This is a genomic window from Prauserella aidingensis, assembly GCF_024171865.1.
Lineage (GTDB): Bacteria > Actinomycetota > Actinomycetes > Mycobacteriales > Pseudonocardiaceae > Prauserella > Prauserella aidingensis.
In genome coordinates, this window is the sequence record NZ_JAMTCN010000001.1 from 230,499 (window position 1) to 344,229 (window position 113,731).

Sequence of the window (113,731 nt, forward strand, 5' to 3'; positions counted from 1 at the left end):
CTGGAGCGGGCGAACCCTGCCTTGGTCGACGGTGCCGTGGGAGGCGGGAGCGCGGCGATGCATCAGCAGCTGGTGTTCCGGCCCGTGCCGGGTCTCGGCCGGGCGGACACCCCGGTGGATCGGCTGTTCCTGGCGGGGGCGTCGGCGCATCCCGGCGGAGCCGTGCACGGTGGCCCGGGGGCCAACGCGGCGCGGGCGGCGCTGGCGCGCGCCGGTGTGGGCGGGGGTGTCTACGCCGCCGCGGTCGGCGGGCTGCACCGGCTGGTGTACTCCTGAGACGTCATCCGGGCACCGCGTCACCCGGGGCGGGGCAGCGGCGCAGGGCCTCACTTACTCGGGCAGGTCACGGATCGTCTCGTCGGCGACCGTGCGCACGGCGTGACGGATGCCGTGGGCGGCGGCGCGGCGCTGCCGCTGCGCCCCTGACCCGTCGGTGACCACGTGCCGGGCCAGTGAGTCGGCGAGGTCGGCGTCGCCGGAACGCTCCAGCGCGGGACGTACGTGGTCGAGCAGCTCGTCGACGAGCTCGACGGCGGGGCGCGCCCGTCCCGTCCACGGGTCGACGCCGCGCCCGCCGAGGCCGTACCGGGCCGCCGACCACACGGCCGCGGGAAGCAGGTCGTCGAGCGGGTCGCCGGGCGCCGTGCCCGCATCCGTGGACCCGACGAGGGCCGTGTCGACGAGGGCTCGGCACAGCAGGGCCTGCAGCAGCGCCTCGTCGGGGGTGGTCGCGGTGTCGGCCACGCGGATCTCGACGGTCGGCAGCACGGGGGAGGGGCGGGCGAGCCAGAACGTCGTGTACTGGGCTCCCAGCGCCCCCGCCGTGACGAGCCGGTCGACGAGGGCGTCGTGCTCGGCGACATCGTCGAAGCGGGGCGGGATGCCTGCGGTGGGGAACCGGGAGTGCTGGATCGTCCGCCAGCTGGCGTAGCCGGTGTCGTGCCCGCGCTCGTACGGCGAGTTGGCCGACAACGCCAGCAGTGTCGGCAGCCACGCGCGCAGGCCGTTCACGGCGACGACCGCGGCCTCGCGATCGGGCACACCGACGTGGACGTGACATCCGCAGCCCTCGTAGTCGCCGATCAGACCGCGGTAGAGGCCGTCGAGCTCGGTGTACTGCGGGTCGCCGCCGAGCGGGACGGCCGGGCTCGGGACCGCAGGCGTGCCCGAGGCGACGAGGGCGAGACCTTCGGCCCGCGCCGCCTCGGCGAGCCCGCGTCTGCCGGTGATCAGTTGCCGGTGCAGTGCGGTGGCCGTGGTGCAGACCCCGGTCGCCGCCTCCACCTGACTGGCCCGGAGCTCGCCGTGCCAGGCCGGGTCGCGGACCTCGTCGTCGGTCAGCCCGGGGCCGCCGAGATCGGTCGGCGACTCCGGAAGGCGCGCGAGGACGTCGTCGGCAGCGGGAACGGTCTGCCAGGTCTCGGGGTCGGCGAGCAGGAACTCCTCTTCGACCCCGACGGTGCGTGGGGCGGACACTCGGTGGGGCCCTTCTCCGATCAGCGCCCGGTGAACCGGGCAGGGCGGCGCTCGACGAAACTCTGCAGGCCTTCGGCGGCGTCCTCACTGGCGAGGATGTCCGGCAGTAGTTCGCGCAGGTGGTCGGCGGCGGCGCGTTCGTTCTCGAGTCGTTGCGCGACGCGGGCGTTGGCCAACGTGCCCTGCACCCCCAGCGGCGCCTGTTCACCGATGAGGCGCGCGATCTCCGTGGCCCGTTCCAGCTGGGCACCGGGCGCGACGACCTCCTGGAGGAGGCCGATCCGGTGGGCCTCCTCGGCGCCGAACTCCTCGCCGGTGAGCAGGAACCGCATCGCGTTGCCCCAGCCGAGCTGGGTGGTCGCGCGTACCGTCGCGCCGCCGAACGGGATGATACCCCGGCCGATCTCCAGCTGCCGGAAGCGCACGTCGTCGGCGCCGACGACGATGTCGCAGGCGAGGGCCAGCTCGATCGACAAGGTGAACGAGATGCCCTGGACGGCCAGGACGACCGGCTTGGGGACGGGCGGCTTCCACAGGGCGAAGGGGTCGTAGGACCCGCCGCCGGACAACGCCTCCGGTCCTTCGTCCTGTACCGCCGGCCAGACGTCGGCGAGGTCGAGTCCGGCGCTGAAGTGGTCCCCGTGGCCGTACAGGACCCCGACGCGCGCCTCGGGGTCCTCGGCGAGCCGGTCGTAGGCGAGGCCGACCTCCTCGATGGTGCGGCGGTCCCACGCGTTGCGCTTTTCGGGACGGTTCACGCCGATGAGCAGTACGTGGCCGTCGCGGTCGACGGTGACGCGGGGAGACATGGAAGTGCTGGTCCTCCTCGACTCGGGGAAGGCGCTCGGGAACCTCGGGAACACGGCGCTCGGTGATCACCGGGCAGCGTGCCACACCCCTGTTGAGTGTATAACAACCTATACAGCGAGGCGTTTGGCATCGATCATCGGTCCCTCACCTCACCAATGCCGCCGCCCGAAAAAGCTCAGGACACGACGGGGTTCTCCGAGTTCGCGGTGTCGTCGACGTACTCGACGACACCCGCCTCGTGCAGCATCTCGAGGATCCGATCGGCGGCGGTCTCCGGAGAGCCCTCGGTGGTGTCGATCCGAAGGTCGGGCGTCTCGGGGTCCTCGTAGACGTCGTCGACGCCGGTCAAGCCCTTGACCTCACCCGCGGCCGCGCGCGCGTACAGCCCCTTCGGGTCCCGGCGGGCGCACTCCTGCAGCGGGGTGCTCACGTAGACCTCGAAGAACGCCGAACCGCGCTCCGCGTGGTGCGCACGCACGGCAGCCCGCGTCTCGGAGTACGGGGCGATGACCGGCACGAGGGTCAGCACGCGGTGGCGCGTCAGCAGCTCGGCGATGAATCCGACACGCTGGCCCTGCTTGTCCCGGTCCTCGCGGCTGAAGCCGAGGTCGCTCGAGATCGTGCGGCGGATCTCGTCGCCGTCGAGCACCTCCACCTCCGCGCCGGTGCTTTCGCCCGCGACGAGCGTGGCGACGGCGCCGGCCACCGTCGACTTGCCCGCACCGGACAACCCGGTCAACCAGACGGTCGCGCCGCGGGTGAGGCGAAGGGACCGGTCCGCAGTCATAAAAAGCTCCTCCAGGAAACCGTTACCGACCTGTGGCGTGCACGAGACAACATCATCCGTGCGGAAAGAAAACTCGCCGTGAAGGCCACAGCAAACCATCCGATGTGAGCGAGTACGCTCCCGGGGCCATGACCCCCGCAACACAGCGTGTGTACCTGCACATCGGGCTACCCAAGACAGGAACGACATCGCTGCAGGAACTGCTGTGGCACAACCAGGACGCCCTCACCTCAGCCGGCGTGTCGTTCCCCGGGTACGACCTCGGCGCGCATCATCGGGCCGTCGCCGACGTGCACCCCGGTCGTTACGGCGGCTGGAAGGAGAAGCGCACGCCCGGATCGTGGAACTGGCTGGTGGAGCAGGCCAGGGCGTTCGACGGTGCGACGCTGATCTCCTCGGAGCTGCTGGCGCCCGCGAGTCCTGAGGAGGCCGAACAGGTCGTCTCCTCGCTGTCGTTCGCCGAGGTGCACATCGTGTGCACGGTGCGCGACCTGGCACGGCAGATCCCGTCGGTGTGGCAGGAGAACGTGAAGACCCGGCAGAGCACGTCCTACCCCGACCTGCTCGCCTCGCTGCGCAGCGGCGAGCTCGACGACACCGCGAGGTTGTTCTGGGACTACCAGGACCTGCCGCGGGTGCTCGAGACGTGGAGCGCCGGGGTCCCCGCCGACCGCGTGCACGTGGTGACGGTGCCGCCCCGTGGTGGCAGGCCCGACGTGCTGTGGGAGCGGTTCGCCGGGCTGCTCGGACTGGACCCTGCGGCCTACGAGACGGACATTCCGCACTACGGTAACTTCTCCCTCGGCTACCCGGAGACGGAGTTCCTCCGCCGGATCAACGCGTCGCTTCCGGACCGCTTCCCGTGGCTCCAGTACGCCCGCAGGGTCAAGGACGACTTCGCCGCACACACCCTCAGCGGGCGCAGCGGCCGCGGCAGCATCCCGCTGCCGAAGCAGGACCAGGACTGGGTGCGGGAAACCGCGGAGCGCTACATCGAGCAGGTCCGTGAGGCCGGGTACCACGTCGTCGGTGACCTGGAGGACCTGCGGCCCGCCGCACCCCGCGGTGACGAGCCCGCCACCGCCGACGACCTGACGCCCGGCGAGGCGGAGATCGGCGAGATCGCGATGGAGTCGGTCACGGATCTGCTCCGTCACCCGGCCGGGTCGCGTCGCATGATGAAGCGCAAGCCGCCGCAGCAGGCCAAGGCGCTGCGGCTGCGGCAGTTCGTGATGCGGATGTCGGATCAGTATCCCCAGGTCATGGCGGCCCGCCGGGCGTACTGGCGTGCGCGCGCCAAGCTCGGGCGCTGACCTGGGTGCGACACCCCGACACCCCGACGGCCCGCGGCGGGTGCCGGTGGGCGGGATGGAGTACGCGATGAGCCGAGTGGAACTCACCGGGGCCGACGGCCGGTGGACCCTCACCCTGACCGACCCCGACCGGCGCAACTGTCTCGACGACGTGACGTGCCGCGAACTCGGCGAGGCGATCGACACGGTCGCGGCCGCCGAGGACGTGCGCACGCTCGTCGTGGTGGGACAGGGGAAGGCCTTCTGCGCGGGTGCGGATCTGCCCGCGCTGTTCGGGGACGCCTCGGAACGGGCGGTCGGCGAGCTGCGCAGGCATCTGCACTCGGTGTACGACAGTTTCCTGCGGCTGCGGCGGTTGGAGATCCCGACGGTCGCGGCCGTGCAGGGCGCCGCCGTGGGCGCCGGTCTGAACCTCGCCATGGCGTGCGACATCCGCATCGCCGGGCCGCACGCGTCGTTCGCTGCGACGTTCTCGCGGATCGGGCTCCACCCGGGCGGCGGGTGCACGTGGTTCCTCGTCGACGCGCTCGGGCCGCAACGGGCGATGGCGCTGTTGCTGGACGGCGGATCGTTGGACGGCCGCGCGGCCGTCGAGCAGGGTCTGGCGTTGGAGCTGGCCGAGGAGCCGCTCGGCAGGGCCCACGAACTGGCGGACCGGTGGGCCGGGCACGATCCGGCGTTGACGCGGGACATCAAGACGGCGGTCGGTATCGCCGCGAGCGGCGACTTCGACGCCACGCTCGAGTTCGAGGCGTGGGCCCAGGCCTCCAGTGCGACGGGGCCGAAGATCCGCGAGGTCGTGGAGCGGTTCCGGAAGTGACGCGCCGGCGTCAGGCCACGACGCCCTGCGTGGCCAGCAGGTCCCGGGTGCGGCGGCGACGGCGCAGCCACACCTTGCGGGTGCCGTCGGAGTAGAGCCGCACGTTGGACAGTTCCCAGCCGGTGAACTCGGCCTGGATGGCCAGCTGCACGGATGCGGTCACGCGGGAGACACCGGGCGGGAGCTGGACCCGCTGGTACTCCCAATCGTCGTCGACCACCGCTTCCGCACTCGTCATGGCGTGATCACCTGGATACCTTCCTCGGCTGCCGAACCGATGACGACCTGCGACGTCTGCTCATCGACGGTAACGGAATCGGGCTGGCGAACGGTGGGTAGCCGGAACTTTTCCTCCGGTTGTCCGCCGCGTACGTCGTAGCCGACGACCTCGTTGCGTTCGGTGAGCGTGACCCACGCGACGTGGCGTTTCGCGTCGTAGGCGACGCCGTAGGCCCCGCCGGGCACGGGCTGTCGCTGGCGCAGCAGCAGGGGGTCGGTGTCGAAGGCGAGCAGGGCGCCGTTGCGGGCGTCGGTGACGAGTACGCGGCCGTACTCGTCGGTCGTGGCGTCGGCTGCGCCCTGGCCCGCGCGCAGCCCCTCGCCGATCGTGTGGTCGGCGAGGTCCAGCGAGAACACGGCGGTGCGGAGCTGGTCGAGCACGACCGCGCCGCCGCCTGCGACGAGGACGTCGTCGGCGCTGTAGAGGTCGTCGCGAACGGTGCGGACGGGGGAGTCGTCGGCGTCGAGGACCTGGACGGCCTTGGCGTCGCGGAGCGCGACGAGGGTGCGGTCGCCGTCGGCGGCCACGCCGGTGGGAACGCCGTCGACCTCGACGACCTCGGCCGTGCCGGTGGCGACGTCGATCCGGGCGAAGGCCTTCGCGTCCGGCATGGTGGCCACGATCGTGCCGTCGACGGTGCGCAGGCTGCCGGCTTCGCCCGGCAACCGCACCGTGCGTGGTGCGGCTCCGGGATCGTCGAGGTCGTGGAGGTGCACGGCGTCCTCGCCCGCGAGCGCGGCCGCGAGCGTGCCGTCCGTGGCGGCCAGGTCGGTGACGTCGCCGCCTGCGGGGACGACCCGGCCTGCCGGGTCCTCGGTCGTCGCGGGTGACGGTGCGGCGCTCGCCCGTTCGGGATTCTCGACGACCTGGAGTTGGTCGCCGCCTGCGCCCGTGTCGGAACATCCGGTCAGCACCAGTGCGGACGTGATCGCGAGGGCGGCCAGACTGCGGGTCCGTACCGGTCCGCGGCGCCGGGACGTGCGGGATGACGACGAGCGGGATGACGACGTGCGGAGTGCGGACGGCGCGGTCACGGGGAGTCCTCGTTGCGGTCGGTGGAGTCGGCCGTTCGTGTCGGAGCGGTGCCGCCGTCGGGTTTGCTGACGTCGTCGAGGGCGCCGCGGATGGCGTCCGGCAGGGTCAGTTCCTCGGCGGCGAGTGAGCCGGCGAGCTGGGTGGCGTCGCGGGCTCCGACGACGGGGGCGACGACGCCCGGCCGGTCGCGGACCCAGGCCAGGGCGACGGCCAGGGGCGAGGTGCCGAGTCCCTCGGCCGCCGTGGCGACGGCCTCGACGATGCGGCTCGCCCGGTCGGTGCGGTGGTGGTCGACGTAGCCGCCGTAGGCCGGGTCGGCGCCGCGGGAGTCGGCGGGGGTGCCCGAGCGGTACTTGCCCGTCAGCACGCCGCGTCCGAGGGGTGCCCACGGCAGCAGGCCGATATCGTGATGGCCCGCCGCGGGCACGATCTCCCGTTCCGGGGTGCGTTCGAGCAGCGAGTACTCGCTCTGGGTGGAGACGATCCGGGTGGTGCGCATGCCGCACGCCGCGGTGGCCAGTTGCCATCCGGCGTAGTTGGAGACGCCGACGTAGCGGACCTTGCCGCTGGTGACGGCGTGGTCGAGCGCGGAGAGGGTCTCCTCGATCGGCACGGCCGGGTCCCAGGCGTGCACCTGCCACAGGTCGATGTGGTCGACGCCGAGGCGCCGCAGCGAGCCGTCGAGCGCGGCCAGCAGCGACCCGCGGGACGCGCCACCGCCGAAGGGGCCGGCCTCGCGGCGGGCCGCGGCCTTCGTGGCGAGCACGATGTCTTCCCGGGGGACGAGGTCGGCCAGCAGGGAGCCGAGGATCCGTTCGCTCTCGCCGTCACCGTAGACGTCGGCCGTGTCGACGAGCGTGCCTCCCGCGTCGACGAAGGCCACGAGCTGGTTGGCGGCTTCTTCGGTGTCGGTGCCGGTGCCCCATGACAACGTGCCGAGGCCCATGCGGGACACCTGCGCGCCCGAAGCGCCGAGCGGGCGACATTCCATGACTGCCCAGCGTAGTCATCACCCGTCCGGGAGATTGACCAAGGCACCATCGGCGGCATGTCCCGCCACCGATAGTGTCGCTGCCCGTGCGACTGGGATTGAATCTCGGCTACTGGGGCGCCGGGAACGACGCGAGCAACTTGACCTTGGCCAAACATGCCGACGAGCTCGGCTTCTCCGTCGTGTGGGCGGCGGAGGCGTACGGCTCGGATGCGCCGACGGTGCTGTCGTGGATCGCCGCGCAGACGTCGAACATCGACGTCGGGAGTGCGGTGCTGCAGATCCCCGCGCGGACGCCGGCCACGACGGCGATGACGGCGGCGACGCTCGACTCGCTGTCGGGCGGCCGGTTCCGCCTGGGACTCGGGGTATCCGGCCCGCAGGTGTCGGAGGGCTGGCACGGTGTCCGGTTCACGTCGCCGCTGGGCCGCACGCGCGAGTACATGGACATCGTGCGGGCTGCGCTGCGCCGCGAGAAGGTCTCGTACGAGGGTGAGCACTTCCGGCTTCCGCTGCCGGACGGTCCCGGCAAGGCGCTGCGGCTGACCGTGCACCCGGTGCGTGAGCACATCCCGATGTACCTCGCCGCGATCGGCCCGAAGAACGTCGAGCTGACCGGTGAGCTCGCCGACGGCTGGCTCCCGGTGTTCTTCTCGCCCGAACACGCGGGCGACCAGCTGGCGCAGTTGCGCACCGGTGCGGAGAAGTCGGGTCGAGACCTGTCGTCGTTCGACATCGCGCCGACCGTGCCGCTCGTGCCGGGTGACGACTGGCGGGAGTGCGCCGACTCGGTGCGGGCGTACGCGGCGCTGTACCTCGGCGGCATGGGCAGCAAGGACAAGAACTTCTACAACCGGCTCGCGGTGCGGATGGGCTTCGAGGCCGAGGCCGCCGAGGTGCAGGAGAAGTTCCTCGCGAAGGATCACGCGGGGGCGATGGCCGCGGTGCCTGCTGAGTTCCTCGACGCGACGTCGCTGCTGGGGCCGAAGGAGCGGATCGCCGAGCGGCTGGCGGCGTTCGCGGAGGCCGGTGCGACGACGGTGAGCCTGTCGCCGTTCGTGGCGCCCGAGCAGGGCTTCGACGCACTGCGCACGGCCGTCGACGCGCTCGAGTTGGCGGGGGTGGCCGGCTGATGGGGTGGTTCGAGGCTCTCGTCCTGGGCATCGTCCAGGGGTTGACGGAGTTCCTGCCGATCTCGTCGAGCGCGCACCTGCGCGTGACGGCGGCGTTCGCGGGCTGGGGCGACCCGGGTGCGGCGTTCACCGCGGTCACACAGATCGGCACCGAACTGGCGGTCCTGCTGTTCTTCGGGAAGAAGATCATCAGCATTCTGAAGAACTGGTTCTTCTCGATCTACCGGCCCGAGTACCGGCGTGACCCGGACGCCCGCATGGGCTGGCTGATCATCGTCGGGTCGATCCCGATCGGTGTGCTGGGATTGCTGTTCCAGGAACAGATCGAGCACGTGTTCCGTGACCTGCGGCTCATCGCCACGACGCTGATCGTGTTCGGCATCTTCCTGCTGCTGGCCGACCGGATGGGCAGGCAGGACCGCGATCTGGACCAGCTGACCGTCAAGCACGGTCTGACGTACGGGTTCTTCCAGGCGCTCGCGCTGGTGCCCGGCGTGTCGCGGTCGGGCGGCACGATCACCGGTGGCCGCCTGATGGGCTACAGCCGGTCGGCGGCCGCGGAGTACTCGTTCCTGCTCGCGGTGCCCGCGGTGCTGGCGTCCGGTTTCTACAAGCTCGCCGACATCGGTGACGGCGAGGGACCGGCGTGGGGTCCGACGATCCTGGCGACGGTCGTGGCGTTCGCCGTCGGTTACGCGGTCGTCGCGTGGCTGATGTCGTACATCAAGCGGCACTCGTTCCTGCCGTTCGTGATCTACCGGGTGGCGCTGGGCCTGCTGCTGTACGTGCTGGTGTTCACCGGTGTCCTCGACCCGAACGCCGGACCGGTGGAGAGCTGATCGACACGCGGGTGTCGGCGTAGGGTGACGGGCGTGGGAACCGTCATTCTGCTGCGGCACGGCCGGTCGACGGCGAACGGCTCGGGTGTGCTCGCCGGACGTATGCCGAAGGTCGGCCTGGACGACACTGGGCGCGGGCAGGCGCAACGGTTGGTGGATCGCCTCGCCGACGTGCCGTTGGCCGCGCTCGTGTCGTCGCCGCTGCTGCGGTGCAAGCAGACGCTCGAGCCGCTCGCCAAGGCGCGCGGGCTCACGCGGGTGACCGAGTCACGGTTATCCGAAGTGGACTACGGCGACTGGACCGGCCGGGAGCTGAAGACCCTCGCGAAGGAGCCGCTGTGGCGGGTCGTGCAGGCGCATCCGTCGGCTGCGGTGTTCCCCGGTGGGGAGGGACTCGCGGGGGTGCAGGCGCGGGCGGTTGCGGCCGTGCGGGAGCACGACGCGCGGCTCACCGCCGAACACGGTGAGCACGTCGTGTGGGCGCTGTGCAGCCACGGCGACGTGATCAAGGCGATCCTCGCCGACGCGCTCGGCCAGCATCTCGACGGTTTCCAGCGCATCGTCGTCGACCCGGGTTCGCTGTCGGTCGTGCGCTACAGCGAGACGCGGCCGTTCGTGCTGCGCATCAACGACAACGCGGGGGACCTGTCCGGAGTCGTGCCCCCGAAACCCGCCAAGCGTGGCCGCAGGCGCCGGAAGGGCGCCGACTCCTCCGACGCCGTTCCCGGTGGGACCACTGGACGAAAGGACAACGCGTGACCGACAACCCGCTGCTGGCGCCGAGCGACCTGCCGTACGGGCTGCCGCTGTTCGACCGCATCTCCGACGAGCATTTCCTGCCCGCCTTCGAGACGGCGCTGGCCGAGCACCGGGCGGAGATCGCGGCGATCGTGGACGATCCGGAACCGCCGTCGTTCGAGAACACGATCGTCGCGCTCGAGTGTTCGGGGCAGCTGCTGCACCGGGTGTCGCAGATACTGTTCAACCTGACCGCTGCGGATGCCAACGACGCGCGCCGGGCGGTGCAGACCGAGATCGCTCCGCGGCTGGCGGCGCACTCGGACGCGGTCCATCTCGACGCGGCGCTGTTCGCCCGTGTCGACGCGGTGCACGCCCGGCGGGACGAGCTCGACCTCACGCCCGAACAGGACTGGCTGCTGCACCGCACCCACGTCGCATTCACCCGTGCCGGCGCGGGCCTGCCCGAGGACAAGCAGGCCCGGCTGCGGGAACTCAACGAGGAGCTGTCCCGGCTCGAGACCCGGTTCCAGGACAACCTCCTCGCCGACACCAACGAGCTGGCCGTGCTGGTGTCCACACGCGACGAGCTGGCGGGGCTGTCCGACGACGCGGTCACCGCGGCCGCCGAAGCGGCCACCGCGCGCGGCGAGGACGGCAAGTACCTGCTCACGCTCGGGCTGCCGTCCGCCCAGCCGGTGCTGGCGTCGTTGGAGAACCGCGACCTGCGCAAGCGCGTGTTCACCGCGTCGGTCTCGCGCGGGGGACGGGGTAACGAACACGACAACAAGGAGATCCTGGCCACGATCGCCCGGTTGCGGGCCGAACGTGCCGCGGTGCTCGGGTACCCGAATCACGCCGCGTACGCCATCGAGGACCAGACCGCCGGGTCGGCCGAGGCCGCGGTGTCCATGCTGGAACGGTTGGCGCCCGCCGCCGTCGCCAACGCGAACGCCGAGGCCGCCGAACTGCAGGAGGACCTGGCCGCCGACGGCGTCGAGGGCGAGCTGCAGCCGTGGGACTGGGCCTACTACGCCGAGCGGGTCCGCAAGCGCAGGTTCGACATCGACGACGCCGCGTTGCGGCCCTACTTCGAGCTGGAGCGGGTGCTCGTCGACGGCGTGTTCCATGCGGCGGGCAAGCTGTACGGGCTCACGTTCGCCGAACGGTCGGACCTGGCCGGCTACCACCCCGATGTGCGGGTGTGGGAGGTGTTCGACGCCGACGGCGGCCCGCTCGGGCTGTACCTGGGTGACTTCTTCACACGCGACGCCAAGCGGGGCGGGGCGTGGATGAACAACCTCGTCGAGCAGTCGCGCCTGCTGGGGCAGCGTCCGGTGGTGGTGAACAACCTGAACATCACCAAGCCCGCCGACGGCGAGCCCGCGCTGCTCACCTACGACGAGGTGACCACGCTGTTCCACGAGTTCGGGCACGCCCTGCACGGGTTGGTGTCCGATGTGGAGTACCAGTCGCTGGAGGGCACGAACGTGCCGCGCGACTTCGTCGAGTTCCCGTCGCAGGTCAACGAGATGTGGGCGCTGTGGCCGGAGGTGCTCGCCAACTACGCGCGGCACCATCGCACCGGCGAGCCGTTGCCGCAGGAGACGGCGGCGAAGCTGGAGGAGGCGAGCCGCTACGGCGAGGGTTTCCGCACCACGGAGTATCTCGCGGCGTCGTTGCTGGACCTCGCGTGGCACACCATCGGGCCGGACGCCGAGGTGGACGACGTCGACCGGTTCGAGGCCGAGGCGCTGCAGAAGGCCGGTGTCGCGCTCGCGACGGTCCCGCCGCGGTACCGCAGCACCTACTTCGCGCACGTGTTCAGCAATGCCTACGCGGCCGGGTACTACTCGTACATCTGGTCCGAGGTCCTGGACGCCGAGTCGGTGGAGTGGTTCCGGGAGAACGGAGGACTGGCGCGGGAGAACGGCGACCGCTTCCGTGCGGAGCTGCTCGCCAAGGGCGGCAGCGTGGACGTGATGGAGGCGTTCCGCGCCTTCCGCGGCCGTGACCCGCAGCTGCAGCCGTTGCTCGAACGCCGCGGGCTCACCGCTGCGTGACGAGCCGTCGACCGGCCCGGACACGGCGGGTGTCCGGGCCGGTGCCGCGGCTGCGGTCCGGCCTCACTTGGTCCAGACGACCGGGTTGTCCTCGTAGTCGGGGGCGTCGGTGAAGTGGGCTTCCGTCACGTCGCCGCGGGCCGAACCCTCGATGGTGCAGCTCTCGTACGAGGCACCCTGCTCGTTGAACTCCGACGGCGCGGACTCGCTCTCGCACTGGTCCACACCGCCGATCACGGTGAGCATGGCTCCGGTCGAGTCGCCGCCCGCGAGCCGGCCGTCGAGGTCGACCCTCGAGTACTTCAGGTCGTCGCCGCCGACGTTCTCGACCGTGAAGCTGATGTAGTGGGGCGTGATGCGTGAGTCGACCGACGATCCGTCGCTCTTCTTCGGCAGGTCGGAGGCCGAGCCCTTCTCGATACCGGTCACCGTGATGGCGATGGTGCCCTTCGTGTCGTCGGTGTACTCGAACGGCACGACGGCACGCTCGCCGACTTTCAGCTCCGTGCCGGGGGCGGTGACGTCGTCGTCGATCGGCAGGGCGCTCACGTCGCCACCGTCGCCACCGTCGTCGTCCGGTGCTTCCGACGATTCGGCGGGCGCTGCGCTGCTCGTCGCCGTGGAGTCCTGCTCCTGCGGCTCGGCGGCGCCCTCTTCCTCGCCGCCGCAGGCCGACAGGGCCAGGCCGATGGTCGCGACAACTGCCGCCGATGCGGCGATACGTCCGTTGCGCACGGTTACCTCACTCTGCGTCGTCAGTGCTGCCGCCATGGCAGCGTCTGAAGAAACGACGCATCCGGCATGTCCGGCGTTCCCGGCACACCGAAACGTGACCGCGCGCACGTTGCGTGATCACCGCGGTGTGTCGGACCGCGTGAGCGAGTCGCGGTGTCCCGTGCCGGCGAGGCAGCGGGCCCCGACCACGACGCGGGTACCGACCACGACGAGGGGCCGCCGGAACCCGTCGCGTCGACGGTTCCGACGGCCCCTCGGCTGCGGGAAACGGCCTCAGATCAGGCCGAGCTGCTTGACCGTGTCGCGCTCCTCGGTGAGCTCCTGGACCGAGGCGTCGATCTTGCCGCGGGAGAACTCGTCGATCTCCAGGCCCTGGACGATCTCGTACTTGCCGTTCTTCGTGGTGACCGGGAACGACGAGATGATGCCCTCCGGCACGCCGTAGGAGCCGTCGGACGGGATGCCCATCGAGACCCAGTCGCCCTCGGCGGTGCCGTTGACCCAGTCGTAGACGTGGTCGATGGCGGCGTTGGCCGCCGACGCCGCGGAGGAGGCGCCGCGCGCCTCGATGATCTCCGCGCCGCGCTTGGCCACGCGCGGGATGAACTCGTCCTCGAGCCACTTCTGGTCGCCCACGGCCTCGGCGGCGTTCTTGCCGCCGACCTCGGCGTGGAAGATGTCCGGGTACTGCGTGGCCGAGTGGTTGCCCCAGATCGTCAGCTTCTTGATGTCGGCGACGCCCACGCCGAGCTTCGCGGCCAGCTGCGCCGCGGCACGGTTGTGGTCGAGCCGCGTCATCGCGGTGAACCGCTCCTTCGGCACGTCCGGAGCGTGCGCCTGGGCGATCAGCGCGTTGGTGTTGGCCGGGTTGCCCACCACGAGGACCTTCACGTCGTCGGCCGCGCCTGCGTTGATGGCCTCACCCTGCGGCTTGAAGATGCCGCCGTTGGCCTCGAGCAGATCACCGCGCTCCATGCCCTTGGTGCGGGGACGGGCACCGACGAGCAGGCCGACGTTCACGCCGTCGAAGGCCTTCTTCGCGTCGTCGAAGATGTCGATGCCGGACAGCAGCGGGAACGCGCAGTCCTCGAGTTCCAGCGCGGTGCCCTCGGCCGCCTTCACCGCCTGCGGAATCTCCAGCAGCCGCAGCTTGACCGGCGTGTCCTGGCCGAGGAGCTGACCGGACGCGATGCGGAAGAGCAGCGCGTAACCGATCTGGCCGGCCGCGCCGGTGACGGTGACGTTGACAGGGGCCTGGGTCATAACGTTCTCCTGCTGATGGGTTCATTCAGTGCTTGTACTCGGGATGCTATCCGCCGGTTTCGGCTCTCGGTGGGTGCGTCGCCTCACCTGTACCGATTGAGCCGGGCCCGGGTGTGACGCCGAACGCTTTGCCGAGTGCGCCGGCGGCCTCGTCGAGTTTCGCGAAGCTCGCGAGCAGGACCCGCGTCGCCGGTTCGTCGTCCGGCCGGACCCCGTCGTCGCCGGGTGGTGGTACGACGTGGCCCGCCGAGCCGGGGGAGCGGACCGCGGTGAGCAACGTGTCGATGTTGCCGATGAGCCTCGTCGTGACGGCGTCCAGCCTGCCGTCCAGCGCGAGCAGTCCCGGCCGGGCGCGGGCGGCGATGTGTCGTGCCCGGAACGCGACGGCGTCGAGGGTGTCCACGACGTACCAGCCGTAGTCGCGGCGCGCCGCACGCAGGCTGATCGGGTGCGTGAGCGGTTCCACGACGCTGCGAACCTGTTCGACGTCGCGGTCGAGCGTGCGCGAGAGCTCGATAACGTTCACGTTGTCCACACCGGCCAGCAGGTCGCGGGTCCGGGCCACGTACTCCCGCAGGTCCTCCAGCGCGGTACCGACGTCGTCGAGCATGACGGCCCTGGTCCGGACCGGCAGGATCACCACCGCCGCCAGCACACCGGCGGCCGCGCCGACGGCCGTCTCCGCGAGTCGGACGCCGAGCACCTCGATGCTGAACGTCCCGAGCAGGCTGTAGAGCAGGCCGAGCATGGTCGTGATGAAGAACGTCATCGCGATCTGCGAGGCCCTGGCGAAGAACACCATGCCGAACACGCACAGGAGGATCAGCGCGATCGTCGCGGGCACGTTCTCGGCCACGACGAGGGCGCACAGCGCACCGGCGAAGATGCCGACGACCGTGCCGACGACGCGGCGGGCGCTCTTGACCAGCGTCGCGCCCGCGCTCGACGCGCCGAGGAAGACGACGAACACGGTCAGCACCGCCCAGTACCACCGCTGGTGCGACACCAGGTCGCCACCGACGACGGCCAGGCCGCCGCCGAGTACCGCCTGGATCGCGCTGCGAGTGCGGTTGTCGTAGGCCAGCACCGGCGTGCGTTCGGACTCCTCGTCCTCCGGCGGTTCCGGCTCGGCCGAGAAGTCGCGCTCGGCGATGCGCTGGGCGTTCAGGTCGGCGAGCGCGAGTTCGGCGATGGCGCGGCGCACGTCGTCGCCCGGTTCGGCACGGTCGCCGAGCCTGCTGCCGCTGACGAGCAGCTCGCTGAACTCGGCGGTGTCGCTGATGACCGGGAGTTCACGCGGATCACGTTCGATGAGGGAGCGGAACCGGTGCAGCCGCGCGACCAGGTCGTCACGGACCGGCTCGTCGAGCTGGTCCGCGCACGCCCTGCGGGTGGTCATCGCGAGCCACTGCGCCGCCAGCTCGACCTCGAGCGCCCGCCGCCGCAGCAACGCGGCTGCCTGCGGATCGTCGAAAACGTCGCCGATGGTGTCCTCGATCAGCAGGACGGCCTCGTGCAGCCGGTCACCCGCGCGGCGGAGCTGTTTGTCGGTGCGCTGCGTGCCGCCCGCGGCGAGGTGGTTCGCGGCGGCCGACACGCTGGCGCTCAACCGGGTGCGGAACGACCGGCGCACGGCCAGCAGCTCGCGGCCTGCCCTGCGCGGCAGCAGCACGAACCGCACGATGGCGTTCGCTCCCAGTCCGACGGCGAGCGCCACCAGCAACATCGGCACCTGCTCGACGCGGGTCTGCAGGAACATCGCGAAGAAGAACAGGAAGAACGGTGCCGACCCGAGCGCGATACCGCGGGGGCCGAACCGCTGTGCGTAGACCGCGACGAAGATCAGGAGCACGAAGACGACACCGTCGAGCGGCGGCACGGCCTGCCCGAGGCTCGCGGACGTCACCGCGAGCGAACCGACGACGAACACGAGTCCGAGGGACACCGCCTGCCCGGCGGGCTCGGGATCGCTGATCGTGAACGCGGCCATCAGTGCGCCGACCGCACCGATGAGCACGACGGGCAACGGCGGTCCGAGCACGGCGAGGACGGACACCGCGATGCCGATGCCGAGCACCGCCGACAGTGCGCGGCGGCTCCGGCTCCACCCGGGGTCCGAGGCGCGGAGCCGATCGACGGCGGTTTCCAGGGCACGGCCGATCATCGGTGCGACCCCGAGCGTTCGGATCCCGCGGCGGGTCGTCCGCCTCCCCGGCGCGCGTCGCTGCGTCGCGTCCGGCGGGAACGGGTGTGGGCCACGTCCCCCACCGTAGTCCGCGGGTCGATCACCGCCCGGGGACGCCGCCATGGCCCCGGGCGAACGTCCCCTGATGGAGTACGCCGCCGAGTCGCGGGAACGTCGGGCGAGCCTTACCGTCAGGCATGGTGAGCAGCTACTACGGATCCGACGGGTACGAGTCCCACGGCGGGTACGGCGACCACCGCCACGCCGCGTCGGCGAGACCGCACGTGAACGCCGGCACGCTGTGGGCGGGCGGCGCGGCGACCGCGCTCGTCGCCGCGCTGGTCGGAGTGGTCGCGACCCTGGTCGTCACGGGCGTCTTCGACATTCCCGTGATCGCCCCGGCGAACGCCGAGGGGGCGGTCGACTACATCGGAGCGGTGTGGCTGGCGGGATTCGGTGTCGTCGGCTCGGTGCTGGCGACCGCGCTGGCCCACCTGCTGTTGCTGGTCGCGCCGCGGCCGATGGCGTTCCTCGGCTGGATCGTCGGCCTGGTGACGGTCGTGTTCGCCGTGTGGCCGTTCACGATCGCCGTGGAGATCGAGGTGCAGGTCGCCAGTGCGCTGGTGTACGTCGTGATGGGCATCGCCATCGGTTCGCTCGTCACCGGCATGGCGACCAAAGCCCTCGACGACTGACGCCCGCCCCGAGAGACCGGAACCGGTCCCCGGGAGCGGGCGTCGCAAGTGGGCGTCGACTCCGGCAGGCGTGTGGCCCGACCCCCGGAGTGGCTCGGCGGCCCGTCAGCCGTACGTGCCCTGCACCGCGCTGTCGGCGATCGAGGTGACGACCTTGAACGCCTTCATCGCCTCGGTCATCGTCGCCGCCTCGAACGCGACCCGCCGCAGCCCGGTCTCCGCCACGGTCGGCACGACCGCGGCGGCCTGCGCGAGGTGGCCGGCGTCGAACTCGATCTCGATCCGGTGCGCGCCGACGGCCGGGGCGCCGCTGCCCGCGCGGCCCATCGATCGTTCGGCGGCGTCGGCGATCCTCGCGGCGGTGACCGACGGCGGATCGCACACCGCCGCGTACCGGCTGACGCATTCCTTGACCACGACGTGCTCGGCGTCGGGGGCGTACTCGGCCGCGTCGGCGCACGCCCGGTCGTCGCCGGTGACGACCAGGACCGGCACGCCGTACTCGGCCGCCAGCGTGGCGTTGAGTCTGCCCTCGCTCGCGGGTGCGTCGTCGAGCCACACGCCCGTGATGTGTGCGGGCAGGTACGTGTGCGACAGCACGCCCTCGCACCCGGAGCCCGCGTGGTAACCGAGCAGCACCGCTCCGTCCACTCCGGAGTCGATTCCCTCCATCATGGACAGCGGCTTGTGCCTGCCGGTCAACAGCCGCGCGCGGGTGTCGAGGTCTTCCAGCAGGAGGTTGCGCTGGGACAGGTGCGCCTCGTTGACGAGGACGCCCGCGGCCGCGCCTGAGCACAGCCCGGCGACGGCCGCGTTCACATCACCGGTGAAGAGCCTGCGGAACCGCTGCCACTGTTCGGTTCCGGGTACGACGTCGTCGGTCCAGGTGACGCCGGTGACGCCTTCCATGTCGGCGGAGATCAGGATTCTCGGCCCCGAGTCGGGGCGGCCGGCTTCGCTGTCGGGCGCAGGCTGTGTCATGGGCCCAGGCTACGACGACGAGACGTGCGAAAGGATCATGCCGCCGACGGTGTCGGATTCGACCGGATTCGTCGTACGATGGGATATGGCCGCGGGTGCGCTGGTGCACGCCGCGATCTTCGTGGTGCCGACGATCGCGGTTCTGCTCATCGTGCTGACACCGGGTGTCGCACGCCGCGTCGTACACCGCGCCGCACTGCGCCGTCGGGCGGCCGGAGGGCCCGTGCCGCGCCACCGCGCCGTCGAAGTGGTGGCCGCCGAGCTGCGCCGCGCGCACCGCACCCTGGAGAACCTGCCCGGTGACGCGTCCGGGTTCCACCGGGACGAAGCCTGCGCCCGCTACGACGCCTTGCTGATCGAGGCCTGCACGATCGCGGACATTCCGTGCGACCGTCTCCACGATGCGGCCGGGCTCGATCGCGACATCGCCCGCCTCGAACTGGAGGACGCGCTGATCCGGCGCGGTCTCGCGCCGCACTAGGCGCTCGGCGCCCTTGCTACGGCGCCGCACCCTTCCACAGTTCCGCGTCGCCGTCCTGCCACCCCGTCCGACCTCCCGATCGGCACGGCGGGCGTTCCTACTTCCGTCTGTTTTCGGTGGGCAACCCGTGTGGAAATCGTTGACAGCACGTTCGCGGGGGTGGTTACTTTTTCCGCTTCGGGTCATCTGCTCACTCGAGAACATCCCCGACGCCGACCCCCAGAACGCCAGCCCCAGGACATCCAGCCCCGAGACATCCAGCCCCGACCGGACCGGGCCCCACGACATCGAGGTGCAACCGTGCGAATCGTTCGACCCCGGCGCGGCAGAGCCGTACTCGCCGCTCTCCTGACGCCGCTACTGGTCGCGGGGCCGTTGGCGCCCACGGCCGCCGCGCAGGAGTCCGACGACGGCGACAGCTCTGTGCTGCGCGTCGCGCTGGTACAGGAGATCGACCACCTCAATCCGTTCACCGCGAGCTTCTCCTCCAGCGCGATGATCGGCCGGATGACGTGGGAGTTCATGACTCCGCCTTCGGCCGACGACGCCACGCCGACGGAGGGCGTGGCGTCCGAGTGGGAGTCGTCCGAGGACGGCCTGACGTGGACCTACACGATCAACCCCGACGTGACGTGGTCGGACGGTGAGGACGTCACCTCGGAGGACGTGAAGTTCACGTTCGAGAAGATCATGAACGATCCGGTCGCCGCGGAGGCCAACGGCAGCTATGTCGAGAACTTCGAGAAGGTCACCGCGCCCGACGAGGACACCGTCAAGGTCCGGACCTCCGAACCGCAGGCCAGCATGACGGCCCTCGACATCCCGATCGTTCCCGAGCACATCTGGTCCGACGTCGAGGACTTCTCCGACCCGAAGACCGACACGCTCGACTACGTCGGCGTGGGCAGCGGGCCGTTCGTCATCACCGACCACCAGCCGAACCGGTTCGTCAAGCTCGAGGCGAACGAACACTTCTGGCGCGGCGACGTCGCGGTCGACGAACTCCAGTTCATCCGGTTCGAGAACGCCGACGCCGCCGTCTCGGCACTCCAGAGCGGAGAGGTCGACTTCGTCAACCGGCTCACGCCCGCACAGTTCGAGACGCTGAAGGGCTCCGACGGCATCACCACGAACTCCGCCAACGGACGCCGGTTCAGCGAACTGATGATCAACCCCGGCGCGAAAACCCAGGACGGCAAGCGCATCGGCAACGGTCATCCGGCGTTGCGCGACGAGCAGGTCCGCCGCGCCATCGCCTACGCCATCGACCCCAAGACGCTCGTCGACCGCGTGCTCGGCGGGTACGGACAGCTTCCGGGTGGTCTCGTCCCGCCCATCTACGACACGTTCCACTACGAGCCGTCCGAAGAGGACAAGTACACCCACGACCCCGCCCGCGCGAACCGGCTGCTCGACGAGGCGGGGTACGAGAAGGGGCCGGACGGCGTCCGCCGCGACGAGAACGGCGACCCGCTCGAACTGCGGCTGACCGGCCGGTCGAGCGAGGACTTCGACGTCCGCGCCGCCGACTTCGTCGCAGGCTGGCTCGGCGACGTCGGCATCCGCGTGACGAAGAACCTGGCCTCCGACAACCAGGTGGACGAGCAGACCACCGCGGCGAACTACGACCTGGCGCTGTCGGGCTGGGGGACGAACCCCGACCCGGACTACATCCTCGCCAAGCAGACGTGCGACGCCCTGCCCACCTCCGAGGGCAACAGCACCAGCAGCGCGTTCTTCTGCGACCCGGCCTACGACAAGCTGTACCGGCAGCAGCTCGCCGAGATGGACACCGACGAGCGGGCGAAACTCGTCAAGCAGGCGCAGGAGCTGTACTACAGGGCCGCGCCCAGTGTGGTCATCGGCTACGAGCAGGCGCTCGAGGCCTACCGCTCGGACCGATGGGACGGCTTCCCCCGCCAGCCGAAGGGGGAGGGCGTCATCATGGAGCAGACCGGCTACTGGGGCTTCGCCGGCGCCGAACCGGTCGAGGGCGGCGCGGGTGGCGGCATGCCGACCGGCGCGTGGGTGGCCATCGGCGCCGTCGCACTGATCGTCGTCGCAGGTGGCGGCACGATGCTGGCGCGCCGCAAGGGTTCTGCGGAAGACCGGGAGTAGGTAGCGCCCGGTGACCACCAGCCCGACCGAGCAGCACGCCACCGACCCCGACGAGCGGCGCGACGGCACCTCCGCGACACGGTACGTCGCGGGCAAGGTCGGTGGCGCGCTGGTCAGCCTCGTGTTCGTCGTGGCGCTGGGGTTCTTCCTGTTCCGGATGATCCCCGGCGATCCGCTCGTCACGATGACGCGGGAGCGCCCGACCGACCCCGAACAGCTCGCCCACCTGCGGGAGCGGCTGGGCCTGGACCGGCCCGTCTGGCAGCAGTTCCTCGACTACGTGGCCGGCCTGCTGCAGGGCGACTTCGGCACGTCCTACATGTACCGGCGCCCGGTGGGCGACATGATCGCCGAACGGGTCTGGCCCACGGTGCTGCTGGTCGGCACCGCGACGGTGCTGGCCGTGCTGCTGGGGCTGTGGCTCGGAGTGCGCGCGGCCTGGCGCCGCGGCGGAACGTTCGACCGCACCCAGACCGGCATCGCGCTCGCGTTGTGGTCGATGCCCCAGTTCTGGTTGGGTCTGCTGTTGCTCATCGCCACGCAGGGAGTGTTCCCCAGCCGGGGCATGACCTCGGTCGACCCGCCGGACGGCTTCGCGGCGCAGGCGCTCGACGTGGCGTGGCATCTGACGCTGCCGTGCCTGACCTTGCTGCTGGTGATCTACGCCCAGTACATGCTGGTCATGCGATCGTCCCTGCTCGAGGAGATGGGCGCGGACTACCTGCGGACGGCCCGCGCCAAGGGACTGCGGGACGACCTCGTGCGCAGGCGGCACGCCGTGCCCAACGCGCTGCTGCCGACGATGACGCTGATCTTCCTGCAGTTCGGCATGGTCGTGTCCGGCACGGTGACCGTCGAGGCGGTGTTCTCGTGGCCGGGCCTCGGCCTGCTCACCTACGAGTCGCTGCGCGGGCCCGACCTGCCCGTGCTGCAAGGAGTGTTCGTGATCCTGGCCGGTTCGGTGATCGTGATGAACCTGCTCGCCGATCTGCTGTACCGCGTCGTCGACCCACGGGTGCGTGCCTCGTGAGCGCGCCGGTATGGCAGCGCAGACGCGCGGCCGCGGTCGACGTGTGGCGGCAGTTCCGCGCCAACCGCGGCGCGCTGTTCGGGACGGCGTTCATCGCGCTGCTCGTGCTGTTCTCGCTGCTCGCTCCGCTGCTGATCGACCAGCGCGGCCTCGAGGTCGTCACCGCCACGGGCGGGTCGCTCGAACCGCCGAGCGGCGAGTACTGGCTGGGCACCGACGAGTCCGGCCGCTCGGTGATGCTCCTGACGCTCTGGGGCGCGCGGGTGTCTCTGCTGGTCGGGTTCGCCGCGACCCTGCTGTCGGTGGTCGTGGGCACGCTCGTCGGCGTGGTCTCGGCCCACTTCGGCGGGTGGATCTCGGCGGTACTGATGCGCATCACCGACTTCTTCCTGGTGCTGCCCGCGCTGGTGCTGGCGGCGGTCCTGATGGCCGTGCTGCCCACGTCGATGTGGACGGTGATCATGGCCATCGGCGTCACGTCGTGGCCGACCACCGCCAGGCTCGTGCGCGCGCAGACGTTGTCGGTCGAGAGCAGGCCGTACATCGAACGGTCGAAGGCTCTCGGCGGTGGACACGCGCACGTCATCGGCAAACACGTGCTGCCGTCGGTGCTGCCGCTGGTGTTCGCGAACACCACGCTCGTCGTCGGTGGTTCGATCATCGCCGAGTCGACCCTGGCGTTCCTCGGCATGTCCGGACCCGAGATCTCGTGGGGTTCGATGCTGGACCGCGCGAACCAGTCGGGCGCGGTGACCGCGGGCGCCTGGTGGTACCTGCTGCCGCCCGGTATCGCGATCGTCCTCGTCGTGCTGTCGTTCACGCTCGTCGGGCGCGGCCTGGAGACCGTGCTGAACCCGCGCCTGAAGGGGGAACGGTGACACCGCTACTCGAACTGCAGGACCTCGGTGTCACCTACCGGACCGCCGACGGCGACCTCGAGGCGGTGCGCGGCGTCGACCTGACCCTTCAACCGGGCGAGACGCTCGGTGTCGCGGGCGAATCCGGTTCCGGCAAGTCCACCGTCGCGGCGAGCGTCCTGCGACTGTTGCCGAAGTCGGCGACGGTCACCGGCACCGTGCTGCTCGACGGCCAGGACGTCGGGGCGATGCGCTGGGGCACGCTCCGCGCCGCGCGCTGGTCCGAGGCGTCGGTCGTGTTCCAGGGCGCGATGCACGCCCTCAACCCGGTGCGGCGCGTCGGGAAGCAGATCGCCGAACCGATCCGGCTGCACACCGACGCCGGCGAATCCGAGATCGACGCCCGGGTCCGCGAACTGCTCGGGCAGGTCGACCTGCCCGCGGCGAAGGCACGCGCCTACCCGCACGAGCTGTCCGGCGGGCAGAAGCAGCGGGTCATGATCGCCATGGCGCTGGCCTGCGACCCGCGGCTGGTCATTGCCGACGAGCCGACCACCGCTCTGGACGTCATCGTGCAGGCCCAGGTGCTCGACCTGCTGGGCACGCTCGTCGAGCAGCGGGGCATCGGCCTGGTGTTCATCACCCACGACCTGTCGGTGCTCGCCTCCACCTGCAGCCGCATCGCGGTGATGTACCAGGGGCGGATCGTCGAGAGCGGCGACGCGAAGGAGGTCATCACCGCGCCCCGGCACGAACACACCGCGGCGCTGGCCGCCGCCTTCCCCGAGGTCGGAGACCCGGGGTCGCGGTACGCACCGGCCACGGCCGAACCACTGCCGGAGGAAGGGGAGAGGGATCCGCAGCAACCCGTCCTGCTGTCGGCGCGTGACCTGCGGGTGCACTTCCGTGACCGCACCGGAGCCACCGTCGCGGCGGTGAACGGGGTCGACCTCGACGTGCGGCGCGACGAGATCGTCGCGCTCGTCGGCCAGTCCGGCTCGGGCAAGACCACCCTCGCCCGGACCCTGCTGGGACTGCAGCGGCCGACGTCGGGCGCCGTGTACTACGACGGCGGACCGGTCCCGGTGTCCACCTCCGGCCTACGGGACTACCGGCGGCGTGTCCAGCTCGTGCTGCAGGACCCGAGCAGCGCCCTCAACCCGCGGCACACGGTGTACGAATCGGTGGCGGAAGGGCCCCGCATCCACCGGCTCGGCGGCGACGAGCGCGACCGCGTCGTACGCGCGCTCGAGGCTGCCGAACTCCGACCCGCCGAGCAGTACCTGACACGGTTGCCGCACGAACTCTCCGGCGGCCAACGTCAGCGTGTCGTCATCGCGGGCGCACTGGCGCTCGACCCGAACGTGTTGGTGGCCGACGAGCCGGTCGCATCGCTGGACGCCTCGGTACGCGGCGAGATCCTCGGCCTGCTGCTGCGGCTGCGCAGACAGCTCGGCCTCGCCGGGCTGGTGATCACCCACGACCTCGGCCTCGCGTGGAACGTCGCCGACCGGGTGGCCGTGATGTACCGCGGTGAACTCGTCGAGGTCGGGGCGGTGGAGCAGGTGCTGCTCGAACCGCGGCACGACTACACCGGAGCCCTGCTCGCGGCGCTGCCGTCGGCAGGCCGGGACGACGCCCGGCACGAGTGCTGAGCAGGTTCGCGGACCCGCACGAGCTAAATCCGCCGATACGCCTAGTGACTCCGGATACGTCGGGTGATATCAGGGCGGCCGACGGTGGTGTGTAACCTCAAAACCCAGTATGGCGACCACCACAGACCCCGTGCCCGGCGCCGGAACCCGGACCGGTCAGGGCCTCGCGGACACGTTCATCCCGGCCGACGCGGAGCGCGGCACGGGAAGGTTCCCGCTGCGCACCACGCTGATGGGCGTGGTCGGCAGCGTGCTCGTGCTCATCGCGTCGTTCGGTGCGGCCGGGGTGCTCGTGCACGATCCGGTGCTCAGCCAGGGGCCGCTGTCGTGGATCCGGTACGGGCACGGCAAGGTCCTCATGACCGGGCTGCTGTACGCCGGGTTCGGCCTCGTGGTGTGGGCCTGGGTCCGCCTCGGCCGATACGTGCTCGCAGGCCTGATCGGTGCGCGCCCGGTCGTGATCGCCGCTCTGTCCTGGATGGCGCCGCTGCTCGTCGCGCCACCGCTGTTCACGCGGGACGTCTACTCGTACCTCGGGCAGGGCGCACAGCTGCTGCACGGGCTCGACCCGTACGCCTACGGCCCCGCCGCGCTCGACACGCTGCCCACGGTCGTCGAGAACGTGCACCCGCTGTGGCAGACGACGCCCGCCCCGTACGGCCCGCTGTTCCTGTGGATCTCGCAGCACATCGTCGGGGCCACCGGCGAGAACATGATCGCCGGCGTGATCGCCACGCGGCTGGTCCTGTTGGTGGGCCTGGCGGCGGTGCTGTGGGCGCTGCCGAAGCTGGTCCGCAGGCTCGGCGGCAATCTCGCCGTGACGATGTGGCTCGCCGTCGCCAGCCCGATGATGGTCATCCACCTCGTCGGCGGCCCGCACAACGACCTGCTGATGCTCGGCTTCCTCGCCGTCGGTGTGCTGCTGGCGTTGGAACGGAAGCACGCACTCGCCATCGGGCTGGTCACGGTCGGCATGCTGATCAAGCCGACGGCCGCGATCGCACTGCCGTTCCTGGTGTGGATCTGGGCGAACCACCTGCCCCGCGAGCACAGCCTGTTCCGCCGCTTCGTCACCGCCGTCACGCCCTCGCTGGGCATCTTCGGCGCGGTGTTCGTCGCCGGGACCTGGGCATCTCTCGGCTCGTTCAACCTCGGCTGGTTCGCGGGGTTGTCCGCGCCGCAGATCATCGTCAACTGGCTCAACTTCCCGAGCGGTGTCGGCGAAGCGGTGCACACCCTCGTCAAGACGATCGTCGACGTGCCGCCCGGCCCGTTCATCGACGTCGCGCGCGGCCTCGGCTGGCTGGCCCTCGCCGCCATCGCGGTGCGGCAGTGGTGGCTCGCCCGGAACGGCGACGCCAACACGACGGTCTTCCGGATGGGCGTCGCGCTGCTGACGGTGGCGATCTTCGCGCCGCCGACGCTGCCCTGGTACCTCACCTGGGGTTTCCTCGTCCTGGCGCTGTTCCGGTGGAAGCGCACCCACCTGGCCGCCGTCGTCGGGATCAGCGTCTTCCTGGTGCTCGTCTACTACCCGACGGGCGAGCAGAGCCTGTACCACTGGTGGTTCGTCGTCGGTGTCGTCGCGGCGAGCCTGTACGCCGCCGCGTCGCTGCTCAAGCCCGACCCGCTCGGGCTGGTGGCCGCCTGGCGGCGACGCGACGTGCGCAACCCCGAACTGCCGCTCAGCTCGCCGACCAGCCGCTCCACCCGCTGACGGCGATCATCACGACCGGTCCGCGCGGCGGCATCTCCTCGTACTGCGGGTAGCGCGCCGTGAGCGCGCGAATCGCAGGCATCCGGTCGGTCCCGTCATCGTGCACGGTGGCCGTGCCGTCGGCGCGCGCCCACCACAGTCTGCGCCAGTCGTCCTCGTAGTGGTCGACCAGCAGCGACACCCGCGGGTTGGCCGCGATGTTGCGCAGCCGCCGCAGGTTCGAGGTCGACTTGGGCTTGTCGTCGATCGCGAACACCACCGTGTCGCCCTCCACTGCGAACGTCACCGGCACGAGGTGAGGCACGCCGTCGGCGTCGGCCGTGGCGAGCGTCGCCACCCGTGCGTCTGCGAACCGGGAACGGGCTTCGGCAGGGTCGAGCTTCATACCCCGAGCGTAGGGCGACGCGGCTCAGGGATTGATCACGAGGCGGGCGGAGTCGGCGTCCAGCCTCGCCTGCGCCCCGAGCGGAAGGGTCAGGGCGCCCGTGTGGTGGCCGAACCCCAGCTCCCACACCATCGGCACGTCGAGCGGACCGAGACGTTCCATCAGGAGTGCCTCGAGCTCTGCCTGATCGCCGCAGTCGCTCCACGAGCCGAGAGCGATGCCCGCGACGTCGTCGAACCAGCCGGACCGCACCAACTGCGTCAACATCCGGTCGATCCGGTAGAGATCCTCGCCGACGTCCTCGAGCAGGGCGACCGCACCGGCGGCGTGCTGCTGTTCCGGGGTGCCCGCACTCGCGGCCAGCAGGCTGAGGTTGCCGCCCACCGTGCGGCCGGTGGCCGTGCCGCCGACCAGCGTGCGCGCGGCGGGCCCGCGGATCGTGCGCGTGGCGTCCGGGTGGAACAGCGCCTCCCGCAGGCTCTCGGCCGCGACGGCGTCGAAGTGGGTCGAGGCCGGCATCGTGGCGAACACCGTCGGGGCGCCCAGGCGACGGGCGAGTGCGGCGTGCAGGGCCGTGATGTCGCTCGACCCGGCGAACGGCTTCGGCCCCGCGGCCCGGACGGCGTCCCAGTCCACCAGGTCGATCATGCGCTGGGCGCCGTAGCCGCCGCGCGCCGCCACGACCGCGGCGATGTCCTCCCTCGTCCACGCACGGGTGAAGTCGGCCGCACGCTGCTCGTCGGTCCCGGCCAGGTACGGATACCGCGGATGCCGGGCGCGGACACTGTCGAACACCTCGACCCGCAGTCCCCACGCGGTGAGCGCGCCGACCGCCTGGTCCACCAGGTCACCCGAGACGGGGCCGGACGGGGCCACCAGCGCCACGGCGTCGCCCGGCCGCACGGCCCGCGGGCTCACCGGCGCAGCTCCAGCGCGGGCACGCCCGGCGTGTCGAAGCCGAACACCTGCCCGTAGAAGGCCAGTTCCGCCTCGAGCGCGGCGACGATCGTCGCGGCCTTGCGGAAGCCGTGCTGCTCGCCCTCGAACGGCAGGTAGGCGTGCGGGATGCCGCTGCCCTCCAGCGCCTCGGCGAACCGTTCGGCCTGGTCGGGCGGGCAGATCTCGTCGTCGAGGCCCTGCAGCAGCAACACCGGACCGGTGAGGCCGTCGAGGTTGTGCATGGGGGAGCGTGCCCGGAACCGTTCGGCCGTCTCCGGCAGCGGCCCCACGAGCCCATAGACGTACTGCGACTCGAAGTCGTGCACCTCGCCGCCGTCGCCCGTCCACTGCGCCAGGTCGAGGATCGGGAACTTGATCGTCGCGGCTCGGAAGGTGTCGGTCGAGGTCATCGCCGCCGCGGCCGTGAAGCCGCCCGCGCTGCCGCCCCGGATCGCGATCCGCTCGGGGTCGGCCGTGCCCTCCTCGGCGAGGATGCGGGCCACCGCGGCGCAGTCGTCGACGTCGACCACGCCCCAGTGCTCACGCAGCCGTTCCCGGTACGCGCGGCCGTAGCCCACGGACCCGCCGTAGTCGACGGCCACGACGCCGATGCCCCGGCTGGTGAAGTAGGCGAAGTCCAGGTCCAGCGTCGCGTGGTTACGGCCGGTGGGGCCGCCGTGGGCGTGCACCAGGTACGGCGGTCGCTCGTCGTCCGGGCCGACGTGGTCCGGGTGCTGCGGCGGGTAGACGTAGGCGGGCACCTCCTGGCCGTCGGCGGTGCGGAACGTGCGCTCCTGCGGCACCGACAGGTACTCGGCGGGAGGGAGGTCGGGTTGCGGGGTGAGAGGGGTGACCGCCCCGTCGCCGGATCGGACGCGGACGACCGCGTTCTCCGTGCGGGGTCCCGCCGCGATGCCCACGACGTCGTCGCCGTCGACGGCGAGCGTCGGCGACCAGGCCGTCAGCTCCGCGGCGAGCGGCGTCAGCGTGCCCGCCTCGGCGTCGAGGACGGCCAGCCTGCCCGCGGCCAACACCGCATACCGCCCACCGCCGAGCGGCGCCAGCCACCGGGCACCGGTCTTCCACGCGGGCCCGCCCAGTTCCGCCTCGACCGAGGCGAGGGGAGTCGTGCCCGCATCGCCTGCCTCGAGCGGCAACCGGTGCACGTTCCACCATCCCGACGGGTCCGCCAGCCCCAGCAGGCTCCCGTCGGTGTCCCAGGCGAGCTGGCACACCGACACCCCACCGCCGCCCGCCACGACGCGGGGTGGTCCCAGCACGCCGTCGGCGTCGACGTCGGCCACGCACACGGCCGTCTCGTCCCACGGCATCGACGGGTGGTCCCAGCCCAGCCACGCGGCGTGGGCACCGTCCGGCGAGAGGTGCGGGCCGGTGAGGAAGTGGTGGGTGGCGGCCAGGGACCGCACCTCGCCGCCGGGGTCCACGGCGACCAGGTCACGCGCGATGTCGGTGCGGCGGGGACCGGTGACGGTCTCGCGTACCGCCCACACGGCGCCGCCGGGTCCGGGGCGCAGATCCCCGTACCGGACGCCGTGGGGCACGGTGGGCTCCGGGGCCAGGGGCCGCACCGAGCCGGGGGCGCCGTCCGCACCGCCCGACAACCGCAGGGCGTGGATCCGCTGGTCGTCCCAGTGGGTGAACACGAGTGTGCCGTCGACGACCGTCCACGGCCGTCCGCCGTACTCGTGGAGCCGGTTCCGGACGTTCCACGGCGACGGCAGCACGTCCTCGACGCGACCGTCCCCGGCGGCCCGCACGAGAGCGACCCGCCCGCCTTCGGCGGGTCGCGCCTCGGCCCACCACACGCCGGGCGCGTGCTCGTCGTGGACCACGTCCAGCCACTGCGGGGTCACACCCGCCGCGGCGACATCGGACGCGGAGATCGGGGAGGGCCAGGTACCGAACGGAGCGATCGCAGGCATGCGCGCCACCTTAGGGCAGCACGCGGCGCCGGTGGAGTGAAGATCATGCGACGAGTCGCACCCGGACGCGACCCCACACGGAAGTTGGCTTAGGGTCGGAGGTGCCATGGCTCGTGTCATCCACGTCTTCCGCCAGCCCGACCGGTTCGTCGCGGGAACCGTCGGGGAACCCGGCGATCGCACCTTCTACCTGCAGGCCGCCGAGGACACGCGCACCATCAGCGTGACCATCGAGAAGCAGCAGGTGTCCGTGCTCGCCGAACGTCTGAGCTCGCTGCTCGAGGAGATCGCCAGCAGATTCGACGCCGAGGTGCCCGACGAGGCCCCGGACGAGCTGGTCGACAACGAGCCGCTGAGCGTGCCCGTCGAGGAGGAGTTCCGCGTCGGCACCATGGGCCTGGGCTGGGACGCCGAGAGCCAGGCCGTGGTCGTCGAGCTGCTCGCCGTGACCGAGGGCGAGGTGGACGAGACCGTCGTCCTCGACGACACCGAGGAAGGGCCCGACGCCGTGCGGGTGTTCCTGACCCCGCCCGCCGCCCGGGCCTTCGCCGCCCGCGCCGACCGCGTCGTCAGCGCGGGACGCAAACCGTGTCCGCTGTGCGGTGAGCCGCTCGACCCCGAAGGCCACATCTGCCCCCGGCAGAACGGCTACCGGCGCGACTCGGAACTCACCGACGAGAGCTGAGCCGCGGTGGCAGAGGCGCACAGCGAGCCCGGCAGGTCCGTCGATCCGGCGGACCCGGCCGTCGCCGAGCTGATCACCCGCGGCCGGCTCGACGTCCAGGGTCGGGTCGTCGACGCGTCCAACCTGACGCTGTTCGGCACCGTGGAGCTCGACGGGACCTCCGCCGACGTCGTGTACAAGCCCGTGACCGGCGAGCGGCCGCTCTGGGACTTCCCCGACGGCACGTTGGCAGGCCGCGAGGTCGCCACCGCGCTGATCGCCGAGGCGGCCGAGATCGGCAGGGTCCCGCCGACCGTGCTGCGCGACGGGCCGTTCGGCGACGGCATGGTGCAGCTCTGGATCGACGTGACCGAACGCGAACTGGTCGACGTCGTCGCACCCGAGGAGCTGCCCGAGAACTGGCGTGTCGTCCTGCGTGCCGAGGACCAGGAGGGACAGCCGCTCGTGGTCGCGCACGCCGACGACGAGGAGCTGCGGGAACTGGCGATCCTCGACGTCGTCGTCAACAACACCGACCGCAAGGGCGGGCACATCCTGCCGGGACCCGGCGACCGGAGCTACGGCATCGACCACGGCATCTGCCTGCACGCCGACCCGAAACTGCGCACGGTGCTGTGGGGCTGGGCGGGCGAACCGCTGGGCGACGACGTGCTCGACAAGCTGCGCAAACTCCGCTGGGCACTGGACCGCGAACTCGGCGCCACGCTGTCGCAGCACCTGACGCGCGACGAGGTCGCCGCGCTGGCCGTGCGGGTCGACAGGCTGGTCGCGGCCGGTACCTTCCCGGTGCCCAACGGCGAGTGGCGCGCGATTCCCTGGCCGCTGTTCTGACACCGGCCACTGCTGCGCAGACCTCCTCATCCGCCGGGAGACCGCGCCCTCCGCGTGCGACGGCGGACGTCGGCGGGGCCGGTCGTGTCCGATGGCACCCCGTGTCGTGCGATGCGGGGCGTGGCGCTCCCCGCATCACCGGCCCGGGGCCGCTAGGTTTCCGCTTCGTGCGTTCCCATTCCTACGGCGACATCGTGTCCGGCGCCCGCAAGCGCAAGATTCCCGAAGTGCCCGCCGAACCGGGACTGGTCGTGGAAGACCCGGTCAGCGGATTCTGCGGTGCACTCGTCCGGCTCGAACACGGCAACGCGGTCCTCGAGGACCGCAACGGCAAGCACCGGGTGTTCCCGCTGGGCCCGGCGGCGTTCCTGCTCGAGGGCAAGCCCGTGACGCTCGTGCCCGCACGCGCGCCGCAGCCCGCCACGCCGCAGCCCGCGCAGTCGGCGTCCGGGTCGGTGCACGTCGACGGGCTGCGTGCCCGCGTGGCGCGGGACTCGCGCATCTGGGTCGAAGGCAAGCACGACGCCGAGCTCGTCGAACGCATCTGGGGCCACGACCTGCGCGTCGAAGGGGTGGTCGTCGAACCGCTCGACGGCGTCGACGTGCTCTCCGACGCGATCGCCGAGTTCGGCACCGGCCCGGGACGGAGGCTCGGTGTGCTCGTCGACCACCTGGTTCCCGGCAGCAAGGAGTCGCGGATCGTCGAGGGCATCACCGACCCGAACGTGATGATCACGGGCCATCCGTACGTCGACATCTGGGAGGCCGTGAAACCCGACGTGCTCGGGATCGACGCGTGGCCGCGGATCCCGAAGGGCGTCGAGTGGAAACGCGGCGTCTGCGACGCGCTCGGTTGGGGCGAGACCTACGAGGGCTGGCAGCGGGTGCTCGCCGCGGTCGGCAGCTTCCGCGACGTCGAAACGCCCCTCATCGGCGCGGTCGAACGGCTCATCGACTTCGTCACCGAGCCCGTCGACTGACGCGGAGCGGGGCGGGCACACGACACCGGAACGCGCCTCGGTGGGCCGAACGGGTGAGGTGGGTGGCCGCCGGCGAACCCGAGTGAGGTCACACCTCGGTCACGTACTGTGATCCGGTTCATCTCGCCGAGACGGATCTGGGAGCATGTGCGCATGACAGCGGCACTCATCTGGCTCATCATCGGGATCGGCCTGATCGTGGCCGAAGTGCTGTCGGGCGATTTCGTGCTGCTGATGCTCGGCACCGGAGCGCTCGCCGCGGCCGGTGCCGAAGCGATCACCGGCAACATCTACATCGACGTGGCGGTGTTCGCGATCGTCTCGACCGGCATGCTGGGCCTCGTCCGGCCCGCCCTGAAACGCCGTTTCCTGGCCGGTCCCGGCATCAAGACCAACGCCGAAGCGCTGGTGGGAAGTCAGGCCGTCGCGATGTCCGACGTGGACTCGCACGGCGGTCAGGTGAAGCTGGCAGGGGAACCCTGGTCCGCGCGCACCCTGACCGAGGGCGACGTGATCGAGGCCGGAACGCACGTGACCGTCGTCGAGATCCAAGGGGCGACCGCCGTCGTGTCCGCCGCGATCTGACAGCGGCCGCGAACCGGCACCGGTGATCACCCCGGACCGGCCGTCGAGGGAACCGTCGCCGTCCTTCCGCGGTCCACACCACGGGCGGCATCCGCGAAATCCACAGAGGATCGAACAAGCCCTGACCGGGAGTCCACGCGAGAACACGGGGCCGCGCACGGCCCGGTCGCACAGTGAAGGGGAGAGAACCAGGTGGAGACAACAGGACTGATTGTTGTCGCCGTCATCGCGCTACTCGTGATCGTCGTGGTCGCGAAGGCGCTGATGGTGGTGCCGCAGTCGCAATCGGCCGTGATCGAGCGGCTCGGACGGTTCCGGATGGTGGCCGGTCCCGGCCTGAACTTCCTCGTGCCGTTCCTGGACAAGGTGCGCGCGAAGGTCGACCTGCGGGAACAGGTCGTCTCGTTCCCGCCGCAGCCGGTGATCACGCAGGACAACCTGACGGTGTCGATCGACACGGTCGTGTACTTCCAGGTCACCGACTCCCGCGCCGCGGTGTACGAGATCTCCAACTACATCGTCGGTGTCGAGCAGCTGACCACGACGACGCTGCGCAACCTCGTCGGCGGCATGAGCCTCGAGGACGCGCTGACCTCGCGTGACCAGATCAACCAGCAGCTGCGCGGCGTCCTCGACGAGGCGACCGGACGCTGGGGCATCCGCGTCGCGCGGGTCGAGCTGAAGGCCATCGACCCGCCGCCGTCGATTCAGGACTCGATGGAGAAGCAGATGCGCGCCGACCGCGAGAAGCGCGCCATGGTGCTGACCGCCGAGGGTGAACGCGAATCGGCCATCAAGACGGCCGAGGGCCAGAAGCAGAGCCAGATCCTCGCCGCCGAGGGTTCCAAGCAGGCCTCGATCCTGTCCGCGGAGGCCGAGCGGCAGTCGCGGATCCTGCGGGCCCAGGGTGAACGTGCCGCCCGGTACCTGCAGGCACAGGGCCAGGCCAAGGCCATCGAGAAGGTCTTCGCGGCCATCAAGGCCGGTAAGCCGACCCCGGAGGTGCTGGCGTACCAGTACCTGCAGACGCTGCCGCAGATGGCGCAGGGCGACGCGAACAAGGTCTGGATGATTCCGAGCGAGTACGGCCAGGCCCTCGAAGGGTTCGCCCGCAAACTCGGCGCTCCCGGCGAGGACGGCGTGTTCCGGTACGAGCCTCCCAAGGATGACGACACGGAGATGCCGCCGCTGGAGGACGAGGAGGTCGCGTCCTGGTTCGACACCAAGTCGGACCCGAGCGTGGCCGAAGCCGTGCGGGAGGCCGAGAAGGTCGCGCGCCAGGAGGTCGGCCCGCTGCACGGCACGCCGCAGACACCGACGCCGCCGCCCGCGGCGCTGCAGGCACTCGGCGGCGGTGCTCCGTCGCCGGCACAGCCGGAGGCCTCGCCGGAGGAGGACAAGGACGAAGCGCCGGAACTTCCTCCGGTGCCGCCCGCGCAGCCGACATCTCCGCCGGCACCGCCGCAGCAGCAGGCTCCGCAGCAGCAGCCGCCCGCGGGGCCGTACGGCGGTAACCAGGGGCAGCAGCCCCCGCAGGGCGGTCCGACCCCGCCGCCGCAGCCGCCGCAGGGCGGGCAGTACCCGCCGCAGCAGGGTCCGCCGTTCGGCGGACCGCCGCCGCGTCAGCAGTAGGCACAGGCGAGACACGACGAAGGCCGGTTTCCACGTCACCCGTGGGAACCGGCCTTCGTCGCGTTCCGGACCCGCGACGGCCCCGGTCGCGGATACGCGTCAGCGGGGCAGGAGCGGTCCTCCCTGCCAGGTTCCGTGTTCCGACAGCGGCCGGAAGCGCATGAACGTGGATTCGTGGTGGAAATCCCTGCGATGCTGCTCGGCCATCGCCACCGAGTGCGCCCGTCCCTCGGGCACGTCGCTGCGACCGTGCACCATGTCGGTCATCTCGCGGACGCTCCGCCACACGGAGAACGTGGCGAACGTCCGTGGTGGACGGATCGCGGCCGTCGCGAAGGTCGCGCCCGGATGACCCGCGACGAGACGCTCCACGCTCTTTCCCCACCGCAGGAACCGGGGCAGTTCGGGAAGGCTGAGTCGCGCGACTGTCACGGCGACGACCGGTTCGTCGGATTCGGCCGTGCCCGCACGTGGCGGCAGGTCGGGCAACGCCGCGATCTGCCCGTAGCGCCGCAGGAACCGCAGCCGCACGTGCCAACCAGCGGCGAGGCGCCGCCCCAGCCGGTCGTGGCTGAGGAAGCGGTCCAGCGCGGCCTCGCCCTCCCATTCCGCGAACATCGCGATCCTGCCGAGCTGCAGGCGCTCGGGCGAGACGGTGGGTGCACCCAGCCGTATCATCGCCAGGCACTCCGCGTGCCGCAGACCGGGCGTGGTGCGGCCGGACGGTGCCCGGACGAGGCGGCGGGCGGTCGAGGTCGGAGCGAGCTCGGCCAGATGGAAGGTGTGGACCGGACCACCGGCCTGCTCACCGGGTCGCATCATCCAGCGAGCCTACGGTCGGCGCCGGGCCATGCGGTAGTGCAGGGCGAGCACGGGGATCCGCCACAGGTGCAGGGCGTGGTCGGTGCGCAGTACACCTTCGTCGTCGACGAACACCTCGAACCGTTCGTGGAGGGGAATCCGGCGGACCCAGGCGCGTACCTCGTCGTCGGCACGGACGACGAGGTACGCGCCGTCGTCACCGAACCCGCCGAGGGGCGAGACGAGCCGCAGGCCGCCCGTGGTGGAGGCGGCCGGCCGGAGCAGCACCGTCAGACTGCCGTTGGGCAACGGGAACACGACGCGAACACGGGGCTGGTCGCTGCCGGGCAGCGTGACCGTGCCGTACCAGCCGCTGAAGACGGCCTCACCGGTTGCACGCAGCTCGCGCAGCCACGCCGCGCCGTGGCGCTCGCCCGCCGGGCTGTCGACCACCAGCACGCGGCTGTCCACCCCACGGGAGGTGTCCAGGCCGCGCAGGGGCAGGCTCAGCTGGCGCAGTCTTCGGCTGAACAGGGTCGAGAGCGCCCATCCGAACGGCCAGGCCCACGCGGTCCACTGCGACCACAGTTCCAGCCGCCACGCGGCGGTGTGTGCGTAGAAGTCGTCGATGCGGGGATCCACCGCGGCGGGGTCGAATCGGTCGCCCGCGAGTGTCTGCAGCGACGGCAGCAGCCCGTTGTCCGGGGTTTCCGTGACGACGGCGCCGCGGCGCGGGCCTCCCGGTGGATCCACGCAGGCCCGAGGACGTCCGGTTCGTGCCACGGGCCGTCCAGCCAGGGATGCTGTCGCAGGTCCACGAGCCTGCCGGTCCGGCGGACCCAGAACTGCGTGGCGCGGTCGAGCACCCATCCGCCCCGCCGCGGCCGCGGCGGGGCGGATGGGTGCTCGACCGCACGCTCCGGCTTCCGTCACCGGCCGGGGTGGGCGTCTCCGCGTTCCCGTTCGGTCCGGTCACCGGCGCACCCGATACCGCAGGTGCAGCACTCGGTCACCCCGAACCACGGCGTCGAGATCCTCCAGCAGGTGCTGGGTGTCGACCGATCCGAAGTAGCGTTTACCGGAGCCGAGCACGACGGGGGCGACGTCCATGCGCACCTCGTCGACCAGGCCCGCCGCGAACACCTGGCCGCCGACGTCGCCGGCGGCGACGGCCACCGTGCGGTCTCCCGCGAGTTCCTGCGCCGTGGCCATGGCCGCCTCGATGCCGTCGACGAAGTGGAACGGCGCTTCGGCGTCCCAACCCTCGGGGGCCTGCCGGTGCGTCACGATGACCGCGTGGTCGACGCCGCCCGGGGGTGTCGCGCCCCACCCGCCGGTCATGTCGAAGACGTGGCGGCCGAAGACCGACGCCCCGATCTCGTCCCAGAACGGCCGGATGTAGTCGTGCGACGTCCGCGACACCGTCAACGCGCCGCTCTCGTCCAACGGGACGTCGCCGTTGACATACCAGTCGAACAGCGGTCCGGGCCGGTCGTGGGCGTCCGCGACGAAGCCGTCGACCGACACCACGTTGTACATGACCACCTTGCCCACGGGGCTCTCCTTTCCTCCGTCTCGCCGATGTCCCCGAGGCTAGGGGTGGCGTGCGGTGCCGTTCTTGTAAGAATTCAATCGGCGGGCAGCGGCCAGCCGTCCAGCGCGTGGCCGGGGTGTTCGCGCTGGAACCGCCGCCGGGCCTCGACGTAGCGGGTCGGCGTGAGCCCGGTGAACGCGCGGAACTCGTGGCCGAAGTGGGCCTGGTCGAAGTAGCCCGCATCGGCGGCGACGGCGCCCCAGTCGACCGGTTCGGCCGGGTCGATCGGGAACACGCCGGAGAAGAAACGGACGGTGCGGGCCAGCCGTTTCGGCGTGAGGCCGACGAGCGCCTTGAACCGCTGTGCCAGCTGAGTGCTGCTGACGCCGGCCGCCGCCGTCAGGTCACCGATCGCCACCGCACCGCCGGTTGCCGCGACGACGTTGCTCGTGTGGCGGACCAGTCCAGGCCTGCGGTCTCGCACAGCCGCCGCATCAGCTCCTCCTCAAGGAGCGTGAGCATCTCGTGCGGCCCGGGCGCCGTGGCCAGCCGCTCCCGCAGCTCGGTAGTGGCGGCCCGGCCCCACACCTGTTCCACCGTGACCGGCCGGTCCCGCAGCTCGGCCGCGGGCAACGGCAGGAAGGGTGCAGGCCCCCACGGCTTGAAGTGCACGCCGACGGTCCGCGTCCGGAGTGGGTAGCCGAACTCCCACGCGCGGGTGGGCACGGTGACCACGCAGCCGTCGACGTACTCGGCCGCCGAGATGTCGGTGCCGGCGCGGATGCGCAGGTCGTCCCCGAGGTTGAGGACGAGCAGAGCCGACGGACTCGGCGGCAGCATCAGCCGGGCGTACGGCGGCGTGCCCGCCAGGTAGTAGAGGTCGTCGATCAGCCCGTCCAGCGGTGGTCGCGGCACCCGGGACACGTACTCCACCCCGACAGCATCGCCGACCGCCGCCGCGACGGTCCACCCGAGCGACCGCCGGCAGCGGACCGGTCACGAGCCGACCGGCGGGGCCCGTGATGCGCTACGGTCGGTTGCGATGAGTGAGCAGCCGGTTCCCCTCCCGCGGCCTGCGTGTGCCGGGACGGAGCCGTGGGTCGGGACGGAGCCGTGGCCCGGGGCGTCCGACCCGGCCGCGCTGCTGTCGGGAATCGCGGACTGGCTCACCGGGTACGGCAACGTGCAGACCCGCCGGACCTACGCCGAGGGACTCGGACTGCCCGTCACGAGCGACGACGTCGAGGAATGGGTTCGGACCATCACCGCGTCCGCGGCATCACCCGCGTCCACACCGGACGGCGGGGAGCCGCAAGCCGCATTCGCGGGAAGCGGCGGGGCGCCCGGCGCGGACTGGCGTGAGGCGGTCGCGGCCTACGCGGCGGCCCTGCAGCTGAAGCCACCGGCCGCCGACGGCGCGGCGCGGCGTCCGCCACCGGCGCCGCGTGGCCGGCTGCGGACGGTCCACTGGTTCCGCTGGTGCGCCGCGCGCGGACTCGACCCGCTGCGCGCCACCAGCCGCGACGTGAAGGCCTGGCTCGAGGCCGTGGCAGGCGCGGGTGCCGCACCGTCCACACGCGATCGTCTCCTCGCGACCGTCAAGACGCTGTACGCCTACCTGGCCGAGGAGGGCCTGGTCACGGGGAATCCGGCGGCGCTGAGCAGACGCCGACTCGGCCTGACGACGGCGACGACCAGCACGTCGGCCACGGTCACGCTGACCGGACGGCAGGTGCGGGCGCTGCATACCGCGGCCGCGGCGCCGCGCAGGGGAGCGGGTCCGGTGGACACCGCCCGCGCGGCCGCGGTCGTCGCGTTGTTCACCCTCGGCCTGCGGGTGAGCGAACTGTGCGGGCTCGACGAGTCCGACCTCCACGTCACGCGGGGACGGCGGGCCCTGCGGGTGCACGGCAAGGGCGGCAAGACGCGCATCGTGTACCTGAGCGAGCCCGCCGAGGCCGCGCTGACCGAGTACCGCCTCCGCGTCCGGGAGGCCGCCGCCTCCAAGGACAGGGCTTCGACAGGGAAGACGGTGCAGCGAGAGCGCACCGCCCCCACCGGGGAGCGGCCGCTTCTTCGTACCCGCACGGGGAGGCGTTTCCAGCGGCAGGCGATCTGGCAGTTGTTGCGCCGGGTCGCCGCATCGGCCGGTCCGGAACTCGCCGAGGTGGCGGAGGCGATGCATCCGCACGCGCTGCGGCACTTCTACGTCACCACCGCCGTCGAGGCGGGCGCGGACCTCGCCCACGTGCAGGGCGACGTCGGACACAGCAGCATCGACACCACCCGCAAGGTCTACGACCACGCCGCGCCGGACCCCGAGCGCAGCGCCGTCGACCTCGTCGCGGGCACCTGGTTCACCGGCGACGACGGGTCCGAGTAGGCCCTGTACTCCTGAAACTGTCCTGAGCCGCACAGCAGCGGGAAAGCGATGGCCATCGGGTCTGGATGGAGTTCTGTTCTCGTCCCGGGGATCGTCACGGAGTTCCGGTACATCCACGAACTGCAGCCCGCCAGGGATCTCGCACCGCGCGGCCGAGTTCCTCCCGGCGTGCTGGGCGAGGTGCTTGGGCTCGCCGCGATGCCGGAACCGAATCCGGTACTTATGTGTGGCCCGATCGTCGGTCGAGCGCGGTGCCGACGTCGGGACAGCTCCCGCGGACGGTGTCGAGAAAGGCGCCCAGCACTGGGGAGCGGTTCCGATCGACGAAGGACAGGACGAGGTCGGGCAGCGCCGTGCGTGGGGTCACTTCGCAGAACCGGACCCCCGGGCGCGGGGCCGACAGCATGCGGGAGGGCCCGAGGCCCACACCGACCTGGCAAGCGGCCAGGCCGATGATCGTGTGCACGTCCCTGGCAACGGTCGCACCGTCCAGCGCGACTGCGTCCTCGCCCAGTAGCGTACGCAGCCCGGTGGCGATCGCGGGCTCGTCCTCCTCGGCGGCCACGATCAGCGGCTGTCGCCGTAGCTGGTCCACGCTCACGGACGCCTGGCCGGCGTACGGGTGCGCGCTGCCGACGACGGCGGTCAGATGGGCGTGTCCGATCGGGACGGACACCAGATGTTCGACCCCGACGCCCCGTGGTGGTCCGAGCGTGACGGCCACGTCCAGCTCTCCGGCGACGAGGGCCGCAGTGCTGCGACCGGATGCCATCTCGTGCAGCTCCAGCCGTACGTCGGGCCGCTCGCTGCCGAACCGGCCCAGGACGTCCGGCAGCGGCTCGAGCAGTGCCGAGGCGATGAACCCCAGGCGCAGTCGACCCGTCTCGCCGCGCGCCGCCCGGTCAGCGTCGACAACGGCGGCCGCCATGTCCTCCAGTGCCTGCCGCGCTCGGACGAGGAACGCCTCACCTGCGCCGGTCGGGAGTACGCCCTGGCGCGCGCGGTCGAACAGCCGGACCCCGACTTCGCGCTCCAGGTCGGCGATTTGTTTGGACAACGGGGGTTGTGCAATGCCCAGCGCACGGGCCGCCCGACCGAAGTGTCCGTGCTCGGCGAGGGCGAGCGCATACCGGAGATGCCGCGCTTCCATGATCATCCCGTCCATATACTGGAAGTATCACCAACCAGACTTCCATATCTTTCCCTTGATGGGTGCTGTGGTCACCGACTGGGATGGGAGTCATGACGCCATCCCCGAACTCCACGTGCACCGATCTGAACAGCACCGTCTTCGTTCTCGTGCACGGCGCCTGGCACGCCTCGTGGCACTGGGCGGCAACGCAGCGGGTACTCGCCGGTCTGGGTGCCGCGAGCGTGGCCGTTGACCTGCCCGGGCACGGCTTCGACGCTGCCTTGCCCAGCGGGTACCTGCTGGGCGATCGACCCGGTCTGCTGACCGAGAGGTCGCCGCTCGCCGACGTGACGATGGACGACTGTGCCGATGCCGTTCTGGACACGCTGCGCAAGGTCCGCCGCTACCGCCGTGTTGTGCTCGTCGCTCACAGCGCGGGCGGCGGTCCCGCGTCGCTGGCCGCGGAACGCGCGTCCGAGTTGGTCGACCGCATCATCTACGTCTCCGCGTTCGTCCCCGCAGGCCGCCCCCGGTTCTTCGACTACCTCGGCGCCCCCGAGAGCGCCACCACACGGGGGCAGGAACTCAACCTCGGTGACCCCGAGGCGCTGGGCGCCGTACGGATCGACCCGCTCTCACCGGACCCCTCCTACGTCGAGGAGCTGCGGCAGACCCATTACCACGACACACCCGCCGACCGTTTCGACCGCTGGCGCTCCGCGCTGATCCCCGACCTGCCGCTGGCCATCCCGGCGACCCCGATCACACTGACCGCGGCGCGGTGGGGCCGTATCCCGCGTACCTTCCTGCGCTGCGAGGAAGACCGGGCGCAACCGACGGCAGCCCAGGACCTGATGATCGCGGAGGCCGACCGGGACATGCCGGACGAGCCGTTCACCGTCCGCACCCTGCCGGGCAGCCACAGCCCGTTCGCCGCCCGGCCGCGGGAACTCGCCGAGGCCCTGGTCCGATGAACGACCGGCGATTCCTGTTGCCGGTGGTGCTGAGTACGACTTTCGTGCAGCTGCTCAACGTCACGATCGCGCAGGTCGCAGCTCCGGCCATTCGGTCCGGTCTGGACACGGGGCCCGGTGCGGTGCAGCTCGTGCTGGTCGGCTACACCCTGACATACGCGTGTGTACTCGTCACCGCCGCACGGCTGGGCGACAGATACGGTTACCGGCGCCTGTTCGTACTGGGCACAGCGGTGTTCATGGTCGGCTCGATGGCTTCCGCCGCCGCGCCCGGCGCCGGATGGCTGATCGCGGCCCGACTGGTTCAGGGCGCGGGCAGTGGCCTGGTCGCCCCGCAGGTCCTCTCGCTCATCCACACCGGCGTTTCCCCGGAACGTCGGCCACGAGCCCTCGCCCTGTACGGCGCCACTATGGGCGTGGCCTCGCTGGCCGGTCCGCTCGTCGGTGGGCTGCTCATCGGCGCCGACCTCTTCGGTCTCGGCTGGCGCGCGGTCTTCCTGGTCACGCTGCCGGTAACGTTCGTGTCGCTGACAGGGGCCAGGCTGCTGCCTCACACGCCCGGTACGGACGAGCAGCGCGTGGACTGGGTCGGGGCGACGCTGGCCACCACCGGCTTCGGTGCGCTGATTCTGCCGTGTGCGCTGGGCCGGGAGGCAGGCTGGCCCTGGTGGACGTGGGCATCCTTCGCCGTGGCCGCGGCGGCACTCAGCTGCTTCGCCCGCACTCTCCGGAATCGGCAGAACTCCCTGATTCACCCGTCGGTTCTGCGGGACGGGACCGCTCGGCGGGGCGTGCTGCTGGTGTTCGTCTTCAACGCCGGGGTGCCGTCGTTCACGTATCTGCTGTTCCTGCACCTGCAGTCCGCCCTCGGATATTCGGCGCTGTCCGCCGCGCTGGTGTCGGCACCGTTCGCCGCCGCGGCCATCCCGGGCAGCCGCGCAGCCCCGTCCTTCTCCCGTCGCCTGGGTTCGACGGCGTTGACGGTCGCAGCACTGGTTCTGACGGGTATGGCACTGGTGCTCGCGCTGCTCATCGACACCGAGGCCGGACGCGTGGTGGCCCTGCCGGTGCTGGCGGCCGGTGGTGCGGCGTTCGGCCTGTTCACAGCCTCGGTGTTCACGCTGGTGCTGGCGAGTGTGCGGTCCTCCGCGGCGAGTTCGGTGTCCGGGCTGTTGCCCACGGCTCAGCAGCTCGGCGGCACGATCGGGGTGACGGCGGCCGGGATGGCCTATTTCGCGCCGTCCGACGGTGCCGGCGCTGCGTTCGGCCACGCCATGTCCTACGAGGCCGCGATCTTCCTGATCACGGCCTCGCTCGCCCTCCGACTGCGACGGACCGATTCCGGGCCGGATCAGTCCGGGACCGGACCACGTAGGCGCGGATCGAAGTCAGCCCACAGGTCGTCCTCGGGATTGCGCCACCGGTTGCCGCCCACCACGTAGAGCTCGACTGCACAGTCGCTCGAACAATGTCGGTTCATGCCCGAACCACTCTCACTCGCCGTGCGGCGAGACTCGATCGGAAAGGTCACTGCCCGAACGGGCGCCGGGCACACCCGGTCACGGAACTGGTCGCGCGAATGTGCTGGCCCAGCCACCCGGCACGGACGCTGCCCACCATCCGGCTGCGCGCGCGAGCGAGGGCGGAACGTTCAGTGTCGCCCGGTTCTTCCCCAACCCCCAGGGTCAGGAACCGTCTGCGTCCGATGATCCGGCCTCCGGTGCTCCTTCACGGGCGAGGAGTTCCCGCAGCACGTGCTCCCGCAAGGTAACCGGGTCGTCGGTGTGTTCGAGCACCGTCGCGTGCACCCGATGGAGCACGGTGTCCACGGCGGAGCATCGTTCGTCGGCGTCGGCCGCGCGGGCGCGTAGGCGTTCCGCGTCGGCGCGGACCTCGGCCAGTTCGGCGCGCACGCCGTCGATGTCCTGTTCGGCCCGCCGCTGTTCGGCGGTGACCTCGTCGAGCCGGCGGGCGAGTTCCTGCTCCCGCCGCGACGCCTCGGCCTGCGCCTCGCGGGCGTCGTCGAGCTGAGTGGTCGCCGCCGTCAGCCTTTCGGTGAGGCTCTGTTCCAGGTCACGGCTGCGGGTGCGGTGTTCCTCGAGCGCGGCCTGCGCGGTGTCGCGCTCGCCGGTGCGCTGTGCCAACTGCCCGCGCAGCTGGTCGAGGCGTTCGGTGAGTTCGTCGACCCGAGCCCGGGTCACCTTGTTCTGGTCCTCGGCGGTGCGTGCCCGCTCGGCTGTCGCCTCCGCCGTGGCCTCGGCGCGCGCCTGCGCGAGCGCGGCCGCCTCGGCGGCGGAGGTGGCCTGCTGCGCGGTGTCCTGCGCCTCGTCGGCGTCCGCTCGTGCCCGATCGGCCTCGGCGATCGCCTCGTCCCGGAGCCGCTGCGCCTCGGCGGCGCGTTCCTCGGCTTCGGCCTGCGCTTGCCGGGCCTGTTCGGCGGCCGCGTCGGCCTCGTCGGCCCGGGTGGCCGCGGCGGTCAGCTCCTCCTGCATGCGTGCCGTGACGTCTTCGAGCGCGCTGCCGAGCGTCTGCAGCGGTTCGAGGGCCTGCCGGGAAGCCTCGGCGAACGTGTCGGTCGCGTCGCGTAGTGCCGTCGGGGGATCGGTGTCACCGAGCGCGGTGCGGAGCGCGTGTTCTGCGGCCGCCAGTTGCTTGCACGTCTTGTTGTCGGGCCATCGGCGATCGGGGCAGAACTCGTAGGGCCGTCCGCCACGGGGACCCGGCGGCGGTAGCGGCTGCCTGCAATGCCGGAAGCCGCATCGGGCCGCCTGCGGGTCCGTCACGTGCACCGTCACACTCTCCGCGCTCATGCGCCCATCCTAGTAGTGGATTATAGATCCTGTAACTTGGGTTATGGATACGAAAACTACAACATCGGACAGCTACGGAAGATATATTTTGTAGCTGAGTGATCTGACAGTCCGCGACCGCTCGGTCACGGGCCTGCGCGGGTGGTGATGAGCCGCATCAACGCCCCACGGGAGCGATGTGGCCGCGCTACCAGTGGGGCGCGGCCACAGGCACGGAAGCGCGACGCCGGCAGCGCGGCCGTACCGGGGTTCGCTGACGCCGTGCGGTACGGAGCGCAGGGGCCGAGTCCTACGGCCGGCTGCCGGAGATGCGAGCCCGAGTCGAGTTGGAGCGGTCCTTCGGCCTCGACATCGACGTCCTGATCACGCCATCGCCAACGGAGTGTCCGACTGCGGTGGCGGGCGCGTGGTGATGGCGAACGCGGCGCGGGGGCGATGCGCCGCCGGGAGTGCGCTGACACCGGCCGCTTGCAACATGCCGTGCAGGTGGGGTGCCGCGTTGACGATGTGGAAGGCGATGTGCCGGTGGGCCGCGTAGGTGTGTGCGGCGCTCAGGAGATCAAGCCCGGCGGCGTCGATGGTCGTGGTCCGGGCAAGGTCCACCAGGGTTTCGGGTGGTCCCGTCAGCACATGCGGCCAGAGTCGCTCGGCCAGCAGGGCGACGTTCGCATCGGCGAGGTCGCTCTCCACCGCGAAGACGGCGGACACGGTCGTGGTCAGGTTGTCGTCGGCCCGCACGGGGCCTCCAATGCATGTCGAAGGATCCCGCGGCCTCGGCGCAACTCGGGGGTTGCCGCTGCGGGCCTGCGGGAAGAAGGAGGGCTCCGGGAGCCGCCGCGCGGGAAACGCGTTCGGCTCGACCGGGAAACAGGAACTGGGAATTGCGGCAGGCTATGGCCGGCCGTCTCGCGGGTGCGCGCCCGGTGGTGGGCAGCGTCGTCGCGGCGACGGGCATGCTGCTGGACTCGATCGGCTCGTGGACCGGTTCGGCTCCGCTCGCCTCACCGGCACGGCGTGGTGGCGGACGCGGGAACTGCTCCGGATGACACCGCCGTACCCGGCCCGCACGCGGGGTGCGGGCCGGGAGGAACTCAGCGGAGTCTCAGGCCGCGCGCACGACGTCGGCCTGCGGGCCCTTGGGGCCCTGGCTGACGTCGTAGGTGACCTTCTGGTTCTCCTCGAGGGTCCGGAAACCGGACGCGTCGATGGCCGAGTAGTGCACGAACACGTCCGGGCCGCCCTCGTCCGGGGCGATGAAGCCGAAGCCCTTTTCCGAGTTGAACCACTTCACGGTTCCGTTGATCATGACTGTCTCCTTCGGGAGCTGAGGTATGACGGGCAACCACACCGCGTGGAGGCCCGGGCCGGCGATCTCAGACGGCGGCTTACTCCAGCTACAACCAAAGAAAGAAGCTCGCCCGCATCAACATCCTGCGAGCATGCACAAAACACGAACCCAGAAAACTACGACCACTGACCACACTACACGCTTCGCACGTCGCCTGCACCCGGAGTGCACCGGCGAACGCGCAAGGCGGACGCCGTCGCACTCGAACCCCTCCGGCGCTCGCGCCGCGCGGCGGATCAGTCGCGCGCGAACGTGTCGGTGGCCGCCAGCAGGACGTCGAGCGTGCCCGGTTCGTCGAAGGCGTGGCCTGCGTCGGGCACGACGGTCAGTTCCGAGTCGGGCCAGGCCCGGTGCAGGTCCCACGCGCTGACGGGCGGAGTGACCACGTCGTAGCGGCCCTGCGCGATGACACCGGGAATGCCGGTCAGGCGGTGGACCTCGCGCAGCAACTGCCCGTCCTCGACGAAGCAGCCGTTGCGGAAGTAGTGCACCTCGATCCGCGCGAGCGCGGCGGCGTGCTCGGGATCGGTGAAGCCGGCGATGAACTCGCTGTTCGGTCGCAGGTAGGCCGTGTCCGCCTCCCACTGTGCCCAGGCGACGGCGGCCGCGCTTCGGACCGACTCGTCCGGATCGGACAACAGCCGGTGGTAGGCCTCGATCGGGTCGTCACGTTCGTCGTGGGGGACGGGTTCCAGGAGCTTCTCGAACCGGTCGGGGAACAGGAACGCGGAGCCGCCGCGGAAGTTCCAGTCGAGTTCCTTGCGGCGCGCCGTGAACACGCCGCGCAACACCAGTTCGGTGACGCGGTCGGGGTGCGTTTCCGCGTATGCCAGCGCCAGTGTGCTGCCCCACGAACCGCCGAACACCTGCCATCGATCGATGCCGAGGTGATTACGCAGTCGTTCCATGTCGTCGACGAGGTGCCAGGTCGTGTTGGCGGTCAGGTCGGCGTCGATCCGCCCGGCGTTGGGCGTGCTGCGGCCGGCACCGCGTTGGTCGAACAGCACGACCCGGTAGCGCTCCGGGTCGAACAGGCGTCGATGACCGGGCCTGCACCCCGATCCGGGGCCGCCGTGGAGGAACACGACGGGCTTGCCCACGGGGTTGCCGCATTCCTCCCAGTAGAGCTCGTGCCCTCCACCGACGGGCAGCATTCCCGTGGTGTGCGGCTCGATCTGCGGATACAACTCGCGCATCACATCTCCAGACGGGGTGGCAAGGGCATCGAAGCGGGCGCTCGACACTCGAAGAATCACGGGAGCATCGCCCGCATCCGACACCACCGGCGGACCTGCGATCAAGAGCCAGGGAGCACGATCCACTTCGCGACCCGGCCGCGGGCAGGTTGTCCACCACACGGGAACTCCCGACGTTCTGGTCAACCTGGGTTGACCAGAACGATGTGGTCAACGTAGGTTGACTCCATGGATGAGGCATTGACCGCGCTTGTCGCCGACGCCGACGACCCTGATCCGTTGACCGCACTGCGAGCTGCGGCCGAGCTCCGTCGCGAGCTCGACCGGAGGGAAGCGGTGGCTGTGCGGCGAGCCCGTGTCCAGGGCGCGCTCTGGACGGATATCGCCGGTGCTCTCGGGGTGTCCAAACAGGCCGTCCACAAGAAGTACGGCGGCAATCGGCTACTGCCCGGGAACCGCTGACCTCACCACACCCGTGCGGAGAAGGGAACTCGTTGCTATGCACAGCGCAAATGCTCCTCAACTCGGGGACACTCCCCGGCTGATCGAGGTCGACGGACGGATGCTGTGCACCCAGATCCGCGGTCGGGGTCCCACCGTCGTGTTGGACGGCGGTGGCACTGGTCAAGGTGTCGGTGGCGGCTGGGGCAGGGAATTCGAAGACGGGTTGGCCAGCATGGCCACGGTCGTGACATACGACCGGAGCGGCGTGGGCCACTCTGACGGCTGCCAGGCACGCACGATCGCTCAGATGGCCGACGACCTGCACGAACTCGTCCACGCGACCGGGGTCGTACTGCCGGCGGTGTTCGTCGGCTGGTCCTACGGCGGACTAGTGACGGCGATGCACGCCCTTCGGCATCCCGGCGACGTGGCCGGTCTGGTGTTCGTCGACCCCACTCCGGCCGCACCCGTACCGATGCCGGCCGCACTCCGACTACCGCTGCAGTTCCTCGGCGTGACGCAACTTCGGGCCATGGCGTCCGCCTCGGCGGCAGGTTTGTTCGGCACCGCCTTCGGACAACGACTGATCCACCGCAGCGTCACCAGAACGTCCGGCACGGAGCCGAGTCGGGAGATGCTGGAGCTCGCCACGAGCTTCTACACCACACCGCGTGCGATCAGAGAGCTCTCCCGGATGTTGGCCCGCATGGACACGCACCTGCGCGAAGTGCACCAGGCCATGACAGCACGCGGCGCCTGTTTCCCGGACGTACCCACCACGGTGCTCGCCGCCGCGATACGGCCGGAGCGCATACCGGCGAAGCATCGCCGGCACCTCGACGCCGACCATCGGCAGCTGGCCGAGCTCGCCCCCAACGGCCGGGTCGTCCTCGCTGAGGACGCCACCCATCAGCTACCTCTCGAACAGCCACAACTCGTCCTGCAGCACATTGCGGAAACCATCGCAAGCCCGGAGCACGAATAGGCACGAACCCGGGGAGTACCTACGCACGGGTCCCGCTGCGACAGCGTCGAGACCCACCGGTGGACCGGACCTCAGCGGGGTGTGACCGGCTCCGGGGTCGGCCGTTTCGGGGTGACGCCGTCGCCGGAGGACGTGCCGGTCAGTCGCCGGTGGATCCAGGGCACGACGTGGGTGCGCACCCACCGGAGGTTCTCGTTGCGCCGCCGGGCCGGGGTGTCGGCAGGGGCGGGCGGCAGGTCGGCGGGCCGCAGCGTGTGGCGTGCGCCGAGGGTGTCGAGCACGGCGGTGGCGACCGTCCGGTGCCCGTCGGGACCGAGGTGGATGCGGTCGTCGGACCACATGCGACGGTCCCGCAGCGCGCGCATCGCCCACATGTCCACGACGTGCGCGCCGTGGTGTGCCGCGATGAGCCGGACGTGCTCGTTGTAGACCGCGGTGCGGCCCCGCATCTTCCGGAACACGGGATCGGCCACCCCGTCGACGCCGGTGAACAGCACGATCGTCGCACCGGTGGCGGCGAGTTTGCCGATCGCCTCGTCGTAGGCCTCGGCCAGGCCGTCGATGTCGGGCCGGGGCCGCATCAGGTCGTTACCGCCCGCGTAGAGCGTCACCAGGTCCGGGTGCAGCGCCAGTGCGGGCTCGAGCTGTTCGGCGACGACCTGGTGAAGCAACCGGCCGCGCACCGCGAGGTTGGCGTAACCGAGGGACGGGTTCGCCGCGGCGAGTGACTCGGCGACGAGATCGGCCCACCCGCGGACGCCGTTCGGGTAGTCGGGGTCGTCGTCACCGACCCCTTCGGTGAACGAATCTCCCAGTGCGACGAACCGCTCGAACATGCCCCCGACTCTAGCCAGCGGGTACCTGTGACCGGGCACGCACCGGCCGACAGCCGCCTACCGGCGCAGGTTCCCGGCGCCCGGATGTGACCGTACCGTCCGTATCGGCGTCGAGGTCGCAGGCCTCGGCCGCCACAGCCGGCCGTCGCCCGCGGCGACGTCGACGCCGCCACAACCGAACAGCGAGCACGAACAGCGACACAACCGACGGTCACCTGGTGGCCGAGCAGGAAACCTGGGGGGTTTTCGTCATGATGAGGAAACGAGTGAAACTCGGCGTCGTGGCGCTGAGCGCGGTCTTCGGAGCGACGCTCGCTCCGGCGGCCGCGGCGGCACCGGCCACGGCGCAGGTGGATCCGCGGATCACGATCGGTACGCACAACACGCTCCGCGGCGCCGCCGACTACAACAACTTCGCCGGCATCATCGGCTGGCAGGAGGTCAAGGGCCAACGGTCCAAGGACAAGCTGCGGCGTCAGCTGCCCGACAACTACCGGCATTACTTCGCCACGGGCCCGAACTCGGCCGGTTCGCACCAGGTGCCCATCTCGTGGCGCAACCACCGATTCGAGAAGCTGGCCTCGGGCTACCAGCGGACCCACCCGGGCGAAGCCAACGTCACGCCCGCACGCTTCGTGACGTGGGTGAAGCTGAAGCTGCGTGGTACGAACAAGAAGGTCATCGTGGTGAACACGCACCTCATCTCCGGCGCGTGGTCGAAGCATCCGGAGCGGCGGGAGCGGTGGTACACGCACATGCGCAAGCTGCGCAGCAAGGTCCGGACGCTGCACGCCAACCACCCGAACGCACGACTGTTCGTGGTCGGCGACTTCAACCGCCGAAAGGCGCTGCCGATGCCCTCGCCGCTGAAGTACACGCCGATCAAGGGCGTGCGGGGCGTGCGGCTCGACCACATGTACGCGCCGACGAACGTGCAGCACTCCCTGGCGCTGCAGCGTCCGAAGTGGGGTTCGGACCACCACGCCTACAAGATGCGGGTCCGGCTGTAATCACGAACGAAGACCGGTGTCGGCACCGATGACGGGCGCCGGGCTCGCACGCGAGCCCGGCGCCGTTTCGTCCGTGGCCGTTTCGTCCGTGGTCGTTTCGTGCGTGGCCGTGGTGTCACCGCCGCAGCCGCATCAGTGGGGCGGCGGCGTCAGTGGGGCAGCAGTTCGAAGTCCTCGAAGTCGAAGCCGGGGGAGACGATGCACGACACGAGCGCCTCCGTGTCGCCTGCGGGCCTGGCGGTCTGCCACACACCCGCGGGCACGAGCACTTGCAGGTGCTGGCCGTCCTCGACCGCGGGCCCGAGCGTGTAGGTCTGCGGTGCGGTGTCGGGCTCGTCGCCGGAGCCGCCGAGTTGCAGGGTCAACGGGCCGCCGCGGTGCCAGAGCCACAGCTCGTCGCTGCGGACACGGTGCCACGCCGACTCCTCACCTGGAGCGAGCAGGTAGTGGATGCCGGTCGCGGCGGAGCGGTCGCCGGGATAGCCGTCCGGCCTGAACGTGTGGCCGGCGACCCAGGTCTGCCGGTACCAGCCGCCTTCGGGATGTGGTTCGAGGTCGAGGGCCGCGGCGAGCGGCGGTCGTTGCGGGGTCGACATGGCCGCGGAGTGTAGTCCGCACACACATCGGGGCGGGACGGCCGCGACAGCCGTCCCGCCCCGATCACCCCCGACGATCCCCGCCTCGGGCGTCAGCCCTGCGGGGTGTCCGAGTCCTCGGCGACGCCGTCACCGCGGACCACGGCGCGCCGCGGCCCGGAGTCGCCCGGTGCGGGCGCCGGGCCGCCGCTTGCGGTGGAGTAGCCGAGCTCGAAGTCCTGCCTGCCCTCCTCGACGCCCACCTGGACCGTCGCCGTGGCGGGCCCGTAGCCGCTGGCGATGACCGTGTAGTGGCCGTGTTCGACGTCGTCGAACCGGTAGGTGCCGTCCGAGGCGGTCATGGTCACCCCGGCGACCTCGCCGACCTCGTCGAGCAGCACCACGCGGGCCTCGGCGACGGCGGCGCCGCTGAGTTCCGAGCGCACGGTGCCTTCCAGGTGGCCTGCCGCGCTGAGCTCGACGTCCTGCGTGACGCGTTCGCCGGTGGCCAGGCGGACGGGTGTGGCCTGCGGCCGGTAGCCCTGTGCCGTGACGGCCAGGGTGTAGGTGCCGCCCGCCACGTCGGGGAACCGGTACCAGCCGTCACCGCCGGTCATGCTCGCGTCGAGCACGTCGCCGCCGGTGTCGGTGAGCACGACGGTCGCCCCGCCCACGGGCCGTGCCTGCGGCGTCCGGACGCGCCCGCTGATCTGCCCGGAGCCGGTCAGCGCGATGTCGCGGTGCAGCGGGCTCGTCCCCAGCTCGACCGACTGTGCCGAGGGCTGCAGGTGTTCGGCGGCGGCGATGAGGATGTACCGGCCCGGTTCGCGCGCGCCGACGCGGAACGTGCCGTCCTCGGCGCTGCGCGTCAGATCGGCCTGTGCGCCCGACGCGTCGGTCAGGGTGAGCGTGACGCCGGGTGTCGGTTCACCCGCGGCCGTGACGACGCCGTGCACGGTGGCCGGCCGGTCGGCGGTGGAACCGTTGCGTGCGGCGAACGCGGCGGCCGCGAGCCGGGAGGCGGGCACCTCCGACGCCGGCCGCGCGGCGGGGACCCGTGCCGTGTCCGCATCGGTCGCGGGCACCGTGGCGGCGGGCACGTCGTCGCCTGCGGGGGTCGCCGCCTCACCGGCTCCCGCGGTGTCCTCGGTCCCCTTGTCCGCCAGGTCGAGCGTGCTGCGCAGCGGCGTCTCCTTGATGAACACCACCGCGAGGAACGTGACCACGGCGACGGCGGCGCCGATGAGGAACACGTCGCCGATGGCGTCACCGTAGGCGGAGCGCACGATCGCCTGCACCGGTGCGGGCATCGCCTCGACGTCGAGGGTGGTCCCGCCGGATCCACCGGTGGCGCCACCGCTCATGGGCAGGCCGCGCGCGGCGGCCGCTTCGGCGATGTAGTCGGAGACGTTGTGCGCGAGCACCGCACCCAGCGCGGACACGCCCGCGGAGCCGCCGAGCGTGCGGAAGAACGTGACGACGGCGGTGCTGGACCCGACGTCCCGCATGCCGACCGTGTTCTGCGCGACCAGCACGAGGTTCTGCATGAGGCAGCCGGTGCCGATGCCCATCAGCGCCAGGTAGACGCCCATCTGGGCCAGGTTGATCTCGCTGTCGATCGTGCCGAGCAGGCTCAGTGCGACGACGAGGATCAGCGCGCCGCCCACCAGGAACGGCTTCGTCCTGCCGATACGGGACACGACCTGGCCCGAGATCGTCGTCGACAGGAACATGCCGAGCACCATCGGCATCGTCATCAGGCCGGCTTCGGTGGGCGAGTAGCCGCGCGCGATCTGGTAGTACTGCGCCAGGAAGACCGCGCCGCCGAACATGGCCGTGCCGACGGCGAGCGTGCCGATCACCGTGAGCGTGAAGGAGCGGTTGCGGAACAGCTTCAGCGGCACGACCGGTTCGGAGACCTTCGACTCGACGAACACGGCCAGTGCCAGTGCGACGGCGGCGCCGCCGAGGAATGCGGCGGTCGTGGGCGACCACCAGTCGAACTCCTTGCCCGCGAGGGACACCCAGATCAGCACCAGGGCCACGCCGCCGACGATGAGTGTCGCGCCCAACCAGTCGATCTTCACGTCCCGCTTGATCACGGGCAGCTTGAGCGTCTTGCCGAGCACGATCAGCGCAAGCACCGCGACGGGCACGGTGACCCAGAAGCACCAGCGCCAGCCGAGCGGGGAGTCGACGATGATGCCGCCGAGCAACGGGCCGGACACCGTGGCGACGGCGAACGTCGCACCGATGTAGCCGGAGTAGCGGCCGCGGTCACGCGGCGAGATCATCGCGGCGATGACCGCTTGCACGAGGGCCTGCAGACCGCCCATGCCGATGCCCTGGACGGCGCGGTAGGTGATCAGTTCCGGCATCGACTCGGCGAAACCGCCGAGGACCGAGCCGACGGTGAAGATCACGATGGCGAGCTGGTACAGCAGCTTCTTACTGAACAGGTCGGCCAGCTTCCCCCAGATCGGCGTGGTGGCCGTCGAGGTGAGCAGCATCGCGGTGATCACCCAGGTGTACTGGCTCTGGGTGCCGTCGAGGTCGGCGATGATGCGGGGCAGAGCGTTGGAAACGATCGTCGACGAGAGGATCGCGACGAGCAGCGCGAGCAGCAGGCCGATGAAGGCCTGCATGATCTCGCGCTTGGACATCGTGGCGTCGGGATCCTCGACGGTCTGAGCGTGCGCGGACGTGGTGAACCCCCTGAGTAAGGACAGAGTCGTGACGACGACAGTCGTAAGCCGGTTGACTCAACATAACAAATAACTTGATTGCTGCAACTATATATTCCGGCCGAAGGCGTCGACTGGCCCCATCGGGCGACACGGTTTGGGTGGTTCGTACGGGATTCCCCGGCGTTCCGTGGGACAACTCACCTCCGCGCCCGGCCGCGGCACCACCGGCGACGGACGCATTGACCTCCACCGCGGTCGAAGTGTGAGGCTGAACTCCATGACAGCGCAGCCCACGTCCACCGCGAGCACATCCAGCTCGTCCCCGTCGACCGAGGCCGCAACCGCGGCGGCTGACGCAGGCGACTGGGGAATCGGCGCCCTCGACCTGGACGCCTACCTCGCGCGCCTCGGCCGCCCCGCGGAACCGCCGTCGCCCGCCGCGCTCACCGCGCTGCACGAGGCACACGTGCGGACCATCCCGTTCGAGAACGTCGACCCGTTCTCCGGTCGGCCGCCGTCACTCGACCTCACCGACATCCAGGCCAAACTCGTCGACCGCCGCCGCGGCGGCTACTGCTACGAACACGGCCTGCTGTTCGCCGCCGCGCTGGAACGTCTCGGCTACGACGTCACCCGCCTCACCGCCCGCGTGCAACCGCACCGCAACGGCCCCAAGTCCCACATGAACCTCGTCGTCACCCTCGACGGCGCCCGGTATCTCGCCGACGTCGGTTTCGGAGCGAGCGTGCTGCGTCCCATGCCCCTCGAGGACGGTGTCGTCGTGGACCAGGCGGGCTGGCCGAGCCGGCTCGTGCGCGGCGACGACCGGTGGACGCTCGAGAAGCAGACTGCCGGCGAGTGGGAACCGCAGTACGCCTTCGACGAACGGCCTCAGCGGCCGGTCGACTACGAGGTCTTCAATCACTACGTCGCCACGCACCCGAAGTCGCCGTTCACGCAGGGCCTGATCGCGATGCGCCTCGAGCCCGGAGTGATCACCGAGATCCTCGGCGGCACATTGGTCCTCGAACGGCCCGACGGCACCAAGGACGTGACGGAGCTGCGCTACGACGACGTGCCGGCCCGGCTGCGCGACCTCGGCATCGTGCTCACCGACGGCGAGGCGGCCACCCTGCTGGAGACGATGAAGGCGGCAGGCTGACCGGCAGCGCCGGGGTCAGTCGGGCAGCAACCGCGTCACGAGCCGGGACAGCTGCCGGATCGTGCGGCATTCGAACATCGGCACCTCCCGGGCGTACCGGTGCGCCTCCGAGTCCCCGGTGCCCCACGACGACTCGCGTTCCGGGTTGAGCCAGTGGACGTGCCGGGCGCGCCCTGCGAGCTCGCGCAGCGCGGCGAGGTTCGGGGGAGCGCCGTTGGTGCGGCCGTCACCGAGGATCAGCACGCTGGTGCGGGGGCCGAGCACATCGCCCCACCCGTCGGCGAAGGTCTGCAGCGCTCCGTCGTAGTCGCTGCTCATCCCGATCGTCGTCAGGTTCGCCTCGGTGACGATGCGCTCGGCCAGGTTCTCCGGCTCGTCCCGGCCCGCCCGCACCAGGTCGGTGATCTCGTCGGTCCGCGAGACGAACGCGAAGCTGCGGACCTTCGAGAACTGATCACTCAGCGCCTGCGTCAGCAGCAGGGTGAACTGGGCGAACCCGGCGACCGAGCCGGACATGTCGCACAGCAGCACCAGCTCGGGCCTGCCGGGACGCCTGCGCCGCATGACCGGCCGCATCGGCACGCCGCCGGTCGCCAGAGACCGCCGCACGGTACGGCGCAGATCGATCCGGCCGCGCGTGGCGCGCCTGCGCCGGGCCGCCAGCCGCGTGGCCAGTGTGCGTGACAGCGGCTGCACCGCGCGGCGCATCTCGGCGAACTGCTCGGCGCTCGCGTTCGTGAACGCCACGAGGTCGGTCTGCGGAGCGACGGCGTGCCGTGCGATGCGGTCGCGCCCGCGGAGCTCGGCGGTGCGCCTGCGTGCCTCGGCCCGCACGTGCTCGGTGAACGACGCGATCCCCGCGGCGGCTTCCCTGTCCGCGAGCGCATCCGCGGCATCGCCGTCGAGCCCGTCGGCTCGGGCCTCGCGAATGGCGGTCCGCAACCGCGCCCGCAACGCCTGGGGCCGCACCTCCGACAACGCCTGATACGCCGACCAGCCGCTCAGCCGCGCCGCCGGACTCCCGTTCCCACCGGCCTGTCCCGCGCCGCCGGGCGCACCCTCGCCGCCGTGTCCGTTCCCTTGGCCTTGTCCTTGGCCGCCGCCCGCGGCGGCGCCGTAACCGCCGAACAGGTCGATCCCCGTGGCGGCCAGCGCACGCACGCGGGCGTCGTCGCCCGCCACGAGCGCGTCGAGGAGCCGGTCGCGCAGCTGCGCGGGCGTCTCCGGCTCGTCGGCCGCGGTCTCCGAGGTGCCGTGCGCGGCCGGGAAGTAGAGGTCGAACACGCCGTCGAACACCGGTCGCTGCGCCGCACCCCGCAGCACGCTCGCGGCGAGGGCTTCGCGGAGCCGCTCCCGGTCGGCGAACCCGACGGCCTCGGCGGCCGCGGCGGCGTCGACCGTTTCCCCGGTGCCGACCGCGATGCCGTGCTCGCGCAGGGCGCGGGCGAACTCGACGAGCCTGCCGGCGACGGCGTGCGCCGTCATGACACCGAACTGCCTGCGGCGTCGGCGGGGGAGAGCACACGGTCGAGGCGCAGTTCGGACAGTGCCTTCCGCTGGTCGCTCTCGTATTTGAGGATCACCCCGAGGGTCGCGCGCACGGTGTCCTCGTCGAGGGTCTCCGCGCCGAGCGCGAGCAGCGTGCGTGCCCAGTCCACCGATTCGGCGATCGACGGCGACTTGCGCAGTTCCAGCTCCCGCAGCGCGCCGACGACCCGCACCAGAGAGGCGGCCAGCTCGCCGTCCAGTTCCGGCACGCGCAACGTGACGATGTCGCGCTCCAGGTCGGCGGGCGGGAAGTCCAGGTGCAGGAACAGGCACCGGCGTTTCAGCGCCTCCGACAGCTCCCGCGTGGCGTTCGAGGTCAGCACGACCAGGGGCCGCCGTGCCGCGGTGATGGTGCCCAGCTCGGGGACCGTGACCTGGAAGTCGCCCAGTACCTCCAGCAGTAGACCTTCGACCTCGACGTCCGCCTTGTCGATCTCGTCGATCAGCAGCACCGTCGGGTCCTCGTTGCGGATCGCCGTCAGCAGTGGGCGCGAGAGCAGGAACTCCTCGCTGAACACGTGCTCGCGGGTGGCGTCCCAGCTCTCGTCCTTGGCGGCGGTGATCCGCAGCAGCTGGCTGGCGTGATTCCACTCGTAGAGCGCGCGGGACTCGTCGATGCCCTCGTAGCACTGCAGCCGGATCAGCTCGCTGTCGGTTCCGGCCGCCATGGCCCGGGCGAGTTCGGTCTTGCCGACCCCGGCCGGGCCTTCGACCAGCAGTGGCTTGCCGAGCCGATCGGCGAGGAACACCGTGGTCGCCGCGGCGTTCGACGCGAGGTAGCCGGCTCCTGCCAGGCGTTCGACGACCTCGTCGACCGAGGCGAACTGCGGCGCCTGCTCGGGCGACCCCGACGGGGACGTCGGCACCGTCTGCGACGTCGATGACTGTGTCACAACGGACTCCTTGCGGTAAGCGTCCGCTCATTCTCGCGCCCGAGGTGGACTCGGCGCGAGGTCGGTGGCTCACCTCACGCGTTTTGTCAGGGGTCCGTGGGACAACCGTTGTTCACAGCGGCCGCCGGACATGGCGACGTTGCCGAGCAAAGGGAGTCAGCGATGTTCCATGGAATGAGCACCGTCAGCTTGTTCGCCGACGACGTGTCGGCGGCCGGCGACTGGTACGCCGACGTGCTCGGCATCCAGCCGTACTTCGCACGTCCCGTCGACGGCCCGCCCGCGTACCTCGAGTTCCGGATCGGGCCGGACCAGCACGAGCTGGGCATCATCGACACGCGCTACGCACCGCACCGGCTCGGGGACGGCGGCATCGTCCTCTACTGGCACGTCGACGACGTCCGCGCGGCGTACGCCGACCTGCTCGCGCGGGGCGCCACCGAACACGAGGGCCCGATCGAGCGGGGTGAGGGGTTCGTCACGGCATCGGTGCGCGATCCGTTCGGCAACATCGTCGGCGTCATCCGCAATCCGCACGCCCGCCCCGACACCGCGGGCTGACCCGCGGGCACTCTGCTCCCGACCGGGGCGGACACCGTCCGAGTCGGATCAGCCGCCGGTCGTGTTCCTGCGCTGGTTGGCCTGGAAGCGAGCCTTCTTCTGGCGGTTGCCGCACGTGTTCATGTCGCACCACTTGCGGGTACGGCTCTGGCTCGTGTCGAAGAACGCCGCGCGGCAGGTCGGCGACGCACACAGGGCCAGTTTCCCGTCACGCTCACCCGCGATGACGCCGACCGCGTCGGCGGCGATCACGCTGAGGGCATCGTCCACGCTGGACGTCGGGCCGAGTCGCCACTCGCGGTGTCGCTCGGGTGTCAGAACCGCCGCGGCCCGCCCCTGCATGCTGCGGTCGTTGATGATCCGCAGCGCCTGCTCGGGAAGCGCGTCACCGACCGCGGCCGCCGTCGCCGCCGCGTGGATCGCTTCCCGGAATTCGCGTGCGAGGTCGAGTTGGGCCGCGGAGCACGACTCGACGGCCAGGCCGTGCAGTGCGAACCAGTCGAGGAGTCGTTGCGGCGTGGGAATGCGTTCGACGGCGTCGCCGCAGCGCTCCGTCAGCGTCGCCGTGAAGCTGGTCATCAGCACGTTGCCGAGGCGGAAGTCGGGATGTCCGGAACGCATGGAACCACCTTAGCCGGTTGTCGGGTACTCGCGGCCATGCTAGAACCGTCATAGCCGGTTCTTCCGTGGTCAGGAGGTCCTCATGCCCAGTCCCATCGACGACGTGCAGCCGTTTCGATCCCGCACGACCGACGCCGACCTCGACGATCTGCGCGACCGACTCGCCGCGGCCCGCTTGCCGGAGGCCGAGACGGTCCGGCCCGCCGCACCCGGCCGGCGCCGGTGGGAACAGGGCGTCCCGCTGGCCGAGCTCACCGACCTCGTCCACCATTGGCGCACCGGCTACGACTGGCGGACGTTCGAAGACCGCCTCGATCGGATCGGCCAGTTCCGCACGACCATCGACGACGTCGGAATCCACTTCCTGCACCGTCGCTCGGCACGTGCGGACGCCACTCCGTTGCTCGTGACCCACGGGTGGCCGAGCAGCGTCGCCGAGTTCGTCGACGTCGTGGACGAGCTGGCCGACCCCGAGGACGCGAACGCCCCGGCGTTCCACGTCGTGGTGCCGTCGCTGCCCGGTTTCGGCCACAGCGACAGGCCTGCCACCACCGGGTGGGGCACCGAGAAGATCGCAGCCACCTGGGTGGAGCTCATGAAACGGCTCGGCTACGACACGTTCGTGGCCCACGGCGGCGACTGGGGCGGCCCCGTCACCACGATCCTCGGCGGCAGATTCCCCGAGCACGTGCTCGGCATCCACAGCACGTTCGCCGCGGCACCACCGGGATCGAGCACCGAAGGGCTGACGACGACGGAACGCGAGTGGGTCGAGCAGACCCGCCACTTCTGGCGCCACCGCTCGGCGTACGCGAAGCAGCAGGCGACCCGACCCCAGACCATCGGCTATTCGCTCGTCGACTCACCGGTGGGGCTGCTCGCCTGGATCCTCGACAAGTTCGCCGAGTGGTCGGACACCGACGACAGCCCGTTCGAGACGATCTCCCGCGACCGCGTCCTGGACAACGTCACGCTCTACTGGTTGACGCGGACCGGCGCCTCGGCGGCCCGCATCTACTACGAGAGCCACAACTCGCTCGATCCGGAACTCCGGGTCGACGTCCCGTCGGCGCTCACCATCTACCCCCGCAACATCGAGAAGTGCCCGCGGCCCTGGGCGGAACAGCGGTACCGACGACTCGTCCGATGGCGTTCCCCCGAAGCCGGGGGACATTTCCCGGCCCTGGAGGTGCCCGGCTACTTCGTCGAGGACCTGCGGGACGGCCTCGCGGCGGTCCTGGCGGCGAGGCGGTGAACGCCGGCAGGACGCCGACCGCTACGAGTGCCCGGCGTCCTGCCGGTCGTGCACGGCGCGGCCGGCGACCACGGTGGCGCCGAGTTCCTCGCACCGCTCCACGTACGGTGCGAGGCCCGCGTCGGCCAGCGCCGCGGCGGCGCCGTCGGCCTGCTGCTCGCTCGTCTCGCTGAGCAGGTGGCCGCCCGCGGCGAGCCACGACGGCGCCTCACGAGCCACCGTGCGCAACGTGTCCAGCCCGTCGGCGCCGCCGTCCAGCGCGATCGACGGTTCGTGCTCCCTCGCCTCGGGCGGCATCGACGCGATCGCCCCCGACGGCACGTACGGCACGTTGGCGACGACGACGTCGATCCCGCCGCGCAGCTCCGGCGGCAGCGCGGCGAACAGGTCACCCTCGTACACCCGTCCCGCCAGGTTGCGGCGGGCGCACCGCGCCGCGGAGGGGTCGAGGTCCGCGGCGTGGACCGTCGCATCGGGACGTTCCGCCGCGACGGCCGCACCGAGTGCGCCCGACCCACAGCACAGGTCGACGACCACGCCGCCGGCGGGCAACACCGCGAGCGCCTGCTCCACGAGGAAACCGCTCCGTTGCCGCGGCACGAACACGCCCGGCTCGACCACCACGCGCAGACCGCGGAACCCGGCCCAGCCGAGCACGTACTCGAGGGGTTCGCCGCCGGCCCGGCGTGCCACGAGCCGGTCCAGGTCCGCGCCGTCCCCGGCCGCCTCGGTCAGCAGTGCGGCCTCGTCCTCGGCGAACACGCACCCGGCGTTGCGGAGGGACGACACGATCGACGACGGAGGCATCGCCCCAGGTTAGCCCCGCGCCGACGGGGCGAAGCGGGCGGTGAAGCCGTGACGGCGGATGCGTTCGACCGTCTCGGCGCCGACGAGCTCCCGTGCGATGTCGAACTCGCGGCTCAGGCGGGTGTTGCTGACCGACGGGTTGTCCGTGCACAGCGCCACCGGCACGTCCGCGGCGACGAGGGCGGCCAACTGGTGGCGCCTGCGGTCCTGCGCGGCACCGGTCTGGACGTTGCTGGTGACGGCGACCTCGAGGGTGATGCCGCTGGCGGCGAGGTGGTCGAGCAGCCGCGGATCCTCGTCCGACCGCACCCCGTGACCGATCCTCGTCGGGCCGAGGTGCCGGACGGCGTTCCACACGCTCTCCGGACCGGCCGCTTCGCCCGCGTGGACCGTGGCCGGTAGTCCGGCGTCGTGGGCCAGGCCGAACGCGGGGGAGAACTGTGCGACGGGGAAGCCCGCTTCGTCCCCGGCCAGGTCGACGCCCACGAGCCGGTCGGCATGCCGCAGGAGCCTGCGCATCTGCCCCTCGGCCGAGTCCGGACCCTCGTCGCGCACGACGATGCCGATGAGCCCGACGTCGATGGGCAGGCCGTGGCCTGCGACTGCGGCGGTCACGGTGTCGATCACGGCGTCCGCGTCGAGACCGGTGCGGGCGGCGACGAACTGTGGGCTGAAGCGGAACTCGACGGCGGTGAGCCCGTCGTCGCAGGCGTCGGCGACGGCTTCGCGGGTGATCCGCCACCAGTCGTCGAGGGTGGTGGCGAACGTGGCGGCGTTGTCGATCTTCGCCAGGTAGGGGAGCAGGTCCCCTTCGTCGTCTGCCACGAACTCGCTGCGCGGCGGACGGGCACCCGCCCGTGCGGCGAGGCGGTGGGCCGTGGACGGGCGGATCGAGCCTTCGAGGTGCCGGTGCAGATCGATCATCGGCCAGGCGGAAGGGACACGGGAGGACAGGGGAGCGGAGGACATGTCGAACCTTTCGCAACAAGGGACACCGGCCGAGCCGGTGCGGAGCTGACAGCTGACGTGCGGGAGTGCCGTGCCGGCAGCGGGCACACTGCGGGCGCGGCGCGTGGCACGTGCGTCAGCCGCGAAGGTCCATGCGATAGCTGTGGTCGCCGAAGATCGCGAACACGCGATCGGCGTCGGCGATCCGGTCAGCACGCATGATCGACATCGTAGGCGTGACTCCGATCGTGATTCAACGGTCCGGCGCCGGACTTCGGCGCGCCTCCGCCGTGCGCGGACGCCGGCCGTGTGTGACCGCCGACCTACGGGCGAGCACCGCAACCTACGGGCGAGCACCGCAACCTACGGGTGCGTAGCCTGGGGGTGTGGCAGAGATCGTGTACCCGCCCGTCGTACTGGCGGCCAAGACCATGTTCCGCGTGCTCGACAACCGGTTGACGGTGACGGGCACCGAACACGTGCCGCGCACCGGCGGGGCGGTGATCGCGTGCAACCACATCGGCTACCTGGACTTCATCTTCTGCGGTCTCGGCGCGCAGCCGGCGAAGCGGCTGGTGCGGTTCATGGCGAAGAAGGAGATCTTCGACAACCGGATCGCCGGCCCGCTGATGCGCGGCATGCACCACATCTCGGTGGACCGGGCAGCGGGCAAGGCGTCCTACGACGAGGCGGTCGATCGACTGCGGTCGGGCGAGGTCGTCGGGGTGTTCCCGGAGGCAACGATCAGCAGGTCGTTCACGATCAAGCCGATCAAGTCCGGGGCGATCCGCATGGCCGCCGACGCGGGCGTCCCGGTCGTCCCGATGGCGCTGTGGGGCACGCAGCGCCTCTGGACGAAGGGACGTCCGAAGGAACTCACCAAGCGGCACGTCCCGATCCACATTCACGCGGGGGAGCCGCTGCACCCGACACCCGCCGACGACCCGGACGCGCTCAGCGGCGACCTGCGCAGCCGGCTGCAGTCGATCCTGGACAAACTACAGGCCGACTACCCGGATCAGCCCGCAGGCGACGACGACCGCTGGTGGCTTCCCGCGCACCTCGGCGGAACCGCGCCGACCCCCGAGGAAGCCGCCGCCCTCGACGCGAAAGGTCCGGACCGGGACTGACGCACACACCCGGCGAGCACCGGTCGTGGTGTCGTCAGCGCGACGCTCGGCCCCGCCCGGTGCTCGCCGGCGCGGTCATCGGCGGCGCAGGGACGCGTCGAGCAGGGCGGGCGGCGTGTCGCTCTTCTCGTGGGCTGCCAGGTCCACACCCGGGGAGGCGATCTCGTCGATCGCGTCCAGCACGTCCGCAGGCAGCACGGTCTCGGCCGCGGCCAACTGCGAGGTGAGGTGCTCCGGGGTGCGCGGCCCGAGCAGCGCACTGGTCACGCCGGGGTGCGCGGTGACGAACCCCAGCGCGAGCTGAATGAGCGTCAGGCCCGACTCGTCGGCCAGAGCCGCGAGTTTTTCGATAGCGGCCATACGTACCTGGTTGACCGGGTCGGACAGGTCGAAGCGTTGCGGCATGAAGCCGGCACGGTGGGTCGAGACCTCACGGTCGCGCCGGACCGCACCGGACAGCCACCCCGAGGCGAGCGGACTCCACACCATCACCCCGAGTCCGTACTCCTGCGCGACCGGCAACACGTCGCGCTCGATGCCGCGTTGCAGGATCGAGTAGCTGGGCTGTTCCGTCACGAACCGGCCGGTGCCGGTGCGCGCCGCAGCCCACTGGGCCTGCACCATCCGGTAGGCGGGGTAGGTCGAGGTGCCGAAATGGTGGATCTTGCCCGCTCGCTGCAGGTCGGTGAGCGCGGTGAGCGTCTCCTCGTCGCTGGTGGCCGGGTCCCACCGGTGGATCTGGAACAGGTCCACGTGGTCGACCCCGAGCCGTCGCAGACTGTCGTCCAGAGCCGTGGTCAGCCAACGTCGCGACGCGCCTCTCCTGCCGATGTCCTCTCCCATCGGCAGGCCGGCCTTGGTGGCGAGCACGATCTCGTCCCGACGTCCCGTCAGCGCCTTGCCGAGCAGTTCCTCGGACTGGCCCGCGCTGTACGCATCAGCGGTGTCGACCAGGTTGACCCCGGCATCGAGCGCCGCGCCGACCAAAGCGTCGACCTCGGGCTGACCGGTGTCGCCGATCTTGCCGAAGTTCATCGTGCCCAATGCCAGTGAGCTGACCTGGATACCGGTGGTTCCGAGCGTGCGGTACTGCATGAGCGTTCTCCCCGTGCCTGCCATGTGGCGTGTGTCTGTGGACTGCGGCGGTCGGTCTGCCATGATGGATTCGGAACGTCGTTCCGGAAACGACAATACGGAACATGGTTCCGTATCACAAGGAGGAGTCCGTGCCCTCAGACGACACGCAGTCGCGCACCCGTCGCGTCGACGCGCGCCGCAACGAGAAGACACTGCTGGACGCGGCCGCACGGGTGTTCGCGGACCAAGGGATCGACGCGCCGGTGCGGCAGATCGCCGCCGAGGCCGGGGTAGGCGTCGGGACCGTGTACCGCCATTTCCCGCAGCGTTCCGACCTCGTCATCGCGGTCTACCGGCACCAGGTCGATGCCTGCGTCGATCTCGGCGAACGCCTCCTGCGCCGTGGATCCTCACCCTTGGCCGCACTGGAGGAGTGGGTCGACGCGTTCGTCGATTTCCTGGTCACCAAGCACGGCTTGGCCTCCGTGAACGGAGGTCAGGCCGACGAGGGTGGACTTCACGCCTACTTCCTCGACCACCTCGTGCCCGTGTGTGAACGACTCCTCGAAGCGGCACGCGAGGCCGGCGAGATCTCCACTGACATCGGCGCCTACGAGCTCATGCGCGGCATCGGCAACCTCTGCCTCTTCGGCGGCGACGACACTCGGTACGACGCGCGCAAACTCTCCCACGTCCTGCTCGCGGGCGTGGTGTCACATCGCGCGGCCGACGGGGAGTAGATCCGGCGATGTACTGGTATATAAACGGCCGTTAGTTTATAATCGAGCACATGAACACGGCGCGCCCCCTCACCGGCCGGGTCGCCCTTGTCGCCGGCGCCACTCGCGGTTGTGGCCGCGCGATCGCCGTCGAGCTCGGAGCGCTCGGCGCCACCGTCTACGGCAGCGGTCGCACTACGCGCGACGGGCGTTCGGAGATGGACCGACCGGAGACGATCGAGGACACCGCGGAACTGGTCGACGCAGCGGGCGGCACCGGGATCCCCGTCCGCTGCGATCACTCGCAGGAGGCGGACGTCGCGGCGTTGATGGACCGGATCCGTTCCGAGCACGGGCGGCTGGATGTGCTCGTCAACGACGTCTGGGGTGGCGATCCGTTCACCCGCTGGGTCAAGGGCGTGTGGGAGCACCCGCTCGAGGACACGCTCCGGATCGTGCGCAACGGCATCGAAACGCACCTCATCACAGCGCACCACGCCCTGCCCCTGCTGATCGAGACCGGAGACGGACTGGTCGTGGAAGTCGGCGACGGCAAGGCCGGCGTTCCGTTCCGTGGGGTCGTCGCCTACGACCATGTCAAGGAGGCGGTCGTGCGGCTCGGCTACTCGCTGGCGGCCGAGCTGCGCCCGTACGGCGCGACCGCGCTGTCCGTGACCCCCGGTTTCCTGCGCTCCGAGGCGATGCTCGAGCACTTCGGCGTCACGGAGGAGACCTGGCGCGACGCCGCCGACGCCCACGGCGGCTACTTCCGCCACTCCGAGACTCCTCACCTGCTCGGCCGCGGCGTCGCGGCACTCGCCGTCGACCCCGACCGAGCCCGCTTCGCCGGGCAATGCCTCGGTTCGTGGGACCTCATGCACACATACGGCTTCTCCGACGCCGACGGCGAGCGCCCGGACTGGGGCACAGTCGACGCGGAGGCGCGCGCGGCCGACGCCGAGGCCGCGCTGCCCACGGCCGAGTAGATGCCGCGTCCGCGCACTGTCTCCGACGAGGCCGTCCTGGACGGCGTCCTCGCGCTCGTCCACCGCGTCGGCCCGGCGAAGTTCACGCTGGCCGCCGCAGCCCGCGAGGTCGGCCTCTCTCCAGCCACGCTGGTCCAGCGCTACGGCACCAAACGCGAGCTGCTGCTCGCTGCAGACCGCCGCGGCGTGGAGCTGTGGGTCGCCCCGGTCGAGGAGGCCGATCACCCCTCGCCGCTCGACCGCATCGTCGAGGGACTGGTCGGCGCGGTGGACCCGGACATGACCCCGGAGGGGATCGCGAACTCGGTGGCGATGCTCCAGCTCGATCTCGTCGAGCCCGACTTCCACGCGGAAACCTTGCGTGGCGCGCGCCGACTACGCGCGGCGCTCGAGCGCCACCTGCAGGCGGCGTCGACCGCGGGCGAGCTTCGTGACGGCACGGACGTCGGGGCTCTGGCCAAGCTCGTCGAGACGACCTATCACGGCGCGCTGATCGGCTGGGCGCTGCACCGCGAGGGGTCTCTCGCAGTGTGGATGCGCGAGCAGCTCGAGGCGGTCCTCAGAGCCGGCCGCGCTCCGTGAGCCCTACAGTCACCGTCCCGCCACTCGTGAGGATCCGGCCGCGCCGCTCGTCGACATCGACAACCACGCGATCCTGGAGAAGGCGAGCACGTGTGACGCTGGCTTCACCCATGATCCAGAGGGTCCGTCTCGGCAGCGCTGCGACTGGGACAACGGGGTGAAGGGCGGCCCCGACGCGGTGCAACGTCCCTACGCTGGCCGGCATGTCCACGGCGTTCCTCGTGACAGCGCTCGTCATCGTCGCCACTCCCGGAACGGGCGCTCTGTACACGATCGGGACCGGTCTCGCGCGTGGCACCAAGGCCGGCATCCTCGCTGCCTTCGCGTGCACCCTCGGGACCGTGCCCCATCTGGTTGCCGCGATCACGGGGCTGGCAACCGTCCTGCAGGCGAGCGGCCTGGCGTTCGCAGTGATCAAGTACGCAGGCGTCGCCTACCTGCTCTACATGGCCTGGGCCACCTGGCGGGAGAGGGGAGCGATGTCGGTCGATGCCGGCGACTCCAAGGCCTCGGCGCGGACGGTGATCTGTTCGGGCGTCACGCTCAATCTGCTCAACCCGAAGCTGACCATCTTCTTCTTCGCCTTTCTGCCGCAGTTCGTACCCGACGGCAACGGGGCGACGGCGACCATGCTCGGCCTGAGTGCGGTCTTCATGCTGATGACGTTCGTGGTCTTCGCGGCCTACGGCATGTTCGCGGCCGCGATGCGCGACCACGTGCTGACACGACCTCGCGTCGTCGCGGCCATGCGCAAACTCTTCGCCGCTACCTTTGTGGCCCTCGCCGGGAGACTCGCAGTGCAGAGCCGCTGATCCCTCTACCTCATGACGGCCGGCGAACCGACAATGCCGACCCGGGTGAGCGGTCGGGGACAGGGGAGAGCCATCTCGGCCAGTCGGCTCTGCGCTGCCACGCACGCCGCCGCGCGGCCGTCCTGGACGGGCTTTGACGACGATTTCCATGCCGTCGGCCAGCCGGAGGCCGATGACATCCGAGAGCGATCGGTGTCGGAACAGGACAGCGTCAGGTCGGCTCCCGAAGCGCTCGAAGCACCACGTGGACAGCCAACTCGGCGGTACGTCCGACGACACAGGGAGAACTGTGCCACGAGCTCCCGCGGCCGGCCTGAGTGTCGCGGGCCGGGGCGAGTGCCGGGAGAGCGCTCGAGAACCGGTTCCACCGACCCGGACGAACACTACTTAACATAATGTGCATTATCGGCACACGACTTGGCTGAACCTGTGTCGGCGGAGGGTGCCGCTGCAGCCCTCGGTGACGTCCTGTTCGTCCGGGTCGATGGGCCGCGGGCTCACGTACGGTCGGTGTCGTGACCATCGACGATCGCATCACCGCTGACGGGTACGCCGAGATCACCGACGTCGCGGCACTCACGGAACTGCTCGGCGAGCCCGTTGCGCGTGTGTGGACCAAGGAACGTCAGACCCTGGACGCCATCGACCGCGACTGGCTCGCCGCGTCGCCGTTCTGCTTCATGGCCACCGCCGACGCCGACGGACGCTGCGACGCCTCACCGAAGGGCGATCCGGCCGGGCAACTCGTGCACGTCGTCGACGAACGCACCATCGCCATCGCCGAGCGCCCCGGCAACCGTCGCGCCGACGGCTACCGCAACGTCATCGCCAATCCACACGTCGGACTGAACTTCCTCATTCCGGGGCGCGGTGACACCCTGCGCATCAACGGACGCGCCCGACTGCTGCGGGACGCGCCGTTCTTCGACGAGATGATCGTCAAGGGTCACCGGCCGGTCCTCGTGGTGCTCGTCGAGATCGACCAGATCTTCTTCCACTGCTCGAAGGCGTTCCTGCGTTCCCGGCTGTGGGAACCCGACACATGGAACCCCGAAGGCCACGTCGCCCGCCGGGCCGTCATCGCGGAACGCCTCGAGGACACCGGCATGAGCGTTGCCGAGCTCGACACCTACTACGGCGAGGCGTACCGGGAGAAGCTGTACCGAGGCTGACAACCCGTCCCTCCCCTTCGGCAACGACGTCCGGACACTCGCCTGCATTTCGCCACGGTGACGAAATATCAGGGAGTCGGGCTGCGACCCACGTGTCGCAGCCCGGCGCGCGGTGAGGAATCGTGAGGTCATGAGCACCACGCACACCGCCATCGGCTACACGCACAATCTTCCCGCCACCGACCCGGAATCCCTCGTCGCCCGAGATGTCGAGACCCCGCAGCCCGGTCCGCAAGACCTGCTGGTCGACGTTCGGGCCGTCTCGGTCAACCCGGTCGACAGGAAGCTCCGTGCCGGCGCTCCCACCGACGACTTCCGTGTCTTGGGGTTCGACGCCGCCGGCACAGTCCGCGCCGTCGGCGACGAGGTGAACCTGTTCGCGCCCGGTGACGACGTGTTCTACGCCGGAACCATCGATCGCCCCGGGACGAACCAGCGTTTCCATCTGGTCGACGAGCGGATCGTGGGCCCCAAGCCGGCGTCGACGTCGTACGCCGACGCCGCGTCGTTGCCGCTGACGGCGATCACCGCATGGGAAACACTGTTCGACCGGTTCCGGCTCGGTGAATCCAGCACGGGGACGCTGCTGGTCGTCGGCGCGACCGGCGGCGTCGGGTCGATCCTGCTCCAGCTCGCCGAGGCGCTCCTTCCCGGCGTCCGCGTGATCGCCACCGCCTCCGACGACGAACGGCGCGCCTGGGTCCGCGACCTCGGCGCCGAGGACACCGTCAACCATCACGGCGACCTGGCCGCCGAGGTGCTCGACCTGGCCCCCGGCGGCGTCGACTGGCTCTTCACCGCCCATTCCGAGGGGCAGATCGAGACCTACGCGACCATCGTGCGGCCCTTCGGTGAGATCGTGGCCATCGACGACGGCCCACGGGACGTCGAACCACTGAAACCTCGGAGCATCACGTGGCACTGGGAGCTCATGTTCACCCGGCCCACGCAGCAGACGCCCGACATGGTCGAGCAGCACCGGATGCTCACCGAGATCAGCAGGCTCACCGACGCGGGCAAGGTCCGCCCGACCACGACCGACAGGCTGAGCCCGATCAGTCCGGAGACGCTGTGTGAGGCGCACGAGCGGATCGAGAACAACCGCACCGTCGGCAAGATCGTTCTGCACGACTGGGCGTAGGCGCACCGGCCGGGAACGGCCGCGACTGTGGCCACGACCTCGTTGCGAAGGGTCCTCCATCGCGGCCGGCAGTCGCCTCTCCCCTCGTGATCCGACATCCGAACCCCCGCCCGCATTTCACCACGGTGACGAAATGCGGGCGGGGGTTCGCCGATCAACGGAGCACTTCGATGTCGCTCGCGATCCTGGTGACCTCACCCGCGAGCTTCTCGAGTTCGTCACTGCCCGCCCCGTCCACGGCGGCCGTGGCGACGTCCTCCGCGGCGCATCGCAGTTGGAACAACCGGTCCTGCAACGCCGCGACCTCGTCCCCGGACAGCACGACGGCGTCCTCCGGCAATCCGGTGCGCTGCACGGCCGTGCGGCGTTCGTAGGCGCGTTGCCGGCACGAGCGACCGCAGTACCGGCGCCTGCGTCCGGCCGCGGCGGGCTGTTCGACGGCGCGACCGCACCAGCCGCAATGCTGCGGCACGGGCGTGCGCAGAGCCTGCAGTTCCTCACGGGACGGTGTCGTACTCAAGGACGGCGTCGTACTCGAGGATGACGGCGTACTCCGGGATGGCGTCGCACTCACCACACCGACCTTAGACGGCTACTCGATGTCCATGCCGCGGCCACGCCGGTCCGGCAAACTGGACGGTGTGACACGCATGTGGCATCGCCATCCACACCCCTACCTCGACGGCCCCACCCCTCGGGCGTTCGCACACCGGGGCTGGCACGTCGGCGAGCTCGACGGGCTCGAGAACTCGCTGCCCGCGTTCCGGCGCGCGGCCGAGGAGGGCTACCGGTACGTCGAGACGGACGTCCACGCGACGGCGGACGGCGTCGTGGTGGTGCACCACGACGCGTTGCTCGATCGCACCACCGACGGCCACGGCCCCATCGCCGAACAGTCGTGGGACAGCGTGCGGAAGGTGAAGATCGGCGGGCGCGCGGCGGTGTCACGACTCGAGGACGTCCTGGAAGAACTCCCCGACGTGCACTTCAACGTGGACGTGAAGGCCGACGACGCGGTCGAGCCGTTCGTGCGGGTGCTCGAACGGACGGATGCGTTCGACCGGGTCGCGGCGGCGGCGTTCTCCGACTCGAGGCTGGCACGATTGCGCGCACTCGGCGGCGACCGCCTGCTCACCGCGTGCGGCCCGCGGTCCGCGGCAGTGCTGTGGGCGAACGGCTGGGTGCCGTTCCTGCGGCTCGGCGGGTTGTCCCGCGGCGCCATGGCGCAGGTTCCGCGGCGGCAGGGCCGGATGACGATCGTGGACCGCGCGTTCGTCCGCGCGGCGCGCAACGCGGGCGTCGAGGTGCACGTGTGGACCATCGACGACGCCGACGAGATGCGCGCACTCCTCGACCTGGGCGTGCAGGGAATCGTCACCGACCGTCCCGATGTCCTGCGCGACGTGCTGGCCGAACGCGGCACGTGGCACGCCGAGCAGCCGGACGCCGCTCCGGACTCGGCCGGGGCGGGCGACCTCTCCGACGGTTGAGGTCGCACCGAGGACACCGCCGATCGTCAGCGCGGCGCGGTACCCTCCCACGCCGCCGTCCACGTCTTCGGGCCGAGCCGCCCCGAGTCGCGGATGTCGTTGGCCCGCTGCAGGTCCAGCACGGCTTCCTTCGTCTCGTCGTAGTAACAGCCGGTGCCTTGGAAGTCGTAGCCGAAATCGTTCATGCGCAGCTGGAACGTACGCAGCGCCGGTGCGCAGTCACCGTAGGCGTACACCAGTCCCGACCAGGCGGGCGTAGCTGCCGGGCTCGGCGAGGGCTGCGGTGCGGGCGCGGGTTTCCGTCCCCCGATGTAGGCCGATTCGGCGCGGCTCGGCACCACCTTGCTGCGCGCGTCGCCGTCGTCGACCAGGCCGACCATCGCGGCACACTCCCACGGTTGCCAGCCGCGCATGCGATACAGGCGCAGCGCCCGATAGTCCTGTTCGGCGGGCGTCGCGAGGTCCGGCCGTCCGGCGCCGCCGACGCTGCGCCAGGTCGGCAGGTCGAACTGGTAGGCGCCGTAGTACCCGGTGCCCGTGTCCACGTGGTAGCGCTCGGTCGATTCGCACATCCGCAGCTTGGCCCAGTCGGCGCGACTGGGGTCCGCCGCTGTGGGGGCAGCGAGCGCGAACTGCACGCCGAGCGCGGCGAGAACGACGAGGAGCAGCTTCGTGAATCCCCGTGTCAAGCCACGGAGGCGGCGTCTGTTCATAACGGCACGGTAAGCAAACCGGACAACCGCCACAACAGTCACACTGGAAACGACAGTATCTCCTACCACAGGCGGGGGATACTGCTACGACACCCGGTATCACCCACGACGTCCGGTGCCACTCGGATTCCGCCCGGTGGCACCGGAACCGCGTCCCGACCGTCACACGGGCGCGACAGGTGCGGCCGATCATGGGCCGTACCCACGACCACGACAGCACCGAAGGACACCGACGCCGCATGACGAGCACGTTGCCCGGGCCGCAACCCCCCGCCGACCCCGCACAGCGAAAACGCGAACAACGGGGTTGGTACTTCTACGACTGGGCGAACTCGGCGTTCTACACGTCGGTGATCACGGTCTTCGGCGCGCTGTACATGAGTGCCGTGGCGGCCGATGCCGCACGCGCCGACGTGGCGCGCAACGGCCCGGACGCGTGCACCGGCCCGGACGGCGGGGAGAACCGGCTCGTCGACTGCGACATCTCGGCGTTCGGACTCGCCTTCCCCGCCGGCTCGCTGTGGGGCTACCTGTTGGCTGTGGCGACCGTCGTGCAGGTTCTGGTCCTGCCGATCGCGGGCGCGGTCGCCGACCGGAGCCAGCGCAAGAAGGCGATCCTCGGCGGCTTCGCGTTCCTCGGGGCCGCGGCGTCGGCGTTGCTGTTCTTCGTCGACGACGGGCGGTGGGAACTGGGCGCGGTGCTCTACATCGTGGCCAACATCGGCTACGGCGCCTCGATCGTCACCTACTACGCGTTCCTGCCGGGCATCGCGACACCCGACGAGCGTGACGACGTCTCGGCGAAGGGCTGGGCGTTCGGCTACCTGGGCGGCGGCGTCGCGCTGGCGTTGCAGCTGGCGTTCTACCTCGGCCACGAGACGGTGGGCGTGAGCGAGTCGATGGCGGTGCGGATCTGCTACCTGAGCTCCGGACTGTGGTGGGCGCTGTTCACGCTGATCCCGCTGCGCAGGTTGCGGGAACACCAGAATCCGCACGGCGGCGAGAAGGGCGTCCGGGTGCTCACGGCCGGGTTCGTCGAGCTGAAGGACACGTTCAAGGCGGCGAAGGCGCTGCCGCTGACGCTCGGATTCCTCGGTGCGTACCTGATCTACACCGACGGGATCAACACGGTGGTGAGCGTGTCGGCGCAGTACGGCACGGAGGAGCTCGGGTTCAGCGACCAGGTGCTCATCGGGACGATCCTGGTGATCCAGTTCGTGGCCTACGTCGGTGGCATGCTGCACGGTTTCGCGGCCCGCCGGTTCGGCGCGAAGAAGGTGATCCTGGTGAGCCTGGCCGTGTGGGTGCTGGTGCTGGTGTTCGCCTACTTCGTCGAGGAGCGGCAGGCGATGCAGTTCTACGCCATGGCGGTCGGCATCGGCCTGGTACTCGGCGGCACCAACGCCCTGTCGCGGTCGCTGTACAGCCAGCTGATCCCGGCGGGCAAGGAGGCGCAGTTCTACTCGCTGTACGAGGTCGGCGAGCGGGGCACGTCGTGGCTGGGGCCGCTCGTGTTCGCGGGTGTGGGCCAGGCGACGGGTTCGTTCCGGTACGCGATCATCGCGCTGGTGATCTTCTTCGTCGTCGGATTCGTGCTCGTGGCGCTGGTGCCTGTGAGAAGGGCCATCGCCGCGGCGGGCAACGAGGAGCCTGCGGTGCTGTAGGGGCGGCGACCGTTAGGGTTCTCCGGCGTGACAACGCTGGAGAACCCCGGACCCGACCCGACCGACGCTCTTTCCCCGGTCCCCGCCTGGGGTTCGCGCCGCGAGGTGCCGAACGTCGGGACGATCAAGTTCTCCTACGGTCCGATGGACTGCGGGAAGTCGACGTTGGCGCTGCAGATCGACCACAACCTGGCGCGGCAGGGCAGGCAGGGGCTGCTGTTGGTGAGCAACGACCGTTCCGGGCCCGGGCAGATCACCAGCCGCATCGGGATCACCCGGGAGGCACTGGAGCTCGATCCCGACACGGATCTGCGCGGCGTGGTGCGGCGGGCGTGGGAGCAGGGCACGCACGTCGACTACCTGATCGTGGACGAGGCTCAGTTCCTCTCCCCTGTCCAGGTCGAGCAGCTCGGCGAGCTCGCCGATGAGGCGACGATCGACGTGTACTGCTTCGGTATCGCCACCGATTTCCGCAGCAGGCTGTTCCCGGGCGCGCGGCGGTTGTTCGAGCTGGCCGACCAGCTGCAACCGGTGCAGGTCGAGGTGTTGTGCTGGTGCGGTCTGCCGGGCCGGTTCAACGCGCGCGTGTACGGCGACGAGGTGCAGCGCACCGGCGACACCGTGGTCGTGGCGGACACGGCCGACGTCGACGGCGGCGACGGCGGCGACGGAAGCGCGGGCGCCGCCGTCGACGGTGCGTACACGCCGGACGCTCCCCCGGCCGTGTCACCCGTTGCGGCGCACACCTCGGCCGGCGACCTCGACGTGTCCGTCGCAGAGGTGAATCGCGCGACACCACCTACGCAGACGGACAGCACTACGGTGCGTTACCAAGTACTGTGTCGGCGGCATTACCGCCTCGGAGATCTCGGGCCTGCCGGTTCCGGTCATGGACAGCTGCGGCTGACCTGACGACCCACCGGGAGACGCCGCACCGCCAACTCCCCTACCTGGGGGATGCGGCCGAGAACTCGCACCCATCGGAGCGTCATACGAGCGCGGCTGCCGTCTCCCATTCGGGAGAAGACCGTTGTCCCGGCGCGATTCGTCGTGGCGGGTGTACCGGGTGCCGTGGGTAACGATCCGGCGTACGGGGAATGAACCCGGCGACGGCGTTCGTTGCACTCGGTGAGCACGACCCGGGCTCCACCGGGAGCCGACTGAAAGGACTCATCATGGCCGACCGTGTTCTCCGTGGCAGCAGGTTGGGAGCGGTTAGCTACGAGACCGACCGCAATCACGACCTCGCACCGCGGCGTAGCGTGCGCTACGCGTGCCCCAAGGGCCACGAGTTCGAGGTTCCGTTCTCCGACGACGCCGAGATCCCCGCGACGTGGGAATGCCGACTGCACGGCAGTGAGTCGGACATCATCGAGGGCGGCCAGACGGAGCAGAAGGAGGTCAAGCCTCCGCGTACGCACTGGGACATGCTCCTGGAGCGTCGGTCGGTGCCGGAACTCGAGGAACTGCTCAACGAGCGACTCGAAGAGCTGAAGGCCCGCCGCGGCCGTTCGTGACGCCGCGGCGTCGCGCGACATCGCGGCATCGCCGACGGACCACGGGTAGCCGTGCGGACCGTCGGCCGGAGATTTCGCTCCCACCACACGGACGGCGCCCGCACCTCACGTCGAGGTGCGGGCGCCGTCGTCTGTCGAAGTCCGGGGCTGTCGAGGTGCGTGTCCAGGTACCCGTCGCGTCAGCCGCCCGGGCCGCTGATCGCGATGATCAGCACACTGAGCGCGAGCAGGATGCTGACCGGCGTCTGGACGATCCGTTCGCGTCGACTGCGGGAGACTGCGTTCAAGACGATGCTTGCTGCGCAGTAGGCGAACAGCACCCAGGTGGGTGCGGCGACCACAGTGGTGTCACCACCCGGCAGGATGCCGGCCCTGCTCAACAGCAAGGCGGCGAACAGCGCGTACAGCACGATGGCGACCACGGCTGCGCGGCGAAGGCGGGGTGTCGCTGTGCGGTGCTGCCCTCCCCACGCGTACTCCCCGATCGGCAGGCCGCCGATCAAGAGTACCTGCATGACCGTGAGGCCCGTCAGAACGACGAGTGCCGGCCCGAGCGCAACGACACTCATCGTTCCGGCCTTTCCGGCCTTTCCGGCCGTGCTGTCTCGCGTGGGGGCAATTCGCTCAGCAGTTGCTCGAGCCAGGTCACGATCGCCTCGCTCGCCTGCACCCCGTAGTCCAGAGCCGCACGAGGGTAGTGCGGCACGGCGGATTCCACGTCCTCGGTTCCGGCTGTCGCATCGACCGTTCTGAGTGCCTCCACGTCGCGAAGGGCCCGCTCGCGGAGCGCGATCAGTACGTCCCTGCGTTCCGCGGAGCTTTCGAGCAGGCCGAGCAGGAACACGCGCGCCAGCATCGACGCTTCGGAGTCCTCGGCCGAGCGGGGATGCTTCATCCAGTCGAGCCAGTTCCGCCGTCCCTGGTCGGTCGTCACGTACCGCTTCGTATTGCGGGGCGGGTCCGGGTCTGCGATCTGTTCCACGTCGCCCGCATCGTGCAGCTGCCGCAAGGCTCGATGGATGCTGCCGTAGCTCGCCGCGTAGATATGGGCGAGCCCTGCCTCGAACCGTCCGTGCAGCTCGTAGAGCGACAAAGCCCGTCGCAGCATCAAGCCCAGCATCAGGAACTTCACACACCGAACCTATCTCATAGATATGTCGCACGGTAGGCGCCGCCGTAGCGTGACACCGGAACCTGTTCCCGCTTCGCGCCTGTGCCCGGTCAGCCTCGATGTGCGCCGCACACTCAACCGCACCCCTGGCAGGATCGGTTCCCGTGGCTGCGAACCGTGACTCCGTGGTGAACGACTACGACGCCTTCGCCGAGGCGTACACGGCGGCGAACGAGGACGGGCTCATCAACGCCCACTACGCTCGCCCGGCGATCCTGGACCTGGTCGGGGATGTCACCGCCAGACGTGTGCTCGACGCCGGCTGCGGTTCGGGTCCGCTGTCGGCCGCATGGTCGCCCCCGCAGCGCCCGCTGGACTCCGGTCGAGGACCCGACGGCGTCCGCCGCCACAGGCGGCCGCGAGCATCCCCCGGCTCCTAGGCCAGGTCCGACGGGTCGGTGTTGGCTCCGCACAGGACGACGGCGACGCGTTCACCGTCGGCGGGCCGGTAGGCACCCGACAGCAGGGCCGCCGGTGCCGCCGCGGTGCCGTGTTCGACGACGATGCGGAACGTGCGCCACAGCAGCGTCCGTGCCGCGACGATGTCGGCGTCGTCGACCAGCACCGAGGACACACCCGTGCGCGTGGCGACGCCGTGCGCGATCTCGCCGATGCGGGTGGCGCCGAGCGAGTCGGCCGCGACGCCCGAGACGTCGACGTCCGCGGGGGCTCCCTCGGCGAGCGCCGTGTGCAGTGTCGGGATCGTCGCGGGCTCGACGCCGACGACGCGGGCGTGTCCCGCGGTCGCCGCGGCGATACCGGCCAGCAGCCCACCGCCGCCCACGGCGACGAGGATCGTGTCGACGCCACCGGTCTGGTCCAGCAGTTCCATGCCGAGTGTGCCCTGTCCGGCGCAGATCTCGGGCTGGTCGTACGCGTGGCAGAACAGCGCGCCCGTCTCGGCGACGTCGGCCGTCGCGGCGTCGTAGGCGTCGGCGTACTTCGTCCCGGTGGCCACGACGGTGGCCCCGAGCTCGGCGAGCTTGGCCCGTTTCACGGCCGGTGCCGTCTCCGGCACGTACACCCGCGCGGGCACGCCCTGCCGGGCGGCGGCGTGTGCCACAGCCAGACCCGCGTTCCCGCCCGACGCGGCGACGACACCGGCCTCGGTGAGCTGTCCCTCGTCGGCCGCGGTGAGGATGCGGTTGAACGCACCGCGAGCCTTGAACGAACCGGTGTGCTGCAGCTGCTCCAGTTTGAACCAGACGGCCGAGGCAGCTCCCTCCCCCGAAGCCACCGTCAACGATGCGGGGTCGGCCTGGACCAGCGGCGTCGTGCGGATGTGGCCGCGGATCCGCTCCCGCGCGGCCGTCACGTCTGCTGCGGTGAGCATCATCAGCGCCGCGTGACGAGCCGGCGCAGCTGGCCGAAACGGCGTTGCAGGCCCCACTGCGCGACCCGCAGCATCGCCTCGCCGACGATCGAACCGTTCATCTTCGACGTGCCGATCTCGCGCTCGGTGAACGTGATCGGAACCTCGACGATGTCGAACCCGCCCTCGGCCGTGCGCAGCGTCAGGTCGATCTGGAAGCAGTAGCCCGCGGACACGACCTCGTCGAGCGGCATCGCCGCCAGCACGCGGGCGCGGTAGGCGCGGAACCCGGCGGTCATGTCGTTGACCGGCACGCCGAGTGCGATCCGCGAGTAGATGTTGGCGCCGCGGGACAGGGCCTCGCGGTGCTTCGGCCAGTTCACCAGCGCACCGCCCGCGACGTAGCGGGATCCGATGACGAGGTCCGACTCCTCGAGCGCGGCGAGCAGCCGGGGCAGGTCCTCCGGCGCGTGGGAGCCGTCGGCGTCCATCTCGACGAGCGTGCCGTAGTCGCGTGCGAGTCCCCAGTGGAAGCCCGCGATGTAGGCGGCGCCGAGGCCTGCCTTCTCCGTGCGGTGCAGCACGTGGACGCGGTCGTCGGACGCGGCGATCTTGTCGGCGAGTTCGCCGGTGCCGTCCGGGCTGCCGTCGTCGACGACGAGCGCGTGCACGTCGGGCAGCGCGTCGTGGAGGCGTTGCAGGAGCGGCGTGAGGTTCTCCCGCTCGTTGTAGGTCGGGACGATCACCAGCACGGGTTCGATCGAGCCGGTGTGCGAGCCCTCCGCCATGTCGCTCCCCTGTCTCCCCTGTCGATTGCGGCGTCGCCGGCCTACGGCGCGCCGTGGTTCTCCGGCCACCGCGTCGTGGCCGTGCCGGGCTCGCGCCCGGTGCTGCCTCCGTGACGTGTGTACGGTCCGGCTCGCCGCCTCAGGCGTCGTCGCCGGTGGTTCCGGCCGGACGGCGCCGCAGGGCGAGTCCGGCGATCACCGCGCAGACCGCCGCGCCGAGCATGGCGCGTTCGGTCCACGGGCCGAACCGGTCCGCCAGCGTAATCGTCTCCCGCAGCGGCACGTCGGCGACCAGCGAGCCGGCCGTGTACATCTCCGTCTGCCGCGTGACGGTACCGTCCGGTTCGACGACGGCGCTCACGCCACTGGTCGCCGCGACGACGACGGCGCGGCCGTGCTCGACCGCGCGCAGGCGCGCCATGGCCAACTGCTGGTAGGTCATCTCCCCGTCGCCGAACCACGCGTTGTTCGTCGGCAGCACGATCATGCGGGCGCCGGCCTTGACCGCGTCGCGGGACGGGTAGTCGTAGGCGGCCTCGTAGCAGATCGCCGTGCCCACGCGGGTGCCCGCGATGTCGAGCACCCCGGGTTTCTCGCCCCAGCGCATGTCCCGCGTGTTGCCGACGAACGGGGTGAACCACGCGGCGATCTCCCGCATCGGCACGTACTCGGAGAACGGCACCAGCTCCTGTTTCGTGTACCGCTCGCCAGGGCCGTCGCCGGGACGCCATGCGACGACGGCGTTGTCGGTCTTGCCCGACGCCGTCCGGTACAGCGAGCCGACGAGCGTGGGCACTCCCAAGCGGTCGACCGCGGCGCTCACCTCGGCATCCCTGCCGCCGACGACGTCCACCGTGGTCTCCGGCCACACGACCAGGTCGGGCCGGGGCACCTCGCCGCGTTCGATGCGGGCGGCGAGCCGTTCGCTCTCGGCGAGGGCTCCGTCGCGGATGGTTGCGCGTTGCCCGAGCAGGCCGATGCCGGCGTTGGGGGCGTTGCCCTGGACGACGGCCACGGTGCGGCGGCCTGCTTCGGCGCCGGTGCCGACGGTGGGCCAGAGGGCCGGCCCCGCGAGCAGCGGGACGAGTACGTACGCCGCCGCGCGGGTGAGGACGGTCCACTCCCGACGACCGTCACGCACCTGCATGACGAGCCACGCGAGGCCGAAGCCCGAGGTGAGGACGGCGAAGCCCACCAACGGTGCACCGCCGATCGAGGCGAGCGGGGTGTAGGCACCGTCGGGCTGGCTGAACCCGATACGGCCCCACGGGAAGCCGTTGGCGGGCCAGCGGGACCGGGCGTACTCCTGCAACAGGAACACGAGCGCCAGCCACACCGGCGCACCCGGGAGGCGCCCCACGAACGACATCAGCCCGGCGGCGACGGCGACGTACAGTGCCATCACCCCGGACAGCGCCAGCCACGGACCGGGACCGAATTCGACGCCGAGGAAGTCCTGGATCCACACGAGGTGCAGCAGGTTGAACGCCAGGCCGAACACGAGCCCGTAGCCGGCGGCTCCCCAGAGCCGCCTGCCGTGCAGCGCGAGTCCGAACCCGGCGAACGCCACGGGCGCCAGCCACCACAGCTCTCGCGGGGCGAACGCCAGGAACAGCAGCACACCGGACGCGGCGGCGAGGGCGAACCTGCCCAGCACCGGCCGCATCCGCTCCCATCGGGTGCGCCCCGCGTTCGCCGCGCCGCCGGTTCCCGTGCCGGTGTCGGACCGCGGCGGGTTCTCGGCCACCGTGTCGGCGGCCGCCGCGGTTGGGGACTCCGTGGTTGGGGACTTCGCGGTGGAGCGGTCCGCGGCCGACGGTGCGGTGCGTTGGCTCGACTCAGTCACGGGAGTGGATGACCTCGCCGGCGCGGACGGTGCGCAGGCACGTCGGCAACGGTGCGTCGGGGTCGAGCGGCGGCAGTCCGGGGACCTGGGCGCGCGGGTCGGTGGACCACCGCTGCACTCGGCTGTCCGGTGCGGCGACGACGAGCTCGACCGGTTCCCAGATCGCGTAGTGGGCGGGCGCGCCGGGCACGAGCGCGCCGGTGACCCCGTCCTGGACGCCCGCGGCGCGGTGGCCGCCCCGCGTGTGGGCGTTGAACGCGGCACGCGGGGAGATCCCGGACCCCGGGGTGCGGTGGTGCACGGCGGCGCGCACGCTCTCCCACGGCGCGAACGGGGTGACCGGTGCGTCCGAGCCGAATGCGAGCGGCACCCCGGCGGCCGCCAGCGTGGCGAACGGGTTGAGCGCGGCGGCGCGATCGGCGCCGAGCCGGGCCGCGTACATGCCGTCGGTGCCGCCCCAGCTGCCGTCGAACAGCGGCTGCATCGACGCGGCGACGTTGAAACCGGCGAGGACGTCGGCCTGCTGCGCGTCGATCATCTCGACGTGTTCGAGGCGGTGCTTGGCTCCGACGAGCGCTCGGCGTCCGACCTGTTTCTCCGCGAGGCGGAAGCCTTCCACGACCTCGGCGACGCCCGCGTCCCCGATGACATGGAAGCCTGCCTGGAGCCCGGCGTCGGTGCACAGGGCGATGTGGTCGGCGATCTCGTCGGCGTCGAGGTAGCGGTTGCCGGTGGTGTCGGCGTCGGCGTAGGGCGTGTGCAGGGCCGCGGTGCGGGAGCCCAGTGAGCCGTCGACGAGCAGGTCGCCCGCCAGGCCGCGGGCCCCGAGCCTGCGGGCCGTGTCGACGGCGTCCTGCCCGCGGGCGCCCCAGTAGCCGACGACCTCGGGCAGCCCGGGCGTGGACGCCAGCTCCAGCAGCCCGTGCAGGTCCTCCTCGCTCGAGATGCCCGGGGCGGCGTTCTCGTGGACGGAGACGATGCCGCGCGCAGCGGCGGCGCGCAGGAACGTCTCCTGCACGCGGCGGCGATGCTCAGGGCCCAGGGCCGTGCGGGAGGCGGTGATCGCGGCGCTGTGCGCCTCGCGGGTCACCGGGCCGTCGTCGGACCAGCCGGGCAGCTGCCGGATTCCCGGTGCGAGGTCGACCAGCGCACTGGACACGAGCGCCGAGTGGACGTCCACCCTGCTCAGGTACACGGGCGCGCCGCCTGCGGCCTCGTCCAGCTCGGCGCGGCTCGGCAGCCGCGGATCGGTCCAGCGCGTTTCGTCCCAGCCGTGCGCGATCAGCACCTCGCCGGGGATGGCGGCGCCGCGGACGGCCGCGAGGAGTTCACCCGCGTCGCGGACGCGGGCCAGGTCGACGCCCGCCAGGTGCAGTCCCGCGTTGGTGGCGTGCACGTGGGCGTCGACGAACCCCGGGGTGACGAACGCGCCGTCGAGTTCGACCACCTCGGCGTCCGGGTGCAGCGCGCGCCCCGGGCCGTCCTGCCCGACCCACACGACCGTGCCGTCGGTGACGGCCATCGCCGTGGCGTCGCTGGATGCGGGCGTGTGGATGTGCCCGCCGAGCAGCAGGGTCGTGCGGGCGCCTGACGTCGTCCGACCTGTGGCGGGTGGACCTGCGGATTCAGCGGAAGAACTCGTCACGTCCGGCAGTGTGCCACGACGAAGGGGGCGAGAATCTTTGCATCTAATTCGCTGTATGACAGGATATTTTCAATGTAACCGCGAGTTGAGGAGCAGATGTGACTGCGACCCAGGAGCCTGCTGCCGGCGCACACCCGTCCGCGCACGCCACCGACCAGGCAGGGCAGCGCGACGGCGACCAGGGGCACGGTGTCGAACAGCCCTACGAGTACCGGCGCGCCGAACTGACCGAACCGGACTGGCGCCGCTTCCCCGGCTGGCGCGACGTGACCGAGGCCGAATGGCGCGACGCCCAGTGGCAGCGGGTCCACTGCGTCCGCAACCTCAAACAGCTCCGCACCCTGCTGGGCGACCTGGTCGAGGACCGGTTCTTCGAGGACCTCGCCGCCGACCAGCGCGACATGGCGACCATGTCGATGCTGCTGCCGCCGCAGATGCTCAACACGATGGCGCCGCACGCCGGCACCGACCCGCGCGAGTACACCGACGCGCTGTACGCCGATCCGATCCGGCGCTACATGCTTCCGGTGCGCAGCGACCGCGACCCGGAGTGGCCGAGCCACCCGCACTCGGAACGGGACTCGCTGCACGAGGCGGAGATGTGGGTCGTCGAAGGGCTGACCCACCGCTACCCCACCAAGGTGCTCGCCGAACTCCTCTCGACCTGCCCGCAGTACTGCGGCCACTGCACCCGCATGGACCTCGTCGGCAACTCCACCGAGCAGATCGACAAGCACAAGCTCGAACTGAAGCCGGTCGACCGGCAGGACCAGATCGTCGACTACCTCAAACGCACTCCGGGCGTGCGGGACGTCGTGGTCTCCGGCGGCGACGTGGCGAACGTGCCCTGGCACCAGCTCGAGGCGTTCCTCATGCGGCTGCTCGACATCGAGACGGTCCGCGACATCCGCCTCGCCACGAAGGCGCTCGCCGGCCTGCCTCAGCACTGGCTGCAGCCCAAGGTCGTCGAAGGACTCGAACGCGTCGCGGGCACGGCACGCCGCCGCGGGGTGAACCTCGCGATCCACACGCACGTCAACCACGCGCAGTCGGTGACCCCGCTCGTCGCCGAGGCCGCCCGCACGGCCCTCGACGTCGGTGTGCGCGATGTGCGCAACCAGGGCGTGCTCATGCGCGGGGTGAACGACACGCCGGCGTCGCTGCTCGACCTGTGCTTCGCGCTGCAGGGCGAGGCGAACATCCTGCCGTACTACTTCTACATGTGCGACATGATCCCCAACGCCGAACACTGGCGACTGTCCGTCGCCGAGGCGCAGCACCTGCAGCACGCGATCATGGGCTACCTGCCCGGCTACGCCACCCCGCGCATCGTGTGCGACGTGCCCTATGTCGGCAAACGGTGGGTACACCAGCTCGCCGAGTACGACCGTGAACGCGGCATCTCGTACTGGACGAAGAACTACCGCACCGGCATCGAACTGGACGACCCGGAGGCGCTGGACCGGCGCTACCCGTATTACGACCCCATCTCGACCCTGCCGGACGCGGGCCGGGCCTGGTGGGCCGAGCACGGCTGAGCCGCCGGGGCGGGACGGTGGCCGCGCCGTGTCATCGTCCCGCCCACCTCACCGGGCGGCGGGCGGCGCGTCCAGCACCGTGGGCGCGTATTCGAGCAGCTGGAGTCCACCCTCGAAGATCCGGTGCGCGAGCAGCTCGAGCACGATGTCCGGGTAGCCGTCGAAGATGCGCTCGCGGCCGCTCGCACCGGTGATCACGGGGAACACGACGAGCCGGAACCGGTCGGCCAGGCCCGCACGCAGCAGCGACCGGCACAAGCTGAGACTGCCGAGGGTGCGCATCGCGGGGCCGTCCCCGCGCTTCCGGTCGCCCACCACCGTCACAGCGTCGTCGGGCACGAGTTCGGTGTTGTCCCACGACAACGGCGCCTGCAACGTCGAGGAGAACACGGTTTTCGGCGTGGCGGTCAGTGCAGCCGTGCCGGGATCATCGTGCGCTTCGGCGGCGAAACCGGACATGAGCCGATAGGTCGTCGCCCCCATCAGCAGCGTGTAGTCGTGGGCCCCGTCCTCCTCGAGCCAGGCGAGGTACTCCGGCGACTCCATGCCCCAGAACCCCGGCCACCCGTCCGCGGCGGCGTAGCCGTCGAGCGAGATGATGAAGTCGACCATCAGATCCGGCATCGCGCCTCGTTTCGCCCGGTAACGATGCGGGCGATCGTCCCACTTCCCCGGCAACCACGCACTACAGTTCCCCGCCATGCGGCAGAGACGACGGCCGGGGCGTCCGCGGGTGCCTCTCGCGTGGCGGACGGCACCCCGGGCGGCGCTGTCGAGTCCGCTGGTCGTGCTCGTCACCGCGGCGACCGCGCTGCTGACCTGTTTTCTCGCCACGGCCACGTCCCTGCACTCGTCGGCCGCCGCGGGCGCGGCGATCGCCGACCGCGCAGGCAGCGTGTGCGAGGACCAGTACGGCCCGTTCTTCAACGCCCGTTCGCTGACCCCGTCGGAGGCCGCCCTCGTGGCCGACACGGTGCGCACCCGCGCACCCCGGCACGGATTCGACCGTCCCGTCGTCGGGCTGTACACGCCGGTGGGAGCCGCCGAGTTCGGCGACGAGACGTACCGGTTCCGGCTCGCCTACCGCGACGGCGGCGTCGACGACCTGGAGTTGCTGCGCGGCACGCGCGACTCCGGGCTCTGGATCGGCTCCGAACTCGCCGGCGCCGAGAACATCCCGCTCGGCACCCGCGGCCACGGCGGCGCGCTGCCGCCCACCACCGGCGTGTACCGGGATCTGCGCCTGCCCGCACCCGACCCGTGGTGCTCGGCCCGCGACATGGCGATCACCAACCGGCTCGTCGACCACATCGAGACCGGCGCGATCGTGTTCGCCACCGACCGGGACACCTTCGACCGGGCCGCCGCGCACTTCGACCGCCTGGAACGCGCCGTCGTCGGCTTCCGGCTCCCGCCGCCGTCGACCCTCGCCGAAGCGCAGGACCGCGCCGCACGAGCCCGCGCCCTGATCGCCGACGTCGACGCCGAGCTGCGGGCGCGCGGACACGCCGACCTCGTGCACGGATCGGTGCCCTTCCAGCGATCGATCGAGCTCGCGAACCGCGCCGAGACGAACGTGGGCCTGTCGATCCTGCCGCTGGCGATCCTGGCGGTGCTCGTCGGCTGCGCAGGCGCGGGCATGCTGGGCCTGCAGTGGTACCAGCGCCGCTACGCCGTGATCAGGCTGCTCACCGCCCGCGGCCACGGTCCCGGGGCACTCGGGCTGTTGGCGCTCGCCGAACTGGGGCTGCCCGTCGCCCTCGGCGGTGCAGCGGGGATCGTGCTGGCCCGCGTGCTGCTGCCCGCCTACGGGCCGCCGGGCACGATCGAGTCGGGCGAGACCTGGGCGGCGGCATTCGGTGGTTGCGGGGCGCTCGCGCTGTCGCTGCTGCTGCTGGTCTCGGTCGTGGCGCTGCGCGTGCACCGCGAGTTCCAGCGGGGCCGGCCGGCGGGCCGCCGTCTCCGCAGCAGGCTGCTCGCGTACGTGCCGTGGGAACTGGGCACCGCTGCCGTGGCCTGGGTGGGCTGGCTGCGGCTCACCGAGTACGGCGGCACGTCGCGGCTCGGGGACCCGCTCCCCCAGGTCGATCCGCTGGCCCTGACCTATCCCGTGGCGGTGGTGCTCACCGTCGGGATCGTCACGGCCCGCGTGGCGTTCGTGCTCCTGCGGCTGTCGCACCGGGCACGACTGTGGTCACGGCCCTCGCTGCAGCTCGCGATCCGCCGTCTCGCCGGTGCCCGCACGGCCGTGGTCGGCGTCCTGGTGGTCACGATGCTCGCCGTCGGCACCCTCGCCGTGGGCACCGGCGTGGCCGAGGGGCAACGCGGCGCGCTCGAGAACAAGACGGGCATGTACGTCGGTGCCCAGTCGTCCGTGGACGTCGGGCGCGACGTCGGGACCGGTGAGACGCCACTGCCCGAGGGCGCCCGCACCGGCACCTCACTCGTCGGCCGGTTCAACCACACCGCGGGCGGGCCCATCGTCGCCGTGGTCGACCCCGCAACGTTCACCGACGTCGCCTGGACGCGCACCGTCGACGACGACCGCCTCCGCGCACTACTGGAGCGCATCTCCGCACCGGACGGCGAGCACCTCCCCGCCCTCCGCATCGGCGCACAGGCGGAGCCACCCGACGTGGCGGGCCTGCCGACCCTCCACGTCGCGGCCGACCTCGACACGTTCCCGCTGCTGAGCGGTGAACCCGGCTACGTCGTCTCCCGCGCGGCGCTCACCGAGGCGCAACTCGCCGAGGTTCCGCAGTGGACCGTGCTCTCGTCCGGGCCGCTCCGGGACCTCACCCGTGCCTTCGAGGCCGCAGGCATGGTGCACCCGAACGCCGAGAGCCGCGCCGACGTCCTCGACGCGCTCCCGTTCCACGTCGTCGAATGGACGTTCTCGTTCGTCACCCTGCTCGGCCTCGTCCTGGCCGTGGTCGCGATCCTGGCGCTCGTGGTGGCCGTCGAGACCCGTCGCAGACAGAACGCCCTCGCAGCCACCCTGCTGGTGCGGATGGGGATGCGCCCGGCCTCGCTGCTGCGCAGCCACCTGGCCGAACTCGGCGCGATCGGCGGGCTCGCCACCGTCGCAGGCGTGACGACGGGCGTCACGGTGGCGGCGATCTCGGTGCGCCGGTTCGACCCCGTCCGCTGGCTCGCGCCCGTACCCGAGTTGCCCGACCTCGCAGGACTGGTGGTGAGCATCGTCGCCGTCACGGCCGTGGTGGTGCTGCTGACGGCCCTGCTCGCGGTGCGTTCCGCACGCACCGCCACCCCCGCGGAGCTGCTACGTGCCTGAATCCCCGACCGTCACTCCCGCCTACCGCCTCCGGTCGGTGTGCGTCGACTACCCCACGCCCGCCGGGCCCGTGGCCGGTGCGCGGGACGTCACTCTCGACATCCCCGCCACCGGCATGACCGTGCTCGCCGGCCCGTCCGGCTCCGGAAAGTCGACGTTGCTGCGGGTTCTCGGACTGTTCGAACGCCCCGACCGCGGCACCGTGGAGCTCGACGGCACCGACCTCGCCCGGCTCTCCCACCGGCGGCGCCGCGCCCTGCGGCGTGACCGGATCAGCCTCGTGTTCCAGAACCCGGTCGAGAACCTGCTGCCCCAGCTGTCGGTGGCGGGCAACCTCCGCGCCGCCGCCGAGTCGGCGGGCCGGAACCCCGACGAACTCGGCGACGTCCTCGGGGAACTGGGACTCGGCGGCACCGGCGGCTGGAGCGTCACCGCGCTCTCGGGCGGCCAGCAGCAACGCCTCGCGTTCGGCTGTGCGCTGGCCCGCCGCACCCCGGTGATCCTCGCCGACGAACCGACGTCGCAATTGGACGACACGTCGGCGACACGCGTGCTCGACGTGCTGCGGCGGCTCACCGACCGCAGCCTGACCGTCGTGGTCACCTCCCACGACGGCCGCCTCATCGACCTCGCTACCCGCGTCGTGCGGCTCCGCGACGGCGCGCTGCACGACAGTGCGCTCCACGACAGAGCGGGCCACGACGGCGTGCCGCACGGCGCTGTCACGGACGAGGCACCCGCCCGGAAAGGACACGGGACCGCATGACGGCCACCGACACCGACCTCACCACCGGCGGCGCCGCGGGCGAGCGCGCACTCGAGGCCGCCGGACTGCGGCGCCGGTTCGCGCACCCCGGCGGTGACGTGGACGTGCTCCGCGGCATCGACCTCACGGTCACCGCGGGCGAACTGGTGACGATCGCGGGCCGGTCGGGCTCCGGCAAGAGCACACTGTTGGCCGTGCTGTCCGGGTTCGACACGGCCGACGCCGGTTCCGTGCGGATCGCGGGCGAACCCATCACCGCGGACGTGCCGTGGCAGCGGTGCGCACTGCTGCCCCAGGCGCTCGGTCTCGTGCAGGAGCTCACCGCGGGCGAGAACGCGGCCCTGCCGCTGCGGTTGACCGGCGTGCCCGCCGCGGACGTCGCGGCGAGGACGGCGGAACTGCTGGAGGCACTGCACATCGACGGGCTCGCCGACCGCTACCCGCCCGAGCTGTCGTTCGGCCAGCAACAGCGCGTCGCACTGGCCAGGGCGCTTGCACCACGTCCGACGGTCCTCATCGCCGACGAGCCCACGGCCCACCTCGACGCCGGCACCACTCCGGCCGTGCTGTCCCTGCTGCGCGCCCACGCCGACCACGGGAGTGCCGTGCTCGTCGCCACCCACGACGACACCGTGCACGCGATCGCCGACCGCCGACTCGACCTCGCCCACGGGACCGTCGCCCCGACCTCCGGTGACAGCGGCGACACCGTCGTCGGAGGCCTCGCCCGGTCCACGTGGTTGGACATACCGCCGCGTCCGGAGGAACGGCACCGACCGTAGAATCGCGGCGATGGCCAGATCTCGTGGGTGGCTCGGTTCTCGTTGGTGGCTCAGTGCCTTCGCGCTGGCCGGGGTCGCCCTGCTCGTCGCGGTGTTCGTGCTGATGACTGCCGACCAAGCACCCGACGGCCGCACCGGCCCTCCCGGACGCGGACCGCTCACCGTCGTGTCCATCGGCGACAGCACGATCTCGGGCGAGGGCGCAGGCGACTACACCGACGCCACCGACGGCAAGGACGGCAACTGGTGCCACCGGTCGCCGAACGCGATGGTCAACCACATCGATCTGCGCGGCGTGACCGAACACGTCAACCTGGCCTGTTCCGGCGCGGCGTCGAAACACATCCGCCTCGGCGACAAGAAGCAGTGGACCGAGCCCTCCCAGGCACTGCAACTGAAAGAGCTCGTCAAGGACCACCGCGTCGCCGCCGTCGTCGTCGGGATCGGCGCGAACGACGAACCGCAGTTCTCCCGCCTGATCTCGCAGTGCTTCACCGCGTGGTTCTCCGACGAGGCCGCGCCGTGCAACGAGAACATCCGGTCCGACTGGGAACAGCGCGTCGACACGATGGTGCCGAAGGTCGCCGACGCGCTCAACGACATCCGCACCGTGCTGCGCGAGGCCGGCTACCGGGAGGAGGACTACCAGCTCGTGCTGCAGTCCTACGCCTCCCCGATCGGACCGGACATGCCGGAGAGTCTCCGCAACCTCGACGGCTGCCCGTTCCGCAGGGCCGACCTCCGCTGGGTCCGTGACACCGGCGCGGTCGACCTGGCGGCGGGGCTGCAGCGCGCCGCGGAGAAGGCCGACGCCCGGTTCCTCGACATGTCCCGCGCGGCCCTGGGCCACGAGGCGTGCAGCGGCGGCGAGGACAAGAACTCGGAATGGTTCACCCGGTTCACCGTCCGCTGGTCCGATCTGGAACACGCCGACCGTGCGAGCCACGCCATCCAGGAGTCGTTCCACCCCAACGCCCGCGGCCACGAGCAGTTCGCCCGCTGCATGAGCGAGTTCCTGGCGTCCACAGAGGACTCGGCCGCGTGCCTGGTGGGCGACGACGGCAACCTCCACCCCGCCGCCTCGGTGCGGGCCGAACACGGCCGGTGAATCGGGCGGGCCGTCACAACGTCGGCGAGCGCCCTTCGAACGGCGTGGACAACACGACGGTCGTGCGGGTCGACACCTTCGCCACCTCGCGGATCCGCCGCAGCAGGTCTTCGAGCCCCAACGGCGACGGCACCCGCACCAACAGGATGTACGACTCGTCGCCCGCGACCGAGTAGCACGACTCGATCTCGGGGATGTGCTCGAGCCGCTGCGGATAGTCGTCGGGCGCCGCCGGGTCGTTGGGCGTGAGCGAGATCAGCGCCGTCAGCGGGAGGCCGATCTGCTCACCGTCGAGCTTGGCCGTGTAGCCGCGGATGACGCCGCGCTGCTCGAGCCTGCGCACCCGCTGGTGGACCGCCGACACCGACAGCCCCACCCGCTCGGCGAGGTCGGTGAAGCTGCGGCGCCCGTCGGCCGACAGCTCCTCCACGATCGCCTTGTCCAGCGGCTCCAGTCCGGTGCCCGGTGTGCTCGCTCCGGATGCCGTCATGAGTCGAGCACGACCAGCTCGTGGGGACGGGTGTTCAGCGGCTCGGCGCCGTCGGCCGTCACGACGACGATGTCCTCGATCCGCGCGCCCCAGTGCCCGGCCGTGTAGATGCCGGGTTCGATGCTGAACGCCATGCCCTCCTCGAGCGGCAGGTCGTTGCCCGCGACGATGTAGGGCTCCTCGTGGACGTCGAGTCCGATGCCGTGGCCGGTGCGGTGGATGAAGCGGTCACCGAATCCGGCGTCGGCGATGATGTCGCGGGCGGCCGCGTCCACCGACTCGGCACCGACGCCCGGCCGCACCGCGTCGACGGCGGCCTGCTGGGCGCGCTGCAGCACGGCGTACGTGTCGGCGACGTCCGGATCCCGCGGTTCGCCGACGGCGTAGGTGCGGGTGCAGTCGGAGTTGTAGCCCTCGGGGATCGGGCCGCCGATGTCGACGACCACGACGTCACCCTGCTCGATGACCCGGTCCGACACGTCGTGGTGCGGGCTCGCCCCGTTCGGCCCGGAGCCGACGATGACGAACTCGGCCTCCGTGTGGCCCTCCTCGACGATGGCCGCCGTGATGTCGGCGCCAACCTCGGCCTCGGTGCGGCCCGGGCGCAGCCACTCGCCCATCCGGGCGTGCACGCGGTCGATCGCGGCACCCGCAGCCCGCAACGACGCGATCTCGGCGGCGTCCTTGCGCATCCGCAGTTCGCGCAACACCTGCCCGGCCAGTACCTGTTCGGCGCCGGGCGCCGCCGTGCGCACACCCAGCACGTGCAGCGCCGCCATCATGTCGCTGACGGCGACCCGGCCCGCGGCGCCGACCCGGTCGGCCACGAGACGGTACGGGTCGTCGCCGTCGACCCAGGTGACGACGTCGATGCCGAGTTCGTCGGTCGGCACGTCCGAATAGCCGGGAAGCTCGAGCTTCGGCACGACCAGCGCGGGCGGAGCGTCACCCGCAGGCACGACCAGGGTGGTCAGCCGCTCGAACGAACCGCCGGCCTGACCCACGAGGTAGCGCAGGTCCGAACCGGGCGCGATGAGCAGCGCGTCGGTGCCGGCGTCGGCGGCGGCCTTGCCGGCACGGTCGAGGCGGGACCGCAGCGTGGCGGCGTCGGGCGCGGGAGTGTGCAGCGATCGGCGGGACATGGGCCCGACAATACCGAGCGGTGCCGCGCCGGGTCGTGGTCGGGCGAGCGGGAGCCGGACGGGCTTTCCCGGTTCGGGCGACACCCCGAGGTGTGGCGCGCGGCTCCCAGGGCCGGCCGTGGGAAGCTGTGCGGGTGAGCACCGGTTCCGTGGCGCTGCTGGACGCGGCGAGCCTGTATTTCCGTTCGTACTTCGCCCTGCCCGAGTCGATGACCGCTCAGGACGGCACGCCCGTGAACGCCGTCCGCGGCTTCGCCGACACCGTGGCGCGCATCCTCACCGACCGCAGGCCCTCCCGGCTCGTGGCCTGCCTCGACGCGGACTGGCGGCCGCAGTTCCGGGTCGACGCGCTGCCGAGCTACAAGGCCCACCGCGTCGCCGAGGAGGTCGGTGCGGGTGCGGACGTCGAAGAGGTTCCCGACACGCTGAGCCCGCAGGTGCCGATCATTCTCGACCTGCTCGACGCCGCGGGACTGGCCGTGGCCGAAGCGCCCGGGTTCGAGGCCGACGACGTCATCGGCACGCTGACCGCCCGCGAGACGACCGACGCCGTCGAGGTGATCACCGGGGACCGGGACCTGTTCCAGCTCGTCAGGGCCGCCCCGACACCCGCCTCGGTGATCTACGTCGGCAAGGGCTGGGCCAAGGCCGACGTGCTCGACCCCGCGGGCGTCGCCGAGCGGTACGGCGTTCCGGCCGAGCGGGCGGGCGCCGCCTACGCGGACATGGCCATGCTCCGCGGCGACCCGTCCGACGGGCTGCCCGGCGTGGCTGGCATCGGCGAGAAGACCGCCGCCAAGCTCATCACCCAGTTCGGCACGTTCGAAGCGCTGGTCGAGGCGGCGCGCGCGGAGAGCCCGGAGCTGCCGGTGAAGACGCGCACCCGCCTCAACGAGGCCGCCGAGTACCTCGCGGCCGCGCCGACCGTGGTGCGCGTGGCCGAGGACGCGCCGGTCACGCTCTCCGGTTCCGACGACGTCCCGGCCGGTGCCGCCGACGAACCGCGGGTCCGGGAACTGGCCGAACGTTGGAACCTGGGCGGCTCGGCGACGCGGCTGCTCGACGCGCTCGCCGCGTACCGCGTCTGACGCCGATCCGGCGCCCGGCAGCCGCGGGACCGTGCCGGCCGCTACTCCGCGGCTCGGGTCGGCTGCCACTCGGGGGTCACGCCGACGCCGTCACTTCGGTGCGCCGACCCGGTAGCGGCCCTTCTCGTTCTCCACGGTGATGGCCGCCTTGCGCTCGCCCCCGGCCACCTGGATGTAGCAGACGAACGACGCGCCGACCTCGACCGGTTCGTTGCGCGGACAGGACACGTCACGTACGCGCTCCAGGCCGTAGTCCTCGGTCACCACGCGCCGCACGTCGGCGTTCATCTTCTCCACATCGAAGAAGCGCACCGTCTCGGTCGGCGTCGGCACCGGCGACGCACCGGCCGTGTCCTCCTCGGCGCTCTCCGTGGTGGAGACCGCCGGTGTCGCCTCGGCCGCCGACTCCTCGTCGCCCGTCGGCTGTTCGCACGCCGTCAGCAGGCCGAGGCACGCGATTCCCGCGAGTACCGCAAGCGGACGTCTCCTCACGAGCCCCTCATCTCGATGTTGATCTGTTGCGGGCTAGAAGAACGTACCGCACCACGGCGGCGCGGGGGTCGCGAACAGCCGGTCCGCTCGCTCGACGACACCGGGTGCGGTCACGCGGATACGTCCCGTGTCGACCAGCTGCGACGGCCGCCACGCGCCGAGGTGCACCATCGCCAGGACGTCCACGGGCAGCTGCACCTGAGCCGCCTCCTCGGTACGTGCCACGCCGTCGGGTCCCACGCGGTACCGGCCACTGTTGCCGGGCAGCACCGGGTCGGTCACCTCGAGCACGACGTCCTCACCGGTGTAGCTGCGGGCCGACAACGCCGCGGGCACGTCGACCAGCCGTAGCCACAGGTCGTCGAGCTGCGCGGTGGTCGACACCGCACGCGGGTCGGTGAGCAGCAGTTCCACCGGTTCGTCCACGGGACGCCCGTTCGCGGCGACCTCGTGGATCAGATCGACCGACAGCAGGTACCGCCACAGTCCCGCGAAGGCCTCCGGTCCCGCGGTCTGCAGCTCGAGCAGGTTCAACGTCGCCGATCCGGGACGGGGCCGGTCCACCGAGTAGACGGCGAAACCGTCGACGCCGCCCGTGCCCCGATGGGTCACCGCGGTGACCGGGCCGTCCTGCTTCTCGGCGGTCCTGCGTAGCTGCGACCACCACTCGGCAGGGCGGGCCAGCATGCCCGGCCGTGTCGTCATCGCAGGGTAGGCCTCGGCCCAGTGGTCGAAGGCTCGGTCGACGTGTTCGATGTCCACCCTGCCGCCTGCGGGCGCGTCCTGCCGGATCCGCGCCCGGCGCACGTCGACCGTGTAGTCACGTGCCCAGGTGGCCACGCCGTAGCCGAATCGGCCGTAGATCGCCGACTCGGAGGCGTGCAGACCCGCGGCGACGACTCCGCGGTCGGCGAACTCGCGCAGTTGGGTGTGCATGAGCTCGGTCAGTACGCCGCGCCGGGTGCGGTCGGCCCGCACACCCACGCTGGTCACGGCACCGAGCGACACCTCGCCGCCACCGGGCACCGTGAGCGCGGAGTCGAACGATCGTGCCGTGCCGATCAACGCGCCGGAGTCGACCTCGTGGACGCCGCAGGTGCGCGCCGACTGCAGCCCCGCGCGCACCTGCGGCCACTCGTCGTCGGTGATCGGTTTGGCGTGCAGCGTGGCGCGGAACAGCTCCTGCGATGCGCGCAGTTCGTCGTCGCCCAGGGTTCGGACTTCGTGATCGGTCATGCCACCGATCATTTCCGACGCCGCGACGGGCTCGCCACCGGATTCCCGGGCGGGACGCCCCGTTGTGACGAAGTCCCTTCGACGAGGGTTCGGGTAACGGACTTCCGGCGGGGACGTGGGCCGCGCGGGCCCGCGCTACGGAGGCCGCTGCGGGGGGCGGCTACTCCAACCTGCCGACCTGGTACCGGGCGTCCTCGCTCTTCACCGTGATCGTGACCTGCCGCGTCTCGCCCTGGACGTTGACGTCGCAGGTGAACGTCTCGTCGACGGTCACCGGCTGGTCCTCGGGGCACGTGACGCTCTGCACGCCTTCGACGCCGTAGTTCTCGGTCAGTACCCGCTGGACGTCCCGATTCATGGCCTCGGCGTCGAAGACCGTCGGGGACAGGAGGCCGATGGGCCAGAACAACACCGCGGCAGCGGCGATCGCGAGGAGAGCCACGGCGCCCAACCCTATCCACATGCCCTTGTCGGAACGCTTCTTGGGCTTCTGCGGTGCCGGTCCCGCGGCGCCCATGCCGGGTGGCGGGCCGTACGGCTGTCCCGGCGGCGGGGTCTGCCCGGGCGGGCCGAACTGGCCCTGCTGCCCGGGGTGGGCACCCGGCTGCGTGTACGAGGCGGTGCCGTGTCCCCCGGATTGGGGCGGCTGACCGGGCTGCGTGAACTGCCCCGGCTGGCCGGGCTGTTGCTGCGGCGGCATGGGTTGGCCGGGCGGCGGAGTGGGCTGCCCCGGCTGGGGCGCCTGCCCCGGCGGGTATCCCTGCGGGTGGCCGTAACCCGGCTGCTGCGGCGGTTGTCCGGGCTGCTGCGGGTAGCCGGGTTGAGGGGGCTGCTGACCCGGGTACTGCCCGTAGGCCGGTTGCCCGGGTACACCGCCGGACGGCGGGCCCGGAGGCGGCTGCTGGCCCCACTGCTGCGGGTCGTTGCCTCCGTACGGCGTACTCATCGTCCTGCCTCCGCCAATCGCCACCCGGCCGTCACGTCACCTGCGCGGCCACCTCGGGCATTCTGGTCCATGCGTCGCGTGTGATCCAACCACAACCGCGTGTGGTGGGTGCGTGAAGGTGGCCGGGTGTGCCGCCCGCGTCGCGCCGGGTCTCACACCTCGCCCGCGGCGACGACTCCGCGGCGCAGCGCCTTGACGGCCTTGGCCGCCGCACCGCCCACGGGGTGCTCCTTGCCGAGCACGACCCGCAGCTGGTCGAGCAGGTCGATCACCTGCCGCGACCAGCGCACGAAGTCACCGGCCGTGAGCTCCTGACCGTTGGCCTCCGACGTGGTCAACACCCGTTCCAGCGACTCACCCCGCGCCCAGCGGTACACCGGCCAGGCGAATCCGGCGTCCGGTTCCCTGGTGCGGTCGAGCCGGTGCCTGCGTTCGTCCTCGGTCAGCTCGCTCCAGATCGTCACCGTCTCCTGCCACGCCTTCGACACGGCACCCTGCGGCAGTTTCGGTTCGGCCATCGCGTCCCGCCGTGCCTCGTAGACCAGCGCGGAGACGACCGCGGCCAGTTCCGGTGCCGCCAGGCCGTGCCAGACATGCCTGCGCACGCACTCGGCGGCCAGCAGATCGGACTCGCTGTAGATCCGGGCCAGCATCATGCCGTCCTCGGTCACCCGATCCGCGTCGTCGTGATCGTCGTCGGCGGCGGACCCGTCCCGCTCCAGGTAGCCCCGTTCGGTCAGCAGTGCGCAGATCCGGTCGAACGAGCGTGCCAGCGAGTGCGTGGTCGCGGCGACCTTGCGTTCGAGTTGCTGCGTCTCGCCCTGCAGCCGCTGATAACGCTCGACCCACCGCAGACTGGCCTCCCGGTCGGCCAGGCCGTGCACGGGGTGTCTGCGCATCCGCTGCCGCAGCTGCGCCAGTTCCTCGTCGTCGCCACCTCCGGACCGTTTGCGCCCGCCGGACGGCTTCTCGATGCCGGTGTTGCGCAGCGACGAGGCGATGTCACGCCGCACCTTCGGGGACCGCAGCTCGACGTGTTTGGGCAGCTTCACCCGGCCCAACGATTCCACGGCGGACGGGAAGTCCGCGGCCGAGAGCGTGCCCGACCACCGGTCCTCGGTGACGACCACGGGACGCGGTTCGTGCAGCGGGTCCACCCCCGGGTCGATCACCACGGCCAGCCCGGACCTGCGACCGGACGGCACGAGGATGACGTCGCCCTTGCGCAGTTTCTCCAGTGAACGCGCGGCCTCGGCCCGCCGGTGCTGGCTGTTCTGTTTGGCCAGGTACTTCTCGCGGTCGGAGACCTTCTTGCGCAGCTCGACGTACTCGAGCAGTTCGTCGAAATCGCCGGATACGGCCTCCGCGTAGCCCGCGAGGGCCTCCTTGTTGCGCTCGATCCGCTTGGCCGTCCCGACGACGGCGCGGTCGGCCTGGAACTGCGCGAACGACTGTTCCAGCAGCTCACGGGCCGCCTCGGCGCCGAACTGGCCGACGAGGTTGATGGCCATGTTGTAGCCGGGGCGGAACGACGACTTGAGCGGATAGGTGCGGGTGGAGGCGAGGCCGCCGACGTGCCGGGGGTCGACACCGGGCTGCCACAGCACCACGGCGTGGCCCTCGACGTCGATCCCTCGGCGTCCGGCGCGGCCGGTGAGCTGGGTGTACTCGCCGGGTGTGAGGTCGACGTGCGCCTCGCCGTTGTACTTGACCAGCCGTTCCAGCACGACCGTGCGCGCAGGCATGTTGATGCCCAGTGCGAGGGTCTCGGTGGCGAACACGACCTTCACCAGGCCGCGGACGAACAGCTCCTCCACGGTCTCCTTGAACGCGGGCAACAGGCCGGCGTGGTGGGCCGCGACGCCGTGTTCGAGCCCGTCGCGCCACTCCCAATAGCCCAGTACGGCCAGGTCGGACTCGGGCAGGTCGGCGGTGCGCTCGTCGACGATCCGGCGGACCTCGGCGATCTCCTCCGGGTTGTTGAGCCGCACCCCGGCGTGGACGCACTGGCCGACGGCCGCATCGCACCCTGCGCGGGAGAAGATGAACGTGATCGCGGGCAGCAGTCCGGCGCGGTCGAGCCGGTCGATGACGTCGACGCGTGACGGCGGCCGGAACCGCGGCATGCGCGGTTTGCCCCGGTCCCGGCCCCGCTTGCCCCGGCCGCCGCCGAACGCGGCCGGCGCGTGCATCCGCGCGAGCTCCTCGACGCGGCGCAGCAGCTGCCGGTTGATCTTCGGTTCGTCGCCGTGCTCCTCGCCGACGAACAGGTCCATGAGCCGGTTCCCGACCATCATGTGCTGCCACAGCGGCACCGGCCGGTGCTCGTCCACCACGACCGCCGTGTCACCGCGGACGGTGACCAGCCACTCGCCGAACTCCTCGGCGTTGCTGACGGTCGCCGACAACCCGACCACGCGCACGTACTCGGGCAGGTGCAGGATGACCTCCTCCCACACCGCGCCGCGGAACCGGTCGGCCAGGTAGTGCACCTCGTCCATGACGACGTACCCCAGCTCGTCGAGCGCGGCCGAGCCCGCGTACAGCATGTTGCGCAGGACCTCGGTCGTCATCACGACGACCTGCGCGTTGCCGTTGATCGCCGTGTCGCCGGTCAGCAGGCCGACCGCGTCCGAGCCGTGCCGTTCGACCAGGTCGGCGTACTTCTGGTTCGACAACGCCTTGATGGGTGTCGTGTAGAAGCACTTCCGGCCCTCGGCGAGTGCGAGGTGCACGGCGAATTCACCGACCACGGTCTTGCCTGCGCCGGTCGGCGCGCACACCAGCACGCCGTGCCCGTCCTCGAGCGCCTCGCACCCCCGCACCTGGAAGTCGTCGAAGTCGAAGGCCAGATCGGCCGCGAACCGGGCCAGCTGAGGGTGGTCGCTGCGCCGGCGGGCTGCGGCGTACGCCTCGGCCGGGCTGGGAGAGGCGGATGAGTCCACGGCGCCAGGGTTTCACATCGGCGGTCACACCCGCATGAGGCACTCCGTGATCGATACGGTCGTCGACGAACCGGGCTCGCCGTGGGCGCCTGCCGCGCCGGTGTCGGTGGGCGGCGCTACCGTCCGATCATGACCCCGGAGCAGCTCAGAGCGGCGTGCCTCGCGTTCACCGGCGCGGGTGAGGAGTTCCCGTTCGACGAGCACCTGAGCGTGTTCAAGGTCGGCGGGAAGATGTTCGCGTTGTCGGCGCTCGGGCGCAGGCCACTGAGCGTCAACCTCAAGTGCGACCCGGAGCTTGCCCTGCAACTGCGGAGGTCGTATCCGGCCGTGACGCCCGGCTGGCACATGAACAAGCGGCACTGGAACACCGTCGTGCTCGACGACGGCTCGCTTCCCGAACAGTTGATCCTCGACCTCATCGAGGACTCGTACGACCTGGTCGTGGCCAAGCTGCCGCGGGAGACGCGGCAGCGTCTCGGGTGGAAGGTCCTGGCCGAGGAGAACGTCAGGCCAGGACCGTCAGGGCCTGCGGGACGCAGCTGATCGACGTCGGCAACCCGCCGAGCGGGTCGCCGTCGGCGAACACCGGCCAGGCGGGCCCGGCTGTCGTGCCGACGTCGGCGACCTCGACGGTGCGGGCCCGCAGCGTGGTCACCGCCGGGTGCTCCACGTGGCGGCCGGTGCGCAGCCGCGGCAGCACCCGCATCAGTTCGCGGTAGCCGACCTGGCCGACGACCGTCACGTCGAGCAGTCCGTCGGTGGGGTCGGCACCGGGACAGACCGGGATGCCTGCCCCGTACCAGGGCGTGTTGCCGACGGCGACGAGCATCGCGGGCAGGGTCAGCTCTCCCGCCGCGTCGGTGGTGACCCGGATGTCGCGCGCCCGGAAGGAGGCGAGTTCCGCGGCGATCGCCACGTCGTACCGCCGCGGTCCACGGGGCCACGGGAGCCGGTTCGCCCTGTCGTTGACCGCGGCGTCGAAACCCGTGCACAGGACGGTGCCGAACCAGGTCTCGCCCGCCCTGCCCAGGTCGAGCACGCGCCGACGTCCGCTGCGGAGCGCACCGGTGAGCAGGTCCACGGCCGCAGCCGGGTCGACGGGCACGTCCAACGCACGCGCGAGGTCGTTGCCGGTGCCGGAGGGGACGATGCCGAGCGCGACGGGCGTTCCGGCGCAGAACTGCACCGCCTGGTGAGCCGCGCCGTCACCACCGACGACGACCAGCGCGTCGAGTCCGCATTCCCGGGCCGCCTCGAGTCGGCCCCGCGCACCCTCGATCGTGTCGGCGTCGATCACGTCGAGCCGCGCGACGTGCGGCCGGAGCCGTGTGGCCACGGCCCCGGCCAGTCGCGCCGCCGCTCCCCTGCCGGATCCGGGATGGAACGCCAGGGCTACGCGAGGGCCGCCGGTCACGTGATGTCGTCGGTGCCGCGCCTGCCGCCGTCGGACTCGTCCGAGTCGTTCACCGTGCTCGGCGTGTACTCGAACGGAGCGGGCTCGTCGTCGTCCAACTCGTCCCAGCCCTCGGTGCCGCGCTGACGCTCGAGCTTGCGGTCGTGGAAGCGCGTGATCTGCAACGAGATCTCGAACAGGATGCACAGCGCACCGGCCAGGCCGATCATCGAGAACGGGTCCGCGGGCGTCACGAACGCCGCGAACACGAACATGATCATGATGATCCCGCGGCGCCACCGCTTGAGCATCTCGTAGCGGACGACGCCCACGCGGTTGAGCATGATGATCAGCAGCGGCAGCTCGAAGCTCACGCCGAAGATCAGCAACAGTGACAGGACGAACGAGATGTACTTGTCACCGGTGAACCACGTGGCGAACTCGCCCGCGCCGAAGGTCGTGAGGATCTCCAGCGCGTGCGGCGCCATGAAGTAGGCCAGCAGCGCACCGCCCGCGAACAGCAGCGACGCGATGCCGACGAACGTCATCGCGTACTTGCGCTCCTTGGAGTACAGCCCGGGCGCGATGAACGCCCACAGCTGGTACAGCCAGAGCGGTGAGAACAGGACGGCCCCGGCGCTGAGGCCGACCTTCATCTGGATCATGAACGCTTCGAAGGGCACCGTCTGCAACAGCTGGCATTCCCCGCCCTTGGGATAGCGCTGCTCCTGGGGAATGGCGCAGTAGGGCTCGGTGACCAGATCGCCGAGCGTCGGGATCGGCCCGATGCTGTTGCCGAACCAGATGAACCCGATGATGCCGCCCGCGATCAGGGCGAGCAGCGCGTAGCCGAGTCTGCGGCGGAACTCGTAGATGTGCTCGACGAGCGACATCGTGCCGTCGGGGTTGTGCCGACGGCTCCGAGCCTTCCGTTTACCGCCCCGACCTTCGCGCTGTGCGGAGGTGTCTCCCACGAAAGCGTTCCGTTCTCGATCCGTGCGGGTGCGATCAGCCGTTCTTCTGCGGCTGCTCGGCGGACTGCTGCTGCTTCAGCTCATCGAGCTGGCGCTGCAGCTGCTCCACCTGGGCGTCGGCGGGCTGAGCCGACGTCGCGTCGGTGACCTCGGCGTCGGCCTTGACCGTCGGATTCGAGATCTGCTTGGCGTCGGGCGTCGTAGTGGACGCTGCGGACGCCGCGGACGTCGTCGTGTCGGACTCAGCCGAGTCCTGTTCCGACTGCTCTCCGCGCAGGTCCTTCGTCTCGGCCTTGAAGACCTTCATGGACTTGCCGATCGAGCGTGCGGCGTCCGGCAGGCGCTTGGCGCCGAACAGCACCACGACGACCAGCACGAGGATGATCAAGTGCCACGGCTGAAAGGCGTTCATAGTGGGTGGCCTCCCTATTCGTTCAGGGCCGATCCTACTGGTTCGGAAGGCGATCCCGAACCGGTTCGGACATGTCGGGTACGAAGGTCGCGAACGGCGACGCCGATCGCGGCCGCGCGGGCGCGGAGCATGCCCAGGCGGGATTCCACGTCCGACCGCACGTCCCCGGCGGCACGGCCGAATCCTTTCGCCGCACCTGCCATTCGGACCAGCGCGAGGACGAGCACGATCAACCCGGCCCCTGCCACGGCGGCACTCAGCACGTAGAACACGTCCCCCAGCCTACTGGCGGCCGGTGATCGACAGGTGACGTGCTCGTGCCAACCCGGCGGCGGCGCGGCGTCGCACGGCCACCGCGAGTTCATCCGGCCGTTCCACCGTCGCCCGGCCGCCGAGCCCCAGGACCAGCCTCACCATCCACGACTCGTCGCCGTAACGCATCCGCACCCGCAGCTTGCCGCCTTCGAGCTCGGCCAACTCCTCGCACGGGTAGTACTCGGCGACCCATCGGGCGTCCGGTTCCAGCACCAGGTCGGCCTCCGGGTAGCTCTCGTGGGCCGAGAACACGCCGTCGGAGACGTCCGCGTGCCGGGCGTGCGGCGGTGGCGACGACGGCTCGTCGAGCACGGTCAGGTCGTCGACGCGGTCGAGCCGGAACAGGCGCACGTCCTCGGCGCGGCGGCACCACCCCTCCAGGTAGCTGTGGGCCTGCACGATGAGCAACCGCATCGGGTCGACGGTGCGCTCGGTGATCCGGTCCCTCGATGCCGCGTAGTACCGCATCCGCAACGCACGCCCACGCTGCAGGGCGTCCCTGACCGTCTCCCTGGTCCGGGCGGTCGCCTCGTGCTCGCGGACGCCGTTGCCGACGACCACGCCCGCGGGCTGCGCGGCGCCCGCCGCGGTCTCGATCTTCGCGATCGCGCGGCCGACGGCGTCGGTGTCCACCACGCCCGGGGTCTCGGCGAGCGCCTTCAATGCGATGACCAGGGCACTCGCCTCGCCACCGGTGAGGCGCAGCGGCCTGCGCATCCCGGCGTCGAACGTCACCGACACGGTGTCGCCGTCGAAGGACAGGTCGATCAGGTCGCCGGGCCCGTACCCCGGCAAGCCGCACAGCCACAGCAGCTCGAGGTCCCTGCGCAGTTGTTTCGGCGTGACGTCGAAATCCTGGGCCGCCTGGTCGATCCGGATCCCCGGCCGGGCCAGCAGGTACGGCACGAGAGCCAGCAGTCTCGGCATGCGCTCGGTGGCCGCGCTCATCGTCTCTCCCCCGCCGCCGCGGCGACCCGTTCGAGCCGGTCCACCACGGCCTTGGCCAGCACGTCGGGGGCCAGCACGACCGCGTCCGGGCCGTGGCCCGCGATCCAGTCGGCCGCACCTTCGGGGTGCTGGAGCTCGATCTCCACGACGTCGCCGTCCTCCCCGTCGAGCGGCCGCCGCTCGACGATCCGGGCGTGCCTGCGGATGCCCGCGGCCCTGCCCTCGGCGAGCCACAGCCGGGCCGTCGTGGCGGGCGACCCGTCGTCGCTCACCGTCGTGCCCGCGACGAAGTCGAGGAGGTCGACGTCCTCCGGACGTCGTACGGCCGCCCGCTGCCCCGTCTCCGTCACGTCGCCACTGATGCGCGAGAGGCGGAAGCAGCGGGGTGCATCGCGGTCCCGGTCGTGACCGACGACGTACCAGCGTCCGCGCCACGACACCACGCCCCACGGTTCCAGGGTGCGGGTGCGCCGCTCCGGCGAATCGGAGCGACGGTAGTCGAACCGTACCGTCGCTCCGCGCTGCACCGCCGCCAACAGCGGAGCGAACGCCGGTTCGGTGTGCACCCGCGGTTCGACCATCGCGTGCGCCTGATCGTCGACCTCGACCCCCGCGGCGCGCAGTTTCACCAGCGCCCCGTGCGCCTGCCCGGTCAGCTCCGGCGAATCCCACAACCGCGCAGCGAGCGCCACGGCCGTCGCCTCGTCGGGGGCCAGGTCGATGTCGCCCAGCTCGTAGTCCCGGCGTGCGATCCGGTACCCCTCGGGGTCGAAGGCGGAGTTGGTGCCCGTTTCCAGGGGAATGCCCAGCTCACGCAGCTCGGCCTTGTCGCGCTCGAACATGCGGAAGAACGCCTCGGTGCTCGCCGCGTCGGCATAGCCGGGCACGATCCCGCGGATGCGCTCGGCCGGCAGGTACTGCCGAGTGGACAGCAGCGCCAGCACCAGGTTGACCAGGCGTTCTGCACGTGCGGTGGACACCTCTCCCACCCTAGCCTGCCCGATTCCGCGGTTCCGGGAGGTCCCGCGGACGCGTCGAACGGCCAGGAACGCGGCAGCGGTCGAACAGTCCCGGGAACCACGCTCGCCCACGATGGCCACGGGCGACCTCACTCGGCTGCGGACGTCCCGGCCTACAACGAGTTGATCAGCCGGTCGACCCGTTCGTCGACGGCGCGGAACGGGTCCTTGCACAGCACGGTCCGTTGCGCCTGGTCGTTCAGCTTGAGGTGCACCCAGTCGACCGTGAAGTCGCGACCGGCCTGCTGCGCCGCCGCGATGAAGTCCCCACGCAGTTTCGCCCGCGTCGACTGGGGCGGGGTGTCCTTCGCGGCCTCGATCTCGCCGTCGTCGGTCACCCGCTGCACCAGCCCCTTGCGCTGCAACAGGTCGAACACACCCCGCCCCCGCCGGATGTCGTGGTACGCCAGGTCCAACTGCGCCACCCGCGGGTCCGACAGGTCGAGGTTGTGCTTCGCGCGGTACCGCTCGACGAACCGGTGCTTGATCGCCCAGTCGATCTCCGTGTCGATCAGCGAGTAGTCCTGCTGCTCGACCGCGTCCAGCGCACGGCCCCACAGGTCCACGACCCGCCGCATCAGCGGGCTCGCGTCGGTCGCCTCCACGTGCTGCACCGCCCGCGCGTAGTACTCCCGCTGGATCTCCAGCGCCGAGGCCTCCCGGCCGCCCGCGAGCCGCACCTGCCGCCGGCCCGTCATGTCGTGGCTGATCTCCCGGATCGCGCGGATCGGGTTGTCCAGGCTGAAGTCCCGGAACTGCACCCCCTGCTCGATCATCTCCAGCACCAGGTGCGCCGTGCCGACCTTCAACAACGTCGTCGGCTCCGACATGTTCGAATCGCCCACGATCACGTGCAGCCTGCGGTACCGCTCGGCGTCGGCGTGCGGCTCGTCGCGCGTGTTGATGATCGGGCGCGACCGCGTCGTCGCGCTCGACACGCCCTCCCAGATGTGCTCGGCCCGCTGCGACAGGCAGTACACCGCACCCCGCGGGGTCTGCAGCACCTTGCCCGCGCCGCAGATGAGCTGCCGCGTGACCAGGAACGGCAGCAGCACGTCCGCGATCCGCGAGAACTCGCCGGCCCGCGTGACCAGGTAGTTCTCGTGACAGCCGTACGAGTTGCCCGCCGAATCGGTGTTGTTCTTGAACAGGAAGATGTCGCCGCCGATGCCCTCGTCGGCGAGCCTGCGCTCGGCGTCGACCAGCAGATCCTCGAGGATCCGCTCCCCCGCCTTGTCGTGCGTGACGAGCTGGGTCAGGTCGTCACACTCGGCCGTCGCGTACTCCGGATGGGAGCCCACGTCGAGGTAGAGCCGCGACCCGTTGGACAGGAAGACGTTGGACGACCGGCCCCACGACACGACACGCCGGAACAGATACCGCGCCACCTCGTCGGGCGAGAGCCTGCGCTGCCCGTGGAACGTGCAGGTGACTCCGAACTCGGTTTCGATCCCAAAGATCCGCCGCTGCATTCTTCAAGGGTAGGCGGTGAAAGCCCGGAACTGGGGAACGAAATCGCGCGCGGCCGGACGCCGACACCGACTTCGCACCCCGTACGGCAGCATGTCGGCCATGACCGCGCCCCTGCTTCGACGCGTCGCCGCACTTCAGCGCGTCGGCCGCCCCGACCGCCGGCTCATGGCCCGCAGCGCCGCCCTGCCCCGCACCCACGCCGACCACGCACTCACCGTGATCACCCGGTCGGCGGACAAAGCACGGCTGTGGTGGGTCGTCGCAGGCGCGCTCGCCACCCGCCGGGGCGCCCCACGCCGGGCCGCCCTCCGCGGCATCGGCAGCATCGGGTTCGCGAGCCTCGCCGCCAGCTTCGTCGCCAAGGAACTGCTGCCCCGGCGCCGTCCCGCGGCCTCGGCGGTCCCCGAACACCGGAGACTCGCCCGCCGCCCCGACTCCTCGTCGTTCCCGTCCGGCCACGCCGCATCCGCCGCCGCGTTCGTGACCGGCGCCTTCCAGGAATCGCCCTCCGTGGGACTGGCCCTGCTGCCGCTCGCCGCCGCCGTCGCCTACTCACGCGTCCACACCGGCGTGCACTGGCCCAGCGACGTCGGCGCTCCCCTCATGGTCGACGGCGAGAACATGCTCGCGGTCGTCAACCCCGCGTCCGGCGACCCCGCCGACGACCCGACGGCCGAGGTCCGCTTCGCCTGGCCCAAGGCCGACCTGCTGCTGCCCGACCCGGAGGGCGACCTCCGCGGCCAGATCACCGCCGAGATCCGCCGTCGGGCGGGCGGCGACGGAGCCATCCGCGCACTCGGCGTCGCAGGCGGCGACGGCACCGTGGCCGCCGTGGCCTCCGTCGCCGCCGACACCGGCCTGCCACTCGCCCTCATCCCCGCGGGCACGCTCAACCACTTCGCCCGCGACGTCGGAGTCCGCTCCATGCCCGACGCCGACGTCGCGACCGAACGCGGCACGGCGGTCGGCATCGACCTCGGCGAGGTGACCGTGGACGGGCTCGGCGGCACCCACCGCCGGTGGTTCGTCAACACCGCCAGCCTGGGCGGCTACCCGGAAATGGTGCGGCTACGCGAGAAGATCGAGCAGCGGCACCCCAAATGGCCGTCGGCGGTGCTCGCGATGGTGCGCGTGCTCCGCAGGGCGAAACCGTTCCCGGTGCGGCTCAACGGAAAACGTGCGCTCGTCTGGCTCGTGTTCGTCGGCAACGGCACCTACGCGCCCAAGGGATTCTGGCCCAACCGCAGGCCCGCGCTCGACACGGGCCTGCTCGACGTGCGCTACCTGCGTGCCGACGTGCCCTACTCCCGGGCACGATTCGTGCTCTCGGCCGTCACCAAGACACTCCACGCCAGCCACGTGTACCGGCAACGGGACCTGCCCGCCCTCGACGTCGAACTGCTCGACGGACACCGCAGGCTCGCGAGCGACGGCGAGGTAGGCCCGCTCGGCCGCCGGTTCCGCTTCCGGTCCCGTCCCAGTGCGCTCACGATCTACCGGCGATGACCGTGGGTGTGACCCGGCACCTCACCGCGTCACACCCACCGGACACCCGGTCGTGTCGGCCGGACGGGCGCGTCAGCCGTCGGACTTCTCGTCGCCCTCGGAACCGGAGTCGCTGCTGTCGGCCGCCTCCGTACGCGCGGGAAGCAGCGCGTCCAGAGCGGCACCCGTGATGCGACGGAACTTGCGGCCCGGCCGCTCCCGCTCCAGCACGGCGACCTCGAGCTTGCTCGGCTCACCCTCCTGCGCCGAACTCGACGCACTGTTGCCGTTGCCGCCGCTGCCACTGCCCGACGTGGACGGGCGGAACGCCTCCGCCGCCACTCGCACCGCGTCGGCGAGCTCCATACCGTCGGCGAACGTATCCTTCAGCTTCGTGTTGATCGCGTCCGTCTGACCGCCCATCACCACGAACTGCGGCTCGTCGACGATCGACCCGTCGTAGGTCAGCCGGTACAGCTCGTCCTCGTCGGCGTTCGCGCCCACCTGGGCCACACAGATCTCCACCTCGAACGGCTTGAGCTGCTCGGTGAAGATCGTGCTCAACGTCTGGGCGTACACGTTCGCCAACGCCCGCGCACTCACGTCACGCCGGTCGTACTGGTAACCCTGCAGGTCCACGTGCCGGATACCGCCCCGGCGCAGGCTCTCGAACTCGCTGTAGCGGCCGACCGCGGCGAACCCGATGCGGTCGTAGATCTCCGACACCTTGTGCAGCGTCGGCGACGGATTCTCCGCCACGAACAGGACTCCGCCCCGGTATTTGAGCACCACGACGCTCCGACCGCGGGCAATACCCTTCCGCGCGAGTTCGGAACGCTCCCGCATCAACTGCTCGGGCGAGGCGTACAGCGGCATCGACACTTGCGTTGGCTCCGCTCTGTTCGGGGATGTGAAGCTGACGAGTGTGGGGGAATCGGGCTCGAACCGGCCCGGGTCGCGTGGACCGCACGCGACCCGGCGACCGGATCAGCCGCGCCAGTCCTGCTGGGCCGCGCGGTCGGCGACGACGGCCTCGGCGATGGTCGACGTCTCCTCCGTGGGCAACTGCACGGCGCCGTGCTCGGCCGTGATCGTGACGACGCTCGGGTAGATCTTCCGCGCCACGTCCGGCCCGCCGGTCGCCGTGTCGTCGTCCGCCGCGTCGTAGAGCGACTCGATCGCCGCCCGCACCGCGGCGTCCTGGTCGGCGTCGGGGTCGTAGAGCTTCTTCATCGCCGACTTGGCGAACACCGATCCGGAACCGATCGCGTGGAACCCGGCGTTCTCCTCGTACCGGCCGCCCGTCACGTCGAACGACACGATCCGGCCCGCCCGCTTGGGGTCGGAGGCCTCGATGTCGTACCCGACGAACAACGGGACCACCGCGAGCCCCGCCATCGCCGCATCCAGGTTGCCTCGCACCATCGTCGCGAGCTTGTTCGACTTACCGTCGAGCGACAGCGACACACCCTCGATCTTCTCGTAGTGCGCCAGCTCCACGGTGTACAGCCGGACGAGTTCGAGAGCGATACCCGCCGTGCCCGCGATGCCCACGGCCGAATAGGCATCGGTCACGTAGACCTTGTCCATGTCGCGGGTCGCGATCAGGTTGCCACTCGTCGCACGCCGGTCACCCGCGATCAGCACCCCGCCGTTGAACGTCGCGGCCACGATCGTCGTGCCGTGCGGCGCGTCGAGGTCACCCCCCGACGTGCCCATGCCCGCGGACCGCTTGCTGGGAAGCAGATCCGGCGCCTCGGCACGCAGGAAATCGGCGAAGGACGACGTCGTCGACGACAAGTAGGCGGAGGGCAGCGCGAAGCCCGAGTTGCGCGGAATCTGTTCCATGCGTGCTCGTAGTTCCCATCGACGAAAGGGACAGTACCGAAATGTTGATCAGCGAGCCTAGGTCACGCCGGAGCCTGCGTCACTCTCCGCCCTTCTGCACGTAGGCCCGCACGAAGTCCTCGGCGTTCTCCTCGAGGACGTCGTCGATCTCGTCGAGGATCGTGTCGACGTCCTCGCCCATCTGCTCACGGCGTTCCTGACCGGCCGGGGCTGCGCCTTCGGCCTCGTCCTCGGAGTCGCCGCCGCCGTGCTTCTCGATCTTCTCCTGAGCCATTGCCGCCTCCCGGTGTGACCGATGAGCTTCTGCCGCCCAGCCTACCCAGAGGAAGGGCGATTCGGGACGATCGTTGACGGAGTGGTGATCTTCTCCTACTCCGATCCGGTCAGGGCCTCGACCAGTTCCTCCGCCGTCTCCGTCCGGTCCAACAGCGCCCCGACGTGCGCTTTCGTGCCCCGCAGCGGCTCGAGCGTGGGGATCCGCACGAGCGAGTCCCTGCCCACGTCGAAGATGACCGAGTCCCACGACGCCGCCGCGATCGAACTGGCGTACTTCTCCAGCGTGCGACCGCGGAAGTAGGCCCGCGTGTCCTCCGGCGGCGTCGTGACCGCCCGCTGCACCTCGTCCTCGCCGACCATGCGCTTCATCGAGCCCCGCGTCACCAGCCGGTTGTACAGGCCCTTGTCGAGGCGCACGTCCGAGTACTGCAGGTCGACCAGGTGGAGCCGCGGAGCCGCCCAGCCGAGCTGGTCGCGTTCCCGATAGGCCTCGACCAGCCGCAGCTTCGCGGGCCAGTCCAGCCGGTCGGCCGCGTCCATGGGGTCCTTCGCCAGCGTGTCCAGCACCTCGCCCCAGACCCGCAGCACCTCCTTGGACTGCTCGTCCCCGCCGGTCCGCTCCACGTGCGCCGCCGCGAGTTCGTGGTACGCGAACTGCAGGTCCAGCCCCGTGTACTTGCGCCCACCCGCGACGTCGACGGTCGTCTTCAGCGACGGGTCGTGGCTGATCTCGTGCACCGCGCGCACCGGCTCGTCGAGCTTCAGGTCGTCGAACCGCACCCCGGCCTCGATCATGTCGAGCACCAGCGCGGTGGTGCCGACCTTCAGGTACGTCGAGTACTCGGCCAGGTTCGCGTCGCCGATGATGACGTGCAGCCTGCGGTACTTGTCCGCGTCGGCGTGCGGTTCGTCCCGCGTGTTGATGATGCCGCGCTTGAGCGTCGTCTCCAGGCCGACCTCGACCTCGACGTAGTCCGAACGCTGGGACAGCTGGAAGCCCGGCTCCTCGCCCTGCGGGCCGATGCCCACCCGGCCCGAACCGGTCACCACCTGCCGCGACACGAAGAACGGCGTCAACCCCGTGATGACCGACGTGAACGGCGTCGCCCTGTCCATCAGGTAGTTCTCGTGCGTGCCGTACGAGGCGCCCTTGCCGTCCACGTTGTTCTTGTACAGCTGCAGCTGCGGCTGCCCGGGCACGGTCGCGGCGCGCATCGCGGCCTGCTCCATGACCCGCTCACCCGCCTTGTCCCACACGACGGCGTCCCGCGGATTGGTCACCTCGGGCGCGGAGTACTCCGGGTGCGCGTGGTCGACGTACAACCGCGCCCCGTTGGTGAGGATCACGTTGGCCGCGCCGAGGTCTTCCACGTCGTTGTCCTGCGTGGGCTGACTGGGGCCGGTGAGGTCGAACCCCCGCGCGTCCCGCAACGGTGACTCGACCTCGTAGTCCCAGCGTGCGCGCCGGGCGCGCGGAATGTCCGCGGCCGCCGCGTAGGCCAGCACGACCTGGGTGGAAGTCAGCACCGGGTTGGCGGTGGCATCGCCGGGGACCGCGATCCCGTATTCCACCTCTGTTCCCATGATCCGCCGCATGCCACCACCCTACGGGCGGGTCGTGCCAGGATCACATCATGGGCGGTGACGAGCTCGTTGCGATCTACGACGCACACACGCGCGCCGTCGGCGCCGCGACCAGGGCCGACGTGCGCAGTCGCGGGTTGTGGCACGCCGCCGCCGTCGTACTGGTGCGTTCGGGTGACGGCGAGTCCGTCTACGTTCATCGGCGCACCGACACCAAGGACGTGTACCCGTCGGCGCTGGACTGCTGGGCGGGCGGGGTGATCGCCGCGGGCGAATCACCGGACGAGTGCGCGGCCCGCGAGCTCGGTGAGGAACTCGGCATCCACGGCGTGACACCGCGACCGCTGTTCACGTGGACGTTCACCGCGGGCACCGTGCGCTGCCACAACTTCACGTACGAGGTGCGCTGGGACGGACCCGTCGTGCACCAGCCGGAGGAGGTCGCCGACGGCTGGTGGACACCGCTGCAGGCGCTGCGCAGCCGGCTCACGGCCGATGACGGCACGTTCGTCCCCGACGGCCGCCTCGGCGCGCTCGAATGGTTCCGCCGTTACGCCCGACCGTGACAACCACCGCCGCGCCCGGTGTGCCCGGCGGCGCGGCACCGCGGTGTGCTCGCGAGTCGAGGTCAGGCGTGCTTGCCGACCGCGATCGGCGCGAGACGGTTGATGGCGTCCCTGGCGCCGGCCTGGTCGGCGGCTCGCACCTCGACGGTCGACAACGTGTCGTCGGCCGCGATGACGACCGTGCAGGTGCCCAGCTGGCACCACGCCTGCGGCTGCACACCCTCGGGCGCGCCGCTCACCGGAATCTCCTCGCCGCCGCATCCGACCTGCTCCGCCGCCACGTCGGCGGCGGGCCTGCCCTCGTAGCGCGTCACGAGGTGGTGCAGCGTCGAGCCCGTCGGGTAGCGCCAGGCCCGCTCGTGGATCTCCGCGGCGCCCGACTGCACGGCGATCGTCGCGAGACACGTCGGCGCGGCGGGATCGGCGCCCACGGTCGACGGTGCGACCGGTTCGACACCCTCGTTGCGGACGTCCTCGCCGGTGAGGAGGACGCTCGGGCCTGCGGGCCGAGCGGGAGCACTGTCGGCGCCACCGCCCTGTTGCTCGGTGGCTGTGCCGTCCTGCGTGCCGTCGCTGCGGGGAGCCGCGGAGGTGCCGGTGGGCTCACCGGTGGCGGGCCGGTCGTCGTAGTACGTGTCCAGGTCGTTCTCGCGGTCGGCGCAACCGGCCACCACCGTCAGCAGCGTGATCGCCACGGGCAGACCGGCCATGGTGGTCGTTCGTGCGCGTCGCACCTGTGTCTCGTCCTCTCCGGCTCGCTCGCTGGGCGATCGCGACAGTAGTCACCCCCACACGAGCTGCGACCGGCGGGCCCAGTATTCGCGGGGGCTCTCCCGCAGCTCGGCGAGACGTTCCAGGTCGTCGTCGCTCAGCCGCAGGTCCGTGGCGGCGAGGTTCGCCTCGAGCTGGGCCACACCCGCCGGGCCGACGAGCACGACGTCGGCCCACTCCTCGGCGTAAGCGGCCGCGAGTGCCACGGCGTCCGGCGTCGTGCCGCGGGCACGGGCGATGTCGGCGACGACCTGCGGAGGATCGACGACGAGCCTGCCGTTGGCGACCGTCTCCTTCAGCTGCACCAGCACGCCCGCCCGATGCGCCTCGGCGAGGGCCAGGCCCGCCGAGGACTCGAGAACGTTCCACGTCGACTGCACGGCCGTGAACAGCTGCCTGCCGTCCACGGTGAGTTCGAGCGCCCGGCGAATCGTGTCGGCCTGCGTGGGCCCGGACGTCGAGAAGCCCACGCGCACCCCGGCGTCGACGAGTTCGGCGAGCGCCTGCTGCAACGCGTCGTCCTCGAACAGCGGACTGTCCGAGGTCAGGGAATGCACCTGGTACAACGCCGGAGCGGTGGGGAGCGTGTCGCGCGTCTCCGCCCACTGCGCACGGAACCGCGCCGGCGAGTGTTCCTTGACCTCGTGCACGGCAGCATCCATCCGCCACTCGCCCACGTACGCGTAGCCCCATTTGCTGGACACCGTGACGTCGGCGTGGCCGCGGGCCGCCAGCCATGCGGCGAGGAACTCCTCGGCCCTGCCGTACGAGCGCGCGACGTCGACCCGTCGGACGCCCGCGTCGTAGGCGCGGTCCAGCACGGCGAAGGTCGCGTCGCGCATCGCGTCGACGGTGCGATCCACGGGCAGTTCCGACTCGCGGCCGAGGTTGATGTACGCGGGCCGCCCCAGCGAGGCGAGACCCACCGCCGTCCGTGTGATGTTGTCCATGGCACGCATCGTAGCGGGGATGGTGGACGGTAGCCGTCGAAAGCCCCGCCGTATAGGATGTTATACAGTTGGTTCGGTGGTTCGCCGCCGCATCAACTCGATGAACTGATCGGCCGACAACACCTCGCGATGGAGCTTCTCCAGTCGCGCCGCGGGTGCACGGACGTACCCCTTGCCGAACACCGGCGCGATCTGCCGCAGACTCGCGCCGGCCTCCCGTGCCGCGAGCAGAGTCCAGTCCGACGCGTTCGCGCAGGCCGTCGACGCCTGCCGCAACTCCCCGAGCAGCGCGATCAGCTCCTCGGCCGCCACGTCCCCCGCAGCCACGGCCTCCGCGGTCTCCTCGAGCCATGCGAGCACCGCCGCAGCCGTCACAGGTGCGGCGGTGCGCCGCTCCCCCGCTTCCGCGAGCGGGTCCGGCGCATCGATGGAAGGCATGTCATCACTCATGCGCCGAATCGTATAGGTCGTTATACATAACGAGGTGGTGCGACACGGCGTGGTGCGGCACGCGTACGCACAGTCGAGTGGCCCGCCCCGACATCGTCGGAACGGGCCACTCGCACGTGTCCTCACGACACGCGGCCGGTCACCCTTCTGTGGTTACCGAACCGCGCCCCTGGGCGGCACCGTGTCGGTCACAGGTACTGGCCGGTGTTGGTCGCCGTGTCGATCACCCTGCCGGAGTCCTGGTTCTTGCCGGTCACGAGCGTACGGATGTAGACGATCCGCTCGCCCTTCTTGCCGGAGATCCGGGCCCAGTCGTCCGGGTTCGTCGTGTTCGGCAGGTCCTCGTTCTCCGCGAACTCGTCGACGATCGCGTCCAGCAGGTGCTGCACCCGCAGGCCCGCCTGGTCGGTCTCCAGCACCGACTTGATCGCCGCCTTCTTCGCCCGGTCCACGATGTTCTGAATCATCGCGCCCGAGTTGAAGTCACGGAAGTAAAGCACCTCCTTGTCCCCGTTGGCGTAGGTCACCTCCAGGAACCGGTTCTCGTCGGATTCCTCGTACATCCGCTCGACGGTGTGCTGGATCATCGCGTCCAACGTCGCCTGCGAATCGCCGGAGAACTCGAGGAGGTCGTCCGTGTGGATCGGCAGGTCCGGCGTCAGGTACTTGGAGAAGATGTCCTTCGCACCCTCGGCGTCGGGCCGCTCGATCTTGATCTTCACGTCGAGCCTGCCGGGACGCAGGATCGCCGGGTCGATCATGTCCTCACGGTTCGAGGCGCCGATCACGATGACGTTCTCGAGCCCTTCGACACCGTCGATCTCCGCCAGCAGCTGCGGCACGATCGTCGTCTCGACGTCTGACGACACACCGCTGCCACGGGTCCGGAAGATCGACTCCATCTCGTCGAAGAACACGATGACGGGTGTGCCCTCGGACGCTTTCTCCCTGGCCCGCTGGAAGATCATCCGGATGTGCCGCTCGGTCTCGCCGACGAACTTGTTGAGCAGCTCCGGGCCCTTGACGTTGAGGAAGTACGACTTCGCGTCGGCGGCGTCCCCCGAGACCTTCTTGGCCAGCGAGTTCGCCACCGCCTTGGCGATGAGCGTCTTACCGCATCCCGGCGGGCCGTACAGCAGCACACCCTTCGGCGGCTGCAGCTGGTACTGGCGGAACAGGTCGGCGTGCAGGAACGGGAGTTCGACGGCGTCCCGGATCTGCTCGATCTGCCCGAAGAGACCGCCGATGTCCTCGTACGCGACGTCCGGCACCTCCTCCAGCACCAGGTCCTCGACCTCGGCCTTCGGCACACGCTCGTAGGCGTACCCGGCCTTTGAGTCGACCAGGACCGAGTCCCCGGACTTCAGTTCCTCGGCCGCAAGGGGGTCCGAGAGCCACACGACGCGTTCCTCGTCGGCATGGCCGACGATCAGCCCGCGGGCACTGCCGCCCTCGGTCTCCGGGGAAAGCACCTCGCGCAAGGTGCACACCTCACCGGTGCGCTCGAAGCCTCCGCTCTCGACGACCGTCAGTGCCTCGTTCAACCGCAGGGACTGCCCGCGCTGCAACGATTCGACCTCGACGTTCGGCGACACGGCGACGCGCATCTTCCTGCCGGACGTGAACACGTCCACCGTGTTGTCCTCGTAGGCCTCGACGAAGACGCCGTACCCGCTCGGCGGCTGCGCGAGCCGGTCGACCTCCTCGCGGAGCGTCAGCAGCTGACTGCGGGCCTCACGCAACGTCTCGACGAGCTTCTCGTTCCGCTCGGTGAGCTGCTCGACGCGCTCGGTCGCCTCCGCGAGACGTTGCTCGAGGACACGGTTCTGCCGCGGCGAGTCGGTCAGCTTCCGGCGAAGAGTGGCGACTTCCTCCTCCAACTGCCGGATCTGGCTCGCCTCGTCGCCGGCCGGGGTTTCCGCGGGAGACCCCGCGCTGGTCGCTCCGTTCGGTTCTGAAGAGTCGGCCTCCTCGTGCCGACCACCGGGAAGGTCGTGTTGCATTTCGGCACCTCCTCGGAATGCATTTGCTTCCACGGTACCGGCGATCACCGACAAGAAAAGGCTTCGGCGCGTTACGGAATCGGTGCGTCGCACGGGCCCGACCGACTACCCACAGCTCCGCGCAGGGATGCAGAACTCCGCCGCACTGCGCATTTTCCACCGAACGGCCGCACCGTCCGCGCGCGTCGCGGCCGGGTGCCGAGAACCCCCGTGGATCGGACAACCCGGACACCGCACCACGATGCGGTGAATCATGATCGTCATCGTGGCCACGACCCGACCCTCAGCGGATCTTCGCAGCGCACGTGCCGCACGCTCCGGCCGGCGGCGCCGCGTCGCCCGCTGGACTCGCGTGGGACCGTCGAGCGTGCGCACGGGCACGTCCGCCCGGGTACTCGTCCGCGATCTGCCGGGCCGTCGTCCCCGCCAAGCAACACGACCGTGACACGGGAAGTTGCACCCCGGTCGCGTCCCGGTCACCGGCCGACCCGTGACCGACGGTGGTACACGGGTGGACGAGTGGTGGGAACCGACGCCGATACGATCACATCCCACCCACCGAGGGGGCCGCAGCTCGCGCCGACGTAAGGGGACCCGCATGACCTATCCGCCGCAGCAACCCGGACCCGGCCAACCCGACCCCTACGGTCAGCAACCGGGACCGTACGGCCAGCCCGGTCCGTACGGTCAGCAGCAGCCGCCCGCGCCCGGTCCGTACGGCCAGCAGGATCCTTACGGGCAGCAGTACGGCCAGCAACAGTTCGGGCAGAACCCGTACGGCCAGCAGCCCTTCGGCGGCCAGCCCGGCGGCCCGGGTGGCGAGCCGCCGAAGAGCAAGACCGGCCTCATCGTCGGCCTTGTCGTCGGTGCCGTCGTCGTCCTCGCCGGCGTGTTCGCGTTCCTCGCCTGGGTCGCGCCCGGCTTCCTCCTCGACGACGAGGAGAGCTCCGAGGGCGGCGACAACAACGCCGCGCCCGCGACGAGCCAGTCGAACGAGCCGACGACCTCGGCGCCGGAGACCTCACCGCAGACGGAAAGCAGCGAAAGCCCGCCGTCGGACAGTCGCGCACCGGGTGCCCAGTCGACGCCCGAGGCGACCGCGGAGGCCGTCGTCTCCGCATTCAACGCCGGCAACCGCCAGGCCGTGTCCGAGACGATCTGCCTGAGCAAGCCGCAGGA

The 113,731-nt window shown here is 71.0% G+C and carries 108 protein-coding genes and 2 pseudogenes (2 of these 110 only partly in view); 50 read left to right on the forward strand and 60 right to left on the reverse strand.

Features of this window, described 5'->3' with window-relative positions:
- Positions 1-276, forward strand: partial view of a phytoene desaturase family protein gene (locus LY13_RS00770; protein ID WP_253826155.1) — the 3' portion only. It extends 1,317 nt beyond the left edge of the window; the window shows 276 of its 1,593 coding nt (coding positions 1,318-1,593); its start codon lies beyond the left edge, outside the window; its stop codon occupies positions 274-276.
- Positions 277-330: 54 nt separating this feature from the next.
- Here the strand turns inward: LY13_RS00770 and LY13_RS00775 are convergent, their stop codons facing one another.
- The 3 genes from LY13_RS00775 to cysC all read right to left on the reverse strand — a co-directional run bounded on the left by LY13_RS00775 (position 331) and on the right by cysC (position 3,073).
- Positions 331-1,476 (reverse strand): carboxylate-amine ligase, encoded by a 1,146-nt coding sequence (locus LY13_RS00775; protein ID WP_253826156.1) that lies wholly within the window; start codon positions 1,474-1,476, stop codon positions 331-333.
- A gap of 20 nt (positions 1,477-1,496) precedes the next feature.
- Complete coding sequence (locus tag LY13_RS00780; RefSeq protein WP_253826157.1) at positions 1,497-2,285, reverse strand: crotonase/enoyl-CoA hydratase family protein; 789 nt, start codon at positions 2,283-2,285, stop codon at positions 1,497-1,499.
- A 176-nt stretch (positions 2,286-2,461) separates the two neighbouring features.
- The gene (gene cysC / locus LY13_RS00785) at positions 2,462-3,073 is read right to left on the reverse strand and encodes an adenylyl-sulfate kinase (RefSeq protein WP_253826158.1); all 612 of its coding nucleotides are present in this window, start codon (positions 3,071-3,073) and stop codon (positions 2,462-2,464) included.
- A 128-nt stretch (positions 3,074-3,201) separates the two neighbouring features.
- Between cysC and LY13_RS00790 the strand changes: the two genes are divergently transcribed.
- Both LY13_RS00790 and LY13_RS00795 read left to right on the forward strand, forming a co-directional pair.
- Positions 3,202-4,386 (forward strand): hypothetical protein, encoded by a 1,185-nt coding sequence (locus LY13_RS00790; protein ID WP_253826159.1) that lies wholly within the window; start codon positions 3,202-3,204, stop codon positions 4,384-4,386.
- A gap of 67 nt (positions 4,387-4,453) precedes the next feature.
- Positions 4,454-5,206 (forward strand): enoyl-CoA hydratase, encoded by a 753-nt coding sequence (locus LY13_RS00795; protein ID WP_253826160.1) that lies wholly within the window; start codon positions 4,454-4,456, stop codon positions 5,204-5,206.
- A 10-nt stretch (positions 5,207-5,216) separates the two neighbouring features.
- Here the strand turns inward: LY13_RS00795 and LY13_RS00800 are convergent, their stop codons facing one another.
- From LY13_RS00800 to LY13_RS00810, 3 genes are read right to left on the reverse strand one after another with little or no spacing between them, the layout of a single operon-like run.
- On the reverse strand, positions 5,217-5,444 hold the full coding sequence (locus tag LY13_RS00800; RefSeq protein WP_253826161.1) for a DUF5703 family protein: 228 nt from the start codon (positions 5,442-5,444) through the stop codon (positions 5,217-5,219).
- Positions 5,441-6,520, reverse strand: coding sequence for an NHL repeat-containing protein (locus tag LY13_RS00805; protein WP_253826162.1), 1,080 nt, complete (start codon positions 6,518-6,520; stop codon positions 5,441-5,443). The genes LY13_RS00800 and LY13_RS00805 overlap by 4 nt, the downstream gene beginning before the upstream one ends.
- Positions 6,517-7,512: an aldo/keto reductase gene (locus tag LY13_RS00810; protein WP_253826163.1), complete on the reverse strand. Its 996-nt coding sequence runs from the start codon at positions 7,510-7,512 to the stop codon at positions 6,517-6,519. The genes LY13_RS00805 and LY13_RS00810 overlap by 4 nt, the downstream gene beginning before the upstream one ends.
- 86 nt (positions 7,513-7,598) lie before the next feature.
- Here LY13_RS00810 and LY13_RS00815 point away from each other — a divergent pair, with 86 nt between their 5' ends.
- Genes LY13_RS00815 through LY13_RS00830 form a run of 4 tightly spaced genes read left to right on the forward strand, consistent with a single transcriptional unit; the run spans position 7,599 to position 12,285 of the window.
- A complete protein-coding gene (locus tag LY13_RS00815) occupies positions 7,599-8,645 on the forward strand; it encodes an LLM class F420-dependent oxidoreductase (protein ID WP_253826164.1) in 1,047 nt (348 codons plus the stop codon).
- Positions 8,645-9,484: an undecaprenyl-diphosphate phosphatase gene (locus tag LY13_RS00820; protein WP_253826165.1), complete on the forward strand. Its 840-nt coding sequence runs from the start codon at positions 8,645-8,647 to the stop codon at positions 9,482-9,484. Before LY13_RS00815 ends, LY13_RS00820 begins: the two co-directional genes overlap by 1 nt.
- 33 nt (positions 9,485-9,517) lie before the next feature.
- Positions 9,518-10,243, forward strand: coding sequence for a histidine phosphatase family protein (locus tag LY13_RS00825; protein WP_253826166.1), 726 nt, complete (start codon positions 9,518-9,520; stop codon positions 10,241-10,243).
- Positions 10,240-12,285 (forward strand): M3 family metallopeptidase, encoded by a 2,046-nt coding sequence (locus tag LY13_RS00830; RefSeq protein WP_253826167.1) that lies wholly within the window; start codon positions 10,240-10,242, stop codon positions 12,283-12,285. Before LY13_RS00825 ends, LY13_RS00830 begins: the two co-directional genes overlap by 4 nt.
- A 63-nt stretch (positions 12,286-12,348) precedes the next feature.
- On the opposite strand, the gene LY13_RS00835 is transcribed toward LY13_RS00830, so the two are convergent.
- The 3 genes from LY13_RS00835 to LY13_RS00845 all read right to left on the reverse strand — a co-directional run bounded on the left by LY13_RS00835 (position 12,349) and on the right by LY13_RS00845 (position 16,447).
- Positions 12,349-13,056, reverse strand: a complete 708-nt coding sequence (locus tag LY13_RS00835) for a hypothetical protein (RefSeq protein ID WP_253826168.1) — start codon at positions 13,054-13,056, stop codon at positions 12,349-12,351.
- 237 nt (positions 13,057-13,293) lie between these two features.
- Entirely contained in the window at positions 13,294-14,283 is a 990-nt protein-coding gene (locus LY13_RS00840; protein ID WP_253826169.1) for a malate dehydrogenase, read from the reverse strand.
- Between the two features lie 46 nt (positions 14,284-14,329).
- Positions 14,330-16,447: an FUSC family protein gene (locus LY13_RS00845; protein WP_253826170.1), complete on the reverse strand. Its 2,118-nt coding sequence runs from the start codon at positions 16,445-16,447 to the stop codon at positions 14,330-14,332.
- 221 nt (positions 16,448-16,668) lie between these two features.
- On the opposite strand from LY13_RS00845, the gene LY13_RS00850 reads away from it, so the two are divergent.
- A complete protein-coding gene (locus tag LY13_RS00850; protein WP_253826171.1) occupies positions 16,669-17,163 on the forward strand; it encodes a DUF6069 family protein in 495 nt (164 codons plus the stop codon).
- A gap of 105 nt (positions 17,164-17,268) precedes the next feature.
- On the opposite strand, the gene LY13_RS00855 is transcribed toward LY13_RS00850, so the two are convergent.
- The gene (locus LY13_RS00855) at positions 17,269-18,144 is read right to left on the reverse strand and encodes a M55 family metallopeptidase (protein WP_253826172.1); all 876 of its coding nucleotides are present in this window, start codon (positions 18,142-18,144) and stop codon (positions 17,269-17,271) included.
- Here LY13_RS00855 and LY13_RS00860 point away from each other — a divergent pair.
- The 6 genes from LY13_RS00860 (at position 18,143) to mptB (ending at position 26,002) form a co-directional block, all read left to right on the forward strand.
- Positions 18,143-18,625: a hypothetical protein gene (locus LY13_RS00860; RefSeq protein ID WP_253826173.1), complete on the forward strand. Its 483-nt coding sequence runs from the start codon at positions 18,143-18,145 to the stop codon at positions 18,623-18,625. The genes LY13_RS00855 and LY13_RS00860 overlap by 2 nt on opposite strands.
- A gap of 300 nt (positions 18,626-18,925) precedes the next feature.
- Positions 18,926-20,743 (forward strand): ABC transporter substrate-binding protein, encoded by a 1,818-nt coding sequence (locus LY13_RS00865; protein WP_253826174.1) that lies wholly within the window; start codon positions 18,926-18,928, stop codon positions 20,741-20,743.
- Between the two features lie 10 nt (positions 20,744-20,753).
- Complete coding sequence (locus LY13_RS00870) at positions 20,754-21,773, forward strand: ABC transporter permease (protein ID WP_253826175.1); 1,020 nt, start codon at positions 20,754-20,756, stop codon at positions 21,771-21,773.
- A complete protein-coding gene (locus tag LY13_RS00875) occupies positions 21,770-22,651 on the forward strand; it encodes an ABC transporter permease (protein ID WP_253826176.1) in 882 nt (293 codons plus the stop codon). Before LY13_RS00870 ends, LY13_RS00875 begins: the two co-directional genes overlap by 4 nt.
- The gene (locus LY13_RS00880) at positions 22,648-24,285 is read left to right on the forward strand and encodes a dipeptide ABC transporter ATP-binding protein (protein ID WP_253826177.1); all 1,638 of its coding nucleotides are present in this window, start codon (positions 22,648-22,650) and stop codon (positions 24,283-24,285) included. Before LY13_RS00875 ends, LY13_RS00880 begins: the two co-directional genes overlap by 4 nt.
- 109 nt (positions 24,286-24,394) lie before the next feature.
- Positions 24,395-26,002 (forward strand): polyprenol phosphomannose-dependent alpha 1,6 mannosyltransferase MptB, encoded by a 1,608-nt coding sequence (gene mptB / locus LY13_RS00885; protein WP_253826178.1) that lies wholly within the window; start codon positions 24,395-24,397, stop codon positions 26,000-26,002.
- Here mptB and LY13_RS00890 read toward each other — a convergent pair.
- The 3 genes from LY13_RS00890 to LY13_RS00900 are packed head-to-tail and all read right to left on the reverse strand — an operon-like array spanning position 25,971 to position 29,269.
- Positions 25,971-26,387, reverse strand: coding sequence for a TIGR03668 family PPOX class F420-dependent oxidoreductase (locus LY13_RS00890; RefSeq protein ID WP_253826179.1), 417 nt, complete (start codon positions 26,385-26,387; stop codon positions 25,971-25,973). The two genes, mptB and LY13_RS00890, sit on opposite strands and share 32 nt — an antisense overlap.
- A gap of 24 nt (positions 26,388-26,411) precedes the next feature.
- Positions 26,412-27,305 carry a S66 peptidase family protein gene (locus LY13_RS00895; RefSeq protein WP_253826180.1) on the reverse strand — a complete coding sequence of 298 codons (894 nt, stop codon included), beginning with the start codon at positions 27,303-27,305 and terminating at the stop codon, positions 26,412-26,414.
- Positions 27,302-29,269, reverse strand: coding sequence for a S9 family peptidase (locus LY13_RS00900; protein WP_253826181.1), 1,968 nt, complete (start codon positions 29,267-29,269; stop codon positions 27,302-27,304). The genes LY13_RS00895 and LY13_RS00900 overlap by 4 nt, the downstream gene beginning before the upstream one ends.
- Before the next feature lie 106 nt (positions 29,270-29,375).
- Between LY13_RS00900 and LY13_RS00905 the strand changes: the two genes are divergently transcribed.
- The 5 genes from LY13_RS00905 (at position 29,376) to LY13_RS00925 (ending at position 33,982) form a co-directional block, all read left to right on the forward strand.
- The gene (locus tag LY13_RS00905) at positions 29,376-29,954 is read left to right on the forward strand and encodes a DUF3090 domain-containing protein (RefSeq protein ID WP_253826182.1); all 579 of its coding nucleotides are present in this window, start codon (positions 29,376-29,378) and stop codon (positions 29,952-29,954) included.
- Positions 29,955-29,960: 6 nt separating this feature from the next.
- Entirely contained in the window at positions 29,961-30,785 is an 825-nt protein-coding gene (locus tag LY13_RS00910; protein WP_253826183.1) for an SCO1664 family protein, read from the forward strand.
- A 167-nt stretch (positions 30,786-30,952) separates the two neighbouring features.
- Positions 30,953-31,765: a DUF3097 domain-containing protein gene (locus tag LY13_RS00915; RefSeq protein ID WP_253826184.1), complete on the forward strand. Its 813-nt coding sequence runs from the start codon at positions 30,953-30,955 to the stop codon at positions 31,763-31,765.
- A gap of 153 nt (positions 31,766-31,918) precedes the next feature.
- Positions 31,919-32,350, forward strand: a complete 432-nt coding sequence (locus LY13_RS00920) for an NfeD family protein (RefSeq protein ID WP_253826185.1) — start codon at positions 31,919-31,921, stop codon at positions 32,348-32,350.
- Positions 32,351-32,614: 264 nt separating this feature from the next.
- Positions 32,615-33,982 carry an SPFH domain-containing protein gene (locus LY13_RS00925; protein ID WP_253826376.1) on the forward strand — a complete coding sequence of 456 codons (1,368 nt, stop codon included), beginning with the start codon at positions 32,615-32,617 and terminating at the stop codon, positions 33,980-33,982.
- A gap of 99 nt (positions 33,983-34,081) precedes the next feature.
- On the opposite strand, the gene LY13_RS00930 is transcribed toward LY13_RS00925, so the two are convergent.
- From LY13_RS00930 to LY13_RS00945, 4 genes and pseudogenes are all read right to left on the reverse strand, one after another.
- Positions 34,082-34,804 (reverse strand): hypothetical protein, encoded by a 723-nt coding sequence (locus LY13_RS00930; RefSeq protein ID WP_253826186.1) that lies wholly within the window; start codon positions 34,802-34,804, stop codon positions 34,082-34,084.
- Positions 34,805-34,813: 9 nt separating this feature from the next.
- Positions 34,814-35,536, reverse strand: a complete 723-nt coding sequence (locus tag LY13_RS00935) for a hypothetical protein (protein ID WP_253826187.1) — start codon at positions 35,534-35,536, stop codon at positions 34,814-34,816.
- A 219-nt stretch (positions 35,537-35,755) separates the two neighbouring features.
- Positions 35,756-36,337: a dihydrofolate reductase family protein gene (locus LY13_RS00940; protein ID WP_253826188.1), complete on the reverse strand. Its 582-nt coding sequence runs from the start codon at positions 36,335-36,337 to the stop codon at positions 35,756-35,758.
- Positions 36,338-36,411: 74 nt separating this feature from the next.
- Positions 36,412-37,232, reverse strand: a pseudogene (locus tag LY13_RS00945) (helix-turn-helix domain-containing protein).
- A 127-nt stretch (positions 37,233-37,359) separates the two neighbouring features.
- On the opposite strand from LY13_RS00945, the gene LY13_RS00950 reads away from it, so the two are divergent.
- A complete protein-coding gene (locus LY13_RS00950; RefSeq protein ID WP_253826189.1) occupies positions 37,360-38,700 on the forward strand; it encodes a tyrosine-type recombinase/integrase in 1,341 nt (446 codons plus the stop codon).
- A gap of 220 nt (positions 38,701-38,920) precedes the next feature.
- Here the strand turns inward: LY13_RS00950 and LY13_RS00955 are convergent, their stop codons facing one another.
- Positions 38,921-39,865: a LysR family transcriptional regulator gene (locus LY13_RS00955; protein WP_253826190.1), complete on the reverse strand. Its 945-nt coding sequence runs from the start codon at positions 39,863-39,865 to the stop codon at positions 38,921-38,923.
- Between the two features lie 77 nt (positions 39,866-39,942).
- On the opposite strand from LY13_RS00955, the gene LY13_RS00960 reads away from it, so the two are divergent.
- Both LY13_RS00960 and LY13_RS00965 read left to right on the forward strand, forming a co-directional pair.
- A complete protein-coding gene (locus LY13_RS00960; RefSeq protein ID WP_253826191.1) occupies positions 39,943-40,806 on the forward strand; it encodes an alpha/beta hydrolase in 864 nt (287 codons plus the stop codon).
- The gene (locus tag LY13_RS00965) at positions 40,803-42,248 is read left to right on the forward strand and encodes an MFS transporter (protein WP_253826192.1); all 1,446 of its coding nucleotides are present in this window, start codon (positions 40,803-40,805) and stop codon (positions 42,246-42,248) included. Before LY13_RS00960 ends, LY13_RS00965 begins: the two co-directional genes overlap by 4 nt.
- A gap of 243 nt (positions 42,249-42,491) precedes the next feature.
- Here the strand turns inward: LY13_RS00965 and LY13_RS00970 are convergent, their stop codons facing one another.
- The 4 genes from LY13_RS00970 to pip form a co-directional block, all read right to left on the reverse strand.
- A complete protein-coding gene (locus LY13_RS00970) occupies positions 42,492-43,616 on the reverse strand; it encodes a response regulator receiver protein (RefSeq protein ID WP_253826193.1) in 1,125 nt (374 codons plus the stop codon).
- Positions 43,617-43,979: 363 nt separating this feature from the next.
- On the reverse strand, positions 43,980-44,354 hold the full coding sequence (locus LY13_RS00975; protein ID WP_253826194.1) for an STAS domain-containing protein: 375 nt from the start codon (positions 44,352-44,354) through the stop codon (positions 43,980-43,982).
- 364 nt (positions 44,355-44,718) lie between these two features.
- Positions 44,719-44,922, reverse strand: coding sequence for a cold-shock protein (locus tag LY13_RS00980; protein ID WP_253826195.1), 204 nt, complete (start codon positions 44,920-44,922; stop codon positions 44,719-44,721).
- A gap of 278 nt (positions 44,923-45,200) precedes the next feature.
- Positions 45,201-46,160 carry a prolyl aminopeptidase gene (pip, locus tag LY13_RS00985; protein WP_253826196.1) on the reverse strand — a complete coding sequence of 320 codons (960 nt, stop codon included), beginning with the start codon at positions 46,158-46,160 and terminating at the stop codon, positions 45,201-45,203.
- A 228-nt stretch (positions 46,161-46,388) separates the two neighbouring features.
- Here pip and LY13_RS00990 point away from each other — a divergent pair, with 228 nt between their 5' ends.
- On the forward strand, positions 46,389-46,622 hold the full coding sequence (locus tag LY13_RS00990; RefSeq protein WP_253826197.1) for a hypothetical protein: 234 nt from the start codon (positions 46,389-46,391) through the stop codon (positions 46,620-46,622).
- 100 nt (positions 46,623-46,722) lie between these two features.
- Positions 46,723-47,589: an alpha/beta fold hydrolase gene (locus LY13_RS00995; protein ID WP_253826377.1), complete on the forward strand. Its 867-nt coding sequence runs from the start codon at positions 46,723-46,725 to the stop codon at positions 47,587-47,589.
- A 71-nt stretch (positions 47,590-47,660) separates the two neighbouring features.
- On the opposite strand, the gene LY13_RS01000 is transcribed toward LY13_RS00995, so the two are convergent.
- Positions 47,661-48,425 (reverse strand): SGNH/GDSL hydrolase family protein, encoded by a 765-nt coding sequence (locus LY13_RS01000; protein WP_253826198.1) that lies wholly within the window; start codon positions 48,423-48,425, stop codon positions 47,661-47,663.
- A gap of 251 nt (positions 48,426-48,676) precedes the next feature.
- On the opposite strand from LY13_RS01000, the gene LY13_RS01005 reads away from it, so the two are divergent.
- Positions 48,677-49,435, forward strand: coding sequence for an endonuclease/exonuclease/phosphatase family protein (locus LY13_RS01005; protein WP_253826199.1), 759 nt, complete (start codon positions 48,677-48,679; stop codon positions 49,433-49,435).
- 149 nt (positions 49,436-49,584) lie between these two features.
- On the opposite strand, the gene LY13_RS01010 is transcribed toward LY13_RS01005, so the two are convergent.
- Together LY13_RS01010 and LY13_RS01015 are read right to left on the reverse strand one after the other, a co-directional pair.
- Positions 49,585-50,031 (reverse strand): cupin domain-containing protein, encoded by a 447-nt coding sequence (locus LY13_RS01010; protein ID WP_253826200.1) that lies wholly within the window; start codon positions 50,029-50,031, stop codon positions 49,585-49,587.
- A 92-nt stretch (positions 50,032-50,123) separates the two neighbouring features.
- Complete coding sequence (locus LY13_RS01015) at positions 50,124-52,673, reverse strand: MFS transporter (RefSeq protein ID WP_253826201.1); 2,550 nt, start codon at positions 52,671-52,673, stop codon at positions 50,124-50,126.
- A gap of 301 nt (positions 52,674-52,974) precedes the next feature.
- Between LY13_RS01015 and LY13_RS01020 the strand changes: the two genes are divergently transcribed.
- Entirely contained in the window at positions 52,975-53,859 is an 885-nt protein-coding gene (locus LY13_RS01020; protein WP_253826202.1) for an arylamine N-acetyltransferase family protein, read from the forward strand.
- A 15-nt stretch (positions 53,860-53,874) separates the two neighbouring features.
- Here LY13_RS01020 and LY13_RS01025 read toward each other — a convergent pair whose 3' ends face one another.
- Entirely contained in the window at positions 53,875-55,344 is a 1,470-nt protein-coding gene (locus LY13_RS01025; protein ID WP_253826203.1) for a VWA domain-containing protein, read from the reverse strand.
- The gene (locus LY13_RS01030; RefSeq protein ID WP_253826378.1) at positions 55,341-56,273 is read right to left on the reverse strand and encodes an AAA family ATPase; all 933 of its coding nucleotides are present in this window, start codon (positions 56,271-56,273) and stop codon (positions 55,341-55,343) included. The genes LY13_RS01025 and LY13_RS01030 overlap by 4 nt, the downstream gene beginning before the upstream one ends.
- A gap of 189 nt (positions 56,274-56,462) precedes the next feature.
- On the opposite strand from LY13_RS01030, the gene LY13_RS01035 reads away from it, so the two are divergent.
- A complete protein-coding gene (locus LY13_RS01035) occupies positions 56,463-56,861 on the forward strand; it encodes a VOC family protein (RefSeq protein ID WP_253826204.1) in 399 nt (132 codons plus the stop codon).
- Between the two features lie 48 nt (positions 56,862-56,909).
- Here LY13_RS01035 and LY13_RS01040 read toward each other — a convergent pair whose 3' ends face one another.
- The gene (locus tag LY13_RS01040) at positions 56,910-57,482 is read right to left on the reverse strand and encodes a CGNR zinc finger domain-containing protein (RefSeq protein WP_253826205.1); all 573 of its coding nucleotides are present in this window, start codon (positions 57,480-57,482) and stop codon (positions 56,910-56,912) included.
- A gap of 82 nt (positions 57,483-57,564) precedes the next feature.
- On the opposite strand from LY13_RS01040, the gene LY13_RS01045 reads away from it, so the two are divergent.
- Positions 57,565-58,737, forward strand: a complete 1,173-nt coding sequence (locus tag LY13_RS01045) for an epoxide hydrolase family protein (RefSeq protein ID WP_253826206.1) — start codon at positions 57,565-57,567, stop codon at positions 58,735-58,737.
- A gap of 21 nt (positions 58,738-58,758) precedes the next feature.
- Here LY13_RS01045 and LY13_RS01050 read toward each other — a convergent pair whose 3' ends face one another.
- Both LY13_RS01050 and add read right to left on the reverse strand, forming a co-directional pair.
- The gene (locus LY13_RS01050; protein WP_253826207.1) at positions 58,759-59,544 is read right to left on the reverse strand and encodes a putative protein N(5)-glutamine methyltransferase; all 786 of its coding nucleotides are present in this window, start codon (positions 59,542-59,544) and stop codon (positions 58,759-58,761) included.
- Between the two features lie 9 nt (positions 59,545-59,553).
- Positions 59,554-60,513, reverse strand: a complete 960-nt coding sequence (gene add / locus LY13_RS01055) for an adenosine deaminase (protein ID WP_253826208.1) — start codon at positions 60,511-60,513, stop codon at positions 59,554-59,556.
- 365 nt (positions 60,514-60,878) lie between these two features.
- Between add and LY13_RS01060 the strand changes: the two genes are divergently transcribed.
- Complete coding sequence (locus LY13_RS01060) at positions 60,879-61,622, forward strand: lysophospholipid acyltransferase family protein (RefSeq protein WP_253826209.1); 744 nt, start codon at positions 60,879-60,881, stop codon at positions 61,620-61,622.
- A 75-nt stretch (positions 61,623-61,697) separates the two neighbouring features.
- Here the strand turns inward: LY13_RS01060 and LY13_RS01065 are convergent, their stop codons facing one another.
- Positions 61,698-62,717, reverse strand: a complete 1,020-nt coding sequence (locus LY13_RS01065) for an aldo/keto reductase (RefSeq protein ID WP_253826210.1) — start codon at positions 62,715-62,717, stop codon at positions 61,698-61,700.
- A gap of 131 nt (positions 62,718-62,848) precedes the next feature.
- Here LY13_RS01065 and LY13_RS01070 point away from each other — a divergent pair, with 131 nt between their 5' ends.
- The 6 genes from LY13_RS01070 (at position 62,849) to LY13_RS01100 (ending at position 68,111) form a co-directional block, all read left to right on the forward strand.
- Positions 62,849-63,439: a TetR/AcrR family transcriptional regulator gene (locus tag LY13_RS01070; protein ID WP_253826211.1), complete on the forward strand. Its 591-nt coding sequence runs from the start codon at positions 62,849-62,851 to the stop codon at positions 63,437-63,439.
- A 50-nt stretch (positions 63,440-63,489) separates the two neighbouring features.
- Positions 63,490-64,404: an SDR family oxidoreductase gene (locus LY13_RS01075; RefSeq protein WP_253826212.1), complete on the forward strand. Its 915-nt coding sequence runs from the start codon at positions 63,490-63,492 to the stop codon at positions 64,402-64,404.
- A complete protein-coding gene (locus tag LY13_RS01080; RefSeq protein ID WP_253826213.1) occupies positions 64,405-64,986 on the forward strand; it encodes a TetR/AcrR family transcriptional regulator in 582 nt (193 codons plus the stop codon).
- A 203-nt stretch (positions 64,987-65,189) separates the two neighbouring features.
- Positions 65,190-65,798 (forward strand): LysE family translocator, encoded by a 609-nt coding sequence (locus LY13_RS01085; RefSeq protein WP_253826214.1) that lies wholly within the window; start codon positions 65,190-65,192, stop codon positions 65,796-65,798.
- Positions 65,799-66,313: 515 nt separating this feature from the next.
- On the forward strand, positions 66,314-66,970 hold the full coding sequence (locus LY13_RS01095) for an MSMEG_1061 family FMN-dependent PPOX-type flavoprotein (RefSeq protein WP_253826215.1): 657 nt from the start codon (positions 66,314-66,316) through the stop codon (positions 66,968-66,970).
- 130 nt (positions 66,971-67,100) lie between these two features.
- Complete coding sequence (locus LY13_RS01100; protein WP_253826216.1) at positions 67,101-68,111, forward strand: zinc-binding alcohol dehydrogenase family protein; 1,011 nt, start codon at positions 67,101-67,103, stop codon at positions 68,109-68,111.
- Positions 68,112-68,265: 154 nt separating this feature from the next.
- Here the strand turns inward: LY13_RS01100 and LY13_RS01105 are convergent, their stop codons facing one another.
- Positions 68,266-68,631, reverse strand: a complete 366-nt coding sequence (locus LY13_RS01105) for a hypothetical protein (protein ID WP_253826217.1) — start codon at positions 68,629-68,631, stop codon at positions 68,266-68,268.
- A gap of 130 nt (positions 68,632-68,761) precedes the next feature.
- Between LY13_RS01105 and LY13_RS01110 the strand changes: the two genes are divergently transcribed.
- Complete coding sequence (locus LY13_RS01110; protein ID WP_253826379.1) at positions 68,762-69,601, forward strand: glycerophosphodiester phosphodiesterase family protein; 840 nt, start codon at positions 68,762-68,764, stop codon at positions 69,599-69,601.
- 26 nt (positions 69,602-69,627) lie between these two features.
- On the opposite strand, the gene LY13_RS01115 is transcribed toward LY13_RS01110, so the two are convergent.
- A complete protein-coding gene (locus LY13_RS01115; RefSeq protein ID WP_253826218.1) occupies positions 69,628-70,314 on the reverse strand; it encodes a transglycosylase family protein in 687 nt (228 codons plus the stop codon).
- Positions 70,315-70,553: 239 nt separating this feature from the next.
- Here LY13_RS01115 and LY13_RS01120 point away from each other — a divergent pair, with 239 nt between their 5' ends.
- The 3 genes from LY13_RS01120 to LY13_RS01130 all read left to right on the forward strand — a co-directional run bounded on the left by LY13_RS01120 (position 70,554) and on the right by LY13_RS01130 (position 73,495).
- Positions 70,554-71,978 carry an MFS transporter gene (locus LY13_RS01120; RefSeq protein WP_253826219.1) on the forward strand — a complete coding sequence of 475 codons (1,425 nt, stop codon included), beginning with the start codon at positions 70,554-70,556 and terminating at the stop codon, positions 71,976-71,978.
- 27 nt (positions 71,979-72,005) lie between these two features.
- Positions 72,006-72,890, forward strand: coding sequence for a thymidine kinase (locus LY13_RS01125; protein WP_253826220.1), 885 nt, complete (start codon positions 72,006-72,008; stop codon positions 72,888-72,890).
- A 263-nt stretch (positions 72,891-73,153) separates the two neighbouring features.
- Positions 73,154-73,495, forward strand: a complete 342-nt coding sequence (locus LY13_RS01130) for an RNA polymerase-binding protein RbpA (protein WP_253826221.1) — start codon at positions 73,154-73,156, stop codon at positions 73,493-73,495.
- Positions 73,496-73,674: 179 nt separating this feature from the next.
- Here LY13_RS01130 and LY13_RS01135 read toward each other — a convergent pair whose 3' ends face one another.
- Both LY13_RS01135 and LY13_RS01140 read right to left on the reverse strand, forming a co-directional pair.
- Positions 73,675-74,064: a hypothetical protein gene (locus tag LY13_RS01135; RefSeq protein ID WP_253826222.1), complete on the reverse strand. Its 390-nt coding sequence runs from the start codon at positions 74,062-74,064 to the stop codon at positions 73,675-73,677.
- A complete protein-coding gene (locus LY13_RS01140) occupies positions 74,061-74,627 on the reverse strand; it encodes a PadR family transcriptional regulator (RefSeq protein ID WP_253826223.1) in 567 nt (188 codons plus the stop codon). The genes LY13_RS01135 and LY13_RS01140 overlap by 4 nt, the downstream gene beginning before the upstream one ends.
- Before the next feature lie 98 nt (positions 74,628-74,725).
- Between LY13_RS01140 and LY13_RS01145 the strand changes: the two are divergent.
- Positions 74,726-74,956 (forward strand): annotated as a pseudogene (locus LY13_RS01145) (hypothetical protein); the annotation flags it as partial.
- 86 nt (positions 74,957-75,042) lie between these two features.
- On the opposite strand, the gene LY13_RS01150 reads toward LY13_RS01145, so the two are convergent.
- The 4 genes from LY13_RS01150 to LY13_RS01165 form a co-directional block, all read right to left on the reverse strand.
- A complete protein-coding gene (locus LY13_RS01150) occupies positions 75,043-75,999 on the reverse strand; it encodes a threonine/serine dehydratase (protein WP_253826224.1) in 957 nt (318 codons plus the stop codon).
- Positions 76,000-76,001: 2 nt separating this feature from the next.
- Positions 76,002-76,766: a polyprenol monophosphomannose synthase gene (locus LY13_RS01155; protein WP_253826225.1), complete on the reverse strand. Its 765-nt coding sequence runs from the start codon at positions 76,764-76,766 to the stop codon at positions 76,002-76,004.
- A gap of 139 nt (positions 76,767-76,905) precedes the next feature.
- Entirely contained in the window at positions 76,906-78,432 is a 1,527-nt protein-coding gene (lnt, locus tag LY13_RS01160) for an apolipoprotein N-acyltransferase (RefSeq protein ID WP_253826380.1), read from the reverse strand.
- Between the two features lie 172 nt (positions 78,433-78,604).
- Positions 78,605-80,185: an amidohydrolase gene (locus LY13_RS01165; RefSeq protein ID WP_253826381.1), complete on the reverse strand. Its 1,581-nt coding sequence runs from the start codon at positions 80,183-80,185 to the stop codon at positions 78,605-78,607.
- 170 nt (positions 80,186-80,355) lie between these two features.
- On the opposite strand from LY13_RS01165, the gene LY13_RS01170 reads away from it, so the two are divergent.
- Positions 80,356-81,795, forward strand: coding sequence for a KamA family radical SAM protein (locus LY13_RS01170; RefSeq protein WP_253826226.1), 1,440 nt, complete (start codon positions 80,356-80,358; stop codon positions 81,793-81,795).
- 48 nt (positions 81,796-81,843) lie between these two features.
- Here LY13_RS01170 and LY13_RS01175 read toward each other — a convergent pair whose 3' ends face one another.
- Positions 81,844-82,419, reverse strand: coding sequence for a dihydrofolate reductase family protein (locus LY13_RS01175; RefSeq protein WP_253826227.1), 576 nt, complete (start codon positions 82,417-82,419; stop codon positions 81,844-81,846).
- Between the two features lie 76 nt (positions 82,420-82,495).
- On the opposite strand from LY13_RS01175, the gene LY13_RS01180 reads away from it, so the two are divergent.
- Genes LY13_RS01180 through LY13_RS01195 form a run of 4 tightly spaced genes read left to right on the forward strand, consistent with a single transcriptional unit; the run spans position 82,496 to position 87,746 of the window.
- Positions 82,496-85,090 (forward strand): ABC transporter permease, encoded by a 2,595-nt coding sequence (locus LY13_RS01180; protein WP_253826228.1) that lies wholly within the window; start codon positions 82,496-82,498, stop codon positions 85,088-85,090.
- Positions 85,083-85,856 (forward strand): ABC transporter ATP-binding protein, encoded by a 774-nt coding sequence (locus LY13_RS01185; RefSeq protein WP_253826229.1) that lies wholly within the window; start codon positions 85,083-85,085, stop codon positions 85,854-85,856. The genes LY13_RS01180 and LY13_RS01185 overlap by 8 nt, the downstream gene beginning before the upstream one ends.
- The gene (locus tag LY13_RS01190; RefSeq protein ID WP_253826230.1) at positions 85,853-86,638 is read left to right on the forward strand and encodes an ABC transporter ATP-binding protein; all 786 of its coding nucleotides are present in this window, start codon (positions 85,853-85,855) and stop codon (positions 86,636-86,638) included. The genes LY13_RS01185 and LY13_RS01190 overlap by 4 nt, the downstream gene beginning before the upstream one ends.
- A gap of 10 nt (positions 86,639-86,648) precedes the next feature.
- Entirely contained in the window at positions 86,649-87,746 is a 1,098-nt protein-coding gene (locus LY13_RS01195) for a GDSL-type esterase/lipase family protein (protein ID WP_253826231.1), read from the forward strand.
- Between the two features lie 13 nt (positions 87,747-87,759).
- On the opposite strand, the gene LY13_RS01200 is transcribed toward LY13_RS01195, so the two are convergent.
- Positions 87,760-88,236 carry an Lrp/AsnC family transcriptional regulator gene (locus LY13_RS01200; protein ID WP_253826232.1) on the reverse strand — a complete coding sequence of 159 codons (477 nt, stop codon included), beginning with the start codon at positions 88,234-88,236 and terminating at the stop codon, positions 87,760-87,762.
- Positions 88,233-89,378, reverse strand: coding sequence for a M24 family metallopeptidase (locus LY13_RS01205; RefSeq protein WP_253826233.1), 1,146 nt, complete (start codon positions 89,376-89,378; stop codon positions 88,233-88,235). The genes LY13_RS01200 and LY13_RS01205 overlap by 4 nt, the downstream gene beginning before the upstream one ends.
- Positions 89,379-89,512: 134 nt before the next feature.
- On the opposite strand from LY13_RS01205, the gene LY13_RS01210 reads away from it, so the two are divergent.
- Positions 89,513-90,466: a 5'-3' exonuclease gene (locus tag LY13_RS01210; protein WP_253826234.1), complete on the forward strand. Its 954-nt coding sequence runs from the start codon at positions 89,513-89,515 to the stop codon at positions 90,464-90,466.
- A 90-nt stretch (positions 90,467-90,556) separates the two neighbouring features.
- Here LY13_RS01210 and LY13_RS01215 read toward each other — a convergent pair whose 3' ends face one another.
- The 4 genes from LY13_RS01215 to LY13_RS01230 all read right to left on the reverse strand — a co-directional run bounded on the left by LY13_RS01215 (position 90,557) and on the right by LY13_RS01230 (position 96,085).
- Positions 90,557-90,958: a DUF4333 domain-containing protein gene (locus LY13_RS01215; RefSeq protein WP_253826235.1), complete on the reverse strand. Its 402-nt coding sequence runs from the start codon at positions 90,956-90,958 to the stop codon at positions 90,557-90,559.
- A gap of 33 nt (positions 90,959-90,991) precedes the next feature.
- Positions 90,992-92,194, reverse strand: a complete 1,203-nt coding sequence (locus LY13_RS01220) for a GNAT family N-acetyltransferase (RefSeq protein WP_253826236.1) — start codon at positions 92,192-92,194, stop codon at positions 90,992-90,994.
- 160 nt (positions 92,195-92,354) lie between these two features.
- Positions 92,355-93,140 carry a DUF4333 domain-containing protein gene (locus tag LY13_RS01225; RefSeq protein WP_253826237.1) on the reverse strand — a complete coding sequence of 262 codons (786 nt, stop codon included), beginning with the start codon at positions 93,138-93,140 and terminating at the stop codon, positions 92,355-92,357.
- A gap of 152 nt (positions 93,141-93,292) precedes the next feature.
- The gene (locus LY13_RS01230; RefSeq protein WP_253826238.1) at positions 93,293-96,085 is read right to left on the reverse strand and encodes a DEAD/DEAH box helicase; all 2,793 of its coding nucleotides are present in this window, start codon (positions 96,083-96,085) and stop codon (positions 93,293-93,295) included.
- A gap of 129 nt (positions 96,086-96,214) precedes the next feature.
- Here LY13_RS01230 and LY13_RS01235 point away from each other — a divergent pair, with 129 nt between their 5' ends.
- Complete coding sequence (locus LY13_RS01235) at positions 96,215-96,628, forward strand: MmcQ/YjbR family DNA-binding protein (RefSeq protein WP_253826239.1); 414 nt, start codon at positions 96,215-96,217, stop codon at positions 96,626-96,628.
- Here the strand turns inward: LY13_RS01235 and LY13_RS01240 are convergent.
- The 6 genes from LY13_RS01240 to pafA all read right to left on the reverse strand — a co-directional run bounded on the left by LY13_RS01240 (position 96,591) and on the right by pafA (position 102,618).
- Positions 96,591-97,499: a diacylglycerol/lipid kinase family protein gene (locus tag LY13_RS01240; RefSeq protein WP_253826240.1), complete on the reverse strand. Its 909-nt coding sequence runs from the start codon at positions 97,497-97,499 to the stop codon at positions 96,591-96,593. The genes LY13_RS01235 and LY13_RS01240 overlap by 38 nt on opposite strands.
- A complete protein-coding gene (gene tatC / locus LY13_RS01245) occupies positions 97,496-98,452 on the reverse strand; it encodes a twin-arginine translocase subunit TatC (protein ID WP_253826241.1) in 957 nt (318 codons plus the stop codon). Before tatC ends, LY13_RS01240 begins: the two co-directional genes overlap by 4 nt.
- Before the next feature lie 34 nt (positions 98,453-98,486).
- Positions 98,487-98,864 carry a Sec-independent protein translocase subunit TatA gene (gene tatA, locus LY13_RS01250; RefSeq protein WP_253826242.1) on the reverse strand — a complete coding sequence of 126 codons (378 nt, stop codon included), beginning with the start codon at positions 98,862-98,864 and terminating at the stop codon, positions 98,487-98,489.
- Positions 98,865-99,146: 282 nt separating this feature from the next.
- Positions 99,147-100,127, reverse strand: coding sequence for a helix-turn-helix transcriptional regulator (locus tag LY13_RS01255; RefSeq protein WP_253826243.1), 981 nt, complete (start codon positions 100,125-100,127; stop codon positions 99,147-99,149).
- Positions 100,124-101,107, reverse strand: coding sequence for a helix-turn-helix transcriptional regulator (locus tag LY13_RS01260; protein WP_253826244.1), 984 nt, complete (start codon positions 101,105-101,107; stop codon positions 100,124-100,126). The genes LY13_RS01255 and LY13_RS01260 overlap by 4 nt, the downstream gene beginning before the upstream one ends.
- A gap of 152 nt (positions 101,108-101,259) precedes the next feature.
- Complete coding sequence (pafA, locus tag LY13_RS01265; RefSeq protein WP_183652131.1) at positions 101,260-102,618, reverse strand: Pup--protein ligase; 1,359 nt, start codon at positions 102,616-102,618, stop codon at positions 101,260-101,262.
- 100 nt (positions 102,619-102,718) lie between these two features.
- On the opposite strand from pafA, the gene LY13_RS01270 reads away from it, so the two are divergent.
- Positions 102,719-104,125 carry a bifunctional phosphatase PAP2/diacylglycerol kinase family protein gene (locus LY13_RS01270; protein WP_253826245.1) on the forward strand — a complete coding sequence of 469 codons (1,407 nt, stop codon included), beginning with the start codon at positions 102,719-102,721 and terminating at the stop codon, positions 104,123-104,125.
- A 72-nt stretch (positions 104,126-104,197) separates the two neighbouring features.
- Here the strand turns inward: LY13_RS01270 and prcA are convergent, their stop codons facing one another.
- The 4 genes from prcA to dop form a co-directional block, all read right to left on the reverse strand.
- Positions 104,198-104,986, reverse strand: a complete 789-nt coding sequence (prcA, locus tag LY13_RS01275) for a proteasome subunit alpha (RefSeq protein WP_253826246.1) — start codon at positions 104,984-104,986, stop codon at positions 104,198-104,200.
- 105 nt (positions 104,987-105,091) lie between these two features.
- Complete coding sequence (gene prcB, locus LY13_RS01280; RefSeq protein WP_253826247.1) at positions 105,092-105,952, reverse strand: proteasome subunit beta; 861 nt, start codon at positions 105,950-105,952, stop codon at positions 105,092-105,094.
- 79 nt (positions 105,953-106,031) lie between these two features.
- A complete protein-coding gene (locus tag LY13_RS01285) occupies positions 106,032-106,226 on the reverse strand; it encodes a ubiquitin-like protein Pup (protein WP_030532690.1) in 195 nt (64 codons plus the stop codon).
- Positions 106,227-106,321: 95 nt separating this feature from the next.
- Positions 106,322-107,824 (reverse strand): depupylase/deamidase Dop, encoded by a 1,503-nt coding sequence (gene dop, locus LY13_RS01290; RefSeq protein ID WP_253826248.1) that lies wholly within the window; start codon positions 107,822-107,824, stop codon positions 106,322-106,324.
- A gap of 35 nt (positions 107,825-107,859) precedes the next feature.
- Here dop and LY13_RS01295 point away from each other — a divergent pair, with 35 nt between their 5' ends.
- Positions 107,860-108,378: an NUDIX domain-containing protein gene (locus LY13_RS01295; protein WP_253826382.1), complete on the forward strand. Its 519-nt coding sequence runs from the start codon at positions 107,860-107,862 to the stop codon at positions 108,376-108,378.
- A gap of 62 nt (positions 108,379-108,440) precedes the next feature.
- Here the strand turns inward: LY13_RS01295 and LY13_RS01300 are convergent, their stop codons facing one another.
- The 4 genes from LY13_RS01300 to arc all read right to left on the reverse strand — a co-directional run bounded on the left by LY13_RS01300 (position 108,441) and on the right by arc (position 112,552).
- Positions 108,441-109,112, reverse strand: a complete 672-nt coding sequence (locus LY13_RS01300) for a hypothetical protein (protein ID WP_253826249.1) — start codon at positions 109,110-109,112, stop codon at positions 108,441-108,443.
- Positions 109,113-109,160: 48 nt separating this feature from the next.
- Positions 109,161-110,099 (reverse strand): aldo/keto reductase, encoded by a 939-nt coding sequence (locus LY13_RS01305; protein ID WP_253826250.1) that lies wholly within the window; start codon positions 110,097-110,099, stop codon positions 109,161-109,163.
- Between the two features lie 60 nt (positions 110,100-110,159).
- Positions 110,160-110,537, reverse strand: a complete 378-nt coding sequence (locus LY13_RS01310; RefSeq protein WP_253826383.1) for a hypothetical protein — start codon at positions 110,535-110,537, stop codon at positions 110,160-110,162.
- 200 nt (positions 110,538-110,737) lie between these two features.
- Entirely contained in the window at positions 110,738-112,552 is a 1,815-nt protein-coding gene (arc, locus tag LY13_RS01315; RefSeq protein WP_253826251.1) for a proteasome ATPase, read from the reverse strand.
- A 598-nt stretch (positions 112,553-113,150) separates the two neighbouring features.
- Here arc and LY13_RS01320 point away from each other — a divergent pair.
- On the forward strand, positions 113,151-113,731 hold the 5' portion of the coding sequence (locus tag LY13_RS01320; protein WP_253826252.1) for a hypothetical protein. Its footprint extends 172 nt past the window's final position; 581 of the gene's 753 nt are visible here — the first part of the coding sequence; it begins with the start codon at positions 113,151-113,153; its stop codon lies off the right edge, out of view.

Coding starts and splice junctions, on each gene's coding strand:
- LY13_RS00955 (WP_253826190.1), bottom strand. CDS start 39,865: ATGGACGGGATGATCATGGAAGCGCGGCATCTCCGGTATGCGCTCGCC.
- LY13_RS01025 (WP_253826203.1), bottom strand. CDS start 55,344: ATGACGGCGCACGCCGTCGCCGGCAGGCTCGTCGAGTTCGCCCGCGCC.
- LY13_RS01035 (WP_253826204.1), top strand. CDS start 56,463: ATGTTCCATGGAATGAGCACCGTCAGCTTGTTCGCCGACGACGTGTCG.
- LY13_RS01085 (WP_253826214.1), top strand. CDS start 65,190: ATGTCCACGGCGTTCCTCGTGACAGCGCTCGTCATCGTCGCCACTCCC.
- mptB (WP_253826178.1), top strand. CDS start 24,395: ATGGCGACCACCACAGACCCCGTGCCCGGCGCCGGAACCCGGACCGGT.
- LY13_RS00860 (WP_253826173.1), top strand. CDS start 18,143: ATGGGCCCAGGCTACGACGACGAGACGTGCGAAAGGATCATGCCGCCG.
- prcB (WP_253826247.1), bottom strand. CDS start 105,952: ATGGAACAGATTCCGCGCAACTCGGGCTTCGCGCTGCCCTCCGCCTAC.
- arc (WP_253826251.1), bottom strand. CDS start 112,552: ATGCAACACGACCTTCCCGGTGGTCGGCACGAGGAGGCCGACTCTTCA.
- LY13_RS00790 (WP_253826159.1), top strand. CDS start 3,202: ATGACCCCCGCAACACAGCGTGTGTACCTGCACATCGGGCTACCCAAG.
- LY13_RS01075 (WP_253826212.1), top strand. CDS start 63,490: ATGAACACGGCGCGCCCCCTCACCGGCCGGGTCGCCCTTGTCGCCGGC.
- LY13_RS01200 (WP_253826232.1), bottom strand. CDS start 88,236: ATGACGGCATCCGGAGCGAGCACACCGGGCACCGGACTGGAGCCGCTG.
- LY13_RS01150 (WP_253826224.1), bottom strand. CDS start 75,999: ATGCTCACCGCAGCAGACGTGACGGCCGCGCGGGAGCGGATCCGCGGC.
- LY13_RS00960 (WP_253826191.1), top strand. CDS start 39,943: ATGACGCCATCCCCGAACTCCACGTGCACCGATCTGAACAGCACCGTC.
- LY13_RS01255 (WP_253826243.1), bottom strand. CDS start 100,127: ATGAGCGCGGCCACCGAGCGCATGCCGAGACTGCTGGCTCTCGTGCCG.
- LY13_RS00890 (WP_253826179.1), bottom strand. CDS start 26,387: ATGAAGCTCGACCCTGCCGAAGCCCGTTCCCGGTTCGCAGACGCACGG.
- LY13_RS01310 (WP_253826383.1), bottom strand. CDS start 110,537: ATGCCTTCCATCGATGCGCCGGACCCGCTCGCGGAAGCGGGGGAGCGG.
- LY13_RS01020 (WP_253826202.1), top strand. CDS start 52,975: ATGACAGCGCAGCCCACGTCCACCGCGAGCACATCCAGCTCGTCCCCG.
- LY13_RS00780 (WP_253826157.1), bottom strand. CDS start 2,285: ATGTCTCCCCGCGTCACCGTCGACCGCGACGGCCACGTACTGCTCATC.
- LY13_RS01115 (WP_253826218.1), bottom strand. CDS start 70,314: ATGAACAGACGCCGCCTCCGTGGCTTGACACGGGGATTCACGAAGCTG.
- pafA (WP_183652131.1), bottom strand. CDS start 102,618: ATGCAGCGGCGGATCTTTGGGATCGAAACCGAGTTCGGAGTCACCTGC.
- LY13_RS00800 (WP_253826161.1), bottom strand. CDS start 5,444: ATGACGAGTGCGGAAGCGGTGGTCGACGACGATTGGGAGTACCAGCGG.
- tatA (WP_253826242.1), bottom strand. CDS start 98,864: ATGAACGCCTTTCAGCCGTGGCACTTGATCATCCTCGTGCTGGTCGTC.
- LY13_RS01190 (WP_253826230.1), top strand. CDS start 85,853: ATGACGGCCACCGACACCGACCTCACCACCGGCGGCGCCGCGGGCGAG.
- LY13_RS01180 (WP_253826228.1), top strand. CDS start 82,496: ATGCGGCAGAGACGACGGCCGGGGCGTCCGCGGGTGCCTCTCGCGTGG.
- add (WP_253826208.1), bottom strand. CDS start 60,513: ATGTCCTCCGCTCCCCTGTCCTCCCGTGTCCCTTCCGCCTGGCCGATG.
- LY13_RS00995 (WP_253826377.1), top strand. CDS start 46,723: ATGCTGTGCACCCAGATCCGCGGTCGGGGTCCCACCGTCGTGTTGGAC.
- LY13_RS01045 (WP_253826206.1), top strand. CDS start 57,565: ATGCCCAGTCCCATCGACGACGTGCAGCCGTTTCGATCCCGCACGACC.
- LY13_RS00925 (WP_253826376.1), top strand. CDS start 32,615: ATGGTGGTGCCGCAGTCGCAATCGGCCGTGATCGAGCGGCTCGGACGG.
- LY13_RS01235 (WP_253826239.1), top strand. CDS start 96,215: ATGACCCCGGAGCAGCTCAGAGCGGCGTGCCTCGCGTTCACCGGCGCG.
- LY13_RS01155 (WP_253826225.1), bottom strand. CDS start 76,766: ATGGCGGAGGGCTCGCACACCGGCTCGATCGAACCCGTGCTGGTGATC.
- LY13_RS00980 (WP_253826195.1), bottom strand. CDS start 44,922: ATGATCAACGGAACCGTGAAGTGGTTCAACTCGGAAAAGGGCTTCGGC.
- LY13_RS00820 (WP_253826165.1), top strand. CDS start 8,645: ATGGGGTGGTTCGAGGCTCTCGTCCTGGGCATCGTCCAGGGGTTGACG.
- LY13_RS00905 (WP_253826182.1), top strand. CDS start 29,376: ATGGCTCGTGTCATCCACGTCTTCCGCCAGCCCGACCGGTTCGTCGCG.
- LY13_RS01050 (WP_253826207.1), bottom strand. CDS start 59,544: ATGCCTCCGTCGTCGATCGTGTCGTCCCTCCGCAACGCCGGGTGCGTG.
- dop (WP_253826248.1), bottom strand. CDS start 107,824: ATGCGGCGGATCATGGGAACAGAGGTGGAATACGGGATCGCGGTCCCC.
- LY13_RS01015 (WP_253826201.1), bottom strand. CDS start 52,673: ATGTCCAAGCGCGAGATCATGCAGGCCTTCATCGGCCTGCTGCTCGCG.
- LY13_RS01205 (WP_253826233.1), bottom strand. CDS start 89,378: ATGTCCCGCCGATCGCTGCACACTCCCGCGCCCGACGCCGCCACGCTG.
- LY13_RS00950 (WP_253826189.1), top strand. CDS start 37,360: ATGAGTGAGCAGCCGGTTCCCCTCCCGCGGCCTGCGTGTGCCGGGACG.
- LY13_RS00930 (WP_253826186.1), bottom strand. CDS start 34,804: ATGATGCGACCCGGTGAGCAGGCCGGTGGTCCGGTCCACACCTTCCAT.
- LY13_RS00810 (WP_253826163.1), bottom strand. CDS start 7,512: ATGGAATGTCGCCCGCTCGGCGCTTCGGGCGCGCAGGTGTCCCGCATG.
- LY13_RS01040 (WP_253826205.1), bottom strand. CDS start 57,482: ATGCGTTCCGGACATCCCGACTTCCGCCTCGGCAACGTGCTGATGACC.
- pip (WP_253826196.1), bottom strand. CDS start 46,160: ATGCGCGAGTTGTATCCGCAGATCGAGCCGCACACCACGGGAATGCTG.
- LY13_RS01010 (WP_253826200.1), bottom strand. CDS start 50,031: ATGTCGACCCCGCAACGACCGCCGCTCGCCGCGGCCCTCGACCTCGAA.
- LY13_RS00920 (WP_253826185.1), top strand. CDS start 31,919: ATGACAGCGGCACTCATCTGGCTCATCATCGGGATCGGCCTGATCGTG.
- LY13_RS01270 (WP_253826245.1), top strand. CDS start 102,719: ATGACCGCGCCCCTGCTTCGACGCGTCGCCGCACTTCAGCGCGTCGGC.
- lnt (WP_253826380.1), bottom strand. CDS start 78,432: ATGCGGCCGGTGCTGGGCAGGTTCGCCCTCGCCGCCGCGTCCGGTGTG.
- LY13_RS01285 (WP_030532690.1), bottom strand. CDS start 106,226: ATGGCTCAGGAGAAGATCGAGAAGCACGGCGGCGGCGACTCCGAGGAC.
- LY13_RS00840 (WP_253826169.1), bottom strand. CDS start 14,283: ATGACCCAGGCCCCTGTCAACGTCACCGTCACCGGCGCGGCCGGCCAG.
- LY13_RS01225 (WP_253826237.1), bottom strand. CDS start 93,140: ATGAGTACGCCGTACGGAGGCAACGACCCGCAGCAGTGGGGCCAGCAG.
- LY13_RS00845 (WP_253826170.1), bottom strand. CDS start 16,447: ATGATCGGCCGTGCCCTGGAAACCGCCGTCGATCGGCTCCGCGCCTCG.
- LY13_RS00835 (WP_253826168.1), bottom strand. CDS start 13,056: ATGGCGGCAGCACTGACGACGCAGAGTGAGGTAACCGTGCGCAACGGA.
- cysC (WP_253826158.1), bottom strand. CDS start 3,073: ATGACTGCGGACCGGTCCCTTCGCCTCACCCGCGGCGCGACCGTCTGG.
- LY13_RS00855 (WP_253826172.1), bottom strand. CDS start 18,144: ATGACACAGCCTGCGCCCGACAGCGAAGCCGGCCGCCCCGACTCGGGG.
- LY13_RS01005 (WP_253826199.1), top strand. CDS start 48,677: ATGATGAGGAAACGAGTGAAACTCGGCGTCGTGGCGCTGAGCGCGGTC.
- LY13_RS01135 (WP_253826222.1), bottom strand. CDS start 74,064: ATGAGTGTCGTTGCGCTCGGGCCGGCACTCGTCGTTCTGACGGGCCTC.
- LY13_RS01000 (WP_253826198.1), bottom strand. CDS start 48,425: ATGTTCGAGCGGTTCGTCGCACTGGGAGATTCGTTCACCGAAGGGGTC.
- LY13_RS01220 (WP_253826236.1), bottom strand. CDS start 92,194: ATGACCGATCACGAAGTCCGAACCCTGGGCGACGACGAACTGCGCGCA.
- LY13_RS00970 (WP_253826193.1), bottom strand. CDS start 43,616: ATGAGCGCGGAGAGTGTGACGGTGCACGTGACGGACCCGCAGGCGGCC.
- LY13_RS00795 (WP_253826160.1), top strand. CDS start 4,454: ATGAGCCGAGTGGAACTCACCGGGGCCGACGGCCGGTGGACCCTCACC.
- LY13_RS01080 (WP_253826213.1), top strand. CDS start 64,405: ATGCCGCGTCCGCGCACTGTCTCCGACGAGGCCGTCCTGGACGGCGTC.
- LY13_RS01120 (WP_253826219.1), top strand. CDS start 70,554: ATGACGAGCACGTTGCCCGGGCCGCAACCCCCCGCCGACCCCGCACAG.
- LY13_RS01175 (WP_253826227.1), bottom strand. CDS start 82,419: ATGCCGGATCTGATGGTCGACTTCATCATCTCGCTCGACGGCTACGCC.
- LY13_RS01065 (WP_253826210.1), bottom strand. CDS start 62,717: ATGCAGTACCGCACGCTCGGAACCACCGGTATCCAGGTCAGCTCACTG.
- LY13_RS00965 (WP_253826192.1), top strand. CDS start 40,803: ATGAACGACCGGCGATTCCTGTTGCCGGTGGTGCTGAGTACGACTTTC.
- LY13_RS01305 (WP_253826250.1), bottom strand. CDS start 110,099: ATGGACAACATCACACGGACGGCGGTGGGTCTCGCCTCGCTGGGGCGG.
- LY13_RS01195 (WP_253826231.1), top strand. CDS start 86,649: ATGGCCAGATCTCGTGGGTGGCTCGGTTCTCGTTGGTGGCTCAGTGCC.
- LY13_RS00990 (WP_253826197.1), top strand. CDS start 46,389: ATGGATGAGGCATTGACCGCGCTTGTCGCCGACGCCGACGACCCTGAT.
- LY13_RS01100 (WP_253826216.1), top strand. CDS start 67,101: ATGAGCACCACGCACACCGCCATCGGCTACACGCACAATCTTCCCGCC.
- LY13_RS01130 (WP_253826221.1), top strand. CDS start 73,154: ATGGCCGACCGTGTTCTCCGTGGCAGCAGGTTGGGAGCGGTTAGCTAC.
- LY13_RS01110 (WP_253826379.1), top strand. CDS start 68,762: ATGTGGCATCGCCATCCACACCCCTACCTCGACGGCCCCACCCCTCGG.
- LY13_RS00900 (WP_253826181.1), bottom strand. CDS start 29,269: ATGCCTGCGATCGCTCCGTTCGGTACCTGGCCCTCCCCGATCTCCGCG.